Here is a 114,470-nt window from a genome sequence, read left to right as displayed (position 1 = left end):
GCCGACTCGCGCCGGGTGCGCTCCACGCAGCCTCGATGCTCGCGACCCCGGGCACTCCCCCGCTCACTTTCAGCTCCAGAGTGCTGAGCGCGTCGGTGACTCGCTCACGCAGCCGCTTGGGCCAGCGCCGCACCATCCGCTCGGCGCCGTCCGCGATGGCCGGCACCAGTCCGGCTGACTCCCCGGCAGTCACCCAGATGGTGGCCGCGTCCTTGGCGAGCGCGCGCTGCTCGGCCTGCCGCAGGAGCGAGGTCTTGCCGACCCCGCGAGGCCCGTGGTCGACGCGGATGCGCGGCACCAGCCGGCCGAGCGACGACATGAGTTCCAGCCGCTCGTTGATCTGTGCCAGCTGCTGATTGCGGCCGGGCGTCTCGCGCGCGACCGCCCCAGGTGTGTAGGGACTCGGCTGCACCATGTCGTCTCACTCGCTCTATACGTTTCCCGGCAATCGTCTCCAACCGTATCGGTGCCTGCGCACGTCCGCAGGTCCCGGAAAATTCGGCACGGCCTTTCGCCCCATCAGCCCACGGTGCGTGTTTAAGATTCAAACACTGGTCAAACGATCACGAACAATCATTCGGCTTTCCCGGAGGTTTGTATGTCGGCTCCCACCACCCAGTCCCCACCGGCACGGCAGCACGGTCGCACCACGCGTCGCGTCGCCTTCGCCGGCATCGCCGCCCTTGCTCTCGTCTCCACCCCCTCGATGGCGATGGCAGCCACCGGATCGCCGCACGTGCAGCCGCGCGCGATCCGCACCCTCGCCGCCCGGCCCGGCAACCCGGCACCGTCATACAACGGACTCGCGCTCACCCCGCCGATGGGCTGGAACGACTGGTCCTACTACCAGTGCAACATCAGCGAGAAGCTGATCCTGCAGCAGGCAAAAGCATTGGTGGACAAGGGACTTGCCAAGGCGGGCTACAACACCGTCACGATCGACGACTGCTGGATGGCCAAGACCCGCGATGCCAAGGGCAACCTGCAGGCCAACCCGACGACGTTCCCGCACGGCATCAAGTACATCGCCGACAAAGTGCACGCCATGGGCCTGAAGTTCGGCATCTACGAGGACTCCGGCACCGCGACCTGCGGCGGCTACCCGGGCAGCTGGGGGCATTACACCCAGGACGCCAAGCAGTTCGCGGCCTGGGGCGTCGACTACGTCAAACTCGACGGCTGCAACGTGCCGTCGGTCGCCGGTGAGACCAGCGCGCAGACCTACAACCGCATCTACGACGAGTTCAGTGCGGCGCTGCGCGCCACGGGACGGCCGATGGTCTTCTCCGACTCGGCACCGGCATACTTCCAGGGCACGTCCGACTGGTATGACGTGATCGCCAACTCGGCCAAGATCGCCAACCTGTGGCGCGAGGGTGCGGACACGGCACTGGGGCAGCAGACCGGCGCCGAGAAGTGGAACGCCATCGCCTACAACTACGGCTACAACGTCGGACTGGGGCGGTATGCCGGCCCCGGCCACTGGAACGATCCCGACTTCCTGCTCACCGGTGACAGCGGCCTGTCCACGACCGAGATGCAGAGCCAGCTGACCCTCTGGGCGGAGATGGCGGCGCCCCTGATCAGCAGCACCGACCTGACCGCGCTCTCCCCCGCCGCCACCAAGATCCTCACCAACAGGGCGATCATCGCGGTGGACCAGGACAAGCTCGGCGTACAGGGCAGCATCGTTCAGACCGGCAGCAACTACGACGTGCTGGCCAAACCGCTCGCCGGCGGCGATGTCGCGGTGGTGCTCTTCAACAAGGGCAACGCCGCGCAGAAGATCTCCACGACCGCGGACAACGTCGGGGTGGGCGGCAGCGGTCCGTACCGGATGACCGACCTGGTCACCGGCAGCAAGACGCTAAGCAGCGGGATCATCGCCGCTGACGTGCCGGCGCACGGCACCGTGATCTATCGCGTGCACCCCAACGCGGCTGGGGCAGCACTGCCGTCCGCCGCATCACTCGGCGTCACGGCCGGCAAGGTCATGGCGACCAAGCCGGCGCGCGTCACCGTGACCGTCGCGAACGACGGCCCGCGCGCGATCAGCACGGCGACGGTGCATCTCACGGTGCCGAAGGGCTGGAAGGTCCAGCCGCGCACCCAGACGCTCGGCCGCATTCGGCCCGGCCAGTCGGCGCCCGTCGTCTTCACGGTGACCGGCAGCAAGCCGAGCCCGGGACCGAACGACGACCTGCTCACCGCAACGGCCGACTACACGTCCGACGGGAAACAGGCCACCACGCGGGGATACTTCGACGTGCTGCGCAACGTGCCCTACGCGAACCTGGCCGCGGCATACAACAACGTCGGCGTCACCGCCGGAGCTGACCCGACGCCGGGCAACTTCGACGGCAGCGGCAACAGCTTCAACGCCGAGTTGCTCGCCGGCCAGGGCCTGACCCCCGGTGCGAACGTCACGGCCAACGGGTTCTCGTTCACCTGGCCCAATGTCGCCCCGGGCGTCGCCGACAACGCCGAGGCGGCCGGACAGCTGATCAAACTCACCGGCACCGGCAGCACGCTGGCGTTCCTCGGCTCAGGCGTCGGTGACCAGTCGGACACCGTGACGGTCCACTACACCGACGGCAGCACGAGCACCGGCACGGTCGGCTTCCCCAACTGGAGCTTCAGCGACCCGACCGAGTTCGGCGCCAAGCTGGCGTTCAGCACCATGGGCCGCAACACGCCGACCGGGCTGGCCGACACGGCATACGCCTACCGGATCTTCACCAACACGATCCCGTTGGACACCGGTAAGACGGTGCAGTCGGTGCAACTGCCGAACAACAGCGCGCTCCACCTCTTTGCCTGGACGGTCGGCTGAGTCCGGTCACGCACGCTCGATCGTGAGATCCAATAGCTTTGCGAGCGAACGGATCTCACGATCGAGCGCGGCCCGGAACGACGTAGGGAAGTTCTCGTCCTCGTGGATCGCGTGGATCACCAGCCGGTCGCGCCCACGGTCCGCCGTCGCGTCGAGCTTGCCGACCAGCCGGTCGCCGGAGAGGATCGGCAGCGCGTAGTAGCCCCAGCGTCGTTTCGCCTTCGGCCGGTACATCTCCAGCTGGTAGTCGAACTCGAAGATGTCATGCATCCGCTTGCGGTCGAAGACGAGCTGGTCGAGCGGCGACAGCAGCGCCGCGCGGCCACGGAAGGGCTGTCCGAGCTGTGCGGGATCGACGCACCATCTGCCTCGCACGCCCTCGATCACGGCAGGTATGCCGGGCGGCTCGATCTCCCTGCGTGCGATCCCGGCCAGGTCGTGGACCTTCGGCCGCATGATGCCGAGGGCGTGCAGCGCACGGCGCGACCGTTCCCGCAGCGCGTCGTCCAGCGGGACCGTCGCGGTCTGCGGGTAGACGCGCTCCGCCAGGTCCCACAACCGCTCCCCCCGCGCGCCGCGACCGGCAACCGCGACCTCGCCCCGGCTCTCCATGAAGTCGATCAGCCGCACGACGTTCTGGTTGTTCGTCCAGCCGGACGACCGCCACGACACCTCGCAGGTGTCGTCGAACGCGGCTGCCGGCAAAGGAGATTCATCGGCGAGCCGGTCGAGGATGTCGCGCCGGCACAGGTCGTTGGCCTCGACCCACTCGGCGTGGGACTCCTGCCATTCGACACGTGGGTGCTCACCCCACTCGGCCAGCTCCGCGCGGTAGAGCGCGATGTCGTCCGCTGCCATGATCCGACCGCGCAGCTCCAGCACCTCGCGCCGCTCACAGAGTTCGTCGAGTCCGGCGAGCTGGTATGCCGGGCCGAGCCGGCTCCAGTACACGAGCTCCGGGCTCGGCGCGACCACGGAGGTGAGATCGACCTGCACGGACCCGAGCGACCGCACCATTTCCAGCAGGTCTGCGGGCCGTGGGGCGGACAGCAACTGGGCGCGCACGGCGATGCGGCGCGCCTCGGCACGGGACAACTCGACAGGCCGGCGGGTCACCCACCGGACGATAGCGGCCGCCTGCGACATCGTCCGGAATGCCGGTGATTACCCAGCTGTTGAGCACACCATGAAGGTTGACATCTGGTCCGACGTGGCCTGCCCCTGGTGCTTCATCGGAAAGCGACGCTTCGAGGCGGGACTGCGCGACTTCGCGCACGCCGACAAGGTCGAAATCGCTTGGCACAGTTACCAATTGGATCCCACGCTGCCTGAGCACTACGACGGCACGGAGATCGACTACCTCGCCGAGCGTAAGAGTATGCCGCGCGACCAGGTCCGGCAGATGTTCGGCCAGGTCTCCCAGCAGGCCGCGGGTGAGGGCCTCGCCTACGACTTCGACCACGTGGTCGTCGCCAACAGCCTGCGGGCACATCACCTGCTGCACCTCGCCGCGCAGCACGGCGTCGCCGATGCGGTCAAGGAGGAGCTGCTGAGCGCGCACTTCGAGCACGGAGTCGACATCGGCGCCCCGGATGCGCTCGTCGCGATCGGCGAGCGCCACGGCCTGGACAGTGACGCAGTGCGCGCCGCCCTGGACGATCCGCAGGTGCGCGCGGAGGTCGAGCAGGACTTCGCCCAGGCGCGTGCCTACGGCATACACGGCGTGCCGTTCTTCGTGATCGACGAGAAGTTCGGCGTGTCCGGCGCCCAGCCCGCGCAGACCTTCACCGCTGCGCTGGAGCAGGCGTGGCAGGACGCGCATCCGCTGTCGATGGCTGACACCGCGGAGGGTGCGGTGTGCGGGCCCGACGGCTGCGCCGTCGACCCGGTCGGCTGACCGGGGGCAACGCAACGGCGTCGTGCGGCGTCCAACCAGACGTGAACACACTGACGCGCCGCAGCGCTCTGACATCGACAGCGGGTCTCGCCGCGACGGCAATCGCCGGCATGTCCGGCTGCAGCCCGGCGTCCGCTCTCTCCTCCTCTGCAGGGCGGAAGCCGACCACCCAGGACTGGATCGCCTTCGCGCGCACTGTCACCGGGCCGGTCTTCCTGCCGGGGACCAGCGGCTACCGCAATTCGAAGCTGGTCTTCGACACCCGTTTCGACGGCAATGCCCCCGTCGCCGTGATGGGGGTGAAGCGCGTCTCGGACGTCGCGCAGGCGATGCGCTTCGCGACCAAGTTCTCGTTGCAGATCTCGCCACGCGGCGGCGGCCACTCGTATGTCGGCGCGTCTGCCACGAACGGGACCTTCGTGCTGGATATGCGGGCGCTGGACTCGGTGAGTTACCGCGCCTCCGACCGGACGGTGGCTGTCGGCGCAGGAGCCACGCTGTATGACGTCAAGGCGCAGCTCGCCGCGCACGGCCGCGCCATACCGACCGGGACCTGCCCGACGGTCGGCGTCGCCGGACTCACCCTCGGCGGCGGGCTCGGGGTCGAGTCGCGGGCGCAGGGCCTCACCGCCGACCGGCTGACCGCAGCGCAGCTCGTGCTGCCCGACGGCCGTTCGGTGCTTGCCGACGCACACCACTACAGCGACATCTTCTGGGCGTTGCGCGGCGGTGGCGGCGGCAACATCGGCATGGTCACCTCGCTGCGCTTTGCCACCCACGCGGCAACGGGCAAAGGCATCTTCACGCTCACCTTCCCGGGCACGGCTGCCGTGCCGGTGATGACCGGATGGGCGCGCTGGATCGCCACAGCGGCACGCAGCCGCTGGGCCGGCGTGCATGTTGATGCCATCGGCGGGGGCCGGTTGCACGTCAGCATCCTCGGCGTCACCGAGGCGGGTGACGAGCGCGCGGCAGCCGCGTCCGTGCTGCGTGCGGTCGGCGTCACGCCGGTCGCGACGTCCTACCTGCGGATGAGCTACCTGGACTCGGTGATCTACCTGGGCGGCGGCACCACCTCGAGCCGCCAGGGGTTCACTGCAGGCAGTGACGTGTTGGCCAAGCTCGACACGAACACGGCCACCGCGATCCGGGCGGCCGTCATTGCCCGATCCGCCGCAGGCGGGCCGGGCAGCGCCCTGCTGGACCCGCTCACCGGAGCGGTCACCGGCCCCGCGACCAGCGCGACGGCGTTCCCGTGGCGGGGCCACGTCGCGTCCGTGCAGTGGTATGCCGGGGGCACCGGCTACACCTCGGCACTTCATTGGCTCGCCGACGCACACCGCCGGGTCGCGCACTTCTCCTCGGGCGGATACGTCAACTACCTGGAAACCGGCATGCCGGCGAAACGCTACTACGCCACGAATCTCCCACGGCTGGCGCAGATTCGGGCTCACTATGACCCGGCCCGGAGGCTGCACAGCGGCATCGTCGTATGACGGCCGGTAGCACGAGCCGGCGCACTGCGGCGAGAATGCCCCCGTGAACGGTGCTGGTGTGCCAAGGTTGCGCGCGTGACCTTGCTGCGAACGCGGACCGTTCAAGTCTCCAGCCCGCAGCAACTGCGGCTGCAACGTAGCTGGTACTGGTACGACTGGGCGTCCGCGTCATACGTCACCGTCACCGCGGCGGTGCTGTTCTCGCCATACCTCACCTCGATCGCGAACAAGGTCGCCTGCCCCACCCTGCCGAGCGACGCTGCGTGTAACAACAACCTGCACATCCTCGGGATCGGTGTCGCACCCGGGTCGCTGGTGCCCTACCTCCTGACCCTCTCCACGATCATCTCGGCCGTCGTACTGATCTTCGTCGGCGCGATTGTCGACCGGTCGAGTCACCCGCTCCGCTACCTCGCAGGCTTCACGTATGTCGGTGCCGTCGCGGCCGGCGGCATGGTCGCGATCGGAGGCACGGACTGGCAGCTCGGGGTGGGCCTGGCGATCCTCGCGAATCTCTGCCTCGGCGCGGCCCTGATCGTCTACTCCGCGATCATGATCCGGATCACTCCCCCGGACGACCGCGACTACGTCTCCTCGCGGGGCTGGGCCTACGGCTACCTGGGCGGCGGCACCCTGCTCGCAGCGACCCTGGTCCTGCTGGTGACACACGGGGCACTCGGCCTCGACAAGGCCGGCGCCGTGCGGGTCGCGTTCCTCGCCGCGGGCGTCTGGTGGGGCCTGTTCGCGATCATCCCGCTGCGCGGGCTGCGCACCCTGAACGGCACGCGGCCGGTGCAGCCGCGCGACCGTATCGGGGGGTTCCGCCAGTTGCGCACCACGTTCGCGTCGCTGCGGGACTACCCGCAGACCAAACGCTTCCTGCTCGCCTACCTCTTCTACAACGACGGCATGCAGACCGTCATCGCGTCGGCGAGCCTCTACGGCAGCAAGCAGCTGAAGTTCAGCGACAGCGAACTCGTCGTCACCATCCTGCTCGTCCAGATCGTCGCGTTCTTCGGCGCGATGGGGTTCGCCCGGCTGGCCGCGCGGTATGGCGCACACCGGATGATCTACTCCAGCCTGTTCCTGTGGACGCTCGTCGTCTGTCTCGCGTGCCTGCTGCCCGAGCGGCAGCTCGCCCTATGGCTGCTCCTGGCCAGCGGCATCGGGCTGATCCTGGGCGGTAGCCAGTCCCTGTCGCGGTCGCTCTACAGCGGCCTTGTGCCGGCCGGCCGCGAATCGGAGTTTTTCAGCCTCTACCAGGCGATGGAGCGTGGCACGAGCTGGCTCGGGACGCTTGTGTTCGGTCTCGTCTTTCAGTGGTTCCGGGACTACCGCTACTCGATCGTCGCGCTGCTCATCTTCTTTGGGGTCGGGGCGATCCTGCTGCGCGGGTTACGCGTGCGCGAAGGCATCGTCGCGGCTGGCAACACCCCGCCGCGTGTCGTCTGAGATGTGATCTTGGTCACTCCTCAATGCCGCCCGATGTGACAATCCCGCGTCTTTCCGGCATGGTGTGAGCGCCGAAGACGTATGATGCGCAACCTTCCCCGGGGCTGCGACGTCTTCTTATCGACGAGGTCGTCGACCGCAGGACGACGGTGAGCCTCGTTGTCGCCGGGAACACCGCACCCCGACCGACCGTTGCAGCAGTGAGATCGCACGAGCAGGCACGACCGAGGGGGACGTCTCGGCCGGCGCCCGATATGAGAGAGAAGTGAGTGGACATGGCAGAGCGTTCTTTGCGAGGTACCAACCTCAGCACCTTGTCGCTGGAAACCGAGGAAGGCATTGCCTTCAGCGAGCGGCAGATCGTGCGCTACGTGTGTCCGCAGGGGCACGTGAGCGAGCTGCCGTTCTCCGTCGAGGCGGACGTCCCCAGCATCTGGGAATGCCGCTGCGGCGAGGAGGCACTGCTGCAGGACGGCCCGGAGCCGGAACGCAAGCCGGTCAAGCCCCAGCGCACCCACTGGGACATGCTGCTCGAGCGCCGCTCCATCCCCGAGCTGGAGGAGTTGCTGCAGGAGCGCCTGACGCTGTTGCGCGCGTCGCGTGGCGAGAAGCCGCGCCGCAAGCGCTCCGCCTGAATCGTCATACAAAGTAAGGAGAGCCGACCGGGTCCCCCGGTCGGCTCCCGTTACTTGTCGTACGAGTCGTCATCCACGACTTCGCCCTCAATGACCTCCGGGTCGTCGGGGCGCAGGTCGGCCTTGGTCGCGGTGTAGTCCGTCAGCTGCACCGTGGCGGCACCGAAGCGCCGGGCCAGCACCAGCTCGACCAGCCGCCGGGCGACCGACTTCATGCCCGGGAGGATCAGGATGATGCCCAGCGCCGAAGTGACGAATCCGGGGATGAGCAGCAGGACTCCGCCGGCCAGCGCCTGCGGGGCATCGGCGACCGCCCGGCCGGGCGCGTGCCCCTCGGACATCGACGCACGCAGTTCCTGGGCCGCGCCGGACCAGGCCCGCCGGATCACGACCACGCCGAGCAGGAAACACGCGGCAAGCGCAGCCAGCGTCCACCAGCCGATGACGTGCCACACGAGCACGATGACGACGATCTCGACGATCGGCAGACAGAGCGCGACGGCGAAGAGCAGCCGTGCCCAGAACGGTGCGCGGCGGGTGACGGTGCTCATGGCTCAGTGGTCCTTCGGTCGGTGCACAAGTCGTTCACCGATAGAACGAACCTGACCGCGGCGATACTCCCAGCCCCAGCGACTGATGTTGCGCAGTGACTCGCGGGCGATGTCGGGGTTCATCTTGGACTGCCCGATCTCCCGCTCGACGAAGGTGATCGGCACCTCCACGATGCGCAGTCCGGCCCGGTCGGCACGCCAGGTCAGGTCGGCCTGGAAGCAGTAGCCGTAGGAGTCGACGCCCACCAGCCCGATCGTGCGCAACGCGTCCGCGCGATAGACGCGGAAACCCGCGGTAGCGTCGTTCACCGGCATGCCGAGCAGGGTCTTGATGTAGACGTTGCCGCCGATGCTCAGTGCCTTGCGGTGCAACGGCCAGTTCACGATCCGGCCACCACGGACCCACCGCGAGCCGATAACCACGTCGGCGTCCGCAGCTGCCGCCAGCATGACCGGCAGCCGCTCCGGCGGGTGCGACCCGTCGGCGTCGATCTCGACGAGGGCGTCATAGCCGCGCTCCAGTCCCCACGCGAACCCGGCCAGGTAGGCCTTGCCGAGGCCCTCCTTCCGCGCACGGTGCAGCACGTGCACGTGGTCGTCCTCGGCAGCGAGCCGGTCGGCCGCTTCGCCCGTGCCGTCCGGTGAGTTGTCGTCCAGCACCAGCACGTCCGCGTCGGGCACGGAGTTGCGGATGCGGCGCACGACCAGGGGCAGGTTTTCTCGTTCGTCGTAGGTCGGGACGAGCACGAGGACATGGTGCAGCGCGGGACGGTGCCCGCCGGCTGTGTCAGACAAGCGCGCGAACTTCCTCGGGTAGGTTGGCTTTCCGGCCGGAGGAGCGATTGCCGGCGAGGGCGAGCGCTGCGAGCAGGACCGCCGCCGCACACGCCAACCACTCGGGTATGGCGCCGAGCCGCACCGCCAGGGTCTCCTCCGAACGCAACGGTAGTGCTCCGGACAGGGCCGCGGGCGTGAAGAGGTGCGTCCGATCGTGGACGACGCCATTCGGGGTGATCAGTCCGCTCACCCCGACGGTGGAGATGTGCACGATGGAGCGCCCGAGTTCGATGGCGCGCACCTGGGAGATCGCCAGCTGCTGCTCCGACTCGGCGGTGTAACCGAACGTCGCGTTGTTGGTCTGCACGGCGAGAATCTGCGCGCCGTCCTTGACCGGGTTGCGGGTCAGCGAGTCGTAGGCGACCTCGAAGCAGATGATGGGCGCCACCTTGACGGTGCCATCCGTCTTCGTGGGTATGACGAACAGGCCCGTGCGGTGTCCCGCGACGAAGTTGCCGGCCAGGTCGACGGTCTTGGTGAAGTGGCGGAAGAACGAGCGGTAGGGCATGTATTCGGCGAACGGCACCGGGTGCTGCTTGACGTAGGTGGCGACGATCCCCTTGTCCGGCTCGTAGAGCAGCGAGGTGTTACTCGTGTGGCCGACCGGCTGATCCAGCACCGCTCCGACGATCAGCGGCACGCCGATCCGGTCGACGGTCCGCACGATCTCGGTGCCCGCGTCGGCGTTGCGGGTCGGGTCGATGTCCGAGGAGTTCTCCGGCCAGACCACCAGGGCCGGCTGGGGCAGCTTTCCCGCCTTGATCAGGGCTGCCGCCTTGTCGGTCTCCTTGACGTGATGGTCGAGCACGGCGCGGCGCTGTGCGTTGAAGTCGAGACCTGCGGTCGGCACATTGCCCTGAATGGCGAGCACCTGCAGCTTCTTGCCGCCGGTCGGCGTCGGGTAGACCGCGGCGAGTGCGACGACCGCGAGACCGGCGACCACCGGCCAGAGCCGCGGCAGCAGACTGCGGGCCGGCGGCATACCGCGGCGGACCCGGTCGATCGCGAGCGCGAGCCAGCCGCCGAGCAGCGCGACGACGAAGGTGAGTCCGGGTGCGCCGAAGATCGAGGCGAGATGCGCGAGCGGGGTGCCGGCGGTCGTCCAGGCCAGCCGGGCCCACGGGAACCCGCCGAACGGCATCGAGTCGCGGATGGCTTCCTGCAGCACCCACAGCAGCGCGATCGCGACGGGCCGCACGTGCGGCCCGTCGGCCGGGGACAACCACTGCGGCAGGCGTTCCCAGCGACGCGCGGACTGGATGAGCGCGCACACCGCGCCCATGAGCGCGATGTATACGGACTCGGTGATCGACAGCGCCAGCCATGGGAGAGCACCGACATACGTGCCCGTCCAGTGCAGCGTCGGCCCGAAGCACGCGAAGCCGCCGACGAGGCCGAGCAGGAAGCCGCCGCGTGCGCGAACTCCCTTGGTGGCCAACGCCATGAGGGCGACACCCACAATGGCGGCCGGCCAGATGGCCGGGCCCGGAAAGGCGAGCCAGAGGCACAGACCACCGGCGATGGCGAGCAGGAGTCGGCGGATCACTCGCTCAGCCTAGGTGACGAATCAGAGCTCTCGCGGCGCGGTCGCTGAGGCTGTCGTAGATGGGCTCCCCGTCGTTGGGACCAATACCCGTGTCCTGGCAGAACACGCGCACGTTTTCTACTAGACGGGGGGCCCATCTACGCACCGTCAGTCCGTGATCTCGCGGCGGGCGAGGCGGGAACGGTGAGAAGAAACCTACCCGGCGTTCAGGCTCTGTCAACAGCTCGCTGACCTGCACCGATGCGCGTTGCCGCAGGTCAGCGGGCTGGCCGGCGGCGAATATATTCCCGGCCGCCCGGCGTGTCGTGGGCAACACGCCGAGCGAGATGATGTAACCGTGTCGAGACGTCATACCAGGCAGCCGGGCGGGACGCCCGCCCTCAATCTGCTCAGCCGGTCGGGCGTTGCCTTCGCCGTCCACGAGTTCGAGCATGACCCGGGTGCGGAGTCGTTCGGGCTGGAAGCCGCGCAAGTGCTTGGCGTCGCTCCCGGCCGCGTCTTCAAGACGCTTGTGGTGCAGACCGACCGCAGCGTGGACAAGGGGCTGGTCGTCGCCGTGGTGCCGGTCGGTGCGCAGCTGGACCTGCGGGCGCTGGCCCGCGAGATCGATTGCAAACGCGCGGTGCTCGCCGACTCCGGAGTCGCCGAGCGGACGACGGGTTACCTGGTGGGCGGTATTAGTCCGCTGGGCCAGAAGCGAGCGCTGCTCACAGTCGTGGACGCGTCGGCAGCCGGCCACGGCACCGTCCTGGTCAGCGGCGGGCGCCGCGGCCTCGATGTCGAACTCGCGCCGGCGGATCTGGTGCGGCTGACCTCCGGGCGCCTTGCGGCGGTGACTCGCTGAGCGGGTGCATGGGGACACCGGCTCATTCGGCGAGCGGGGTGCGGTCCTCCCAGGGTGTGCTGAGCACGACGGTCGTGCGGGTGGTGACAGCGGCGGCGGCGCGGATCTCGCCGAGCAGCACCTCGAGCTCGCCGGGTCCGCCGACGCGGACCTTGAGCACGTAATTCTCGTCACCGGCGACCGAGAAACAGGACTCGATCGCGGTCAGTCCCCGCAGCCGGTCGGGTATGTCGTCCGGCGCCGACGGGTCGAAGGGCGTGACCGAGACGAGCGCAGTCAGCGGCACGCCGGCAGCTTCGTGGTCGATGACCGCGCGGTAGCCGCGGATGACGCCACGCTCCTCCAGTCGGCGCACCCGCTGGTGGACCGCGGACGTCGACAGGCCGGTCGCCCGGCCAAGATCGGTGTAGCTGAGCCGGCCGTCCTGCGCCAGCAACGACGCGATCCGCCGGTCGAGTTCCTCCATGTGCGCACTGTAGAACAGCACTCCGCCGACGCTGCGTCAACCGGCGCCCGAGTCGTGCCAGCATGTGCTGTATGCCACGACGACTCATGCTGCTCGACTCGGCGAGCCTCTACTTCCGGGCGTTCTACGGTGTGCCCGATCGGAGGGCGACGCCGGATGCATTGCCGAACAACGCGATTCGCGGGTTCCTCGACATGATCGCCACACTGGTCACCGATCACCGGCCGACCGAGCTGGTGGCGTGCTGGGACAACGACTGGCGGCCGGCGTTCCGGGTCGAGGCGCTCGCGTCATACAAGACGCACCGGATGGTGCAGGGCACCGACGGCGTCGAGGAGTCGCCGGAGAATCTCACTCCGCAGGTGCCGGTGATCGTCGAGGTGCTGGCTGCCATCGGGCTGACCCGGCTGGGCGTCGACGGCTACGAGGCGGACGACGTCATCGGCACCCTGGCCGTGGGCGCCCACGGCCGGGCGCAGGTGGATGTGGTGACCGGCGATCGTGACCTGTTCCAGCTGGTCGACGACGCCCAGAGTGTGCGGGTGCTCTACACGGCGAAGGGCGGCGTGCGCGCTCCGGACGTGGTCGACGAGGCCTATCTGGAGCGCAAGTACGGCGTGGCGTCGGGGTCGGCATACGCCGACATGGCCGTGCTGCGCGGGGACAGCAGCGACGGGCTGCCCGGCGTCGCGGGCATCGGCGAGAAGACGGCAGCGACGCTGATCGGCCGGTACGGCGACCTGGCGTCGCTGCGTGCGGCGATCGACTCGGGCGACCCGGCCCTCAAGGGTGCCCAGCGGACGCGCCTGGAGGCCGCGAGTGACTACCTGGACGCGGCGCCGCGGGTGGTGGAGGTCGTCAAGGACATCGAGCTGCCGGCCGCTTTCGACCCGGCGCTGCCGGTCCGGATCGCGGATCCGGACACGTTGCAGCGGCTGACGCAGGAGCACGACCTGCGGTCACCGGTCGAGCGCGTGGTGAGCGCTCTGCAGCTCGGCTGAGCGGCTCAGCGGTGCGGCGACCTCGGGTCGCCCGGCGGGAAGGTGCCGTCGTCGTCGCCACCGTCGTCGTGCTGGAAGAGCAGCTCGTTCAGCCGGACCTGCACCTCCTCGACGTGCGGAACGTCGTGCAGGCGGACACCGGCCTGTTCCGTAGCGTCGTGGATGACGAGGGTGCCGCAGCCGAAAATCCGGTCCAGCAGCGACTTCTCGTAGGACACGTCGTTGATGCGGTAGAGCGGGATGTCGCGTCCGGACTTGTTGACGATGCCGCGCCGGGTGATCAGCCGCCGGTTGGTGATGACGTAGATCGTGGTCAGCCAGCGCAGCACCGGCAGCAGCACGAATGCGCACAGCACGATGACTGCGAGGATCCACAGGGCGAGGGTCAGCCAGCCGGACCAGCCCTTCTCGCTGAACCAGATCGAGCCCGCGAGAGCGATCACCACCGTGACCACGGCGATCAGCAGCGGGAAGGAGATCGCCTTGATGTGCGTGCGCATTTCGAGATCGATCTGCTCGCCGCGCGCGAGGTGCTTTGCCGAGAACGCCATGTCGGCATCCTGCCATGAAGTCGGCTAGTCGAGCCGGTCCGCCGCCACGACGCCCCGCATTACCTGGTCGATCGCGGCCCGTGCGGTGCGCCGGAGCACGTCGTGCGAGGTCGCGTCGGCGATCTGGCCGAGCAGGTCGACGACCTGCTTGCACCGCCGGACGAAGTCACCGGCGGACAGGTCGCTGTCGCGCAGCACGGTCTCCAGCCGCCCGCCGCTCGCCCAGCGATGCATCACCCACGTCATACCGGCGTCGAGGTCGGCCATCGGGGTGAGGCCGAGACGCCGCTGGGACTCCTGCAGGCTGGCGGCGAGGTCGCGCATCTCGGCCAGTGCGTCACGTGTCTGGTCACCGGGGATCTTCGGCGCCTCTCCCCCGGTGTCGCGGCGCGCTTCGTAGACGAGGGCCGACACCACGGCGGCCAGCGACGGCGGATCGAGCCGGCGCCATACGTCGTGCTGGAGGCACTCGGCCGCGAGCAGGTCCTTCTCGGCATAGATGCGCTGCAGTATCCGGCCCTGATCGGTCACCGTGGTGCCGTCATGGCCGAGATAGCCGAGCTCGGCCAGCAGGTCGCAGATCCGGTCGAAGGTGCGCGAGACCGAGTGGGTGCGACGCTCAACCTGGCGTTGCAGGCCGTCGGTCTCCCGGCGCAGCTTCCACCAGCGCTCCGCCCAGCGTGCGTGCTGCTCGCGGTAGGGGCAGTCGTGGCAGGGGTGCTCGCGCAACGCGCGCTTGAGGCGGTCGGTCTCGGCGGTCGTGTCCTGCTGGTCGGCGTCCGTCGCCGCGAGCAGCTCGGCGGGACTGGGCGGCGGCTCGTCGCGGATCTTGTTCCGCATGCTGGAGGCCAGATCGCGCCGCGCACGCGGCGACCGGCTCTGGAACAGCCGCGGGATCGCGATGCGACCGACCGGAGTGACCACCTCGCTGACATCTGTAGCGGTGATTCGGCGCAACTGGCCGTCGCCGTTGACGACGGAGACAATGTCGTCGGCGGAACGTTTTCCTCGCGTGCCTGGTATGACGACGGCGTACCCCGAGCGGCGCCCCTCGGGGACTCGAATGATGTCGCCCGGCTGCAGCTCCTGCAGCGACACTGCCGCAGCAGCGCGCCGGCTCGCCGAGCGCTGCTTGGCCGCGGACTTCTCCAGATCGGTGAGTTGCCTTCGCAGCGCTGCGTATCCGGCGAAGTCGCCCAGGTGACAGCGCATCGCCTCGGCATACCCTTCGAGGGCTTCCTCGCCGCGTCGGATGGCGCGAGCCGTCCCAACCACCGACCGGTCCGCCTGGAACTGCGCGAACGACTGCTCGAGGATCTGACCCGCGCGCGCCCGGCCGACCTGGTCGACCAGGTTGACCGCCATGTTGGACGTCGGCACGAAGGACGAACGCAACGGGTAGGTGCGGGTGGAGGCGAGACCGGCCACCTCGTGCGGGTCGACGCCAGGTGTCCACAGCACGACGGCGTTGCCTTCGTGGTCGATGCCGCGCCGGCCTGCGCGTCCGGTCAGCTGGGTGTATTCGGCCGGGGTGATGTCCGCGTGCGTCTCGCCGTTGTATTTGACCAGGCGCTCCAGGACGACGGTGCGGGCCGGCATGTTGATGCCGAGGGCGAGCGTCTCGGTGGCGAAGATCGCCTGGATGCGCCCGTCGGTGAAGAGTTCCTCGACGATCTCCTGGAAGGTCGGCAGCATGCCAGCGTGGTGCGCTGCGAAGCCACGGCTGAGGCCCTCCACGAAGTCGTAGTAGCCGAGCACGGCGAGGTCGTCCTCGGGCAGCCCGGAGATCCGTTCCTCGACCAGTCGGCGGACCGCGGCGCCTTCCCGCTCGCTGATCAGCCGGGTGCCCCAGGCGAGCAGCTGGCCCACGGCACTCTCGCAGCCGACCCGGCTGAAGACGAACGTGATCGCCGGTAGCAGCCCGTCCTTGTCGAGCGCGTCGATCACCTGGGGCCGGCTCGGCCCACGGCTCGGGCGGCCGGTCCGCACCGGCCCTCTGTCGGCCGTCCCGCGGATGCGGCCACGGCGGCCGCGCGGCGCACCGGCGTCCTCGCGGCGGCCGTGCCGCTGGTCCCGGCGTTCGGCGGTCAGCTGGTCGATGCGGCGCAGCAGCAGCGGATTGACCGTGAGGTGCTCGCTGTCGCCGTCGTCGGCAAACAGGTCGAGCAGCGCCGGTCCGACCATCATCTGCTGCCAGAGCGGCACCGGCCGGTGTTCTTCGACGATCACCTCGGTGTCGCCGCGGACTTCGCGCAACCAGTCACCGAACTCCTCGGCGTTGCTCACCGTCGCGGACAGCGAGACCAGCTGCACCGACGGGGCGAGCATGACGATGATCTCCTCCCAGACCGCGCCACGGAACCGGTCGGCGAGGTAATGCACCTCGTCCATCACGACGAAGCCGAGCCCGGTGAGCGTGGCCGAGCCGGCATAGATCATGTTGCGCAGCACTTCGGTGGTCATCACCACCACCGGCGCCTCCCCGTTGATCGAGGAGTCACCGGTCAGCAGACCGACGTTCTCGGCGCCGTGGCGCGCGACGAGGTCGGCATACTTCTGGTTGGACAAGGCCTTGATCGGGGTGGTGTAGAAGGTCTTGCGGCCGGTGTGCAGCGCAAGGTATGCCGCGAACTCCCCCACGATCGTCTTGCCGGCCCCGGTCGGCGCGGCGACCAGCACGCCGCGGCCGGCCTGCACCGCAGCGATCCCCCGCTGCTGGAAGTCGTCGAACGGGAAGTCGTAGTCCTGCGCGAAGTGCTCAGCGTGCGTCGAGTCGAAACCGCCGCTCCGCATCAGAGTTCGGATTTTTCGTCGTCCGGCACGTCGAGCCAGCCGGTGCGCTCCTTGTCCTCACGGGTGGCTCGGCGCTTGTCGAGGAAGAGGCACATCACGCACGCTGCGAAGTAGAGGATGATCATCGGGACCATCAGCGCCAGCATCGACCAGGCATCCGGCGCCGGGCTCATCACCGCGGAGAAGACCCCGATCACCATCACCGCGACCCGCCAGCCCTTGAGCATGACGCGGCCCGGGAAGACGCGGATCTGGTTGAGTCCGACGAGAAAGACCGGCAGCAGGAAGGCGAAGCCGAAGGCGACGACGAACTTGATGACGAAGCTGACGTATTTCTGCGCGTCGGTCAGGTTGTACGGCTCGTTGCCCTTGACCTCCGGGGTGCTGCCCATCAGGAAGTCGACGGCGTTGGTGATCGCGAAATGCGAGACGTAGCAGCCCAACGCGAACAACGGCACCGCCGCCGACACGAACAGCAGGCTGACCCGCTTCTCCTTCTTGGTCAACCCCGGCGCGAGGAACGCCCAGATCTGCCAGAGCCAGATCGGGCAGGCCAGGAGCGCGCCACTCCACAGCGAGATCTTCAGCTTGATGGTGAACGGCTCGGACACCCCGCCGTTGCCGAAGTTGAGGCCGACGACCGAGCGGTGATGCCGCTGCTGGACTGCGCGCAGCGGCTCCTCAACCCAGCCGTAGATGGTGTTGTAGTAGGCCCAGGCGATGCACGCGCCGATGACGATCGCGATCGCCGAGATGAGCGCACGCCGACGAAACTCGCGGAAGTGATCGCCGAGGGACATCCGCGCTTCGGGATTGTCCTTACGCCTCAACAAGGCCATGTGTCGTATGTCGTCCTGCGCCGCGGGTCCCGAGCGGGACGTCGATCAGTTGCCGTTGCCCTGGTTGCTGCCCTGCTGGGGGTAACCGGCGGGAGCCTGCTGGTCACCCTGCGGGGCCTGGGGGAAGCCGGGGTTCGGCTGGGAGTAACCCTGCGGCTGCTGCTGAGGGTAACCCTGCTGGGGGTAACCCTGCTGGGGCTGCTGGGGGAAGCCCTGCTGCGGGTATCCCTGCGCGGTCGGCTGACCCTGCTGCTGGTAGGGCGCAGCGCCCGGGATCGGAGCCTCACCGGGTGCGGCGCCGGCCGGCGGCTGGGTCTGGCCCGGCACAGTCTGGTTGGAGGCGGAGCTCTTCGTCGCGTTGTCGTCGCCGAGTTCGCTCTTCAGGATTCGGGCCGAGCGGCCCAGGCTGCGTGCCGCATCGGGCAGCTTCTTCCAGCCGAAGAGGATGACCACGATGAGCACGAGGATGAGAATGTGCCACGGCTCGATGGCTCCACGAAACATAACCAGCTCCTGTTGGGTTGAGTGCAGGCGAAGACCAACGCTCGCACTGTTTTCACCACTCTACGTGATTCGCCCACTCGGGGCGTCGCGACCTGCGGTGTGCCGCGCGCTCGGCGCGTCGGCGCGCGACCAGGTCGGCGCGGATCCGGCGCAGTTCGGCCGGATCGCGCAGCACCGCCAGGTCATCGACCGTGAGCAGCTGCTGCTCCAGCTCACCGACCCTGGCCTCCACCTCGGCGAGCCGCTCCTGGGCGAGTGCGAGCTCGATCCCGAACAGTTTCAACGGTTTCCACAGCCTCCAGAGTCGCCGGCCGACATACACCGTGCCGAGCACCGCGAGCACCAGCCACAGCAGCACCCATTGCCACCACTGCATCGCCGGATCAGTCCTCGTATGCCGCCAGCGCCGCGCGAGCTCCATCGGCGATTTCGGCGCGCAGCGACTCCGGTGCGACGACACGGGCCGAGCCGCCGAGGCGCCATACGAGCTGACGCAGCCAGCGCAGGTCGGCGGTCCGGAACGAGACCGTCAGCACGCCGTCACTCCGACGTTCGACGTCCGTCGCCGGGTAGTAGTCGACGACCCAGGTGGCGTCGGGCTGCAGCTCGACGGTCGCGGACAGGTCGTCCGGACCCGGGGTGAACAGACCGGCGTCGAGGTCACGCGGCCGGGCGCCGGTCGGCGGCGTGCCGTCCTCGTCCAGCAGCTCGACGGACGCGACCCGGTCGAGGCGGAAGAGCCGCACGTCCTGCGCGCGGTGACACCAGCCCTCGAGATACCAGTTGCCGTCGAGCGACACCACCCGCATCGGGTCGACGTCGCGCTCGGTGGTCTCATCGCGGGACGGCACGACATAGACCAGGTGCAGCCTTCGGTGCGCAGCCACGGCGGCTCGCACGGTCGCCAGTGTCTCGGAAGGCACCTCGTCCTCCAGTGCGATCCGCACCCGGTCGGTGGCGCCTCCGAGGTCGCCGGCCGCCTCGACCAGCTTCGCGAGCGCCCGGTCGACCGCGTCGCGCTCGTCCAGGCCGGGCACCGCGGCGAGGGTGCGCAGCCCGGCGATGAGCGCGGTGGCCTCGTCCAGGCCGAGGCGTAGCGGGCGCGCGATGGTGTCGGCGTTGCGCAGGAAGACCCGGCCCTCCTCCCACTCGGCCTCGATGAGGTCGTCGGGCAGGTGGCCGGGCGTGCCGCAGACGAAGAGCAACGCCAGATCGGCCTCCACCTGGGCAGTGGTCACCCCGAGCTCCTTGGCGGCCTCGGCGATGTCGATGCCCTGGCGGTTGACCAGCCACGGCACCATCGTCAGCAGCCGGCCCAGTCGCGCGGTGGCGCTCTCGGGGGTGGCCATCACGCGGCTCCGTTGCGGTCGAGTGCGCCGCGCAGGCGCCGCACGACGGCGGCTGCGAGTTCGGGTGGTGACAGCACCTGCACCGCCGGGCCGAAACCGGCGATCTCGTCGGCGAGCACGCCAGGGTCGGTGTAGCGCAGCGTCAGGCGCGTGCGCCCATCGTCTGCATCGGCCGAGTCGTGTGCCCTGCGGCGCAGGATGTTCCCGGCATGTTCGTGGACGAGCACGACGGCCTCGGCAGGTGGCGTCTCCGGGCCGTCGATCATCGCGATGGGGTCGTGACCGGCGGGGACGTCATACGCGCCAGGCTTGCCGACGCGTTTGACGGCACCCTCGATGCGGCCAAGCCGGAAGACTCGGGGCGCCTGCCGGTCGAGGTCGAAACCGGTGACGTACCAGCGGCCGTGCCAGTTGGCGACACTCCACGGCTGCAGCCGGCGCTGGCTGGCCTCGCCGTGGGCCTTGCGGTAGGCGAAGCTGATGCCCTGGCGGCGCAGCACCGCGTCCTTGACGGTGTTGAAGGCCGGCTCAGTGGTGTGGATGCGCGGCTCCAGGCCAACCACCGAGTTGACGTCTCGCTCCACTTCCGCAGCCTCCAGCTTGCGCAGCGCCGTCGCGGCGGCGCCGGCCAGGCTGGCCTGCTGCCAGGTGCGGCTCGCCAGGCCGAGCACGGCGAACTCGTCCGGCTCGAAGGACAGCTCCGGCAGCGCGTATTCGCGCCGGTCGATGCGGTAGCCGGACTCGTCGTCGAAGAGCGGGTCGAGGGGCTCCATCCGCAGCGGTATGCCGAGCTCGCGCAGCTCGTCCTTGTCACGCTCGAACATCCGGTCGAAGGCCTCATCGGAGGCCGCCTCGCCATACTGCGGCACCGCGTCGCGAATGCGCGCCTTGGCCAGCGGCTGGCGGGTGTAGAGCAGGCAGATCACCAGGTTGAGCAGCCGCTCGGTCTTCGCGGCGGGTGAGTTGGCCATGGTGACGACGCTATCTCATGTGCGGACGAATGTACGACCAGGCTTACCGCGGGTGTGGCTCATCCGGGGTCAGTGACGGTTCGTCGGGTGCGGAGAGGCTGAGTATGGCGCCCGCCACGACCGGGCTTGCGGCGACCTTGGCCTCGAGTGCGCGCAGCCGTTCGGCGACCAGGTGCTCGGCGACGTCGCCGGTGAGGTCGACGTCGCCGACCAGATAGACCCGCCGCGGCCCGACGAACTCCAGCCGCAGGTAGGTCACGCGGGCGACCTCGTGCTGGGCGAGCAGGCTGCGCAGCGCGGCAGCGCGGACGTCGGCGGACACCTCCTCGCCGACCAGGAAACCGATGTTGCGCCTGATCAGGATCACCGCGACGACGGCGAGCACGCAGCCGACGAGGATGGAGCCTACCGAGTCAGGGGTCGGCGACCCGGTGATCTGGTGCAATCCGAGACCTGCCGCGGCGAGCACCAGGCCGGTGAGCGCCGCGGCGTCCTCGGCGAACACGGCCCGCAGCGTCGGGTCGGACGTCGCCAGCACGTGTTCGAGCAACTCGCGGTCGTAGTGGCGCGCCTCGGCACGCGCCTGGCGCACCGACTGCAGGAAGGAGACACCCTCCAGCACGAAGGAGATGGCGAGCACGATGTAGCCGATCAGGAAATCACTGGCGGCTTCCGGGTGGATCAACTCCTGCACACCGTGCCAGATGGACACCGCGGCGCCGGCGACGAAGAGACCGAGCGCCGCGAAGAGCGACCACACGTACGCCTCGCGGCCGAACCCGAACGGGTGCCTCGGGTCCGCCGGCTTGCGCGACCGCTTGTCCGCGATCAGCAAGAAGACCTCGTTGCCGGTGTCCGCCCAGGAGTGGGCGGCCTCCGCGACGAGCGACGCCGACGCGGTGATCAGCGCGGCGATCGTCTTGGCAATGGCGACCAGCAGGTTGGCGGCCAGCGCGATGACGACGGTGAGCGAACTCTCGCCGGTGCTCTCTCCCGACTGCAAGCCGAGGTCGAACGACTCGGGAGCGTGTCGCGGTGCCGGCGCAGGCTGCATGGCCGCCACCGTAGCGGGCCCGGGTGCTCAGCCGAGCCCGAAGGCGCGCCCTGCTCCCGGCTTGCTGGTCGAGACCAGGTCGACCGCGAAGATCAGCGTCTCGTTCGGGCCGATCGCGCCACCGGCACCCCGCTCGCCATACGCCAGGTGCGGGGGTATGACGAGCTTGCGCCGCCCGCCGGCCTTCATGCCCACGATGCCCAGGTCCCAGCCGGCAATGACCTGGCCGACGCCGACCTGGAAGTCCAGCGGCGCGCCGCGGTTCCAGGACGCGTCGAACTCCTCGCCGGTCGACCACGCGACGCCGACGTAGTGCGCCTTGATCTGGTCGCCGGCCTGCGCCTCGGCGCCGTCGCCGACGGTGAGGTCCTCGATCATCAGCTCTGCGGGCGGTTCAGCACCCGGGAAGTCGATCTCCGGCTTGGTGGTGTTCGGGTCGAACGGCATTGCTACCTCGTGTCTTTCGAAGATGGATGGCGGTCAGCCGACGGCGACGATGTCGACGACGAAGACCAGGGTGTCGGTGCCCTTGATGCCGCCCTGGGCGTTGCCCTTGCTGCCGTAGCCGTCGGCCGGCGGGATAACGATCTCCACGCGGTCGCCCACCTTCTTGCCGACCAGCGCCTTGTCCCAGCCCGGGATGACCTGGCCCTTGCCGATGACGAAGCTGGCGGGCACGCCGTAGCGACCGGTGTTGCCGGTCGAGTCGAAGACCTTGCCCGCCTTGCCGTTCGCCCAGATGACGCCGGTGTAGAGCGCGTAGAGGGTCTGGCCTTTCTTCACCGTCGCGCCGTCGCCGTTGATCAGGTTGGCGACTTCGAGCTTCTTGGGCGCGGCGCTGTTGGGCATGGTGATCGTGGCCGGTTTGTCGACGCCGTTCCACTTCACGGTCGGCAGGCCCTTCTGGGGCGCGACGGCGGTGCCGTGTGCGAGGTTCGGGCTCGTGCTGTTGATCTTCAGGTAGAGGACGATGGTGTCCTTGCGGGTCACCCCGAGCTGGGTGTTTCCCTCGTCGCCGAATGCGTCCGCCGGCGGTATGGCGACGGTCTCGACGGTGCCGACCTTCTTGCCGGAGATCGACTTGACCAGGCCGGGCAGCTGGGTCGGGTCCTTGAGGTACATCGGGCCCGCGGTGTTCGCGAACGTGTCGGCGAGTGTCTTGCCGGACGCCCCGTCGACGGCGACGTAGCTGACCGAGACCAGATTGTCGGCGGCGACGACAGCACCCGAGCCCTGAGTTTTCACGTCCGTCGTCGTCTGGTTCACCTGGAACGGCTTCTTGCCGAGCTTGACGGTCGGGCTCTCCCCGGACGGCGTCGTGACCTGGATGGCGCTCATCGGGGAGACGTCCGCCGCGGGGACCGTATAGGGGCCAGTCGGTGTCGCGCTCGCCGAGGTCGTCGCGGACTTGGTCGCAGTCTTCGATGCGGAACTTGCGTTGGAGCTGCTACTGCCGCACCCGGCGAGGAAGAGCACGGGAAGGGTGCCTGCCGCGAGCAGGCGGAGCGGGAAACGGCGCACGTCGAAGAACCTCATGGAGACACTGGGAAATGGATGACCGGGCGCCACCATAACCAAAGCCGCTGTGGGTGGGGGCCGGCCGGGGCTGGCTACATACCGTCGACGAGGCGGTCGACGCGCTGGTCGCTGGCGCTGAACGGGTCCTTCACCAGCACCGTCCGCTGCGCCTGGTCGTTGAGTTTCAGATGCACCCAGTCGACGGTGAAGTCGCGGCGGGCCGCCTGCGCGGCGCGGATGAAGTCGCCGCGCAGCTTCGCCCGTGTCGTCTGGGGCGGGAAGGTCTTCGCCTCGAAGATCTCGACGTCGGAGCAGGCCCGGGCCGCCTTGCCGCGGCGTTGCAGCAGGTAGAACAGGCCGCGTTCGCGGTTGATGTCGTGGTAGGTCAGATCGAGCTGCAGCATGCGCGGATCGTCAAGTGCCAGACCGTGTTTCGCGGAATACTGGTCGAGCAGCTTGTGCTTGATGACCCAGTCGATCTCGGTGTCGACCAGGCTGAGGTCGTCGGTATCGATTGCGGTGAGCGTGCGCTCCCATAGATCCATGATCCGTTTGGTGAGGTCGTCGGTGATGGCATGACTGTCGACATACGCCCTCGCCCGCTCGAAGTATTCGGTCTGCATCTGCAGCGCGGACAGCTCGCGTCCGTTCGCCAGGCGCACGGGCGCCCGCCCGGTGATGTCGTGGCTGATCTCGCGGATCGCGCGGATCGGATTCTCCAGGCTCAGGTCACGCATCGCGACACCGTCCTCGATCATCCGCAGCACGAGGTGCGCCGAGCCGAGCTTGAGCATCGTGGTGGTCTCGCTCATGTTGCTGTCGCCCACGATGACGTGCAGCCGGCGGAACCGCTCGGCGTCCGCGTGGGGCTCGTCGCGGGTGTTGATGATCGGCCGTGACCGGGTGGTGGCGCTGCTGACGCCCTCCCAGATGTGATCGGCGCGCTGGCTGACGCAGAAGGTCGGCTTGTGCCCGAGCACGGCGATTTTGCCGGCGCCGCAGGTGATCTGGCGGCTGACGAGGAACGGGATGAGGATGTCGGAGACCTGCTGGAACTCGCCCGCGCGGCCGATCAGGTAGTTCTCGTGGCAGCCGTAGGAGTTGCCGGCCGAGTCGGTGTTGTTCTTGAAGACGAAGATCTTGCCTTCGACGCCTTCCTCGGTGAGTCGTGTCTGCGCGTCCTCGACCAGGCCCTCGATGATCCGCTCCCCCGCCTTGTCGTGGATGACGGCCTCCCGCACGTCGTCGCACTCCGGGGTGGCGTATTCGGGATGGCTGCCGACGTCCAGGTATAGCCGGGAACCGTTGCCCAGGAAGACATTCGAGGAGCGGCCCCACGAGACGACCTTGCGGAAGAGGTAGCGGGCCACCTCGTCGGGGGTGAGCCGGCGCTGCCCGTCGAACGTGCACGTGACGCCGTATTCGTTCTCGATGCCGAAGATCCGCCGCTCCATACATCGACCCTAACTGTCCACGCGTCGCCCGCGCGGAGCGTTTCGTATGGCGTGCGGGCGGCGTCGGTGTCCCCAAGGCGCGACGGTCGAGCTTTCGGGATGCGATCCGGCGCGAAATTCGTCCCGAAGGCGCGACGGTCGCGAGAACGGGACGATCATGGCAGCATGCGATTTCTGGTTCTCGGTGGGACGGCGTGGCTCGGCGGCGAGATCGTGCGGGCGGCGCTCGCCCGTGACCACGAGGTCGTGTGTATGGCGCGCGGCACGCGGCCCGTCCCGGAAGGAGCCGAGCTGGTCGCCGGGGATCGTGATGATCCGCAAGCGTATTCGGCACTGACGGGTGATTTTGACGCCGCGATCGACGTCACCAGCCGACCGGCGCACGCACGTGGCGCCGTCGACGCGCTCCGTGACCAGGTCGCGCGGTGGGCATTCGTGTCGACGTGCTCGGTCTACGCACAGGACGACCGGCCAGGCCAGGACGAGTCGGCGCCGCTGCTGCCGGCCTGGACCGGCGAGTTCGAGATCGAGAAATACGGCGAGTGCAAGGTGGCGTGCGAGGAGGCGGTGCTCGCGGCATACGGCGACCGGGCGCTGATCGCCCGGCCGGGGCTGATCACCGGACCGGGCGACGCGAGCGACCGCACCGGCTACTGGCCGCTGCGCTTCGCACACCCGGCCACCGAGGACGGCGCGGTGCTGGTGCCCGACGCTCCTGACGCGTCGGTGCAACTCATCGATGCCCGCGATCTCGCGCAGTGGCTGGTGGAGTCCGTTGAGCGTGGGGTCGGCGGCGTCTTCACCACGGCCAGCGAACACCGCTCGCTGACCGACTATCTCGCGCTCGCGCGATCCGTGGCCGGGCACGCCGGGCCAGTAGTTGCCGTTGACCAGGACTGGATCGAGCGACACCAGATCGCGCCCTGGGCCGGCGACCGCAGCTTCCCGCTCTGGCTGCCGCAGCCGGAGTATGCCGGATTCGCGACTCGCATCCCAGCCGCTGCTCGAGCCGCCGGGTTGCGCACCCGTCCGCTGGAGGATTCCATTCGCGACACCCTCGCCTGGGAGCTGCGGACCGGACCGGGTCGCACTCGCCGCGCGGGACTCTCCCCCGCCGACGAGCGCGAGCTGATCGCCGCGGCCCGACGCGACGCGTAGGGCCTCCGCGACCGGCAGACGGGCCGTCCGCGGTCGGGCGCGATCGCCGCCGAAATCCGATGCACACGAAACCAGTGCCATTTCACATCGCGTTGCTACGGTCCACATGAGAGCACTACTCATCCAAGGAGGGCAACCGCAGATGTCAAGACGGAAATTGAGCAGGCACAGGAAGAACGCGTCCATAGCGTCGATCGGAGCAATGGTCCTGGCGAGCTGTTTCGCCGTCACGTCCTCGGCCATGGCGGCCCCTGGGCACGGCGACCATGCGGCCGCTGCACGACGCTCGCTCTCCACCCCGGTCTCGGCGACGGGCCGGTCGGTGGCCGGATCGGCGAACCTGCGGGTCAGCGTCTCGCTGAACCGCGACGCGAGCGCGATGAAGGCGATGGCCACGGCGGTCTCGACGCCGGGGTCGGCTTCGTACCGGCAGTTCCTGAGCGCTGCCCAGGTGTCGAAGCGCTATGGCGCGACCAAGGCACAGCAGAGCGCCGTGCGGCGCTGGCTGGCCGCATCGGGCCTCAGAGTCACCCACACCGACCCGTTCATGATCACGGCGACCGGACCGGCGAACCGGGCCGAGCACGCACTCGCGGCGCGCATCGGCTCCACCGGGGCGCCGGGCAGCAGTTCGGCTCGTTATGTCGCGCTGTCGCGGATGAGCGTGCCCGCGAGCGTCGGCAGCGTGGTGAACACAGTGAACCTTTCCCCCATCAAGGTCGCAGCCCTGCCCACCCCGCTGCCCAACACCCCGACCACCTCCACGACCGGCGCGCTGACCACGGCCGGTCTGCACGCACCGAGGCCGTGCTCGCAGTACTTCGGGCAGAAGATCGACACACAGGCCCCGCCCGCCTACGGATCACATCTGCCCTACTCCGGCTGCTGGTACACCCCGTCGCAGGTGCGCAGCGCCTACGGGTTCCCGAAGAAACTGAGCGGCAGGGGCGTCACCGTCGCGACCATGGGCGGCGAGCCGCTGACCGGCGGTCAGGCGAGCATCCAGAAGTGGTCGAAGCTCGTCGGGATCCCCCAGCTGAGGAGCGGCCAGCTCACCCAGATCGGGCTGGAGCCGACGAGCAAACAGAGCACGCCGGTGGCCCTCGATGAATGGGTCGGCGATCTCGAAGCAGTACACGGCCTCGCACCCGACGCGGACCTCGTCTACGTGTGGAGCGACGGCTCCATCACCGGTGACCCCTTCGCCGACGACCTCACCAGGGTGGTCGACAACCACCTCGCCGATGTCGTCAGCGCGTCCATCGGTGACACCGCCGACTGGGACAGCATTCTGAACCCCGTGCTCCAGCGTGCCGCGCTGGAAGGCATCACCGTCAACGAGGCCGCCGGTGACTGGGGCTCGCCGGTCGACAAGAGCTCGGACCCCAACGGCTACATGCGCGACCCCCGTGGGAGACGATCGTCGGCGGGACGAGCGTCGCGATCGGCAAGCACGGCAACTACGAGTGGGAGGTGCCGTGGGCAGACACCCGGACGACGCTCGACACCAAGACGCACAGCTGGAACCCGGCCGCGCCCGGACCGGCGCTCTATTACTACGAGGGTGGCGGCGGCGTCATGAAGACGCCCGAGCCCTGGTACCAGGAGGGCGTCGTGAGCAACAATGTGGTCGACGGCGTGGCCCGGCGTGTCGGACCTGATGTGGCGATGGAGGCCGACTGCTTCGTCGGCGGCTACCCGGAGGGCTATTACCTGCCGAAGTCGGCGACGCAAGCGAGCACGACATGGTACACGCGCTCGTTCTGCGGGACGAGCATGGCGTCCCCGATGTTCGCCGCGCTCGAGGCCAACGTCATACAGTCCCGGCATGGCATCCCGCTCGGATTCTTGAACCCGACGCTCTACGGGCTCTACGGATCGACCGGGTTCCACGAGGTCACCGACACCCCGCTGGGTGCCGGAGTCACCAAGGCAGTGGTTCTCCCGACCGCTAGCACCACCTACTTGTTCAGCCAGGGACAGTGCGCCGCGCAGAACGCCGACTCCCAGCCGATCCCGCTCGTGACGCCGTACTGTGGCACGGGATTCAACCAGGTGACGGGGCTCGGCAGCCCGGCCCCGGCACTGTTCGGACTCCTGAAGCAGTAAGGCGAGGGACGATCGCTCGCCGCCGCGTCTCAGGCCAGTGACTCCACCCAGGCGCGGTGCAGGGCGGCATACCTGCCGTCCGCTGAGCCGATCAGGTCGGCGGGCGATCCGTCCTCGAGAACCCGGCCGTGCTCCAGCACCAGCACCCGGTCGGCGACCTCCACCGTGGAGAGCCGGTGGGCGATGATCAGGGCCGTGCGGTCGGCGAGCACTGTCTCCAGTGCGCGTTGCACCAGGCGTTCGCTGGGGATGTCCAGCGATGAGGTCGCCTCGTCCAGGATCAGCACCGCCGGGTCGGCTAGGAAGGCCCGCGCGAAGGCGACCAGTTGCCGCTGACCCGCCGACAGCCGCCCGCCGCGTTTGGCGACGTCGGTGTCATAGCCGTTCGGCAGTTCGCCGATGAACTGGTCGGCGCCGACGGCTTCCGCGGCGGCGCGGATCTCGGCGTCGGTCGCCTCCGGCTTGCCGAAGCGGATGTTGTCGGCGACGGTGCCCTCGAACATGAAGTTCTCCTGCGTGACCATCACCACGTGCCGGCGCAGCTGGGGCTGGTCGACATCCCGCAGATCGGTGCCGTCCAGGCGCACGGCGCCCGACACGGGGTCGTAGAAGCGGGCCATCAGCTTGGCGATCGTCGTCTTGCCCGCACCCGTCGTGCCGACCAGGGCAACGGTCTGCCCGGCCGGGATGTGCAGGTCCAGCCCGGGCAGCACCGGCCTGCCCTCGACGTAGGAGAACTGGACATTGTCGAATTCGACTGCGCCCTGAACTGTTCCGAGCTGCACCGGCTGCTCCGGGTCGGCGATGCCCGGTTGGGTCGCGAGCACGGCGGCCAGCTTCTCCAGCGCGGACGACGCCGACTGGAACGTGTTGAAGAACTGGGTGATGTCCTGCATCGGCTCGAAGAACATCCGCAGGTAGAGCAGGAACGCTGTCAGCACGCCGACCGTCATGTGGCCCTCGAGGACACGCCAGCCGCCATACACCAGCACGACGGTCGTCATGATGTTGCCGACCAGGTCGACCGAGGGCATGAAGATCGCGACCAGCCGGAAAGTCTTCTCGTTGATCGCGCGGTAGCGGTCGGCGACCTCTTCGAAGATCTCCTGGTTGCGCGGCTCGCGCCGGTAGGCCTGGACGGCCTTGATGCCGGTCATCGTCTCGACGAACTGCACGATGACCAGCGCGGCGCTCTCGCGGACCTCTCGGTAGGTCCTGCGCGAGGCGTTGCGGAACCACCACGCCAGCGCGACCAGCACCGGGAAGCTGATCAGGCAGATCAGGCCCAGCTCGACGTTGAGCACCACCAGCAGGACTGCCGTGCCGATCAGCGTGAGCACGGCGGTCAGCAGACTGTCGAAGCCGTTCTCCAGCATGTCCTGGATCGCCTCGACGTCGTTGGTCGAGCGGCTGACCACCCGCCCGGAGGTGAACTTGTCGTGGAACGTCACGTCCAGCTTCTGGAAGTGCCGGAACACGCGGCGCCGCAGGTCGAGCAGCGCCAGCTCGCCGATGCGGCCGGACTGTCGCAGGAAGGTCACCCGGCTGGCCGCTTGCACCGCCACCACCCCGACCAGCACGGCCACGATGACCAGCAGGTCGTGCGCGTCGTGGTGGTGCGTGATCGGCGGGATGCCGTGGTCGATGCCGAACTGCACGAGGATCGGCACCGACAGGCGGGCGGCGTTCTCGATGACGACGATCACGGCGAGTGCCGCAATCAGCTTCGTGTATGGCGCGAGCAGCGACCCCAGCAGCTCGCGCGCATTGCGGCGGGTGGCCGATCCATGGTCGACCAGGTCCTCGCCGCTGCTGTCGGCCATCAGGCCGCGCCAGCGCAGCGACGCGTCCGAATCCTGCTCTGCCGCAGGGGTTTTCGTGTCGGTGGTGGTCATCGAGGTCCTCGCGAAGTATCGGAGCGACGAAGGAGCGGAGAACTTCGTGGGGTGATCATCGACCCGCTCCTTCCGTGGCGCCGTATGGCGTGGGGCGTGACCGGAGGGTCGCACACTCGCGGCACGTGTCGTCGGTGCACTCGTCGACGTCGTGCTGCTCCCGCAGACCGGTGCGCCGGTCGTCGTCGGACCACTCCGGGTCCGGCTCGGCGCCGTCGTCGAGTTCGTCGTCGGCAGCAAGGAGATAGCGATAGCTCGGCACTGTCGCGAGCAGCTGTGCATGGGTGCCGACGTGCGTGATGGTGCCCTTCTCGATCAGCGCGACGCGATCGGCGAGCAGTACTGTCGACGCCCGGTGTGCGACCACGATGCCGGTCACGTCCTGCAGCACATTGCGCAGCGCGTGCTCCACAAGCGCCTCGGTGTGCACGTCCAGCGCGGACAGCGTGTCGTCGAGCACCAGTACCTTCGGTGTGGCCAGTACCGCCCGGGCGAGCGACAGCCGTTGGCGCTGGCCGCCGGACAGGCTCATGCCTTGCTCGCCGATGCGGGTGTCGAGGCCGAAGGGCAGCTCGTGCACGAACTGTGCCTGCGCGACGTCGATCGCCTCGGTGATCTGCGCCTCGGTCGCGTCCGGCCGGCCGAGGGTGAGGTTCTCGCGGACCGAGAGCGAGAACAGCGTCGGGTCCTCGAACGCGGTCGCGACCGTGCTGCGCAACGCGGGCAGGGTCAGCTCGCGTATGTCGGTGCCGTCGATCTCGATGCTGCCCTCGGACACGTCATACAGGCGCGGGATCAGGGAGGTCAGGACCGACTTGCCCGACCCGGTCGCACCGACCAGCGCCACTGTTTCCCCGGGCGCGAGCTCGAGGTCGACGTGCCGCAGCGCCCAGCCCGAGTCGCGCTCGTCGTCGGAGGGGAACCGGAAGCCGACGTCACGCAACCGAAGCCGGCCGGCCGGACTCACCGCGTTGACCGGACCGTCCGCGATCGGCTGCGGGGCGTCGAAGATCTCGGTGACGCGGTCGGCTGCCGTCATACATTCCTGGGTCAGGGAGAGTAGGAAACCGAGTGAGGCGATCGGCCAGACCAGCGACAGCATCATGGTGATGAACGCGACGAGGGTGCCCAGGGTGATCCGGCCGTCACCGGTTGCGGCGGCGCCGAGCCCGAGCACGACGATCAGGGTGAGGTTCGGGATCACCTCCAGCAGCGTCCAGAACCGCGCCTGCAGGCGCACTTTGCGCAGCTGGATGTCGAAGAGCTCGGTCACCTGGGTGTCGAACCGGTCGTAGACGTAGTCCTCGCGCCCGAATGACTTGATGACCCGCAGACCGAGCGCGGACTCCTCGACACCGGTGGCGACGACGCCCGCCTGGTCCTGCGCCATCCGGGAGAACTTGGTGTATTGCCGCTGGTTGTGCAGCACCGTCGCGGCGATCGGCACGATCGAGATCAGCACCACCACGCCGAGCGGCCAGTAGAGCCTCAGCAGGATGCCGGAGACCACGACGATCTGCACGATGTTGAGTGCCAGGAACACGATGCCAAAGCTCAAGAACCGGCGAACCGTGCTGAGATCGTTCATGATTCGTGATAAGAGCTGCCCGGACTGCCACTGGTTGTGGAACGACATCGGCAGCACCTGCAAGCGCGCGTAGAGGTCCTCGCGGATGTCGCGCTCGACGCCCATGGTCGCTCGCGACACCAGCCAGCGCCGGATGAACCACAGGATCGCCTCGGACATGCCGACCCCGAGTGCGGCGGTGCCGAGCAGCCACAGCCCGTGTTCGTCGTGATGACGCACCGGGCCGTCGATGACCGCCTTGGTCATCAGCGGTATGGCGATGGTCGCGCCCAGGCTCGCGAACGCCGCCACGAGCATGGCCGTCCAGCGCACCCGGTAGGGCTTCAGATACGGCAGCAGGCGAAGCAGGTTCGTCATCCGCCTCGGCCGGTCGCGCGGCGGACGGAGGGCGGGTGCAGACACCAGCCCCGCCGGGACAGCGGGGCGGGGTGCGTCGGTGGGCCGGGATACCGGGATGGGCTGTCGGGTCATCGGGTGGTGCAGCCTCCTGGGCGAGTCACGGTGTGCGGCGCACCCAGCTTCGGCGTTCAAGCGCACTGGAGGTCAAGCCAGCGCAGTATGACGGTGCCGGTGCACCGCACGCGCCCGCGTGAGGAAGTTGGGTTGTTCAATGCATCATGTCAGAGCTCACTGACAGCGGTCATCCTGATTACCCGGACGCTGACGGTCAGGCGCCCGGCTGGTCCTCGGTGTGCGGCACGTCCGAGGTCGGGTCGTCCGGGCTGAGTAGCGCGGTGAGCAGCGAGTTCTCGATGCGCCGGAACTTGCGGCGCTCGCGCGCGCGGTCCAGCACGGCGACCTCCAGCTGTCCGGCGGAGAGCACTCGGGCGTCACCACCGCCGGGGCTCTCCCCCAGCAACTGCACCGCGAGGCGAAGCGCTGTCCCGAGGTCCATGCCCGGCCGCCAGTGCTCCTGCAGTCCGGACGTGATGTCCTCCGCGCCGCCACCCATCGCGACGAAACCCTGCTCGTCGCCGACCGACCCGTCGTAGGTCAGCCGGTAGATCTGATCGTCCTGCGGGTCCTCGTCGACCTGGGCGACGACGATCTCCACCTCGTAGGGCTTGGACTCCTGGGTGAAGACCGTGCCGAGCGTCTGGGCATAGGCGTTGGCGAGACCGCGCGCGGTCACGTCGGACCGGTCGTAGGAGTAGCCGCGCAGATCGGCATACCGGATGCCGGCGACGCGGAGGTTCTCGAACTCGTTGTACTTGCCGACCGCCGCGAACGCGATGCGGTCGTAGATCTCGGACACCTTGTGCAGCGCGCGGCTCGGGTTCTCGGCGACGAAGGCGATACCCCCGTCATACGCGAGGACGACCACCGACCGGCCGCGGGCAATTCCCTTGCGGGCGTAGTCGGCCCGGTCCTTCATCAGCTGCTCGGGCGAGACGTAGAAGGGCATCGACATTACCGGGTGCCTCCGATCTCGCGGCGGGACTCCAGGACCTGCGCGACCACCGCCGCCAGCTCGTCGTCGGTCACGAAGCGCGTGCCCTCGCCGTCGACGATCGCCACCGTCGGCCAGATCCGGCGGCCCAGGTCGGGGCCGCCGGTCGCCGAGTCGTCGTCGGCCGCATCGTAGAGGGCCTCGATCGTCACCCGCACCGCGTCGTCCTGGCTCAGCTCGCGCCGCCACAGCTTCTTCAGTGCTCCGCGCGCGAAGAGCGAGCCGGACCCCACCGAGTGGAAGTCGTGCTCCTCGTAGCAGCCGCCGGTGACGTCGTACGAGAAGATCCGGCCGGCGCCCCGGCCCGAGTCGAAGCCGGCGAAGAGCGGCACGACCGAGAGCCCCTGCATCGCCATGCCGAGGTTGCCACGGATCATCGTCGCCAGGCGATTTGCCTTGCCCACCAACGAAAGCCGGGTGCCCTCGATCTTCTCGTAGTGCTCGAGCTCGACCTGGAAGAGCCGCACCATCTCGATCGCGGTTCCTGCTGTGCCGGCGATGCCGACCGCCGAGAAGTCGTCGGCCGCGAAGACCTTCAGCATCTCGTTGTTCGCGATCAGGTTGCCCATCGTCGCGCGGCGGTCACCTGCGAGCAGCACGCCGCCGGCATACGCCACCGCGACGATGGTGGTGCCGTGCGGCACGTCGACCGCCGCAACCGGCAGGGTGCGCGACCCCGGCACGAGGTCGGGCGAGTGCGCGCTGAGGAACTCGGTGAACGACGACGAACCGGTCTGCAGGTAGGACGCCGGAAGTTTGCTACGTGCGGTCATTGACGGTCTCTCTGCACAACGAACGGGTCCTCCGCGAGGTACTCGGAGGAGCGGGTGGGGTACCGGGGCGGGGGAGAAACTTCGTGGGGATCACTCGCCGCCCTTTTGGACGAAGCCGCGCACGAACTCCTCGGAGTTGGACTCCAGCACGCCGTCGATCTCGTCCAGCACGCTGTCGATGTCGTCGTCGAGCTCCTGTTTGGCCGGTGTCGCGGCAGGCGCCGGGGCCGGCACGTCGTCCGGGTCGGCGTCGCGGCGCTGCGGGTTCTTCTGTTCCTGCGTGGCCATGGCGGTGTCCTTTCGTTCCTGTCCTGGTCTCCAACCCTACGTTGACGGGCCGGTATGGCGCGCGGCGCCCACGGTTGCGCGGCGGGTCGCTCGGACACCCGATCAACCGCGTGTCGCGGCACCGTCGGCGAGCATCCGCAACAACTCGTCGGCCGAGGCTGCGCGGTCGAGCAACTCCCCCACGTGTGCCTCGGTGCCGCGCTCGGGCTCTAGCATCGGCACCCGTTGCAGGCTCGGCTGCGACTCCACGTCGAAGATCACCGAATCCCAGGAAGCCGCGGCTACCTCGCGCGGGAACCGCGCCAGGCACGTGCCGCGGAAGTAGGCGCGCGTGTCCCGCGGTGGAGTGTTCACGGCGTCCTTGACGAGCGCCTCGTCCACGAGCCGCTCGACCCTCCCGGCGGCCAGCAGCCGGTTGAACAGTCCCTTGTCCTCGCGCACGTCGGACCACTGGATGTCAATGGCGCGCAGCCGGGGATCCGACCAGTCGAGGCCGTCGCGGGCCCGGAAGCCCTCCAGCGTCTTCAGCTTGGTCACCCAGTCGACCTCCCGGTCGGCTTCCATCGGGTCGCGCTCCAGCTTCGTGAGCACCTGCTCCCAGCGCGTCATGACTTCGGCGGTGTCCTCGTCGAGCTCACCGGCATACTTCTGCTGCAGCCAGGTTCCCACGAGTTCGTAGTATTCCCAGAGCAATTGGATGCCGGTGAGAGTGCGTCCGCTGGAGACCTGCACGGTCGTGCGCAGCGTGGGATCGTGCGAGATGCGGTGCAGCGCCTCGACCGGCTTGTCGACCGTGAGGTTCCTGCCGACCGCGCCGTCCTCGATCATCCCGAGCACCAGACTGGTGGTGCCCAGCTTGAGCAGATTGGTGACGTCGCTGTGGTTGGCGTCGCCGAGGATCACGTGCAGCCGGCGGTAGCGGTCGGCGATCGCGTGCGGTTCGTCGCGGGTGTTGATCAGCGGTCGTTTGAGCGTGGTCTCCAGGCCGACCTCGACCTCGAAGAAGTCGGAGCGCTGGGCGAGCTGGAATCCGGGCCGGGTGGACTCGGCCCCGATGCCGACCCGGCCCGAGCCGCACATCACCTGCCGCGCGACAAAGAAGGGGATCAGGTGCCGCACGATCTCGGCGAACGGTGTGGCCCGGCTCATCAGGTAGTTCTCGTGCGTGCCGTATGACGAGCCCTTCCCGTCGGTGTTGTTCTTGTAGAGGTTGACCCCGGCCGTGCCGGGACGGGCGAGCAGCCGCACCGCCTCCCGCATGATCGCTTCGCCGGCCCGGTCCCAGGCGATCGCGTCGCGCGGGCTGGTCACCTCGGGCGAGCTGTATTCGGGGTGCGCGTGATCGACATACAGCCGGGCGCCGTTGGTGAGCACGACGTTGGCGAGGGTCGGGTCCTCCTTGTCGGTCAACTGACTCGGGTCGGCCAGGCCACGGGCCAGGTCGAAGCCGCGTGCGTCGCGCAGCGGCGCTTCGTCCTCGTAGTCCCAGCCGGCCCGGGCCGCGCGCATCCCGACCTGGCTGGCGTATGCCGTGACGACCTTCCCGGACAGGACCATCGGGTTCGCCATCGGGTCGCCCGGCACGGAGATGCCGTATTCGGTCTCGATGCCCATGATGCGCCGCACAGTCATGTTCCGACCCTATGACCGTTGCCCGGCCGGCACGTCACGAGCCGTCCACTCCCTGGATCGCAGCGGCCTGGAAAGATGACCGGCATGACCGCCGAGCTTCCCGCCCCGCGCACCCCCGACCCCCGCGATGCCCCCGCCCTGCGTTGGGGCATCCTCGCTCCCGGCGGCATCGCCAGGGCCTTCGTGACGGCACTGCTGGCGGAGACCGGCCAGCAGGTCGTGGCGTGCGGGTCGCGCAACATCGACCGCGCCCGCGGATTTGCCTCGGAGTTCGGTGGATTCACGGCATACGGCTCGTATGACGAGCTGGTCGCCGCCCCGGAGGTCGACGTCATCTATGTGGCGTCGCCACACTCGGAACACCACGAGCACGCGCTGCTGGCGCTGCGCGCGGGGAAGCCGGTGCTGGTGGAGAAGGCGTTCGCCCGCAACACGGCCGAGGCGACCGAGGTCGTCGAGGAGGCCCGCGCACGCGGTCTGTTCTGCATGGAGGCGATGTGGTCACGCTTCCTGCCCCGGTATGACGTTGTGCGCCAGGCAGTTTCCGGCGGACTGCTCGGCGAGCTGGACACGATCGTCGCCGACCACGGGCAACTGCTCTACCCGGACGGTCCGCGACGGCTCGCCGACCCGGCACTGGCCGGCGGTGCGCTGCTCGACCTGGGTGTCTACCCGATCTCGCTGTCGGCGATGCTGCTCCCCGGTGAGCTGGCCGTGCACGCCACCGGGTCTCTGACGCCGGAGGGCGTCGACCGCGCCGGGACCATCACCCTGACCAGCGGCGCGACGGTCGCCTCCTGTGTGACCACGATGAGCGGGCAGACCGCCAATACGGCTGTCATTGCGGGAAACTCGGCACGATTGGAACTGCCGGGATGGTTCTACCAACCCGGTGAGGTCCGGCTCGTCGCACCGGACGACACCGTCCTGGACACCTACCGGCCGGCGTCGGTGGCGCACGGGCTGCACTTCGAGGCGGTCGAAACCGCGCGCCGGATCACCGCCGGAGACATCGAGTCACCGCTGATGCCCTGGGGCGAGACGCTGCGCATCATGCGCGTGATGGACGAGGTGCGAGCGCAGCTCGGGGTGCGCTTCCCAGGAGAGCACCGGTGAGGACGCGGGTCGTTCTGGCCGGCGTGCTGGACGCCGTCGTCGTCATCGTCTTCGCGGCGATCGGCCGGGCGTCCCATCACGAGTCGGATCCGGTGACCGAGTCACTGCTGACGGCGTGGCCGTTCCTGGCCGGTGCCGCCGTCGGGTGGGTCATCAGCCTGCTGCGCGGCCGGGCACCGTTGCGGGTGGTCGACGCGTTGCCCGTGTGGGTGTGCGCGGTCGCCGTCGGCATGGTGCTGCGGCACCTGACCGGCCGGGGCGTGGTCTTCTCCTTCGTCGTCGTCGCATCGATCTTCCTCGGCCTGTTCATCCTCGGCTGGCGGGCGATCGCCGGCGTCATACGGCGTAGGGAGCACGCGTGACCACCAACTGGTCGGGCACCTACGACTTCCGCGCGCCGCGACGGGAGCGACCCGGCTCGATCGCGCAGTTGCAGGAACTCGTCGCCGGCTCCCCCGCAGTGAAGGTCGTCGGCTCCGCACACAGCTTCAACAGCATCGCGGACAGCGAATCCGGTTGTCAGCTGGACCTTTCCGCACTCATCGCGGACCCGGTCTTCGACCCGGAGAGCGGCTCGGTCACCGTGAGCGGCGCCATGACGTATGGCGCGCTCGTGCCCCATCTCAGGGCCGCGAGGCGGGCACTGCCCAACCTCGCCTCACTCCCCCACATCACCGTCGCCGGCAGCGTCGCGACCGGCACGCACGGCTCGGGCACGCGCCAGCCGGGACTGGCCGCCTCGGTGGAGGCTGTCGAACTGCTGACCGCCGAGGGGCGGCTGCGCTGGATCGACCGCTCGGACCCGGACTTCGACGGCATGGTCGTCTCTCTCGGTGCGCTCGGCGTCGTGACGCGGCTGCGGCTGGCAACGGTGCCGGACTTCCAGGTGCGTCAGGATGCGTTCACGGGGATGGGCTGGGGTGAGCTCGTCGCGGAGTTGGATGACGTGCTGGCCGCGGCATACAGCGTCAGCGTGTTCGGGCGCTGGATCGGCGAGGGGCCCGATCACGTCGTGCTGAAGTCGCGCGTCACCCCGGCGAGCACGCAGCCTATGCTGCCGGGCGCTGTCCGGATGCCCGGCACGCTGCACCCGATGCACGCCACCGGGACAACTCCGGAGGCGGTCACCGTGCAGGGCGGCGAGCCTGGGTCGTGGGCCGATCGGCTGCCGCACTTCCGGCTCGGCTTCACCCCCAGCGCGGGCGCGGAGATCCAGTCGGAGTTCTTCGTATCCCGGGCGGACGCGGCTGACGGCGTCGAAGTGTTGCTCGCCGTCGGCGACCAGCTTGCCCCGCACCTGTTCATCACGGAAATCCGTGCTGTCGCAGCAGATTCGCAATGGTTGAGCCCGGCATACGATCGCGACTCGGTGGCGTTCCATTTCACCTGGAAGCCGGACGCGGTGGCCGTTCAGCACGCAACCGCGGTGGTCGAACGCGCACTGGAACCGCTGTCGCCTCGGCCGCACTGGGGCAAGGTGTTCACCTACCCCGGGCGCCTCGACTTCGCCTATCCGCGGCTCGACGACTTCGACGAGCTCCGGTGCACGCTCGACCCGCGTGGAGTGTTCCGCAACAACTTCGTGGCCAGTCACGTCGCACGGGACTGAGGCGCGCACGTGCCCGGCCACCCGGGGTGTCACCGGGTCGCCGCGACCTGCCGCACGAAGTCGCTGGAGTGCGCGCGCAAGGCGCGAATCCGCTTGTCGATCAGGTTCATCCGGTCGACCTCGTCGCGGCTGCCCACCTCCGAGAGCGTCGGAGTGCGGCGGACGTTGCCGTTGCAGCCGAAGTCCGTGCAGATCAGCGTGCCGATGGTGTTGCCGGCCCGCCCGGGAGCGCCGGCACGGCGCGCGACATACATCGTCACATCGGTCGCGACGACGACGTCCCGGCACCACGCGCACAGGGTGCGTCGGCGCGGTCCGGCCTTTGGCGCCGCGGTGAGGCGGACCCCGGTCGGCGCGCCGTCGAGTTCCAGCACGACATAGGCGGTGTTGTCCTTCTTGCGGTCTCGCCAGCCGATCAGATCGGTTGCGGTCCAATCGATCTCGGCGAGGTCGGGCGCCGTGGCCTCGCGCACCTCACGACGTGAGGCGTTGATGAAGCTGCTACGGATCGCAGGGTCGTTCAGGGGTTGCATGGGTAGTGGTCCTTCGCACGAGCTCTCGACGGTATGACGCGCTCGGGTCACGCCGTCCGGGCAGCATCGTGCACCGGTCCGCGGGGAGGAATCCCCCGGCAGAACGGTGCGTCACGCTGCCGCTGAGCAGGCCACGAAGGCCGACCTCGCTCTCTGCGGTCACCCGACCGCCATACCGGAACATCCGTTGGGCGGTGCAACCCACACCGCCAGCATCCACGGTCTCACGAGCGGGGCTCTCTCGTCACGCGGATTTGCGGGCCCGGTCAGCGGGCGACCAGCCCGAGCCGGCCGCCCACCAGACCAGCGTGACGAGCAGCAAGGCCGCGCAGAGGGCGATCGCCCACCGCGCGCCGAGTTCGTCCGCGATTGCGGTGAACGCAATTGTGGCGACGAGCAGCGTTGTCATCTGGGCGAATACGAGCAGGGCCTGGTAGCGGCCCAGTTGATACAGCGGGGTGGCCTGCAGGTATGCCGGCCACAGGTGTCCGGTGCAGACGGACACCCCGATGCCGACCACGACGGTGGACACGAAGCCAGTCGCCGCACTCGGGCACACGGCGAACCCGGTCAGGCCGAGCGTGATCAACAGCAGGCCGACCGCGACCGCACGGTCGATGCGCCGAGCCGTGCCGCATCGCGCGATCGTGGCGGTGACGATGATGCCGCCGACCAGCCAGCCGGCTTCGATCAGCCCGGATGCACCCGGACCCCAACCGGATTGACGTGAAAGGAGCGACGGACCGTAGATCATCGTCGGCAGGACACCGGCCGCCGCGACGCCGGTCGTCACCAAGACAGACCGCAGCGCAGGGGTGCGCCATACGGTGCCAAGCGGCTGGAGCATCGACCCAGGGGTTGCCGACGTGGACGCCGCAGGTGCGTATGGAGGCCGAATACACAGCAGTACCATGAGAATTGCCGCGAACGTCACTCCATCGACGACTGCTGTGCCAGTGAAGGCGACGGCGGACACGGCCAGTGCGCCGCACGGCGGGCCGGCGATCCGGGCGAGTTGCGACAAGGTGCTGTTCAGCGCGGTGGCCCGCGGCAGCGCGTCCTCGGTCGCGAACAGCCTCGGCACCACCCCGGTCGCCGGCAGGTAGAACGCGCCTTCGATGCCCGTCACGATCGCGACCACGACCAGCAGCCAGGGGTGGACGCCGGCAAGCGAGGCGCTCAGCACGGCGAACGCGCTGAGCACCAGCATGAGTGCATCTCCGGCGACGAGCATCCGCCGGATGCCGAATCGATCCGCGGCGACGCCACCGAGCAGCAACAGTGCGGCAGTCGGGAGTGTCATCAGCACTCCGATCACACCGGTGAACCCCGCCGAGATGCCGGCCGAATACCAGGTCATCGCGAAACCGAACGCCGAGCTGCCCAGCGTGCTCGCGGCCGCCGCGCTCGCCCACCAGACGTATGCGGGCGGCAGGCGCTCCGCGGTCACCGCCTGCGTAGTCACGCGCGGTCGTCGCGCCGCACCGGCATCACGACGGTGGTGAAGGTGCCCTGGTCGGCCGAGCGGACGACGACGGGACTCCCCTCGCGTGCTGGGAACTGCAGCAGCACCTCCGGCCCGACGCTCACGTCCAGCGCGCCGAGCAGCAATTGCGGCCGGAAGGCTGTCGCGAGCGGTTCACCGGTCGTGATTGCCGGCAGGCGCACGCCGTGGCGGTCCCCGTCGACCCGCACATCGAGTCGGCGGTCGCCCGTCGTGAGCACGATGACGTCTGCGTCATCGTTCGCCAGCAACACCTCGATCAGTCGCAGCCGGTCCACCGTGACGCGTCCGGCCGCTGCCGGTAGCGCACTCAATACGGACTGATACGAAGGGAATTGACCTTCAATGGCGGACATGTCGAGGACGTCGTCGTCACCTTCGAGTCGGGCAACAGTGTCCTCGATCCGCAGCCGCACGCGGTCGTGGCCGGCTGCGAAGGCGACGATCTGCGGAGTCGCCTGCGCGGCGACGATCACCTGCCGGTCGGCGCCCGAGATCGCCTCGATCGGGAGGGTGCGCACGGCCATCCAGTAGCGGTCGGTCGCGACCACGGTCAGCTCGGCATCGGCGGCCCGCAACAGCACGCCCTGCAGCGCCGGTATGTCGGCAGTGGCCGCCGTGGCCGGAGCCACCTGGCGCAGCGCACTCGCGAGCTCGGGGCCGGGTATGACGACGGTCGTCGGCTGGGCCTCGTCGCTCCGGTCGGGCAGCGTCGCGATGACGTCCTCGGCCACCTCGTGAGCAGTGCGGGCGAGGTCGCCGGTGCGCTCGACATACGATCGAAGTGCCGCACGCGCCTGCTCCGGCGGGCCATCCAGCACGGTGCGAATGTCCTGCAACGGCAGCCCGATCCCCCGCAATCGGCTGATTGTCGCGGCACGTCGCTCCTGCCCCGCGGAGTAGTAGCGGTATCCGCTGGCGGGGTCCACGTCATACGGCTGCAGGAGTCCGCAGTCGTCATAGAAGCGCAATGCGCTCGAACTCAGCCCGACCAGCCGCGCGAACGCCCCGATCGTGAGCAGTGATTCCTGGTCAGCCACGCCTCCATCGTGGGCCCTCGACCAACTGGAAGGTCAACTTTCGCTCGGGAGACTGGCGTGGTGGGGGATGCCGGGAGTATGCCAACTCACCGCACTCCGGTGAGTTGGGCGACACCGTCGACCGAACTGGTGAAGACCGCCACACAGCCCGGTGCGGCGAGCAGCTGGACGCGGCGCTCATCGCCGACCCCGAGGGGGATGCTGTGCAGTCCGCCCGAACGCCCTTGCAGTTGCAGGCGATTCGTCGGGTATGGCGCGACCGTCTGTTGGGCCAGGATCACCGGTGCCGACGGGTCGATCGTGTCGCCGGGCGGCGGTCTGCCGGTGCGTAGGTCGATCACTTTCTCCGTTCCCGTCGTCACTCCGAGGTAGTCGCTGTAGACGACGAACGCATCGTGCAGGCGCCGGCCGGTGCGGGCATCCAGCACCAGCGACTCCGTCGGGTGCGGAGTGGTGACCACGATGCGCGCCAGCAGCGACGACCCGTCCGGCGCCGCCAGCAACTGGCTCGCATGGGCGCGGGCGCTCGGCTGCACCACGTGGTCCGGCACGGTGTATTGCCACCGCGGGACTGCACTGATGCCCAGGTCGATGAACCGCAGTGTCCCCGTGGACGGGGATGGCTGGCACGCCTGCTCCAGCACCACTCCGGTGCTGATCGCCACCAGCCCGCCCGTCGAGGGGACCCGGCTGCAGTCGCCCGGCTCACGGTATCGCCACAGCAGCCGGCCATCGGTCACCGATCGGCCCACCAAGAGCTGCGAATTTCCGGACTGTGCCGCGGCCACCACGACGCCGTTGGACAGGGTGATCGTCCCCGGCACGATCTGTCCGCTGCGAACCCCGAACGCCGCGGAGTCCATGCTGAACCGCACACGACCGGTGTCCGCGTCCAGCACCTGCACGAACGGCTCCCAGTCCCCGCGCGGTGTCCAGGCCAGCAGCACGGTGCGACCATCCGGGCTGACCATCGCCCAGCGCAGTGCTGCCTTCCCCGTCCGGCGGTAGGACCAGCGCCGCGCACCCGTCGTGCCGTCCAGTCCCTCCACTCCGTTCGACGTCGCGACGACGACCCCGGCGCCGCCCGGCCACACCTGCCAGGCGGAAGACGGTATGCGGACACGCCACGCGATGTGCGAGACGCGGGACGGGATCGCAGGCACGGGAACGGGATTCGCGGTCCGCTGCACCACGCCCAAACCGGGCGTCGCGACATACGACGCCCCGGCGACGATTGCGACCAGTGCCGCCGCACTGATGGGGACGATCGCCGACGCCGCCGTCGAATGGCCGGCTCCGTACCCCTTGGGGATCAGCAGTGTCAGCAGCAGACCCACAACGATGCTGGTCAGGCCGACGACGGTCAGCACCCGGGCATGGCCGGGAAAGCCCAGCCGCCACTGCTGCACGAGACCTGGCACCGACCAGGCCAGCAATCCGATCGCCACCAGCACCGCGAGGATCAGGCTTGCCCGGCCGTGCTGCCGGTGGCGCCCAGCGACGTGGGTCGCGCCGACAGCGACGAGCAGGCAGAGCATCAGCACGGTCAGCACGCGGAGTCCCGATCGACCTCCGGCTGCGGACACAACATCGGCCGGCAGGAGGAACGCGGCTGTGCCCACGACGATGGCGCCGCTCAGCACGAACCCACCACCGGCCCATCCGCCGGCGCCCGGCCGATCGCTGTCTTCCATGACCTCACCGATTCCGACGCTGCGGTCCAACATCACCCCCCGAACCTGAAGGCAGTCAGAGTGTGGAGCGTCGGTGCGTCAGATATGCCGACTCGGCAGCGTTTCCCGCCAGCTCGATGGCCCGGTCATAGGCAGCGCGTGCTTCGTGCGGGCGACCCGCGCGGCGCAACAGGTCGGCGCGGGTCGCATGGAAGGCGTGGTATCCGTCCAGCGGCAACCCCTCGATGAGGGCGAGCCCCACCTCCGGACCGTCGACCTCGGCAACCGCTACGGCGCGGTTGAGCGCGACGACGGGCGATGGATCGATGCGGACCAGCCGGTCGTAGAGCGCGACCACCTGGAACCAGTCGGTGTCCGCCGCATCGCCGGCGTAGGTGTGCACGGCATTGATGGCGGCCAGGAGCTGGAAACGTCCCGGTGGGCCGTCGCCCGCGGCGACAGCAGCACGTCGTTCGCGCACCAGGCCGTGTCCCTCAGCGATCGGGGCAGCGTCCCACAGCGACCGGTCCTGCTCGGCGAGCGTGACGAGTTCGCCGCCGGCAGAGATCCGGGCGGCCTGCCGCGCCTCGATGAGCAGCATGAGCGCCAGCAGCCCGGCCACCTCGCCGTCGCCCGGCACCAGTTCGCGGGTCAACCGGGTCAGCCGAACTGCCTGCGCGGTCAGGTCGGCACGCACCGGATCGGTGGTCGCTCCCGTCGCCAGGTAGCCCTCGTTGAAGATGAGGAACAGCACGGAGAGCACTCCCCCGAGCCGGCCGGGCAGATCCGCGGCGGCAGGGATGCGATAGGGCACGTGATTCGCCCTGATCTTCGCCTTCGCCCGGGTGATCCGGCGCCCCATCGCCGACTCCTGCACGAGGAACGCGTGCGCGATCTCGGGCACTGTCAGGCCGCCAACCATGCGCAGGGTCAACGCAATCCGCGCATCCGGTGCAAGGGCCGGGTGGCAGCAGGTGAAGATGAGGCGCAACCGGTCGTCGTCGATGACGCCTGGCGACGAGGGCGTGTCCTCGTCATACAACAACCTGGCCTCCTGGTGCTTCTCGTCACGCCGCCACTCCCGGCGCAAGCGGTCGATCGCCTTGCGGGTGGCGGTGGTCGTGAGCCAGCCACCGGGATTGGCGGGTATGCCGTCAGCCGGCCACCGCTCGACAGCAGCCGCAAAGGCTTCCGCCGCGGCTTCCTCCGCGATGTCGAGATCGCGGAACCGGCGCACCAGCGAGGCGACGATCCGGGCCCACTCACGGCGGTGGACCGTCGCCAGGGCGTCGGCGACGACCGCATCGGTCACGACTCGAGCAGCGCCACGAACGACTCCTCGGTCTGGAACGGCCGCACCTCGACCTTGCCGCGGCATGCCTTGGAACCTTCGGCGGCGAGACGCAAGGCGACGTCCAGGTCCGGAACGTCGATGACCCAGAAACCGCCGATGTGTTCCTTGGACTCCAGGTAGGGACCGTCGGTCAGCACCGGCTGGTCGTGCTGACCGTCGACCACGGTCGCGGTCTCCGCCGACTCCAGGCCATTTGCGAACACAAAGTAGCCCTCTCGCTGCAGCATGTCATTGAAGGCACCAGTATCGGCGAACGCTGCGAGCATCTCCTCCTTGGTCGCGTAGGCGCCGAAATCGGTGCGCTCCAACGGGCCGTAGACGGACATGAGGTATTGGGGCATCGTTGCCTCCTGCATCAAGGCGACCCGGGTGGCCGCCGCTCAACAGTGCTACGAACGAGTCTGCCCCGATCGGACACTGATCGGGTGCTGCTGCGCGTGCTACTACGAAGTCGCGAGCTTTCCCGTTCCTCCGGCTCGAGTGTTCGACCCCCCAGGTCGCGTCCCGTAAGCGCGACCGTCGAGACTTCGGGACGCCATACCCGCGATTTCCCGTCCCGTAAGCGCGACCGTCGAGACTTCGGGACGCCGTACCCACGATTTCGCGTCCCGTAAGCGCGACCGTCGAGACTTCGGGACGCCATACCCGCGACTTCGCGTCCCGTAAGCGCGACCGTCGAGACTTCGGGACGCCATACCCGCGATTTCCCGTCCCGTAAGCGCGACCGTCGAGACTTCGGGACGGGCTGCGTATGTCGCGCCCCGCGCTCCGGCCCACTCGACCAGCGCGCGAGGGCTCACAAGTACTGCCCGGTGCCCTTGATCGAGTCGATGGAGCGGCCCGGCTCGGCGCCGTCCTTGCCGTCGATGAGCGTGCGGATGTAGACGATCCGCTCGCCCTTCTTGCCCGAGATCCTGGCCCAGTCATCCGGATTGGTGGTGTTGGGCAGGTCCTCGTTCTCCTTGAACTCATCGACGCACGAGCGCAGCAGGTGATCGACGCGGATGCCCTTCTGGCCGGTCGTGAGCTGGTCCTTGATCGCCATTTTCTTGGCCCGGTCGACGATGTTCTGGATCATGGCACCGGAGTTGAAGTCCTTGAAGTAGAGGATCTCCTTGTCGCCGCTGGCGTAGGTGACCTCCAGGAACTTGTTCTCGTCGATCTCGGTGTACATGCGCTCGACCGACGCCTGGATCATCGCGTCAACCGTCTCCTGAGCCGAGTTGTTGTATTCGGCCAGGTCGTCGGCGTGCAGCGGCAGCTCCGGCACGAGGTACTTGCCGAAGATGTCCCGGGCGCTCTCGGCGTCGGGTCGCTCGATCTTGATCTTCACGTCGAGCCGGCCGGGCCGCAGGATCGCCGGGTCGATCATGTCCTCCCGGTTGGAGGCGCCGATGACGATGACGTTCTCCAGCTGCTCGACACCGTCGATCTCGGCCAGCAGCTGCGGCACGATCGTGGTCTCCACGTCGGACGAGACGCCTGATCCGCGGGTGCGGAAGAGCGACTCCATCTCGTCGAAGAACACCACGACCGGTGTGCCGTCCGAGGACTTCTCGCGCGCCCGCTGGAAGATCAGCCGGATGTGCCGCTCGGTCTCGCCGACATACTTGTTGAGCAGCTCGGGACCCTTGATGTTGAGGAAGTACGCCGTCTCATCGCGGCCCGTCTTCTCGGCGACCTTGCGGGCGAGGCTGGCGGCAACAGCCTTGGCAATCAACGTTTTTCCGCATCCGGGCGGGCCGTAAAGCAGCACCCCCTTGGGTGGCCGCAGGGCGTGTTCGCGGAAGAGGTCGGCGTGCAGGTAGGGCAACTCGACCGCGTCGCGGATCTGCTCGATCTGCCCGGCCAGGCCACCGATGTCCTCGTAGTGGATGTCGGGCACTTCCTCCAGGACCAGGTCGGCGACCTCGGCCTTCGGGATGCGCTCGAAAACAAAACCGCTGCGGGTGTCGCACAGCAGCGAGTCACCGGCGCGGATGGTGGTGCCGACCAAAGCGGCGGCGATGCGGCATACGCGCTCCTCGTCGGCGTGCGCGATGACCAGCACCCGGTCCTCGCCGAGCAACTCCTTGGCCTGGACGAGTTCGCCGACCCGCTCGAAACCGACGACGGCCACCACGTTGAGGGCTTCGTTGAGCATCGCCTCGCGACCGACGACGAGGTCGGCCGGGTCGATCGACGGGCTGACTGCGACGCGCAGCTTGCGCCCGCTCGACAGGATGTCGGCCGTCGAGTCGTCATGGATCTCCAGGAGGATGCCGTATGACGCGGGCGGTTGCGCCAGCCGGTCGACCTCGCTCTTGAGGTTGACGATCTGCTCGCGAGCTTCCTTCAGGGTGCGCACGAGACGCTCGTTCTGCGCGGACAGCGTGCCGACCGACGCCTGCAGCTGGCGGACCTGCTGCTGAAGTTCGCCGGCATTCGCCCGCGACGACACCGCCAGGCGCTCGCGTAGGGTCCGGATCTCGTGTTGCAGGCCCTCGATCGAGATCTTGGGCGCGTCAGACTCGTGGGGGTGGTCGGTCACGGTCGGCCTCCTTTGCGTCGCGGTTGCCGCAGCGCTTCGATGCCACCCGACCCTAACCCGGAAAGTTGTTCAGGCTGTGGGCGGCTCGCCTGCTGAACGTTGCAGTTTGCGCAGCTTCCGCTCGGACACCGGACGCTCGCCCAGATTCTCCGGGGTCCAATCCTCCGTGTCGGTCCCGACCTCGAACGTGGCGGTTTCGCCGTCCGGCGTTTCGAGCAGGTCATGCGCGCCCTTCGCGGGACGCCGCTTGCGGAACGGCGGTGTCACTCCCGGTGCGAGCCGGCGCGTCGAGATGAGGAAGCCGGTGTGGCCGTGCATCCGGTGCTCCGGGCGGACCGCAAGACCTTCCAGGTGCCAGCCACGCACGATCGACTCCCACGCCTGCGGCTCGGTGTAGCCGCCGTGCGCGCGGACCGCCTCGGCAACCCGGGACAGCTGAGTTGCCGTCGCGACATACGCGATGAAGACGCCGCCGGGCGAGAGAGCGACTCCGGCCGCGTCCAGGCACTCCCAGGGCGCCAGCATGTCGAGCACGACCCGGTCGACCGAGCCGGGCTCCGCTACGTGTGGCAGGACCTCGACGAAGTCGCCGACGGTGACGGTCCACGCCGGGTGCTCGCCGCCGAAGAACGCGCGGACGTTGCCCTTGGCGATGTCGGCGAACTCGACCCGCCGTTCGATCGAGTGCAGGCGCCCCTGATCGCCGACGGCGCGCAGCAGGGACATCGATAGCGCCCCGGAACCGACCCCCGCCTCCACGACCCGCGCGCCCGGGAAGATGTCGGCCATCGCCACAATCTGACCGGAATCCTTGGGATAGACGACCGCGGCGCCGCGCGGCATCGACATGACGTAATCGGAGAGCAGCGGTCGCAGCACAAGGTATTCGGTGCCGGCGGTGTTGCTGATGGTGCTGCCGTCCGGCAGGCCGATCAGGTCATCGTGTTTCAGATGCCCGCGGTGGGTGTGGAACTCCTTGCCCGGTGTCAGCAACAGCGTGTGCATGCGGCCTTTCGGGTCGGTCAGCTGCACACGTTCGCCGTCGGCGAGGGGACCGCGCCGAGCTGCGGCGCCAGTGGGTTCGGGCGGGTTCACGAAGGGCAATGATAGGTATGCCGAGGGCTGGCTCGTACGACGCCCCGGGAGTCGCGTGCTACCGGGACGTAAACCTCGACCGTCGAAGGTTACGTACGCCGGTGGCGTCATACCGGGACGTAAACCTCGACCGTCGAAGGTTACGTAGCCGGCGCCGCCCCATCAGGGCACGAGCGGATCAAGCGGGTGCGGCCTGGGACTGCTCGGCTGCCGCAAGCGCCTCGCCGAGCAGCCGGACCGACACGAGGCCGGCCGGTCGTCCGTCGCACACGACGAGCACTTCTTGGATGGCGGCGCCGACCGCTTGCACGGCGCGCACCAGCCCGGTCACGTCGGCGTCAAGGGACGAGACTTCGGTCACCCATCCGGCCGGCTGCACCCGCGCCAGCGACGCGGCGGTGATCGGCCCTCCGGGCGCGATCTCCGGACGATCAAGCTCCTGACGGGGGATGATCCCCCACGGCTGACCCTGCCGATTGACCACCACCAGGTCCGCGTCGCGCGGCAACGCTGCGGCGAGCGTGCCGTCGGAGACGACATACACCGGTCGGAGCACCTCGCGCACCCGCACCCGCGCGAAAAGCCGCCCCGAGCGGGCACGCGCAATCGCGCTCGTCGCGCCGAACCACAGGAATCCGGCGATCAGCACGGTCCACAGCACGTAGAACGTGTCCGGGGAGTCGCCGCGTGCGAGCGGCAGCACAACACTCCAGCCGATCAGTGCGACGGCGATGACCCGGCCACACCAGCCCGCGACCACCAGACCGGCCGACCGGGACCCGGTGACTCGCCAGACGATTGCGTCGAGGATGAAACCGCCGTCGAGCGGCATACCGGGCAGCAGGTTGAAGATCGCGACGAACGCGTTGGTGAAGACGAACGCGCCGATGAGCAGGCGGGCGACCTCGCGGTCGTGGGGTATGCCCTGCAGCGCGAACCACCCGAGCACCGCGAGAACGGCATTCGCAGCGGGACCGACGACGGCGACGAGCGCGCTCGACATCGGTGATGTGTCGTCGCTGTCGTATGCCGTGTGGCCGCCCCACAGATCGGCCACGATGCGCCGCACCTGGTAGCCGCGCCACTGCCCGACCAGCGCGTGCGCGGCCTCGTGGGCGACCACCGAGAGCAGCAGCAACAACGTGTAGAGCAGCGCCACGAAATAGGCGCCGGCGCCCAGGTCGGGGTAGGAATCGTGCACCTGCGGGCCGAAGGTCATGATGATGACGATCGCGATGACCGGCCAGGTGCGCCCGACGTAGATCGGCACACCGCGCATCGTGCCCAGTTGCCAGCCGGGCCGGTCCGCATTCGCCATTCGCCCAGCCTACGGTGCGCTCACTCCCACCTTCTGGGGTGCCTTGTCCGTGCCACGGGATAACGTCGCAGGCATGGAGCAGGCGACACCGGTCGAGTCAGCGGCGCACCGGGAGCGGTCCGGGCCGCGGCCGGTCCGGGCTGCCCTCTCGCCGAGCCGGGCGGGCGACTTCATGCAGTGCCCGCTGCTCTATCGCTTCCGGGTCGTCGACCGGCTGCCGGAGGAACCATCAGCCGCTGCGGCGCGGGGCACCCTGGTGCACGCGGTGCTGGAGCGGCTCTTCGACATGCCCGCGCCCGAGCGGACGGTCGAGGCAGCAGTCGCGCTGCTCGAGCCGCAGTGGGCGGCGCTGGTCGAGCAGGAGCCCGAGCTCGCGACCTTGATCGGCGATGACGCCACCGATGGGCAGACATGGTTCCGCGACGCCGCCGAGCTGGTGCGCCGCTGGTTCACCCTGGAGGACCCGACCCGGCTGGAGCCGGCCGAGCGGGAGCTGTATGTCGAGGCGGATGTCGACGGGCTGACCCTGCGCGGCTACATCGACCGGTTGGACGAGGCGCCCGGCAACCTGCTGCGAGTCGTCGACTACAAGACCGGGCGGTCTCCTTCGGAGCTGTTCGAGGCGAAGGCACTCTTCCAGATGAAGTTCTATGCGCTCGTGCTGTGGCGCACTCGCGGCGTCGTGCCGAAGATGCTGCAACTGGTCTACCTCGGCAACAGCGAGATCGTGCGCTACACCCCGGAGGTGGCCGATCTCGAAGCGACCGAGCGCAAGGTGAAGGCTCTGTGGCAGGCGATCGAACGCGCCGCGACCACCGGCGACTGGCGGCCGCACCGGTCCCGGCTGTGCGAGTGGTGCAGCCACCAGGCGCTGTGTCCGGAGTTCGGCGGGACTCCCCCACAGCTGCCTCCCGATGCGCTCGGCCTGGCGCTCGACCCGGCGCGAGCAGGCGCCGCTGCATCGACCGACGAGTGATGGCATGATTGTGGCATGGTTCGCGCACGATTGAGCACGACGGTGGACGCCGCCCTCCTCGACGAGGCCCGCCGGGTCACCGGCACCACGGATGCGACGATGATCGATGAGGCTCTCGCCGCGTTGCTGACACGTCGCCGCGCCGCCGAGATCGACGCCAGTTACGTCGCCTATGACAAGCATCCGCTCGACGAGCCGGACGAGTGGGGCGACCTGGCCTCGTTTCGCCGGGCCGCATCAGCATCGTGACCGCGATGCCAGGGCGCGCAGAGGTCTGGTGGTGTGAGATGCCCCAGATCGGCCGGCGACCGGTCGTCGTTCTATCGCGGGACACCGTCATACCGCGTCATCGCCGTGCGCTCGTCGCCCCCTGCACCACCACGATCCGCGGACTGGTGAGCGAAGTCGTCCTCGAACCTGGCGACGACCCGGTGCCGCGTCCCTGTGCGGTGAACCTCGACTCGGTCGAGAGCGTCTCGATCACGATCCTCGTTCACCGCATCGGCCGGTTGTCGGGCAACCGGATGCGAGAAGTGTGCGCTGCGCTCGCCGTTGCGGTCGACTGCGACAGGTAAGCGGCCTCGCATGCGCATCGGCACGCAAAGGTGTGCCGATGCGTCAGCTGGACACCAGCCGCGTGAGGTCGGCCGGTTGCACCCCGACGAGGGTGCCGACGCGGACGGCACCCTCGATTGGCGGGACGGCCACCACGTGCGGCACCGCGATGGTCGGCACGCCCGCACCGACCGCGGACCGGACGCCCGGGATCGAATCCTCGATCGCGACGCAGTCGGCCGCGGTCACACCGAGCCGGGTGATCGCCGTGCTGTAGGCCTCCGGATCCGGCTTGCCCTTGCGCACCCGGTCTCCGGTGACGACGACCGAGAACGTACCCTCGGGCACGGCCTCGATCAGCACCCCGGCGAAAGCCTCATAGGACATGGTGACCAGCGCATTCGGAATACCTTGCGCCACACAGGCATTCAGCAGTTCCTCGGCACCCGGGCGCCACGGCACGTGCAGCCGCATCCCGGCGACCACCCGCTCCAGCAGGAAGTCGACGATCTCCTCCGGTGCCAACGTCACCGGGCTGTTGTCCCGGATGATCTGGCCGGAGACGATCAGCGAGTTGCCCACGAGCCGGTGCGCCATCTCGTCGGTCCAGGTGCCGCCGTATGACGAGACGAGTTCCTTCTCCGCGGCGATCCAGAGCGGTTCGGTGTCGACGAGAGTGCCGTCCATGTCCCAGAGGACTGCCGCGGGCAGTTGCTCGCTGATGGGTCAGTCCTCCGGTTCGTAGCCGAGGTTGGGCGCGAGCCAGCGCTCGGCCTCGCGGAGCGTCCAGCCCTTGCGCTCGGCATACGAGCTGACCTGATCCTTTCCCAGCCGGCCGACGACGAAGTACTGCGACTCGGGGTGCGCGAAGTACCAGCCGCTGACGGCCGCGCCCGGCCACATCGCCATCGACTCGGTCAACTCGATGCCGGTCTGGTTCGTGACGTCGAGCAGGTCGAAAAGCGCCTGCTTCTCGGTGTGATCGGGGCAGGCCGGGTAGCCGGGCGCCGGGCGGATGCCGCGGTAACCCTCGGCGATCAGCTTCTCGTTGGTGAGCTTCTCGTCCGGCGCGTAGCCCCACAGTTCGTGGCGCACCACCGCGTGCATTCTCTCCGCAAACGCCTCGGCGAGCCGGTCGGCAAGAGATTCCAGCAGGATGCCGCTGTAGTCGTCGAGCTCCGCCTTGAACTCCATGATCTTGTCGGTCGCGCCCAGACCACCCGTGACCGCGAATCCGCCGATGTAGTCGGCCAGCCCGGTCTCCTTCGGCGCGACGAAGTCCGCGAGCGAGCGGTTGGGCACACCCGCCCGGTGATGCCCCTGCTGCCGCAGGTGGTGCAGCACGGTGCGCACCTCCCGCCGCGACTCGTCGGTGTAGACCTCGACGTCGTCGCCGACCGCGTTCGCCGGGAAGAAGCCGACCACGGCGTTGGCCCGCAGCCAGCGCTGCTCGATCAGCCGGTCCATCATCGCCTGCGCGTCGTCCCACAGCTTGCGGGCGGCCTCGCCACTGGCGGGGTTGTTCAGGATGTCGGGGAAGCGGCCCTTCAGCTCCCAGGAGCTGAAGAACGGCTGCCAGTCGATGTACTCGCGCAACGTGTCCAGCGGGTAGTCGGTGAACGTTCGCGTGTATGACGCCACTGCACCGGGCTCGCCGTCGTTGCCGATGTCGCGCGCCTGCTGCAGCAGGAAATGCGGCCGCGGCGGACGGTAGTCGGTCCAGTCGATCGGCGTGCGGCCGGCGATCGCGTCGTCGTACGAAAGCAGAGGCCGCTCAGTGGATTTCGCAGCATGCCGCTTGCGGATCGATTCGTAGTCGGCGTTGACGTCGGCCATGAACGCGGGACGCCGCTCATCGGACAACAACGCGGCCGCGGTCGGCACCGACCGCGACGCGTCCTTCACCCAGACCACCGGCCCGTGATATTTCGGCGTGATCTTGACGGCGGTGTGCGCCCGGGAGGTTGTCGCGCCGCCGATCAGCAGCGGTATGGCGAAACCCTGCCGCTCCATCTCGTCGGCCAGGTTGACCATCTCATCCAGGGAGGGGGTGATCAGCCCGGACAGCCCGATCATGTCCGCGTCCTCGGCCTTCGCGGTGTCCAGGATCTTCTGACCCGGCACCATCACGCCGAGGTCGATGACCTCGTAGTTGTTGCACTGCAGCACCACGCCCACGATGTTCTTGCCGATGTCGTGCACGTCGCCCTTCACGGTCGCCATCACGATCTTGCCGTTGCTGCGTTGCACGTCGCCGGGCTTCTTCTCCGCCTCGATGAACGGAATCAGATGTGCCACAGCCTTTTTCATCACGCGGGCGGATTTCACGACCTGCGGCAGGAACATCTTTCCGGCGCCGAAGAGGTCGCCGACGACCCCCATGCCGTCCATCAGCGGACCCTCGATGACGGTCAGCGGGCGTTCGCCGCGTGCAAACAGCTCCAGGCGCATCTCCTCGGTGTCCTCGACGATGAACTCGTCGATGCCTTTCACCAGGGCATGGGTGATCCGCTCGCGCACTGGCTCGGAGCGCCACGCGTTCGCGACTCCGTCGTCAACCTTCTCGGCTGCCTTGTTGAACTCCTGGGCGACCTCCAGCAGCCGCTCGGTCGCGTCCGGCCTGCGGTTGAGGATGACGTCTTCGATGCGGTCGCGCAGCCGCGGGTCGATCTCGTCGTAGACGACGAGTGCGCCGGCATTGACGATGCCCATGTCCATGCCGGCGGCGATCGCGTGGTAGAGGAAGACCGCGTGGATCGCCTCGCGGACCGGGTTGTTGCCGCGGAAGCTGAACGACACATTGGACACGCCGCCGGACACCAGTGCTCCCGGCAGGTTCTGCTTGATCCAGCGCGTCCCCTCGATGAAGTCGACGCCGTAGTTCGCGTGCTCCTCGATGCCGGTGGCGACCGCGAAGATGTTCGGGTCGAAGATGATGTCCTCGGCCGGGAAGTCGACGTCCTCGGTCAGGATCTTGTATGCCGTCCGGCAGATCTCCTTGCGCCGCTCGATCGTGTCGGCCTGGCCGAGTTCGTCGAAGGCCATGACCACGACGGCCGCGCCATACTTGCGGCAGAGGCGCGCCCGTTCGACGAACGCGTCGACGCCCTCCTTCATCGAGATCGAGTTGACGATGGACTTGCCCTGCACACAACGCAATCCGGCTTCGATGACCTCCCACTTGGAGGAGTCGATCATCAGCGGGACGGTGCAGATGTCGGGCTCGGACGCGATCAGCTTGCAGAAGCGGTCCATGGCCGCCACGCCGTCGATCATCCCTTCATCCATGTTGACGTCGATGACCTGCGCGCCGGCCTCCACCTGCTGGCGGGCGACGTTCAGCGCGGTTGCGAAGTCGCCCTCCTTGATCAGTTTGCGGAACCGGGCCGAGCCGGTGATGTTGGTGCGTTCGCCGACGTTGACGAACAGCGACTCGGCGGTGATGTTCAGCGGCTCCAGGCCCGATAGCCGCAGGGCCGGCTCGGGGGTGGCCGGGACACGCGGCGGCACGCCGGTGAGCTGGGCGCCGATCTGTTCGATGTGCTCCGGGGTGGTGCCGCAACATCCGCCCAGAACGTTGACCAGACCGTCGGTCGCGAAACGGCCGAGCACGGCCGCCATGTCCTCGGGTGTCTGGTCGTATTCGCCGAAGGCGTTGGGCAGGCCGGCGTTCGGGTAGCAGAAGGTGAAACAGTCTGCGAGCCGTGATAACTCGGCGGCATACTGGCGCATGTCGGCGGCACCGAGGGCGCAGTTGAAGCCGACCGCAAGCGGTTTCGCGTGCCGGATGCTGTTCCAGAACGCCTCGGTGAGCTGACCCGACAGCGTGCGTCCGGACGCATCAGTGATGGTGCCGGAGATGAAGACCGGCCAGCGCCGTTCCCGCTCCTCGAAAAGCGTTTCGAGAGCGAAGATCGCCGCCTTGGCGTTGAGAGTGTCGAAGATCGTCTCGACGAGCAGCAGATCGCTGCCGCCGTCGACGAGACCCGCAGCCTGCTCCTGGTATGCCGCCACCAGCTCTTCGAACGACACATTGCGTGCGCCCGGGTCGTTGACGTCCGGAGAGATGGACGCAGTGCGGTTGGTCGGCCCGAGAGCGCCCGCGACATACCTCGGACGCTCGGGCGTCGCAACCGCATCGCAGGCCGCCCTGGCCAGCTTCGCCGACTCGTAGTTGAGCTCGTAGCTGAGCTCCTCCATGCCGTAGTCGGCCATCGAAATACGCTGTGCGCTGAAGGTATTCGTCTCGATGATATCCGAGCCGGCTGCAAGGTAGGCATTGTGGATGGCGCTGATGACGTCCGGTCTGGTCAGCGACAGCAGGTCGTTGTTGCCTTTGACGTCCTGCGGCCAGTCGGCAAAGCGGTCGCTGCGGAATTCCGCTTCGCTCAGCTTGTGCCGCTGGATGAACACGCCCATCGACCCGTCCAGCAGGAGCACCTGCCGGGTCATTGCGGCGGTCAGTGCCTCGGTGGCGTCTGGTCGAACCAGGGAACGGTCGCGTGTCGACGGAGTCACACGCGCAAGGTCGGAGCGGCTGCTCACTGTGGGCCCCTTCAGGGAAGTTTGCGCAGAACGCGCCCGATTCTAGCGGGGCCGCGAAATGGTCCGCCGCCCCGGCGGGCACTGCTTAAGCTGGGCAGTGCATCATCGAGCGACTGACGAGGAGAAACCGGTGATCGAACTCGAGGACGTGCCCCTGTTGCGCGACCCGATCATGATTGCCGCGTTCGAGGGGTGGAACGACGCCGGCGAAACCGCGTCCGCGACGATCAGCCACTTGATCGGGACGTGGAACGCGCAGCTGGTCGCCGAACTCGACCCGGAGATCTACTACGACTACCAGGTCAATCGCCCGCGCATCACCAGTGAGACCGGGCCACGCGAGATCGTCTGGCCGACGACGCGGATCTTCATCGCGCAGGACACCCCGCTGGACCGCGACGTGATCCTCGTGCAAGGCATCGAACCGTCGATGCGGTGGCGCGCGTTCACCGCCGAACTCATGGACTTCGCCGCCGACTGCGAGGTCGGGATGATCATCACGCTCGGCGGGCTGCTCGCCGACGTGCCGCACACCCGCCCGATTCCGGTGACGGTGACGTCGGAACACGACGAGACCCGCCAGCGGTATGACGTGGAGGCCAATCGCTACGAGGGACCGACCGGCATCGTCGGCGTGTTCACCGACGCCGCACACCAGGCCGGGCTTCCGACCCTGTCCTGCTGGGCCGCGGTGCCCCACTACGCCGGTGCCAGCCCGTCACCCAAGGCGACGCTCGCGCTGCTCACGCGGCTGGAGGAGCTCTTCGACGCCCTGATCGGCCACGCCGACCTGCAGGAGCAGGCGCGCGCCTGGGAACACGGCGTCGATGAGCTGGCCGCGTCCGACGACGAGGTCGCCGACTACGTCCACTCCCTGGAGCAGACGCAGGACACAACCGAGCTTCCGGAAGCCAGCGGCGATGCGATCGCTCGCGAGTTCGAGAAGTATCTCCGGCGCCGGGAGACCGACGAGTAGGGCCTCAGGCGCGTATGCCAAGCAGCGCGTCGAGCGCGTCCGCGACCCGCGGGCTGGCAGTACCGTCGGGGGCGCCGGCTGCCCACCCATCGACCAGCTGGAGAGCGGCAGCACTGTCGAGGTCGTCCGCCAGAGCGGCACGGACCCCGTCGATCAGCTCGTCCGCACCGTCGTCGCCGCGGCCGGCCAGCGCTTCACGCCACCTGTCCCAGCGGTCGAGCGCGGCCGTCAGCAGGTCCTCGGTGTACTCCCACGGTGTCCGGTAGTGCTGCGCGAGCAGCACCAGGCGGATCGCCATCGGGTCCACCCCGCGGGCGCGCAACTCGGAGACCCGCACCAGGTTGCCCTTGGACTTGCTCATCTTCTCGCCGTCATACCCGACCATCGCCTGGTGCACGTAGTTGTGCGCGAACGGCGGGTCGTCGGTCAGCGCGACCGCCTGCACCGCCGACATCTCGTGGTGCGGGAAGATCAGGTCGGTGCCACCGCCCTGCAGGTCGAAGCCCATGCCGAGGAAGTCCAGCGCAATCGTGGTGCACTCGACGTGCCAGCCCGGCCGGCCACGGCCCAACGTGCCTGCCTCCCAGGCCGGTTCGCCCGCCCGCTCGACACGCCAGAGCAGCGGGTCGAGAGCGTCCCGCTTGCCGACGCGGTCCGGGTCGCCGCCACGGTCGGCGAACACCTCCAGCATCTGCTCACGGGACCAGCCGCTCTCCGAGCCGAACGTGGGCTGCGTGGACAGGTCGAGGTAGACGTCCTCGTCGCCCGGGTTGGCCGCGTCCGGCGTCGGCACCCGGTAGGTCACGCCCTTGCGCACCAGCCCCTGGATGGTCGCTACCTGCCGGGGCATCGACTCGACGACGCTGACGTAATGGTCCGGCGGCAGGACCCGCAATGCCGCCATGTCGGTGTGGAACAGGCCGATCTCGCTAGTCGCGAGTTCCCGCCAGTCGACGCCGTCACGCGCCGCGCGCTCCAGCAGCGGGTCGTCGATGTCGGTGACGTTCTGCACGTAGCGCACCTGGTGACCGGCGTCGCGCAGCACCCGGCTGGCGAGGTCCAGGGTGATGTAGGTCGCGGCGTGCCCGAGATGCGTCGCGTCGTACGGGGTGATGCCGCAGGCATAGATCGTGGCGATCTCGCCCGCGTGCACCGGCCGCGACTGGTGGGTGTGTATGTCCCGGAGCGAGAGCTGGTGGCCTTTTCCTTGCAGACCAGGCAGATTCGGCGCGGCCCACGATGCGATTGTCACGCGCGTCAGCTTAGAGGGGTCACCACAGCGGCCAGGGCAGCGGATGCCGGTCGTCGGGCGGCGCGGGCATCCGCCCGGCCGCGAGCAGGTCGTCGATGCGGTCGGCGAGAGCCGCCACCTCCTCGTCCTGTATGACCCCACGCAGTTGCGCCCCGAGCACTCCGTCGACCGCGTGCCGCAGCTGCGTCAGCCGGGTGATTTCCGCGGCCGAGAGCTCGCGCCCCGCGAAACCCCACAGCACAGTGCGCAACTTCTCCTCCGCATGGAGGGTGAGTCCGTGGTCCACGGCATACAGCCGCGAGCCGTCGACGATCATCGCCGACCCCTTGCGGTCGGCGTTGTTCACCACGACGTCCAAGAGGGCGATCTCGCGCAGTTGCTCCCGTGCGGCGTGCGACACGACCAGCGGCTCGTCATGCTCGTCGGTGACACCGAGCACCGGCAGGTAGTCCACGGGCACCGCATGCACCGGGTCGATGCGCAGCAGTCCGTTGTCGTCGACCGGGTCCAGCGGACCGACCCACTGCTGCACCGAACCCGCCCCAAACGGTCCGTCCGGGCGCAATGCGGTGACCGGCACGCACTCCCAGCCGCCTGCGCGGGAGACCAGGTAGGCAGCGAACTCGCGCGCGGCCAGCGATCCCTGGGGGAAGTCCCACAGCGGACGCTCGCCGCGAACCGGCTTGTAAACGGCGCAGATCCGGCCATCTTCCGCGTCGATCCACACGCGCAGCACGTAGTTGGAGGCCTCGACCAGCCGGCCCTCCACCTCCAGCGGTCCGTCGGTGAGCAGCCGCTGCAGCCGCTCAGCGTCGATAGCCGTTGGCACGAGGGCAGATGTGGCCGTCGGGATCGAGGGGGCCGCCGCAGAAAGGGCAGGACGGGCGACCGTCGGCGACCGCGGCCAGCCCGCGCCGGGCGAACTCGCGGGCCTGCGCCGCGTCGAGCCGCACCCGCATCAGCTGGGCGTCGGGGTCGGGGACTTCGCGTAGTTCCTGACCGTCGTCGGTGGGCTCCAGTTCGACCTGGCGGTCGTGCGCTTCGATGATCAGGAGCCCGCGCTCCGGCTCCCAGGCGAGGCTGAGCGTGCTCACCCGGAACTCGTCCTCGATGGGCTGGCTCAGCGGGTCATTGTCCTCGTCCGCCACCGGCAGGTCCTGCTCGACTGCCAGCTCGTCGAGCAGGTCATTGACGCGCTCGGCGAGCACCGCGACCTGCTCCTTCTCCAGCGACACGGACACGACCCGCCGCCCCTGCACCGCCTGCAGGAAGAAGGTGCGCGACCCGGGCGGGCCGACGGTGCCGGCAATGAACCGGTCCGGGTGGTCGAATTCGATGGTCGGCATGCGTCCGAGCCTAATCCGCGTCCGCGGCATCGGTTCCGGTGCCGGTCTCGCCCCCGGGCGTCGCGTCGCCGGACGGACCGGATGCCTCGGGTGCGGTCACCAGGTCGGTCAACTCCCCGGTCGAGTCGTTGACCCGCAGCACGAACGGCCGGCGCGCGGTGTAGCGCACGACGCTGATCGAGGCTGGGCCGACGACGATGCGCTGGAACTGGTCGAGGTGGCTGCCGAGCGCGTCGGCGAGCACCGCCTTGAGCACGTCCCCGTGGGAGACCGCGACCCACAGAGCGTTCGGGCCGTGTGCCGCGTCGACCTCGGCGTCCAGGGCGCGGACCGCGGACACGGCGCGGGCGGACATGGCCGCCAAGGACTCGTGCTCGAAGTCCGGTGACGGTGGAAAGGTCGCAGCCGACGGGTGGTCCTGCACCGTGCGCCACAGCTTGTCCGTGGTCAGCTCGCTCAGTGTGCGACCGGTCCAGGCGCCATACCGGCACTCGCCGAGGCGTTCGTCGGTGTCGACGGCCAGGCCGGCAAGCCCCTCCGCGACGGCCGCCGCTGTCTCCTGACAGCGCTGCAGCGGACTGCTCACGATGCGGACAATCGGCAACTGTTCCAACCGTTTTCGCGCCTCAGCGGCCTGCACGCGCCCGGTCTCGTCGAGCCCGATGCCCGGCGTCCACCCGGCGAGTATGCCGGAGGCGTTGGACGTGGTACGTCCGTGGCGTAGCAGCAGGACCGTTGCCATCGCGGTCAGCGCAGCCCTTCGTCGTCCATCACGTCGGCGAGAGTGTGCAGCGCGGCGATCCGCTCGGCGAGGTTGTCCCCGGCCGGCGAGACGTTGAGGGTGGTGACACCGGCGTCGGCATACGCGTGCAGCCGCTCGGCCAGGTGCTCGCGCGGCCCGATCAGCGCCGTCTGATCGATGAAATCGCGCGGTACGGCCGCCGCGGCGTCGCGGTGCTTACGGTCCAGGTAGAGGTCCTGCACCTCTTGCGCGGCATCCGCGAAGCCCATCCGGCGGGCGAGCGCGTTGTAGAAGTTCTGCTTCCGCGACCCCATGCCGCCGACATACAGGGCGGCGTTGTCCCGCAACCGGTCCGCTGCCGTGTCCAGGTCGTCCGCGATGCTCAGCCCGGCGCTGGCCGCGATGTCGAAGCCGGCCAGCGAGCCGTCCGGGTGGCCGGCCGCGCGGCGCCCCGCGCGCAACTGCTCGAGTTGCGCCGGCAGGTGCTCGGGGCTGACGAAGATGCCCAGCCAGCCGTCGGCGATCTCGCCGGTGAGCTCCATGTTCTTCGGCCCGATGGCCGCGAGATAGATCGGCACCTGCGTGCGTTCGGGGAGCAGCAGCAGCCGCAGCGCCTTGCCGGGGCCGTCCGGAAGCGGCAATTCGAAGTGTGTGCCGTGGTATTCGACGTTCTTGCGACCGAAAGCCAGGCGGATGACGTCGACATACTCACGGGTGCGCCCGAGCGGGTCGTCGAAGCGCACACCGTGCCAGCCCTCGCTCACCTGTGGTCCGGACACCCCGAGCCCGAGCCGGAAGCGTCCGCCGGTGATCTTGTCCAGGGTCGCGGCCGTCATCGCGGTCATCGCCGGTGTCCGCGCCGGGATCTGGAAGACCGCGCTCCCCCACTCCAGGTTGGTGGTGAACGCGCTCAGGTATGCCGCCAGCGACGGCACATCCGAGCCGTACGCCTCGGCGAGCCAGGCGACCCGGTAGCCGGCCTGATCCGCCGCGCGAGTGAGTTCCTTCATCGCCTCGAGGTCATCGGTGCCCGTGGTGCCCCAGTAACCGAGGTTGATGCCCAGATCCATGCCGCCGACGCTACCCGCTCGGCCCGGACGTGCGGAGCCGGCCACTACGGTTGTGCCCGTGCAATCGGTGAAAGTGGGCAGATCGGGACTGCGGGTGAGCGGCCTCACGCTCGGCACGATGGGCTGGGGGGACTCGGTCGACGAGATCTTCGCCCGGGAGACGCTGCACGACTTCCGTGACGCCGGCGGGACGACGATCGACACGGCATACGGGTATGGCGATGGCGCCGCCGAGACGATCCTGGGAGATCTCGTGCCGGCGATCGACCGCGACCAGGTGGTGATCGTCGGCAAGGCGGGCATCTCCCGCACCACGGGGTCTCGGGTCGTCGACACCTCGCGCGGCGCGCTGCTCACTCAGCTGGACGCTTCTCTGCGACGGCTGCGGACCGACCATCTCGACCTGTGGCTGGTGCACACCTGGTCGGGCGAGGTGCCGCTGGAGGAAACGGTGTCCGCGCTGGAGCACGCGGTGCGGACCGGTCGGGCGAGGTATGTCGGCGTGTCCAACTACTCCGGCTGGCAGCTGGTCGCCGCCGACGCTGCGCTGCGTGAAGCGCGGATTCCGTTGGTAGCTAACGAGATCGAATACAGTCTCGTGGAGCGGTCGGCGGACTCGGAGGTGGTGCCGGCCGCCGCGCACACGGGTGCGGGGCTGCTCGCGTGGGCGCCGCTGGGCGGTGGCGTGCTGACCGGGAAATACCGGCGCGGGGTGCCGGCGGACTCCCGGGCAGCGACCGGACAGCACAGTGGCTGGGCCGCCCGCCGGCTCGGCGGTGCCGCCAATCCGATCGTCGACGCCGTCGCCACCGCCGCGGAGGGACTCGGCGTGAGCCCGGCGCAGGTGGCACTCGCGTGGGCGCGCGACCGCCCGGGCATCAGTTCGCTGATCGTGGGGGCGCGCAACGCCACTCAGCTGCGGACGATCCTCGCCGCCGCGACCACGGCGCTGCCGCCGGAGATCGCCCAGGCACTGGACGACGTCTCGCGCCGGTGAGCGGCAGCTACTTCTCGGAGTCCTCGAAGTCCAGGTCGTCGGTGTCGTCGCCGCTCAGCCCGATGTAGCGCTCGTCCTCGTCGCCTTCGAGGTCGTCGCCTTCGAGGTCGTCGTTTTCTTCGTCCTCGTCGCCGGTATAGACCTCCAGCGGCGTCACCTCGCCGTAGGCGTCCATCAGCGCGTCGTCGTAGTCCTCGAACGCGTCGGCGACGTCGCGGTATGCCGCAACCACCACCGGGTCGTTCTCGCTGCGCCGTGAGGCTGCGGCCTCCAGATGGCGTTCCAACGCACTCACCAGCACGGACAATGCAGCACGCGGCTCAGCGGTCATGGGTTGACGGTACCGGGTCGGGCCGGGCTGCGTCATACGACAACCCGTGTGGCGGGCCGACAGGTCCGCCGTAGACCGGGACATAATGGGGTGCAATGACCGAGCGAAGCGAGCGTCCATGGGGCGTAGGGCGGATGCACACCCCGACGGAGGAGGGTTGTGCATCCGCAGAGTACGAGTTCCGGGTGCTGAACTTTCCGCGCAATGCCACTCGCTCCGACGTGCGTCAGGTGCTGGCCGACCACGCGGAGTACGGCCACTGGGAGCTTGCCCGCACGCGGCTCTATCTCGGTGGTGCCCGGCGGGTCTGGTTGCGCCGCCGCATCATCCGGGTGCGCCGTACGGCGTGAGGCCGGGAGGTTCAGCAGTCCCGCAGGAACGACCCGAGCACGCGGGCACCGAACTTCAGCGATGCGAGCGGTACACGCTCGTCGATGCCGTGGAACATCGGTGCGAAGTCAAGGTCGGCCGGGAGTTGGAGCGGCGCGAATCCGTAGCCGGTGATGCCCAGCTTGCGCAGCGCCTTGTTGTCGGTGCCGCCGGACAGGCAGTAGGGCAGGATCGCCGCGTCCGGGTCCTCGGCGAGCAGGGCGCGCTTCATCGACTCGACCAGCGGCGCGTCGAACGGCGCCTCCAGCGAGATGTCGCGGTGCAGCACCTCCACCTCGACGTGCTCCCCCGCGAGTTCGCGGACGGTCTGCATCAGGTCGTCTTCGTGGCCGGGCAGGAAGCGGCAGTCCAGTGATGCCGACGCCGTCTGCGGTATGACGTTGTGCTTGTAGCCGGCGTCCAGCATGGTGAAGTTGGCCGTGTCGCGCAGCGTGCCTTCGACGAATCCGCGCGCGCCGCCGAGCTTGGCGAGCAGCGGTCCGAGATCGTCGTCCCGGTAGGTGACGCCGGACAACTCGCTCAGGCCGTCGAGCAATTGCCGCACCGTCGCGATGTATTCGCGGGGCCACTGGTGCGCGGCGATACGCGCGATGGCCTCGGCAAGACGCACCACCGCGTTGTCGTCGTTGGGCACCGAGCCGTGCCCGGCCCGGCCGTGCGCGTGCAGCCGCAGCCAGGCGATGCCCTTCTCGGCGGTCTGCAGCAGGTAGGCGCGTTGCTGCCCGGCGACGCCGTCGAAGGTGACCGAGTAGCCGCCGACCTCGCTGATTGCCTCGGTCACGCCTTCAAAGAGCTCGGGGTGGTTGTCGACCAGCCAATGGCTGCCCTTCTCGCCGCCGGCCTCTTCATCGGCGAAGAAGCCGACGACCAGATCGCGGGCGGGCTTGCGGCCGGTGCGGGCCAGCTCGCGGACACAGGACAGGATCATCGCGTCCATGTCCTTCATGTCGACCGCGCCGCGGCCCCAGACGCAGCCGTCCTTGATCTCGGCAGCGAACGGATCGACCTGCCAATCTTGGGCATTCGCGGGCACGACATCGAGGTGCCCGTGCACCGCGAGGGCGCCTCGGTCGGAGTCGGCACCCTCGATGCGCACCAGCACCGACGAGCGGCCGGGCTCACTCTCCAGCAGCACCGGGTCGAGCCCGACCTCGGTCAGCTCCTGCATGACGTATTCGGCCGCCTTGCGCTCCCCCGGTCCGCTGCCGTCGCCGTAGTTGCTGGTGTCGAAGCCGATCAGCTCCTGGGTGATGCGGACGACCTCGTCCTCCGCCGTGACCTGCTCGCTGTCCACTGCTCGCGTCATACCGACCAGCCTGCCACGAGTGGCGTCGTCGATCAGCCCCCGGCCAGCGTCCGCACCGTGTCGATGGTGTCGGCTTCTTCGGCAGACTTGTCGTCGCGGTAGCGGATCACCCGCGCGAAGCGCAGCGCGAGACCGCCTGGATAGCGCGAGGAACGCTGCAGCCCGTCAAAGGCGATCTCGACGACCTGCTCGGGCCGGACGTGCACCACCCAGTCACCCTGATCGGTCGCCAGCTCGGTGAAACGCGCGGTCTGCCAGCGCAGCATTTCGTCCGTCATACCCTTGAAAGTTTTTCCGAGCATTGTGAATCCACCGGTTGCGGGGTCGCGGGCGCCCAGGTGGATGTTGGAGAGGAAACCTTGACGTCGCCCGCTCCCCCACTCGACAGCGAGTACGACCAGATCGAGCGTGTGGCGCGGTTTGACCTTGATCCAGCCCGCGCCCCGGCGGCCGGCGGCGTATGGCGCGTCGAGGTCCTTGACGACGACGCCTTCGTGGGCGGCCGCAACACGATCATCGAAGAACCGCTGGGCGCCTGCGACTGACTCGATCGCGGACGCATCGATCCTCCACTCCGGCGGCAGGAGGTCGGCGAGGGCTCGTTGCCGCTCACGCAGCGGGGCATCGATCAGGTCGCACCCGTTCAGGTGCAGCAGGTCGAAGAACTTCGGTGTCACCGGGGTTTCGGCGCGCAAGCGCTCCGGGTCAGCGCTGCTCGCGGTGCGCGCACCGGTGACCTGGAAGGGCAGCGGGCGTCCCTCGGGGGTCAGCGCGATTGCTTCGCCGTCGAGCACGAGCCGGTCGGCGGGCATTGCCTGCACGATCTCCACCACCTCCGGCAGCCGGTCGGTGATCTCCTCCAGGCTGCGGGTGAACAGCCGCACGTCGTCGCCGTCCTTGTGCGCCTGAATGCGGATGCCGTCCAGCTTGGTCTCGATCTGTTGCTCGCGCGCGGGGTCGACGGCGTCGCCGACCGCAGGGCTGCTGTCCGCGAGCATGGGCCGCACCGGCCGGCCGACGACCAGTCCGATCGCGGCGACCGCATCGACGCCGCCGTCCATGGCGGCAGCCGCGACGGGTGCCGCGAAGCCGGCGAGCATCACCGCCCGCCGTACCGCCGCTTCGGGCACACCGCTCGCTGCGGCGATCGCGGTCAGCATCACGCCGTCGCCGGCGCCCTGTCGCAGCTCGCCCTGGATCAGGCCTCCGACGAAACGCTGCTCGTCGGAAGTGAGCCGCGCAAACAATCCGGCCAGCAGCCCGGCACGGCGTCCAGTGGCGCCGGAGCCATGCACGGCCGCGATCTCGGACAGGGCGGAGTCGAGCTCGGTGACGGTGACCTGCGGCGCGGCGGCGGCTGGTGCGACCGTCCGCAGACCTCGCCAGCCGACGCCGATCCGGCGTTGCGGCAACACCCCGGCGAGGTATGCCGCAACCAGCGGCACTTCGTGCGTGGTCGCGGCCTGGAGCAGGTGCACGACGGCGTCTCGCTTGGCCAGGCGCGAGCGGGTGGCGCGGATCGCCGCGGACGTGACGACGACTTCGTGCAACAGCATGGGAGCAGTCTGCCGCGGGGGTGCGACATACGGTGCCGGTCCGAGCCAGGCGACGGAACCTGCGTCGACGCGCTAGCGTCAAGGTCTGCACACCCGAACCACACGGAGGAAGACAGATGCCGGTCAATCTGAGCAAGGGCGCGAACATTTCGCTGGAGAAGGCAGCGCCGGGTATGTCGACCGCGATGGTCGGCCTGGGCTGGAACCCGCGCACGACCGACGGAGCGCAGTTCGACCTGGACGCTTCCGCGCTTTTGCTGGCTGACACCGGGAAGGTGCGCACGCAGGCCGATTTCGTCTTCTACAACAACCTGACCGGCGACAACGGCGCCGTCCAGCACCTCGGCGACAACCGCACCGGCGAGGGCGAAGGTGACGACGAGCAGATCAAGATCTCGCTCGGTCAGGTCTCCCCCGACGTGCAGCGCATCGCGTTCGTCGCATCGATCGATCAGGCCGATGCTCGCGGCCAGAACTTCGGCCAGGTGTCGGACGCCTACATCCGGGTCTTCGATGCCGACGACCCGACGAACTCCGAAAAGGGCGCCCGCTTCGACCTCGGCGAGGACGCCGCCACCGAGTCCGCGCTCGTGTTCGGCGAGCTCTACCGCAACAGCGGCGAGTGGAAGTTCCGCGCGGTCGGCCAGGGCTACTCCAGCGGTCTGGCCGGCGTGATCCGCGACTTCGGCCTGGACGTCTGAGCGGCCGGGTGACGCTCCCCGGTGGTGCGTGGGACGATTGAGGGAAACCTGTCGGTGCGTGCTAGTGTTTCCGCTCGTTGGCCGGGCGGCTCCGACCGGTTGACGCACCCATTTGTCCGGGTGGCGGAATGGCAGACGCGCTAGCTTGAGGTGCTAGTCCCTTAACGGGGGTGGGGGTTCAAGTCCCCCTCCGGACACGCATTATCCCGACCAGTGCCTTGGTCGGAGCTCTGGCCCTGTGCACTGCGCAGGGCCAGAGATGCTTCTACACATCGCTCTTCCGGGTGGTAGGTGAGCATGATGTCCAGGGACCGGTACAGACGCCCCTTCTCTTCGGCGGTAGCCAGTGTCAACACTGTTGCGACGCCTCCGAGAGCGGTAGCCATCGACGCGATGTCCTGATCCGTTGGACCTTCCCGAAGCATCCCGGCCAACTTGTTCTTCAGTGCTTTGCGCTCGCGACTGCGCGTACTGATCATCGCCGAAAGCTCCGCCACCTCGTCAGCGGCCTCTGCAGTGGCTACGAGCGAGCTGATCTTCTTGTCCAGGACCTTGATCTGTGCTCGCAGATCTGCGGCACGTCCCCCGTGATCGGACTCAGGTCGGACCACCTTCGAGAGCGCCTCGGGGGTTGCCAACGAAGTGATCCACGTGTCCAACCCCTTGACCATGACGTTCTCGTCGACATACAGAGACTTAGGGTGGCCTCCATAAGCTCCTTCTGGCAGTGAGCGCCGACGCCTCAGATCACAGCGGTACAACGTCCGGCGACTTCCATCCTTGCGCACGCGCGAGTGCACAGCGCCCTGCATTCGATGGCCGCAGATCCCGCACAACAGGATGCCGCGCAGTGGGTAGTCGTACTTGGCGACCCTGGGCCGGCGACCAAGGCCGCCGGGCACTTCGAGCCGTTCGTGGACCTCGTCCATCAGATCCTTGCCGATGATCGCTGGGTGGGTCTGCCTACTAGCACGGACCCACTGCGCCGGATCGTTCCAACGCATTCGAGTCACGTTGCCCGCCGCGACGTCGTCAGGGTCGATGAGCGACTCCTGTTTCCGCTGCTTACCCCACACGCGGTATCCGCTGTAGTTCGGATTCGCCAAGATCGCACGCACCGCTGAGTGTGACCATCCTGTCGGATCGCGATGGGGATTGCGGACCCGGTCGTAGGCTGACGGACTTGGCACCTCATCTCTGGTCAATGCGTCTGCGATGGTCCGCAGCGACTGTCCAGAAGCAAAGGCAGAGAATATTCGCTGCACAATGGGGGCCGTATCCGGGTTGACGTCGAGTTGGTGTAGTCGCTTGCCGTCGGCCGCCTTCGAAGGATTGGGATGCGGGCCAGCATCGACAAGGCGGTACCCGTACGGCGGTCTGCCTCCCATGTGCCGATCGCCCTTCAGCGCAAGATCCATCATCGATGCCTTCGTCCGAAGTTGGACCCGAGTACGTTCCCCCTTCGACATGCCGCCGAACAGGGTCATCACCATGTCGTGCGCTTCGGATCCTGGGTCGATCCGGCCGCCGACCTCCGGCACCCACAACTCGACTCCATAATGGGTCAGGACCGGGAAGGTCAGCCCGAACTGGTTGCCGTAGAACGCCCGTTGTGGCTCGCCGATAACGACGGCATCGAACTGGCGGCCAGGTCTCTTGATGTCCTCGAGCAGCGCTGCCGCGCGCGGACGCCTCTTCCACGGGATTGAGCGGGACTGGCCGATATCGAAGTATTCGGTGACGATGACACCGCCGACCTGTTCAATGGTCTGTCGTGCCCGCCGCAGTTGCCAGCCGCGAGACGCCTCAGGGTCCTGGTTGTCCTCCGTGCTGACTCGCCCGAGGAACGCGAACGACCTACTCATGCCGCGCCGTGGGCGTGTTGAGCGTGGAGCCGGTGGATGATCCGAGCCAGCTCCGCCAGTGTTTCGTCAGGCAGTTCATAGTCCGACGGTAGCGAATCCAGTCTCAGCGTGAGCTGGTCATTGCCACGAGGTGTGGTGCAGGAAGGAGATCGGTGCGTGCCACGGCGCGGGATATCCACGTGCGCCATTTCCTGATGCTGCAGGCACCCGTCTCGTGCGGACCCCGGCGCCCGGTTATTGCTTGGCATAGTCAACGCCAGCCGTGCAGCGATAACGGTCGCCGCGACCTTCCATCAGCCGACGAAGTCGCCGTCGTCTCCCGGGAGGCCAGGATCCGAACGACCACCTTCGAGTTGCGCCTGTATGTACGCACCGCCGCCCGGGCAGTTCGCTGCCCTACGTATCCATCGAGTCGTTGGGCTGCGAGGAGCGTCTCCCGAACGCCATCTGACGAGGGTCTTGGAGTCATGGTGCGTCACCTTCTGCCGGTTCCAGAACGACCACGGCGCCAGCGCTGGCACGCCACGGGGATGGCCCCCGGACCGGTGCAAGGCGTACTTGCGAGTGCCGCTGTTACGTATCACCAAGGGCGGAAAGGCTGCGCTGGCGCTTACACGACAGCAGGCAAAGGGACCTGCCTTCCGTCGTCCGGTCCGTCCACGTCCTCGAGGCGTCGCGCTTGTTGGTCCTCTTGCGGGCCCCCGGCGCGGTCCGTCCGTCCACGTCGTCGTCTATCGGACAGCACAACGAGGCGTCCAGAGCACGGGCGCAGCGCTTCCGTGTAGTCGGAGCGGGCAGAGCTGATGTTGCCTTCTAGTGGTTTTTCGTCGATTCGCGCCGCGCTGAGCGTGCACATATCGATGGCGGCTTCGGGCTATGGGTGCAGCAAACGCACCTTCCGAGAGTCCCGCATGAGAGAAGCGTGTGATGAGTGAGAAGGAAGTCCTGATCAACCATGGTCGGTTGGTGGCGTTGATGCCTCACCTGCTCGGTGCTCGCCCCGAGAACTCCCTCGTTGTGATCCCGTTGGAAGGGGCCGGAAGACGGTCTCCGGCGATGGTCGTCCAGATTCCCGAGCAACACTTGTGGGAGAGCGAGGCACGTCGGTTCGAGCCATACGGCGGCGTTGGGGTCGCGATCGTCGCGTTCGCCGATCATGCGCAGGCTGAAGCGTCATCTGCGGCGATGGCCCAGCTTCTTCAGGACAATGGCGCAGAGGTGTGGTCACGTGTTGCCACCGACGGTGACAACTGGGTTCAGCTCGACAGCGGTGATGTTGGGACCGTCTCCCAGGCCGATCGGGATCGTGTGGCAGTCGAGTTCATCCGAAACGGTCACGCCCAGCCATACGACTCCATGGAGCAACTGCGCGCATCGTTCCAGCCAGTGGTCTGTGCCGATCTGTCGGCCTCCATGAACGCTGCTGCGCAGCACGCGGTGGCGGCGGCGCAAGACATGCGGTCGTTACGACGGGAGCAGCGGTGGATGAGCCACGCCATCGTGCACTTCGTTGCCACGGGGCAGATGCCGGACATCGAAGCAACGGCACGGCTTCTGTGTGACGTCCAGGTCATCCCGCTGCGTGATCACGCATTCACGGAGATCACGCGCGATACTGCGGCGCCGAATGCCGCGCTGTGGAAAGAGATCATGCGAAGAAGCCCCGAGGACGCCCGCGCTCCGGCCGCATCGCTGGCGGCGTTCAGCATGTGGTTGGGCGGTGACGGTATGCAGGCCCGGCTCGCGATCGAACAGGTTCCGGGGCGCTACGAATTGGCCAACCTCATCGGTCTAGCGGTGTCGGCGGGGGTCGATCCGGCGGGATGGTCGACGCCGGATCCGGAGAGCAAGGTATATGGGAGGCGAGCGGATCTCGACGCTCCGAAGTCGACTCGTCGCCGGCCGACCCCGCCTCCGGCGACCGGCGGCGATCACCGTCGTCCAGAGCGTTGACGTGAACACGACTGCTGCTGAGTAGCAATCCGGGCAATCCGGGCGATCTGACGCGACGTCAGTGTTCACCGCAACACCACGCATGCGGGGCTCAGTGTTGCGTCGCGGCCACGACGCCTGCTGGATGCCACACCCATGCGGCTCCGGGCGCGACTGAACGGCAGCGGACCGGTGACTGGCGTATTCGTGGACGCAACAGACACCTGCGATCACCGGGCGGGCGCAGGCGAGTCAACCATCAGGCGTCCGTGAGCGTGGTGCGTCGCAGACGCAGGCTGAGTGTGATCGGCTGAGTGACTGTGATCTACGAGTCCTCGTTCGGTTCCTCCTTCAGTCGCTCCGCAGCAGTTGAGAATCCGAAGTGCTGCCGTGCGAACGCGGCAAATCCGTCGACGGTGAACTGCAGGTAGCCGCGGCCGGCTTCCTCGATCACGCCGGCGTTGAGTAGCGCTTGGCGGGTGCTGCTGATTGAGGTCGTCGCCTGGCCGAGCTCGTGGGCGATCGCGTTGCGGTGTATCGGGCCGTCGCCGAGTGCTGACATCACGCGGACGAAGTCGCGCTCGGACGGCACCCGGATCCGGCTCAGCCGTGAGTCGTATAGCTCTTGCAGGTCGTCGTCCGTGTGTTGGATCGCGTCTCGCACGTGATCGCGGGTGATTCGGGCACCGGGGTCGGGCAGAGCGGCGGCCTCCCACGCGTAGGATCCGAGCAGCTGCACGGCGTGCGGGTAGCCCTTGGTGTAGTCGACGGCCAGTTGCACGGCGTCGTGGTCCCACTCGACGCCCAGTTCACGCGCCGGACCGGCCAAGGCGATCATCGCCGCGTCCGCGGACAGGCCCCCCAGGGTTTTGAATGCGAAACGTTCGGACGGGCTCACTGCATCGTTGATGACCTGCTTGCTACTCGGCAGCCCGGCCGCGAACACCGCGGCCGGCAGATCCGGGCGCTCTCGTTGGAAGTCCTGCCACCCGTAGCCGAGCAGCTTCAAGCTGAGCAGATCCGCGTCCTGGATTTCGTCGACGAACAGCACCAGGCCCTTCTTGCCATGCTCGACGGCAACCGCGTGGGTCGCGACGAGCAGGTCCTCGAATTCCCGCGTTCCGGCTGGCGGCCCGGCGTCGGGTAGGTCGTCGGGCTTCCAGCTGGCCTTTACGGACGCCACCCCGGGAACACCGACCTGCAGGCCGACGTCGAGGCCTCTGAGTCGTTCGGTGAGGTCGCGTCGACCTGACCACTCCCCTGTCGCACGGTCAATCTCACGAGCGATCGAGGTCGCCAGCCCGCTCGCTTCGCCGGCGGTCACCCAGATCGTGAGGATGTCTCGCCGTGTCGCCATCAGGCTGGCTTCGTGCAACAGTGAGGTCTTGCCGACCCCACGTGGCCCCTGGTCGACGCGGATGCGCCCGACGAGCCGCTGCAGGTCGCTGAGGTAGGCCAGCCGCTCTTCGATCTGGCCCAAGGGCACCGAGCGACCGGGCACGGAGCGCGCGACCTCACCCGGGGTGTAGGGACTGGGTTGCATCGGGTCCTCCCAGATAATTTCCGATAAAACGTTACTTTTATCTGACTTTATCGAGTTGCCGGTTGGTGTTCTAGAGGGTGGGACCACGCTGTGGACCCACCGGCTGCACCCACGGCGTCGGTGCCTTGTCTCGGGTAGGGGTCGCGGACGCCGTTGCCATGGTGACCGTCTGCCGGATGCCGGATGCTGCGGCCATCGTGCGCCGGGTGTCGTCAGTGACGGCCTCGGCCAGGTCGTCCAACGCTGCCCTGACCGCTCGTGACAGCGGAACACGTCGGCCATGGGCGATGTCACCGGCGTCGACCCAGGAGGCAACCGGCGCCGGCACACCGTTCGTGGTCGCGGTTTCGAGGAACTCGTGCTGCCAGTCGGCGATGCCGCGGGCGGACCCGCTCATCCGTTTGTCGTTGAACGCGTCGCGTGTCATCACCGCGGCCTCGACGGCAGCCGCGATCCCTTGGTGCAAGGTCGCCACGGTGTCGTCGAGGTCGACACGCGAGGCGATCGTCGACGGGCTTGCCCATGCTGTCTTGTCGTATCCGACTTCGGTGATGGCCGCGCGCAGTTCTCCGGCCGCGCGCACGAGCGTGGCGTCCGGCCGATCTCGACGGTCGGCTAACTGCTCGCATCGTCGTGCGATCAGGCTCCAGGACGTGTGCGTCGACTCGAGCGCGGGTCTGAGCTGCTGCTGGAAACTTCCGGTCTCCAGATGCTGGGATTGGACGGCCGCATCCAGGAGGTGCGCTGTCGCTGCGCTCAGGAATGCTTGGGTGCGTGCCACCAGGTGCAGGTGGGTGGCTGTCGGTGCGGCGGCGATCGCACGGTGGGCCTGCACGTCCCATGCCGCCATCGCCTGGTGCAGCCGGCCGGCACCGACCGCGTGTCGGTGCTCGCCGCGCATGACCTGCGCGAACCGCGTCCCGACGTGGGCACCGGCGAGCTGCTCAAAAGCCACCAGCTGGGCAGCCGCATCGCGTCCTCGAGTGATGGCTCGGTTGATCAGGCTCGGTTTGCTCCCGAAACGGTCCTCGGTGTCCTGAATGTGCTGCTGCACCGCAACACCGACGCCGTGGGCGGCGACGTAGAGGGTGTGCATGACGCGCATCTTCACCGCGTCGACGTCGGCGCGCACCGCCGGCGGCCACGTATCGCGTGCGTGGTCTCGGCCGTCCACGAGTTCCGTTGCCCTCACGAAGTTTTCGGCGATTCCAAGGAGTCGCTGATCGAGTTCACCCGAGCCTGGCCAGTCGCGCGCCAGTTGGTGTCGGTGCATACCGCGCGCCATCGTCTCCAGGCGTTGCATCGTGGCGCCGTCCGCCGGGCTGGCGGACAACTGCGGCAGGCCGGCCCACAGCTCGCCCGCCGACTGCACCACTTCGCCCCACGTGCGCAGCAGGGCTGGTGCGTCGTCGCCAACGACGTCCAGCAACAGGGTGCGGGCCTGAAAGTCGGCGTCCAGGAGAAGTTCGCCGACGCTGCGCTCGTCCCGGTTCACTGCGTGAGCTCTCGGCGCAGGTCGGTCAGTGCGACGATGAGCTCGGAGATCCCAGGCAAGGATCCGTCGACGGGCAGATCGAGTGCCAGACCGTCGGCCGCGCAGACCAGCTGGCCGATGTCCTCCTGCGGCGGGACCGGTTCGACGGGGTCGACGTCGACCGGGACGAACTCGCTCGCCCGTGCGGCCACGACGAAGATGCCGAGCGCCACCCCGTGCCAGGACGAGTTGGGGCCTTCGCGGTCGGCACGCTTCCACGCTTGCTGAGCCGCCTCGCGCAGCAACCGCGCAATCGCCGTGATCGTTTCGTCGGTGTCCAGGTGCAGGACCTCAGGGGTTCGCATGTGGTGCTCCTCGTCGTCGGTGGTTGCCTCATCCAGCCAGATCTGCGGTTGTCTCAGCTGCCACCGTCGGCAGGCCTGTGGATAACTCCGCCGCGGTGTCTGTGAGGTGCGTGAGACTGGCTTCACCCTCAAGAGGCGCGACGAGGGCTGTTGGCGATCACCGATCGTGAACGTTGAAGGAAATGCACCACTCGAGGTGGAGGAGAACGTGATGAGCGTGCGAGGAACTGCCGTGCGTGCCGTGCCGGCGCTGGCCGCGCTGACAACCAGCACGGTCCTGGTCGTGATCGTCGGTGCCGTCCTGCCCGGTCTGATCGCGTTGCCGATATTCGCCGCCGGTGTCGTTGTCGTGGTCGTCCTGCTCTGCGGGCGGGCCGAGGCGACCGCTGCGCTGGTGCTGGCCGGTGCGCGGCAGCCGCACGGCTACGAGGTTGCCTCGCTGAAGCCGGTGTTCGCGGTCCTGCGCGAACACGGTGTCGCCGGCGACGTCGACGTGCGAGTCAGCGATGCAGGTGGCGTCTATGCGGCACGGTTCGGCCGGCACACGCTGATCGTCTCGGCCAGGATGGTGCGCGCCGCACGCACCGGCGGTTTCTCCGACGAGCATGCTGCGGCGATCCTCACGCATGCGCTCGGCCTGGGAGTTCGACGTTTCGAGGCTGCCATGGGGTTCTGGACGCTGCCGTGGGTGGCGGTCCGGGCGATCTGCCGCGCGGCCGCGGAGGCGTTGTCGGTGCTCCCGTTGGTGTCGCTGGCCTGGCGGCTGCGGTTCGTCACCGCCGCCGCGGCCGCGGTGCAGGGAATCGCCGAGGGACACTCGCTCTTCGGGCTGCTGACCGCCGGAATCGTCGCGATCACCTACCTGGTGCCGTGGTGCGAACGCCGCGAGCAGTTGCTCGTGCAACGCCACGGCGACCGGTTCGTGCTCGAGCACGAGTTCGGTGCCAGCCTCGCCGAGGTGCTGCGGCCGAACGCCCGTGACCCCAAGGCCTTGCAGCGGGTGCACGATCTGCAGGCAGGCGGCCGGCCGCCGAAGGTGCGGGAGTTGACCCTGGTCCCCACCGGGACTGCGAACTGAAACGGGCGCTGGGCCGGAAACGCCCGGGAGCTGGGCAGGCCCTCGGGGCTGCCCAGCTCTCTGCGTGTTTCGGCTGGTTTCGGATCGTCCTACCGCGGCCGTCCGTAGTATGCCGCGGTCTCGTCGTACGCCCACGGATGTTGCTCGGCCACGGCCGCGCGCTGTGCCGCGCGAGCTTCCTCCAGCTCGGCGTTGCGGCGGTCTCGCTCCTCCGCTTCCACCGCGAGGACCTCGTCACGGCAGCTGCCGTCGGGGCAATCACTACGCATGGTTCCTTCTCCTATCTCCTATGAGTGCGACAACAACTCGGTGACCGGCTTCAGCGCCTGGGCCCTGCCGGTTGTGTGGCAGCTGTGGTGGGCACGGCCATCTGCTGCCGGGGTCTGTGCGCGTGCCAGCGGCTGCGCCGGGCCTACCTGGGTGTCTGGGCTGTGGCGGGCGGCTGCTTGGTCGACCACCCGGGCGGCCGTTGATACGTGTGGTATCGCCAGACTGAGCTCGTCACGGGCTTTCACGAGCTGGCTGCTGACTCTGCGCGGATCCGCGGCCGGGTTGTTGGCGGCGAACAGGTGTGTCGTTCCGGCCTCGAGGCTGGGGGTGGCCTTGCCCGCAGCGACCATCGCCTCCACGACACTGGCCAGGGTGCCGACGACCCAGTCATGATTCTCGTCGGCCAAGTGCGGCGCCTTCGTCAACGCGATAACGCCGGCATACGCATGGTTGACGTGCTCGCTGCCACGCTGCAGCGCGTCATACGCCTCAGCCGCGGCGTCCCGGTGGGCGGCAACCATGCCGGGTAGCGGCGTGCCTTCCAGGGCTCGACGCTGCGCCCCCGCGGTCGCCGATTGGGTGTCGTAGTCGGCGATGCCGAGGAAGTGCTGCGCCTGCGCCAGCGATGCCTCGACTTGGTCGACCAGCTCTCGGGTGTCCATGGCAAATCACCAGCCGTCAGAACGGGGGTGGCTGTGGACCGGAGCGACCAGGGGCCGGAGGCGGTGCGTCCGGTCGGCGACCGGGGCGCCGACCGGAGATCGCCCTTGCTTCTGCGAGGTCGCTCGGGAAGTGCCGGGCTGCGTCCTGGAGATCACCCTGACTCGTCGGCCCGCTCCCCCAGCGCAACGACTCCCTGGCCTGTTGCCCCCGCTGCTGGTCGAACGTCGCCACTGCGGCGTCAACGTCTCCGCGTGCTTCGTAGGCGATCTGCCCTCGCTGCAGCTGATGGGCTGCCGCCAACACGGTCTGGCGCGCGGTTTCCTGATCGACTTGAAGCGTGTCGGCGACCTGCGCCGGGTTCGCGTCAAGCACTCTCCTGCCCGCCAAGTGCAGGTCCGCGTGCACCTGGTGGTCGGCGTCGACCCTGACCAACACATCGCCGTGTCCCGTAGCAGCCCCGGTCACGACCACGTCCGAGTTCTCCAGGGCCCCGCCGTATGACGGCTCCATCACCACCAGGCGCCCGTCTGCGACGGCGTCCATCGCCTCCGGGTTGAACGTGGCGGCCGCGACGTCCTGCGCGTCGATCTTCGCCTGTTCCGCGGCGGCAGCGTCGACGGACACCCCCTGCCCGGCGCCGGACGTGTGGTACAGGTCTTGATGATCCGGCCCCGGCTCGGGAGCTACGGGGTCGACCGGTTTCTCCACCGTGCTCGGCGCACCGAGGTCGTGCCGTAGTTCGGCGACTCGCTCGGCCAGCCACTCCTTGTTGCCCGGCACAGCGAGCGGGTCGACGTATTCCTCGCGGAGCCCGTCTTCGTCGTTGACGATCTCGTGGCCGGGCAGGAGGCCCTCGTAGGCGGCAACCAGCCGTTCGAAGCCCGGATCGTTCGCGGCGGCCGAGACATTCCCTCCGTGCAGCACAAGCAGCCTGGCCGCCTGCGGCTCGGGAACCGATGGGTCGAGCAGACTGCCCGAACCCCTCGCGGCAGCGAAGGCCCGCTCGTCGGCCGCGTCGTATTGGGTGATCACGTTCAGGGCGCACCGCAGCCTCTCGTTGTCCGCGGTCCGGTCGGTGCCCTCGACGCCCATCTTCAGCGCCTCCGTCGGGTTCATTCGCAACGTGTCTCGGTACGACGGCGCTGCGTCGATGTTCTGCTCGGCCATGTTCGTCTCCCGTTGCTTGGGTCGGTTGGGTGACAGTGCTCCGTCGAGTTCGGCTCGTGCCCGCAGCAGCGCCGTGCCTGCCCGCTGGAGCAACGGAGCGAGGTCCGCCGCCGGCATGCCGAGCCGGTCGGCGGCCCCGTGAAGGTCGGTTCGGACCGCCCACGGTTCGTGCAGTCCGAGTTCGTGGTGCGTCCTACCGACAAGCTCGATCCAGTGGCGGCCGTCCTGCGCACAGACGTTGATGAAACCGGACGGCCCCTGAATGGTCATTTCATCCCGTTGCCCTCGGATGGGGCCGAAGGACACGTCACCGTCGCCGATGTGTACCCCGTGCGGTAGGCCGTCGAGCAGGGGTGGTCCGGGGATCTCCCCTGGCAGCGGCAGGTCGAACCATTCGCCGCTGCGGAGTGAGTTCGCGACCAAGGCCGCGGCGGCCGCGCGCGTGGTTTGCGTGATGGTCATCGCGCGATCCCGTGCTGCTGGTCAAGTGTTGGCGTGGGGGTGATGGATTTGCGTTCCGCGTCCCGGCCGGCAGAGTCGCTCCGACGGGTGGCGCCCCGTGCTTCCATGAGGTCCCAGTGCGCCGCGGATGGCGTTATCCCCCAACGGCTTTCGATGCCGAACTCCATGCGGTCGCGCAGCACGGTTCGGTCGCTGACGCCGGTATGCAGACTGATCTCGTGGTCCGACGCCCCGATCGACGCCATCGCTCGAACGACTTCCAGCCGCTCGGCCTTTGTCAGGTTGGTGTCTGGTAGTTGACGCGTGATCGCCCGTTGTACCGCCACGATGTCGACGACGTTCGATTCGCCGGCGGGCACCTGGTGGTGAGGCTTTTCCGCAGGGTCGTCGATGTCGGCTTCGTCCCAGGCTAGTGGCGGGGCAAGGCCGCGGCTCTCGGCCCGCTGGCGGGTCAGCGGGGAGTCTCCTGGGGTCATGCTGAGCTTGTCGTAGGCGTCGCGGACTTGCTGCCATCGGCCGGCCGTGATCAGCTCCCCCGGGCTGTAGAGCAGCATGCTGGTGTCTCGTGCGCCGGCGGCCGCGATGGCGGCGTGGTTGTGGCCGAGTGCCAGGAGCGCCTCGACCCGCCGGACTGCCCCGACACGAGGGACCATGCCCTCCGCCTGGGAGTAGATGTCGGCAAACTTGAGCCGGTCGACCCGCTCGGCCGTGGATCGCTGGACGCGTGAGTTGCGGCCGGCGACGATGTTGCTGATTCCGGTGTCGCTGATCCCGGTTGCGCGGCTGAGGGTTCTCAACGGCACGCTGGCATCGATGAAGCTCTGCAGCTTTTCCCGGGTGGGTTCGGCGTCGACGTAGCGCTTGATGCCTCGTGCGCGGTCGCGCTGCCAACCGACCTCCCATTGCTTGTTGTATGTCATCGCTACCTCCGGACGGCCAGCTGCGGCTGGCCCTATTGACCGGAAGGAGCCTGAGGCGTGTTCACGCTCACGAAATGCGGCACGACTTCGCAGGGAGGGCACTGGTAGTAAATTTGTTCGATGTCGCGAAGGAGGCCGGATTCCCATGGGGCAGTCACGTCGGGAACGGACCTGGCCGGAGCCGACAACGACCCGGCACGCATGGTCCGCGACGGCAGCCACCCTCACGACGTCCCCCGCCAGGTCCTCATCATCTGCTGGAGCAAAGACACCGAATTGCAACTGGTGGGCATTCGCAGCATTATGCGGAACTCGCACTGCGGCAACGCTGTTCGTAGGCGCCTCGAGCCTATCTGGGTTAGTCGGTATCGAGAACGGCCCAAGGGCAAGCCTTGTGGAGACATTGCATCTGATGTAAGAATCCTCCTTCTGAGGAGGTGCGGGTGGTGGGTGAGGATCGGGCTGTTGCGCTGGTCGTGTTCGATTCGTCGGTGGTGCATCTGCGGCCGGAGGATGCAGTGTTCGAAGGCATGCTGACCGGGTGGCGGGCGCAGGGACAGTCGCGCGGTTTGGCGGCGCTGTCGCTGAAGAACCGCGGTGATCTGGTGCGGCGGTTCATGTCGTTCACCGGCGAGTACCCGTGGGCGTGGACCGCGGAGGACTTGGAGTCGTGGTCCTCGGACCTGCGGGATCGTGGCCGCGCATTGACGACGATCCGGGGGTATCAGGCAGCGTTGCGGAAATATTGCGAGTACGTGACCGATCCGGCGTACGGGTGGGGCGAGCTGTGCTGGGAACGGTTCGGCACGCATCCGGTCCAGATCTGTCACGAGTGGAACACGGTCGCGCATGTTGCGGAGGTCGAGGCATCGCCGGCGGTTCGCCCGTTGACCCGGGACGAGATTGAGCAGCTGTTTGATTACGCGGACGAACGTGTCGCTGCTGCGTGTCAGTCGGGTCGTAAGGGCTGGTTGGCGGCGTGGCGGGACTCCGCGATGTTCAAGATCGCGTACGCCTACGGGCTGCGACGTCGGGAGCTGGCCCGGTTGGAAACCGTTGACTTCTACCGGAATCCGAAGGCACCCGAGTTCGACCGCTGCGGGGTCTGCCATGTGCGGTGGGGCAAAGCGGTCCGGGGTGGCCATCCCCGTCGGCGGTCGGTGCTGACGACTATGCCGTGGGCGCCGCAGGTGTTACAGGAATGGCTAGAGATCCGTGCCGAGTACGGCGACGTGGCGGGGCGGTGGATGTGGCCGACCGAGCGTGGCGCGGTGGTGAGTCCGGCGCACGCAGGTCGCCGGTTCGCCGAATACCGTGACGCCGCAGGGTTGCCCAGCGAGTTGCACTTGCATTGCTTGCGGCATTCGTATGTGACGCATTTGCTGGAGGACGGGTTCGACCCGTTCTTCGTGCAGCAGCAGGTCGGGCACCGGTGGGGCGGGTCGACTGCGTTGTATTCCGGGGTGAGCAGCGACTTCAAGAACAAGGCGCTGCGCGCCTCGCTGGACCAGCTTGCCGGCGGCTCCATGGAGGGATTCTGATGACTACGGACGTGACGATCGCCTGGAAGCTACGGGAGGTGATGGCCTCTCGCGGCATGTTCGCGACCACGGACTTGGTGCCGTTGCTGGAGGCGCGCGGGGTGCATTTGTCGGCGACCCAGGTGTATCGGTTGGTCACCCAGGTGCCGGAGCGGTTGAACATGCGCGTGCTGGCCGCTGCGTGTGACGCGTTGGACTGCACCCCGGCGGATTTGGTGCAGGTGGTGCGGGCCGCGCAGGAGAAGCCGAAGCGTCACGCCGCTGGCGGGGTATCGCCGGTGGCACGCGCCACCCCGGACGGGCGGACCCGTAAGCCGGCTCGGGTGAGCGTGCGGCGCACCGACCAGTAGTGGGCGCCCGATCCCGTGGTGTGCCGCGCCCTGCGCTGCCGCCCATACCCGGTGACGCTACCGCGGTCCGAGAGCAATGCATCCGCCTGATCGTCGCCGTCGTTGTCACGACCGTTCCCGCCAGCGACGAAGCCGTGGTCCTGGCCGTCGTCGCTCGCGCCTGCCATCCGAAAGGACCGGCGCGGCAGATCGCAGCGGATTTGTTTGACGAGCCGTCTCTGCTGACGAGTGGCTCGTCGCGCAGTGTGCGTGCCACGCAGCAGCTAACGGATGCGTTGGTCGATGCCGGTGTCCCGGGTGTGGTGCGCCCACGCTGCGGATCGTGCGGCAATTCGTCGCGACGGTTCAAGACCCGGCTGCCGTCCGGGCAGATGACATGCGAGGACTGCTGGAAGAAGAGCAAACAGGAGCCCTGTGCATGCTGTGAGCAACCTGGGTTCATCAGCTTCCGGGGCGTGTCCGGGCAAGCATCTGCGGGACGTGCCGGGCTCGCCCGGCTTGCCGGAACTGGTGCGACGACCAAGAGCGGATGGCCGCCCAGGCGGGGCCAATCCGGCCCCGGGTACGTAACCCGCACGGCGACGGTGACTCAACCTGTCGGATGTGCCGGCGGGTCCGTCACCCGCTGACCCTCGTGGACAACATGCACTTCCTGTGCGATACCTGCACCCGCACGTATCGGTCGCTGGCCTGGCCGACGCGCCCGCACCGTCATTCCCGATTCCGTCGCAGTCAGGCAGTCGTCTTACACGAGGCAACCTTCTGCGACGTATGCGACCAGTGGAAGACCACCGGCGGGCTCACCACTGACGGTGCCGTGTTGTGTGGCAGCTGCTGGCGGAACCGCAACTATCAACCCTGCGCGGATTGCGGGATCAAGCGCCCGCCGGGCGGACACGACGAGAAGGGGGCACTGGTGTGCAAGGTGTGCTGGTACCGCCGCGAGCTCGCGGGCCGGCCACGCGCTCTTCCGAAGCCTCGTCCGGTGCGGCCCGCCAGGGCATGCGTCCGCTGCGGCTGGTCCTCCCGCAACCTGCGCGATGGTCCCAGCGGCCCCGCCTGCATCGGATGTTGCGACTACGTGCGTCGCACCGCCACGGAGCTCGGGATCGGCGCGGCCGACGTGACGGTCGGGCTGCGACCGGCCGGCGCGCTGGAGGGAAACTCCTGTGACCGGTGCGGCAAAACCGTCAAGGCCATCAGCACCCGCCGCACCGGGGAACGGATCTGCAAGACCTGTGCCATGAGACCGCAGCTGATCTGCGTCGATTGTGGCCACCCCCGCGAACACGACCCGAAGACGACACAGGATGCCTGCCCCGGTTGTCGCGGCACCGCTCGCGCCCAGTGTCGCCAATGCTCCCGCAGCATCTTCGCGCTCCTGCCGGCCAAGGCGCAGCCGCGGTGCTTGTTCTGTCGCGCTCGGCAGTGGGTTCGCGCCCGTCTCGGCGAGACTGTGTCCGAACCTGTTGATCCGCGCCTGAATTCGTTCATCGTCCGGTTGGCGGCCACACACGACTTTCCGCAGCTACGGCAGTGGTTCCTGCGCAGTCCCGCGGCCACCACATTGCTGACCCGGATGGCACACGGACAGGTACCGATCGACCACGACACATTGGATGCCGCAGCAGGCGACCGCGGCGGCCGAGCCATCAGCGTCGAACACCTGCGCCGGCTGCTGGTGGCCGCCGGAGCGCTGCCGCCCCGCGAGGAATACCTCGCGCGATTGGAAGCCGCGTTCGCCCGGGTGATCGAGCACACCCCTGGTGAGGATCAGATGGTTATCGCCCGGTACGTCCACTGGCACGTGCTGCCGGGTGTCCGGCGACGGCTGGCGACCGGCCGTGACCCACAACGAACGTGCACCCTGGCCCGCGGCATGCTGTACGGGCCGCGGCGCCTGGTCGACGAACTCCATTCACGCGGTGAACACATCGGGTCCCTGCGTCAGCCGGTGCTGGATCAGTGGCTGGCCCGTCGCCGGTCGGACGCGATCTCCGTGTCGGTCTTCCTGCGATGGGCGGCGCGACACCGGCTCGCGTCATCGGTGAATTTGCCCGTGCCGCGGATGAACGACCCGATGGACTTCAATGACCCCGACCAACAATGGGAGTTGTTGCGCCGCTGCCTGCACGACCACACCCTCAGCCCCCGGACCCGACTGGCCGGCACCCTGGTGCTGATGTACGGACAGCACGCCAGCACGATCGTGCAGCTACGTGCCTCGCACGTCACGCCGGGACCGCCCACCACCCTGCGGCTCGGAACTGACGCCGTCGAAATCAGTGAGCCGATCGCGACCGTGCTGCGCCACGCCGCCACCGGCACGATCTCCACACTGGCAGAGCGCGGCATCGCCAACAGCTTCGAGACCTCCGAAGACAGGTGGCTGTTTCCCGGCCGAGGGCCCGGGAAACGACTCGGAACCGAAGCTCTCCTGAATGAACTGCGCCGGGCAGGGATCCGGTCCCGCCAGGCCCGCAACACCACCTTGCTGACCCTGGCCCGTGAGCTGCCGCCCGCGGTCCTGGCCGACCTGCTCGGCATCGGCACCAGCACCGCCGACCGGTGGCGACAATGGGCCGGCGGCACCTGGGCTGCCTACGAGGTGCCGTCACACCGCTGACAGGCCCTTCCGAACGTGAATGGCCGCACAGGGACCACGAGGTGCTATAGCTCGATACTCGAGTGCGTCGCCGCGAAAGGAAGCACCGTGCACAGCCAGGCCCGGCTTGCCCTACCCGGGGCTTGGCAGCCCAGTCCGGTCAGCTGTGGTGCGTGATCCCGTTCGGCGTCCTCAGCCGGCGCCGCGGGTTGACAGCAGCCCATGTAAGGGTCCGCGGCGTGCTCTGCCGACGACCCGTTGCAGGAGACGAGAGAGCAGCGGGCTGGTGATCAGCACGACGACCACCGCGACGACCATGGCGGCGATGACGTCGTGCGGGTAGTGCGCGCCGACGTATACCCGGCTAATGGCTTCGAGGATCGCCAGCAGTGCGGCGATGACACCGAGTCGTCGGTTCACGAAGAAGAGGGCGACCGCGACAGCGGCTGCGAACGTGGTGTGTCCGCTCGGCATGGCGTAATCCGTTGGTGCAGGGCACGTTTCAACGATGAACGCGTGCGGTACGGAACGGCAGGGGCGCAGTTCACCGAACTGGTTCTTGATCACTTCGGTCACCAGGAATGCCACTGCGACGCCGATGGGTGCGACCAGGGCCGTCGTCATCTGCCGGTCCCCGTACCGGCGGGAAATCCACCAGCCCACCAGCAGCAGGATGACGAAGAGGCCGATGCTGTAGGTGGTCCAGGCTTCCGCTGCCGTGTTGAGCCAGTGGGTGTGTCGCGCGAACTGGGTGACGTCCCGGAAGAGCGAACCGTCGATGCGCGCCCCGTCGTACGTCGAGATCGTCAGCGCCTCCGAAAACATGAGGGTAGGTGTGGCCTTTCGTTCGGTGCGCCCGGCTGGGCGCGTCGAGCCGCCAGCTAATCCTTTCCTGGCTGAGAGGGTCCTGAGAGCTGCAGGTGAACGGCTGCGGTGAGCATGATGACGTTGCCACCGTTCCCGGGTCGGGAGCGATACTTTCGAACCGGCGGCGTGCGATCGTGCGCCGCATGGAGCGCGGAGGTGCCCACCGTGCAGGATCCCGCCGATCGCCCGGTGCCTATCCGTCCGCATCCGGTGCTGGCCCGGCGCGCCGCGTTGCGGTTCGTGCTGCTGATCGGGGTCGTCAGCGCCTTCTCCGACATGACGCACGAGGGCGCCCGCAGCATTACCGGTCCCTTCCTCGGATCGCTGGGGGCCAGCGGCCTGGTCGTCTCGGTCGTCGCCGGGGGCGGCGAGTTGCTCGGCTACGGGTTGCGTTGGTTCGCTGGGCGGGCGGCCGATCGCACGGGCAGGTATTGGGCGATCGCGTTCTTTGGGTACACCCTGCAGATGGCCGTGGTGCCATTGCTCGCGGTATCCGGCAACTGGCCGGTCGCCGCGGCCCTGATCGTCACCGAACGGGTCGGGCGGGCGATCCGCATCCCGACCCGGGACGCGATGACCGCACATGCGGCACACCGACTCGGCGGCGGCTGGGCGTTCGGCGTGCGCGAGGCGCTCGATGCCGGTGGCGCGATGGTCGGCCCGCTGGTGGTCAGCCTTGTCCTGTGGTTGCACGGAAGTGACCGGTCTGCCTTCGCCTGGCTCGGCATCCCGGCCGCACTGACCCTGCTCTCGTTGGTGTTCACCTGGCGGCAGTTCCCCAACCCCGCGGACCTGGAGGCTGAGGCACCCGCCCAGCTGACCGACAGCGCACCGCGCCCGCCGGCGTTTTGGCTCTACCTGGCCGCGATGGGCTTGATCGCGGTCGGCTACGCCGACTGGCCGCTGATCGCGTTGCATTTCAGCGAAGAGCGCATGGTCGGTTCCACGGTCGCACCGGTGCTGTATGCCGTGGCAATGGCCGCCGAGGCAGTGGCCGCACTGGTCCTGGGCAAGGTGTTCGACCGGGTCGGTCTGCGGTCCGTGCTCGTCGTGACGGTCCTGACCGCCGCATACGCACCGCTGGTCTTCCTCGGCGGCTTGCCGCTGGCCGTGATCGGGATCCTTGCCTGGGGTCTGGGTATGGCCGCGCAGGAGTCGATCATCAAGGCAGTGCTCACCACCATCGTGCCCGCCGACCGGCGCGCCACGGCCTTCGGGCTGTTCGACACCGGCTTCGGCGTCGCGTGGTTCGTCGGCAGCATCCTGCTCGGCGTGCTCTACGACACGTCCCTGGTGGCACTGGCCGTGGTCTCCGCGCTCGTCCAGCTCGCCGCCCTCCCATTGCTGGTGCTGACTCGCCGACGGTTGTCCACCACAGCGAGCAAGGGTTAGAAGTCCCCGGTCGACCCCACTCGCACGTGGGTGCATTGCGTCCGCGAGAGACGGATCACTGGGACACCAGCAGCGCTACCCGCCGCATACCGGCACGGGCGACCGCGCACTCACTGCACACTGCATCACGGAACGAGAAGAGACACGGCCGCGTGCACGGTGGGTGCCGAGCGGCATTTCGTGCGTTACAGTGAAATCGGCGATGGAGTCCGCCGGCGATGTTCTCGCAAACCGCCCTCGCGGCTGATGGCACCTTCAATCGATACGAAGGTGAGCCACGCCCATGCTCCGCAATCGCTCTACGCTGCTTTATCCGGTCTCCCCTGACCCGGCCACGCTCGGTCGCCGTCCACCGGACGACACGCTGGGCGACCTGAATTTGGACCAGGTATTCGCAGCGATCAGCGCAGGCTGCGAGGAATACCGGTTCGAGGAGTTCTTCGACCGTCCGAGTGATGACCTGGACGTGATCGGTCACCGGCACGAGGTTTTCGCGGACTTGGAGGATGCCGCCACCGCGGAGGTGATCAAGTCGTTCGTGGCGGATGCTGCCGCGGTGCGGACGCGTTTGGCGGAGAAGCTGTACGACCCGATGCAAGCAGACCGGTGGTTCCTGGGTGCGGCAGCGGCACATTGCGATGCGGTGACTGCAGCAAGCCAGGGACTGGATGCCGCACCGTTGCAGTCCGTCGGACTGCGTGACCTGCGTGATCGGCTGAGCGCCTACCGCTCGAGCAGCGAGTTCCAGGCGCTGCGGGACGAGGCGGATCATCTGGAGCAGGGCCTGGATGACGTGCGGTTCGTGGTCCACACACACGCGGGAAAGATCACCGTCGCCGCGCCCGGTGACGAACCGGATTTCGCCGGGTCCGTGCTGGAGACGTTCGCGCGGTTCTCCGCGCCGACCGGGGTCGACGACACGGCTGAACGCCGCGGCGCGCACCAGCTCGATCGTGTCGAGACGGCCGTGCTGCACATGCTCGGCCAATTGTTTCCCCGCCTGTTCGCGGACGTTGCGGCGTTCCACCGGACACATGCGCAGTTCCTTCCGCAGTGGTACCGGGACGCCGAACGTGAGGCGGCCTTTTACCTGCAGTACCTGGAGTTCATGCGCACCTTGCGGCCGGCGGGTGTGAAGTGGACGCTGCCGCGGCTGTCCCGGCAGAACCGTGCCGAGCGCATCGTCGCCGGCTGTGACGTGGCGCTGGCACGCCAGCGCGCCGGCGACCAGGAACGGTGCGTGAGCAACGATCTTCAGCTCACCCCGCCCGAGCAAATCCTGGCGATCTCCGGACCGAACCAGGGCGGGAAGACGACGACCGCCCGTCTGTTCGGGCAGTTGCACTATCTGGCATCTCTCGGGCTGCCCGTGCCGGCAGCCCAGGCGGCGCTGTTCCTTCCCGACGCGGTGTACACCCACTTCGAGCGAGCCGAGTCCATTGAGACGTTGTCGGGAAAGCTGGAGGACGAATTGCGCCGTGCCAGAACACTTTTGGAACATGCTACCGGCGACAGTGTCGTGATCTTCAATGAGACCTTCGGCTCCACCTCGCTGGCTGACGCGTACGCGCTCGGTGCCACCATTCTGCGGCAGGTCATCGACACCGGTGCCCTTGGTGTGTACGTGACGTTCGTGGACGACCTGACCCGGCTGGACGAGCACGTGGTGAGCATGATGAGTACCACCGACCCTGCGGACGACGCTGTGCGGACGTTCAAGGTGGTGCGCAAGCGCGCGGACGGCAAAGTCCACGCGGCCGCGATCGCGCGAAGCCACCGGCTGACCTATGACGACATTCGTCAGGCGGTGAGCTGATGCGCCCGCACTTGCTCTTCCCCGACCGCGACCTGGCCGCACCCGACGACGAGACACCGCCCCTGCTGGCCGACCTGGTCGCTGATTTGGAGTTGCCGGTCGTCCTACGTGCGATGTCCGGCGACGACCCGCTGATGTATGCCGTGTGTGCGCAGGTGCTCACCGCCACCGACACCGCGCCGCGCATCGTGCGCCACCGGCGCGCGGTACTGGCCGATGCGATGGCCCATCCTGACGAGTTCGCAGACCTGTACACGATCGCCTCCGAGGCGATCGCTGATGAGAAAAAGATCTACCGCAGCACGTTCATGGTGCGACCGGAATCCACCCTGCGCCGGTCGGTGGAGGTCCTCAAGCGCCTGCTGGACGCGGTCGCCCGGGTACGGCGGGTGAGCGACGCGCTGCTCAGGACCGCCAGGTCGGACGCTGTGCGCACGATGTGCACTGTGCTGGCCGAGCAGCTCGACGACGCCTACTTGCAGGAGGCCGGCGAGCAGGTGAGGGAGCTGGAACTGGCGCACGGCCTGCTGGTGTCGGCGCGGTTGGACCGCAACGACACGGTGTCCGGGATGCGCCCGCTGCTGGCGCGCACGTCGGGCAACTGGCTGATCGGCAGGCGGCCGAGTCTGCGCAAGCCGACGTTCTCCTACACGATCGCCGAGCGGGATCAGGCAGGGATGGAAGCCTTCGGCGCGTTCCGCGACCGCAGCCTGACCCAGGTTGCCGACGCTGCCGACACCTCGGCAACACACATTCTGAACTTCTTGAGCTGCCTGCAACGCGAAGTGGCGTTCTACCTCGGCTGTGTCCGGTTGCGAGACACCCTGCACGAGCTCGATGTGTCGACCTGTGTGCCGGACGTCTGCGACGAGCATGAGCGCGAGGGCGAAACCGAGTTGAGCGCCTCGGGGCTGTGCGACGTGCCGCTTGCGCTGCAAAGCAAGCAGGCCCCGGTGCCCGTGACGGTCGCTGCCGGGCCGGCACGCCTGGTGGTGCTCACTGGCGCCAACCGGGGTGGCAAGTCCACGACCTTGCGCGGCATCGGCGTTGCCCAATTGATGGCTCAGGCCGGCATGTTCGTGGCGGCCGATGAGTTCCGGTTTGCCGTCTGCAGTGGGGTTTTCACGCACTTCAAGCGCGAGGAGGACGCCGCCATGGAGCGCGGGAAGTTCGACGAGGAGCTGGAGCGGATGAGCCGGATCATCGGTGCGGTGGCGCCGGGCGGGATGCTGCTGGCGAACGAGTCGTTCGCGTCCACGAATGAGCAGGAGGCCTCCGACGTCGGTTTCGACGTGCTCACGGCCCTGGTCGACAGCGGCGTGAGCGTGCTGTTGGTGACGCACTTGTTCACTCTTGCCCAGCGGCTCTTCGACGATTCCCGGGCGTCGGTGTTCCTGCGGGCCGAGCGCGGCGCCGACGGGCAGCGGACGTATCAGCTGATCGAGGCACCGCCACTGCCCACCAGTTTCGGCGGCGACGTGTACCGCACGGTCTTCGGCAAACCACTGAACACCATCGATACCGACATCGGCGCTGGCGTCAAAGATCAGCAGCATGGCGTTAAAGACCAGCAGCAGCAACAGGATTCGGCCGCCACCGACGACCACGCCCCATCACCAGCCACCCAAACCAGCTGAGAGGCCATGATGACCACGAATGACGGATTGCGACTCAGGAGCGTCACCGCGGAGCAGATCCTGGATTCCCGGGGTCACCCGACGCTGCAAGTGCAGGTGGTCACCGATGACGGGGCCAGCTTCTCCGGCAGCGCCCCTGCCGGCGCTTCCACCGGTGATCACGAAGCGCGCGAACTGCGGGACGGTGGCTCCGACTTCGGTGGCCGCGGAGTTACGAACGCGGTCACGCTGGTCGCCGATCAGGTCGAGCCCCTGCTGACAGGTACGAAGTGGGTGACCCTCGATGACATCGACGGTGCCCTCTATCGGCTCGACGGCACCGGCCGGTTCGCGAAGATCGGTGCCAACACGGCAGTCGCGGTATCGATCGCCTGCGCTCGTGCCTTCGCACACCAGCAACGGATCCCGTTGCACGAGTGGATCTCCGACCAGTTGGGCACCACCCCGGTGATGCCGGTGCCGCACTTCAACGTCGTCAACGGCGGCGCGCACGCCGCGAACGGGTTGGCGTTCCAGGAGTTCCTCGTCGCACCCACCGGGGCCAGGGACATCAGCGACGCCGTCCAGATGGGCGCGGAGATCTATGCCGCGCTGGAGGCAGAGCTGCGGTCCCGGTTCGGCTCACTCGGCGTCGGCGACGAGGGCGGGTTCGCCCCGGACACCGACGACGAGAACCAGGTCCTCGACACGATCATGCGCAGCATCGAACGCGCTGGGCTGACACCAGGTCTCAACGTCCGGTTGGCATTGGACGCGGCCGCGAACAGCTTCTACGACGGCAAGTACTACCGGTTGCACGGCCGCTGGCGCTCTGCGGACGACTTGCTGGCCCGCTACGTCGACCTGGCGGCGAACTATCCGATCTGGAGCATCGAGGACCCGTTCGACGAGTCCGACCGGAACGCGTGGCACGACATCATGGACCGCCTCGGGGACCGGGTCCAGATCCTCGGCGACGACATCTTCGTCACCGACGCCGCGCGTATCCGTGCCGGCGCCAAGGAGGAGATCGCGAATGCCGCACTGATCAAACCGAACCAGATCGGCACCGTCACCCAAACATTCGAAGCCCTGCGTACCGCACGCGAGGTGGGCTTTCGCACGATGATTTCCCACCGGTCCGGGGAAACGCTGGACACCTTCATCGCCGACCTCGCGGTCGGGGCCGGAACCGGGCAGATCAAGGCAGGTGCCCCGGCGCGCGGCGAGCGAGTCGCCAAGTACAACAGGCTCACTCGACTGCACAAGCTGTACCCGCAGCTGGGTTACGCCCAGTGGTGGACGGACTGACATGCCGGCACACGGTTCTGCCGGCAACCTGGCCCCGCGTGGGTCACCCGTGATGTTCGCCCACTGGTGCGACGAGGTCGGTTTCCACCACACGCCACCCTCCAGATGCGTTGTGCTGCAACACGTTCCAGCAGGCGGTGCGCTGGCGGGGCGGGCTGGTCAGGGCCGGGTCCAGGTGCATCAGCAGCAGCTGGTTCACCGCGTCATGGGCCACCAGGACAACACCGGGTTGGTCGGCGTACGCCTCCAGGGCGGCAAGGGCGCGGGCCAGGACGTCCTGCGCGGGTTCCACCCCGGGCGCGGCGTCCAGCGAACCCCACTGCGCCACCACCTCCGCCTTGGGGTGCCCGGCCCACTGCCCGTAGTCCCGGTCCATCAGCCGCGCATCGGATTCGGCCGTGGTGCCTGCCGCTGCCGCGATCGGCTCGGCGGTGCGGCGGGCCCGCAGCAGCGGGCTGTGTCGCACCGCCGCAATGTCGTAGCCACCGGTGAGGGCCTGGGCGAGGGCAACGGCCTGGTGCCGGCCGACGTCGTCCAAGTCCGGATCCAGGTGCCCGCGCAACTGGTCCCGGGCGTTGAGCACGGTCTGCCCGTGCCGGGCCAGAATGAGACGCTGCGACTCCTTCTCCGGTTCAGTCATCACACCCGGTCCTGTTCTGATCGGTGGTCGGTATGGGTTTCCGTGTTGATGTCGGTGTCGGTGTGCAGCAACGTACGCCGCGGGACTCACCGGCGGAAGTGCTTGACCGGCAAGCCTGCTCGCTGCTTACATGAGGCTCGATCCGAAGGGCGATGGAGCTCGCCCGGGCCCCGGCCCAAACCGCCGACCCGGCTAATAGCCCCTTCCATGCTGCGGCTGGGAGGTGACGTGCGCCGGAAACCCCTCGACGTGCGCCGTTCGGCATGACTGGTTTGCCGCTGCCGGCGATCCAGGCCGGGCAAGTGCTCACCGTCGGCCTCGGCGCACCCTTGGTCAGCGGCGCGATCGCCACCGTCGAGGCCCGCCTGCAAGGAAGGCGCGGCCCGCGGGTGCTGCAACCGTTCTACGACCTGCACAAGATGTTCGGCAAGGAATCGCTCGCACCCACCGGGTCCGGGGTGCTGTTCCTGGCAGCCCCGGTGATCGCGATCGCCTGCTACCTGTCGGTGCCGCTGCTGATCCCGGTACTGACCACCTACCCGCTGCCCCTGGCGACCATGGGAGACATTCTCGGCGGCGGATTCCTGCTGTCGTTTGCCAGCTTCCTGGTCGCCGTTGCCGCGACGGAAACCGGCGACCCGTATGCGCAGTTGGGCGCCAGCCGAGCCAAGACGTTCGGCGCCATCACCGAACCGGTGTTGCTGATGGTGTTCTTCACCGTGGCCGCGATCACCGCCACCGATCTTCCGTACGCCCTGGGCGAGACCGTGCGCAGCGGCCCGGCGCAGGTGGTGCGCCCCGCGCATCTGCTGGCCACCGGGGCACTGTTGATGGTGATCCTGTACGAGACCGCGCGCATCCCGATCGAAACGCACACCGGCACCAACGAGCTGGGCATGATCGAGACCGCGCGCCCGTTCGAGCACTCCGGGCCCTATTTGGCGCTGCTGCACTGGGGATCGATGATCAAGCAGCTGGTGTTGTTCACGATCCTGCTGAACATCTTCGCCGCGCCCTGGGGAATGGCCTCAGGGACGCACCCCCTTGCGGTCGCCGGGGCCGCCGGCGCGCTGATCGGCAAGTCGCTGGTGCTAGGCGTGCTGATCGCCGGGTTGGACAACGCCTTCGCCAAGCTGCGGTTGTTCAAGATCACCGAATTTGCGGCGGCCGCGTTCCTACTGGCCATCTTCGCCGTCTGCACGCTCTTTCTGGGAGGTGGCTGATGCACGCAACGGGCACTACCGGTGTGGTGATGGCGCCGAGCGTCTTTGAAGGGACCGCCAGCACCGTCGCGATGATCGTGCTGCTGCTGGAATTCCTGATGCTGCGCTCGGCGCTGCTGCGCGCGCAGATCCGGTTGTACGCGGCGCAATCGGCGGTCGTCAGCATCCTGGCCGCCGTCATCGCGCACGGCCGGTCCCTGCCGGAACTGTATGTGCTGGCGGTGCTTTCGTTCGCGCTCAAGGCGGTGCTGGTGCCGTGGGTCATCTCCCGGATGATGCGGGACTCGGCGACCGAGATCGCTGGCAGCGGCGCCCTGGGCGTGGCCAGCGAGGTCATCGTGTCCATCGGTGTGGCCACCTTCGGGTTCTTCGCCGTGGGCGCGCTGCACATCCATTCCACGGTCCTGCCCAGTGCCGCGTTGAGCCTCGCGGTCGCCGTCGTGTTGGTCTCCTTCGTGCTGATGATCGTGCGCCGGGACGTGATCAGCCAATCGATCGGATTCTTCTCCCTGGAAAACGGGGTCTCACTGGCCAGCCTGGTCGTGGCGGCGGGTATGCCGCTGATTCTGGAGGTGGCGTTCCTCTTCGATCTGCTGGTGGCCGTGGTGGTCTTCGGGATCCTGATGCGCACCCACCACCGGCACGTGTCGTCGCTGTCCACCGCCGACCTGACGTCGCTGCGGGGCTGAGATGACCGGGTGCCTGATCGCGCTGCTGCTGATCCCGCTGGTCGCAGGCGGCGTCGCCGCGACCGTGCGCGGCTGGGCCGGGCATGCGGCCACCATCGCCGCCGGCCTGGCCTGCCTGGGGTTGGTGGCCGCAATGTGGACGTCGGTGGGGCGCGGCACCATCGCCGTCGGGTTCCTGCGGGTTGACGCGGTGTCCATGGTGTTTCTGCTGGGCACCTCGTTCCTGTACGCGGTGGTGGCGGTTTACACCGCCGGGTATCTACGCGCCGAACTCGCCCGGCGCAGCTCACGCGCCGGGACGCGGTATCAGCGACGGTTCCTGCTGGGGATCAACCTGTTCGTCTGGGCAATGCTGTTCGCGCCCTCGGTCAACGGGCTGGCGCTGGTCTGGGTGGGCGTCGAAATCACCACCATCGTGTCCGCGGTGCTGGTCGCCATCGACGACACCGAGGCCGCGGCCGAAGCCGCCTGGAAGTACGTGCTCATCGCCTCCTGCGGGCTCGGGATCGCTTTGCTGGCAACCATTTTCATGTACTACGCCGGGGCGCAAGTGCTCGGCCAGTCCTATGACCTGTCCTTCCCGCAACTTCTGGCGCACGCCGGGCAGCTGCCGGCCACCCCGGTGCGGCTCGCGTTCGTGCTGGCCGTGATCGGATTCGGCACCAAGGTCGGGCTGTTCCCGGTGCACACCTGGCTGCCGGACGCGCACGCGGAGGCGCCGACACCGTTGTCGGCGTTGCTGTCCGGTTCGTTGCTGGCGGTCAGCTTCTACGCGATTCTGCGGTTCTACCAGGTGACGGCGGCCACCGTCGGCGCGGGTTTCGCCGGCGGTGTGCTGCTGGTCTTCGGGGTCCTGACGCTGCTGCTGGCCGCGTTGTACCTACTCGACCAACGCAACCTCAAACGATTCCTGGCCTACTCCAGCGTCGAGCACATGGGGATCCTGGCGATCGGCGTCAGCTTCGGCAACCCGATCGCCCTGTTCGGGGTCATGCTCCACGTCCTGGTCCACGCTGCCGGCAAAGGCGGCGCGTTCCTGTCCGCGGGAGCCATCGTGCAAGGGTTTCGCACCAAGCAACTCGCCCACATCCACGGCGCATTCGACCGGATGCCGTGGACCGCCTCGACGTTCGTGATCGCGATCTTCGCCCTGTGCGCCATGCCACCGTTTGGGATCTTCCGCAGCGAATTCCTGGTCATCCAAGGCGGATTCAGTGCACACCACACCGCCAGCGCCGCGGTGCTGGTGCTCCTGGTCACGGTCGCGTTCGTCGGGTTGGCGGCCACCACGACGCGCTCGATCGCCGCCGGACCGGTCGAGGGTGACCCCGGTCCGCGGCAGGAGGCCAACGCCTGGATGGTGGTGCCCGTGCTCGCCTGCGTGCTGGTGCTGTTACTGCTCGGTCTGTGGTTGCCCGGGCCGATGGGTGAGGTGTTGCACAACGCCGCCTTCGAACTATCCGTAGGGGGTGGCCATGGGCCAGGTTGAAAATGAGCAGGTTGAGCATGAACCGGCCCAGAACGAGCGGGCCGAAAACCAGCAGACCGGCAAGGGGCAGGCCGGGAGGGACGACACAGTGTGGTGCGCCACCCTCGCGGAGTGGCACCGCCGGGTGACGGCCGCGTGCGCGCCACCGGGTCGCCTCGCCGGGCTGTATGCCACCGAGGAAGGCGGCACCCCGGAACTGGTCGCGATCGTCGGCCGAGACCAGGGCTTCCTCGTGCTGCGTGCGCCGGTCGGGCACGACCTGTGTTACGACGCGCTGACCCCGCAGGTGCCGGCGGCGTTCTGGTACGAGCGTGCCCTGCATGACCTGTCGGGTTTGGAGCCGGCCGGTCATCCGCGGCTGGAACCGCTGCTGCTGCCGCACCTGGACGACCTCGGTCCGGTGCGGCCGGGCAGTGATCTGCCGGCCAGGGGCCACGATGCCCGCCTGGGCGTGGAGCACGTAGGCCCGGTGGATGTCACCGGTCGCGGGGTGTTCACGTTGCCGTTCGGGCCGGTCCGCTCCGGGGTGCTGGAGTCGTTGGAGTTGCTGCTGGAAACCGGCGGCGAAGACATCCTGCGGATCAACCTGCGCCCGCATTACAAGCACCGGCAGATCGCCAAACGGTTCGAGCAGCGCACCATCGAGGACGCGGTGCTGGTCGCCGAGCGGGTCGAAGGCGTGCACTCGGTCGCCCACGCGCTGGCGTTCGTGCACGCCGTGGAGACCGGCACTGGGGTCCAGGTGCCGGCCGCTGCTCGGTTGCAACGGGTGGTGGTGGCCGAGTTGGAACGCATCGCCAACCACCTGGACGTGGTCACACAGTTGTGCGACTGCGCCGGACTGGCCGTCGGCACAGCACGGTTCGGCCTGCACAAGGAAGAAGTCATGCGGCTGATGTCGGACGCGACCGGCAGCCGGTTCGGCCGCGGCCAGGTCGTTGCCGGCGGGGTGCGGGCGGCGCTGCGGGTGGACCCGGCACTGATCGGTCGCCGCGTTCGGGCGCTGCAAGCCCGGATCGCCGACGACCTGGGCGCGCTGAACAGTTCGGCGTCATTCCTGGACCGACTGCGCACCACCGGCCGCCTGGCCACCGACCTCGCCCGCCGGCACGGCGCACTCGGCCCGGTCGGAAGAGGCAGCGCCGTAGAAGCCGATACCCGGGTTTGGCGACCCTATGACGGTTACCGAGACCTGACGCCGTTCGTGCCGGCGACCAGCACGTTGACCGATGCCCTCGGGCGGTTACGTGTCCGGGAAACGGAACTGGCGCACTCCAGCGACCTCATCTCCGAAGCCGCCGACCAGCTGACACAGGTCGAACCCACCCTGCGAACTCCGGTGCCGCCGGCCGACGGAAGGTACCTCGGCGTCGCCGAATCGGCGGCCGGTGAGGTGCTCTACAGCCTCAGCCTGCAGGGCGCGCGGGTGGTGCGGTGCTTCGCCCGCAGCGCCTCGTTCCACAACCTGGTGTTGATGCACAACGTCTTCCACGGGGACGTGTTCACCGACCTCGGCTTCATCGAAGCCAGCTTCGGCCTGTGCTACGCGGGGGTGGCGATGTGAGACTGCCCTGGTTGCTGCGAGGCCTGCGTGACGGCGTGGTCACCACCGGCTGGCCCGCCCGCCCCGACGACTACTTCGACCAGTTCCCGGTCACCCCGGTACCGACCGGCCAGCCCATCACGGATACGGCTGGCATGGACGCCGCTGAGCTCGAAGCGCTGTGCCCGACCGGCGCGATCAACGTCGCGGCCGACACCATCACCCTCGACCGCGGCCGGTGCATCGCCTGCGGCCGGTGCGTGACCCAGCGACCCGACTTGTTCGCCTGGCGGCCCGGCAGCGATGTTGCCCGCGCCGAACGCGACATGCTGATCGCCGACGCCGCACCGGCTGCGCCGCTGCCGCGACTGCGTGCCGACATCGCCGAACGGACCACCATGCTGCGGCGCTCGGTGCACATCCGACACGTCGACGCCGGCTCGGACGGCAGCGACGAATGGGAGGTGCGGGCCCTGCTCAACCCGGTCTACGACGTGCACCGCCTGGGCATCTTCTTCACCGCCAGCCCCCGGCACGCCGACATCCTGCTGATCACCGGCATCGGATCCCCGGGCATGATCCTGCCGCTGGCCCGCACCCGGGCCGCGATGCCCGACCCCGTGGTGGTGATCGCCACCGGCACCGACGCCGTCAGCGGCGGCCTGGTCGGCCCCGGAATGGGCGTGGCGCGCCTGCTGCCGGTCGACGTGTTCGTCCCGGGCGCACCCGCGCCACCGTTCGCGCTGCTGCACGGCATCCTGCTCGCGCTCGGGCGCCTGCCACGGGGTGACTCATGATCGAAACCACCCTGATCGGGTTCGCGCTGGCCGCACTGATCTGCGCCCGGCGCCGCGACGATCACCGCGTCCAGTGGCTCGGCTGGGTACTGCTGGCCGCGGCCAGCGTGGTCGCGGCCATCACCGGGTGCCTGGCCCTGTCCGGGCGCGACCACTCCCTTCGGCTGCCCTGGGGCGCACCCGCCCCGATCGCTCTGGGCGCCGACCACCTGTCCGGGATGATGCTGCTCATCTGCTTCGGCATCGCCGCACCACTGTGCCTGGCCGCAGGCGCATCCCGCCGGCCCGGGCGCCAGTCCCTGCCCGCGCTGGTCGCCGCGCTGCTGACCGCGCTCCTGCTGGTCCTGACCGCCACCAACCTCTTCACGCTGCTGATGGGATGGGAAGGGCTCACCGTCACCTTCTACCTGCTCACCGACCTGGAACGACACCTGCCCGGCAGAGGGCCCGCGGCGACACGCGCCGCGGCCTTCGGGAAAATCAGCGGGTCCGCACTCCTGGTTGGCGGACTCCTGCTGTCCACCAGCTCCGGCTCCCTGGACCTGGCCAGCTGGTCCACCGCCGGACCGGGCGCCTCCCGCGACATCGCCTACCTGCTGCTGCTGGCCGGCTTCGGCGCCAAAGTCGGGCTGGTCCCGCTGCAGATCTGGCTACCGGCCACCTACACCGCGGCCCCCGCACCGGCCCGGGCACTGCTGGCCGGTGTCGCCGTCAACGCCGGCTTCTACGGCTGGTTACGCACCCTGCAGACCCTCGGCTCGCCACCGGCGTGGCTGGCCACGGCCGTGCTCCTGGTCGGTGGGCTCACCGCCATCCTCGGCATCGCGCAGGCCGCCGTCGCCGACAACCTGGCCCGCCTGATCGCCTGGTCGAGCATCGAAAACGCCGGAGTCATCGCCACCGGATTCGGCATGGGCCTGGTCGGCGCCCACACCGGCCAACCACGGCTGACAGCCGCCGGCCTGGTCGCCGCGACCGCACAGATCGTCGCCCACTCCCTGGGCAAATCCCTGCTGTACTGCGCGACGATGGCCATCGACGACGACGCCGGCACCCTCGACCTGGACCAACTGCGCGGCGTCGGACGCAAACTCCCCGCCGCCGGCCTCGGGGTGACCATCGGCGCACTCACCCTCGCCGGCATGCCACTGACCGCAGGCTTCGCGTCCGAATGGCTCACTCTGCAGGCGCTGATGCAGCAATTCCGCACCGGGTCACTGGCGTTTCAGCTCGGTGCGGCGTTCGCCGGATCCCTGGTCGCACTCACCATCGGCGTCGCCGGCCTGACCTTCGTGCGCGTCGTCGGGCTCACCGCGTACGGCGACGCCAGCCGCACCCACACCACACCGCACACCGACACCTCGAGCATCTATCGGACCGCGATCGGCGTGCTGTGCTTCCTGTGCCTGGCGGTCTCCGCGGCCGCGCACTGGGAATTCGCGGTCATCGCCCGCGGACTCAGCCAGCTCGTCGGCGACAACGCACGCGCCGCCAACGCACCCGGATGGGTGGTGCAACCGGTCTACTCCGGGTTCTCCGCGCTCTCCCCCGGCAAACTGTGGATCGAACTGCCGCTGATGTGTCTGGCCGTGCTGGCCATCGCCGCCGCGCTCTCCGGGCGAGACCTGTGGCAAGTGCGCACGACCCCCGTGTGGAGTTCAGGGTCCCCCGGGGTCGAACGCCAAGGCGGGTACACCTCCTTCTCCTTCGCCAACCCGATGCGGCGGGTGCTGGCCACCATGCTCCTCAGCGGCGACCACACGGCACCTGTCGAAGACCCGGGGCGGGCCGACTCGGTCACCGAAGGCATGGTGCGCCCCCTGCACCGGCACGTGACCGTCGTGGAAATCGTCGAACGCTACGGCTACGCACCGATCTGGCGGCAACTCATCCGCGCCGTCCACCTCGCCCAACGCCTGCAATCCGGCCGGCTGGACGCCTACCTGGCCTACATGCTGCTCACCGTCATCGCCGCGATCAGCGTCGTGACCTTCTGGTACTGACACACACCGAGGACACCGAGGGAACGTGATGATCGACATCTGCACCAGACCCATCATCGTCGGCTTCGACGACCACGACGCCAGCCGCCGCGCGCTCATCCAAGCCGCCCACCTCGCCAGCCGACTCGAGGTGCACCTGTACGTCGAACACATCGTGGATCTGGAAGACACCCCCATCGACCCCGACACCGCCGACTGGGAAGACGAAGTCCGTCAACACCTGCAGACACTGCAACACCACGCAGAAACACTCATCGAGCTATCACACGACGACTGGGACTACCACGTCCACCACGGCGACTCCTGGCACGTCCTGCTGCACCGAGCCGAAGAACTCGACGCTGGCCTGATCATCGTCGGACAGCACCTGCACGCGCGAGCTCTCGCAACAGCCCTGGGCCACTTCCTCGCCGGGCCGGCCGGACTCAACGTCGCCGAGCAACTGGTCCGTCACGGAAACAGACCGATCCTTGTTGTGCCATCACAGGTCAGCAAGCACTCAGAAGAATCGTGAATCCGACCTGCAGGCCCCAAGCGACCTTCACGATGAAGAAGCTCGACAACGCACGCCCTCAGCGATACCGGCCGTTTCGATACCGGGGCAAGCAATTCGCACCGTTCGAATTGAGCACTCCACCAGTTCGGCGGGCCGGCCGCCACTGGGCGCTCATCGTCGACGTGGTCGCACTGCCTGAAGCCGATGAGCCGGCGGTGGTGCATCGCTGGGTACCGAAGGAACAGCTCATGCCAGTGCCGGCGCAGCTGAACAGAACCTACGGTCTGCGCTGACACGAGAGGCCGCCCGATGCTCGTGTACTGGTAGCGGATCGACGGGCCGTGGCATGCTCGGTGAGGTGAGTCAGGCCGAACCCCTCGATCCGTCGCTGCCGTCATCGGTGCCGGCGACCAAGCGGTGGCATGACAGCACGGTCGCCAATGCGGCGACTGCCTGGTTGCGCGACCCTCGCGACTACGTCGCCTACCAGCACCTCGTTGCGGCCGTCGACGCCCGCAACGCGTTTCTCAATCCCCAGCTCGACTTCGCGCACGGCCCGGCGCCGGAGCCCACGAGCGATCCGCAACGGATCGGTGATGCATTCCCCGGGGATCCGGGCGAGCTGCTGGCACGGTTGCGCGGCGGCAGCCAGTGATGCGCGAGCCGCCGGTTGCCTCGCTCACCCACGAGACCGCCGCGCAGTGGGCTGGCCAGCTCTTGTCGAGGTACTCGTTGCGGCTGGAGGGGATCAAGTGGATCCCCGGCTACGGTGGTTCGGCGGCTGTCAGCGACGACGGTGTGATTCTCACGCTCGGCGAGCAGGTCCTGCAGGATGCCGCGACAATGCGGTTCCACATCGCCCACGAGGTCGGTCATGTCGTACTTGGCCACGCCACCGGTCTGCGGCGCCGGCGGTTGCGTCTCACGGTGATCTCGGTTGCCGTCACGCTTGTGCTCGAGGGCGGTGTGATGGCGGCCGCGGTCCTCTGGTCCTGGCCAATCGTCCTGGTACCGGTGGTGCTGCTGGCCGCGATGGGTGCCTTGAGTCGGTGCGCTGTGCTGCCCCTTGAACGCGCCGCCGACGAGTTCGCGGCCGCGCATGGTGCGCCGGCAAGTTCGGCGAGCATCCCGCCGACGCCGTGGCTGAATCGTTGGGTGCTGAAAACTCACCCGACGCAGCAGGAACGCAGCCGGCCGATAGCTCCGATGCTGTCCTCGCACCCGATGTAGCTCGGGTGGATCAGCTGTCGACTCAGTGCCGGATGCCCTGACTGGCCAGGTACTCGTGAGCGTCGCCTAGCCGGACCGGCTGCGCGGTGGCCCAGCGTTCGTTCTCGATGTCGTCGGCGATCTGCTGCAGGTGTGCCCGACGGATCAGTACCGGGTGCCAGAAGTCGCTGAGACCAGGATGGCGGGTACTGAGACTCGTTGCAGCAGCACCGCGACCCACTCGACGACGCCGCTCCGATGGTGTGTGACCCGGGCCAGGTGCGGCGTTCTGAGCGACACGGCCACGTCTGCATCCGCGAAGTCGCCGCGCATGTCGTCCTCGGTGGCCATCGTCGATCCCTCCAAAATGTCCCCCGTGGAGTATGCCGCCTGACCGGCACACTCCACGGGGATGTTGGTCGAACTACTCGGCGGCGCCGCTCCTGCAGTTCACGGCTGGGTCACGCCGCAACGTGGGCGGCGTCGTACTGGTCGCGCACACGGTTGGGCACCTTGCCGTGCGTCGGGCACTCGATGTTGTTCTCTTTGGCCCACTCTCGGACGACAGGCGCGGGGGCACCCAGCGGCGGCGCCGTCTTTGTGCTGCGGGTGCGGCACCGCAGAGCACGCAGTTCCTTGTCGACCTTCGCCTTCTGCGCCTCAAGCTGCTTGATCCGCTCCTGTCGCTCGGCATCGGCGGCCGCCTCGGCGGCCTGCGCCTCAGCCTCCTGTCGCTCGGCCTCAAGCCGGGCGGAAAGATCTCCCAGCAAGCCGGCGATCTTCACTCCGAGCTTGTGGGTGCGAGCTTTCGACGACTCCGAAGCAGCGTGGATCAGCGTGTCCGCGGCCGTCTTCACTGGCCGCGCAACACGACTGACCGGGCGGGGGTCGCCCACGGACCGTCGTACCGTGGCGGCCTTCCCGTTCGTCCGCGGACGACTGGCCCGGATCCTGTCCAGGTCTGCGGTCAGCTCGTCGATCGCCCATCCCATCTTGTCGGTGTCCGGGCCGTAGGTCTCGGCGATCGCCTGGACCTGCTCGGCCGTCAGCGCGGTTGCCATCACCACCCACTCGGTGTCGTGGCCGTTGACCAGGTGTTTCAAGACGGTGATCTTGTCGACGATGGTCAGGTCATTGCTCTGTGCCATGGTTTCGAGCTCCAATCTCGATCCGATGGTCCGGCCGTGCTTTCAGCGCATCGGCCGGCTTCTCTTCTTGCGGTGGTTGTTACGCGTCATGTGGTCCGGTGGTGCCTCCTTCCTCGCCGCCATCAGCTGGGGCGCCCGGAGATCGGGTGAAGGTGCGCGATACCGCGACATCTCGATGCAACTGGGCGATAGCACCGCGTAGTTTCCGCGCCTCGACGCCGTGTCCGTACGTCGGCCCGACGGGGCCGTCTCCGGGTGGCCAGTCCAGTTCTCGCCGCAGATCTGCCAGGTCGTGGTCGAAGTCGGTCAGGCATTCGTCGAGGTCATCAAGCAGCACATCCCACGTGTACGGTTCCTCGCCGCTCTCGTCGGTGTCTTCGCCGGCGCGGACCCTGGCAGTGTTCGACCGGCCGGCCTGGCGTGGTTCTTCGCGTTCTGCCCGGAGCAGATTGCCGTCGATGAGGGTGGTGCGCAGCCGGTTGATCAGGGCGTCGGCACCGAGCCCGGCGCCCGCGCAGAACAGCCCCGCGGCCGCCGCCCAGAGCCAAGCAGGTCCGCCGGTACTGCGCTGAAGAATGACGGCGGCGGCACCCACCGCCGCGCATGGGAAGCCGATCCATGAGGCGATGCCCGCGGCACGCCACAGCGCCCATGCGCCGTAGCTTGAGGGGTTCGACGCCGCCCATTCAACCGGGTCGGGCCGGCCGTCACCCAGCCCGTCCCCTGCGGCCTCAGACATATCGGACTCCTTGTATCGTCACTTGAAAACGGTTCTGTCTCATGTCGATTCGCTCACGGCATCGGATCGTCGTGGTGCCCTGCCCAGGCAAGTTCGACGGTGCCGTCGACTAGTTCCCACCACAGCAGCCGTGGCGCTGTTATCCGTACTTTTCTGGCTAGGGTCTTGCAGCAGCAGCAGCAGATGACCCCGATCAGGAGGTAGTTCCCGGTGATTGCGCAGCCTCCAACCGAGCGTGATGTGCAGGGCGTGGAAGTCGAGCTGGTCGGGGGTGTCTGTGCGGTGAGCGGATCTGTCCCGTACCTGGTCTGCTTTCCGCGGGATGCGTCAGCGGAGCGTGCTGCCAACCGTTATCTCGGCGCGTTGTGGTTGTACGGCGCACGACCGCTGACGCTGAAGTCCTACGGTGGCGCGGTTCTTCGCTGGTTGCGCTTCCTTGATGCGATCGGGGTGGCGTACGACGTCGCGACGCGTTGGGAGTACGACGACTTCATGCGCCACGCGCAGTTGGTCGGTAAGACCGGCGGAAACCGCAAGGCGCGTGGGGACACGCGACTCGGGCAGAACCTGGTGACGGGCAAGCACGCACCGGACGACAAGCGTTATGCCGCCACGACTTTGAACCACTCCCGCGTCGTGCTGCATGAGTGGTACGAGTATCTGGCGGAGATGGACGGAAAGCCGCTGTTCAATCCAGTGCCCTACAACAGCCGCAAGGAACAAGAGCAGGTCCGGCGCACCTACCGCGAGGGCGGACCACAGGTCACCTACCCGCGCGGCCGCCGTATCCGTAACGGTCGCCTCCCCGAACCGAAGCACATCCCCCGATACCTATCCGAGGAGCAGTTCGTCACGGTCTGGGACTGCATGACCAACCAGCGCGACCGCGCGATCCTTCGGATGATGGTCGATTCGGGGCCACGGTCCTCCGAACTGCTCGGCATGCGCGGCGAGGATGTGAACTGGGGCCGGGCACTGGTTCGGTACCGCCGTAAGGGCGGGTTGAAGGAGGACTGGGTACCGGCCGGGTCAGAGGCCATCCTGGAGCTGCGGCGCTACCACCTCGACATCGGCTACGAGCCCAGGGGCGGTGACCCTGTGTGGGTGACCCAGCGAGGCGCGCGGCGACCGCTGGGTTACGAGGCGCTGCGAGCAGTCCTTCGTAAGGCGAACCAGCGGCTGGGCAGCGACTGGACACCCCACGACCTGCGGCACACCTGTGCGGTCTGGATGCTGCAGGGTGGCATGGACATCTTCAAGGTCCAGCAGTTGCTGGGCCACGAATCCATCCTCACGACGCAGAAATACACCAAGGTCCGAATCGACGACCTCGTAGCCGCACACGCACAGGCCATCGTCACCAAGAGCCAGCGACCCGCGCCGGTGACCGCGTTCGCCGACCGGTACGACCAGGACGCGCTGGACGCGCTGTTCGGGAAGGCCAACTGATGACCGCCGGTAACCGCACAGACGTCGAGGCTGACACGGAGAGCATCCCCGAGATCGATCTGTCGCTTCCTTCGCAGGTCTACATCCCGGAACGGTCGCGGTTGCTGCGGGCCGCCGGACACGAAATTGTCTTCGACCCGGCACCGCAACCGCACCGTCTCTGGGACGTCGGCGCGATCCGCCGGGAGGCACGGTCCGCGGGCGCCCGGTACACCGACTCCACGCCCGAAATCACCCGGGCAGTGCGCGGCACCGGGTGCGTGCTGGACTACCTGATGGTCTTCGACGGCGAAGACTGGCAGCAACGCTGGGACCGCACGCCGCTGGCCGACGGATCTGTCGGCAGCACCGACGACGTCGTCCAAGAAGTCTTCACACGTTGCGCCCTGGGGGGCGATTCGAAGAGTCCCAGGTCAGGCCAGCGCGCCGACATCCGGCGTGGCATTCAGATGCTGATCGCGCTGGATGTGGTGCGCCCACGCGCCGCGTTCCTCGTACCGTTCGTCACACCCTGGCTGGCCGCGCACCTGCACGTCGTGCGCGCCGACCCTGACTACGCGCGCGTGTTTGCCGACCTGGACCTGAGCGGCTTCAACGGCAGATCCACCAAGTACGTACGGCGTAGCTGGACCCGCAACCGGCTCGCGCAGCTATGCGCCGTAACGGGCAAACCGATCGGTGGCCTGGCTGTCGATGACCTGGTCGCGTTCGCCTACGATTACAGCGCCACCGGCAAGCACCTCAGCGGAGTCCAAGAGATCAACAGCCTGCTCGCAAAGCACGGCCTCATCGACGGCGACTACACCGCCCGCCGCAAGCGACTCGGACGCAAGAACGCCGCCCAGTTCGTCAGCCATTACGGGGTCAAGAGCCCCACCATCGCGCGGGTCCTCACGGCGTACCTGGAGCGCCGGTTCATCACCCTCGACTACAGCACCCAAGCTTCCGTGGCCTGCACGCTGGTGCGGAACTTCTGGTGCGTCATCGAACAGCTTGACCCAGGGTGCGACACCCTGGCAATCAGCGAGGACGTCGCCGAGGCATGGAAGGAGTGGCTGCGCCACCTGCGCACCCCGACCGGGGAACCGATCCGCCCCCGCTCCGCCTTCCTTGACGAGGTCGCGACCGTGCGCGGCATGTACCTCGACATCCAAGAATGGGCCCACGAGGAGCCGGAGCGGTGGGGGCAGTGGGCGGTGCGCTGCCCGGTCAGCGCCATCGAAACCAAGGGAGCCGAGAAGCTCCGGCGCCTAGCGAAGCAACGTTCACACGATCGGACCCGCGACCGCCTGCCCAATGTCGAACGGCTCGTCAACGTCGCCGCGCATTGCTACCAGCAACTCACCCAGATGATGGCCGCAGCATCCGCCCTCGACCGCGGCGCCACGTTCACCCACGACGGCGTCACCTACCGCCGCACTGACGCGCCGGGCAACGACCACCTCCGGGTGACCCAGGTCAGCAACGACCGCAAGATCGACCTCGTGCACGCCGAAGAGTCCGCATTCTGGGGGTACGCGATCGTCGTCTTGTTGCGCCACACCGGCCTTCGCATCGAGGAGTTGCTGGAAATCTCCCAAATCGCGATCCGCGACTACGTGCACCCCGACCCCGTGGTCGGCCGCGTCCCGCTGCTGCACGTCGCGCCGTCGAAGAACGACAAAGAACGGTGCATCGTGCTGGAACCCGAGGCCGTCGCCGTGCTCGGCGCCATCCTCCAACGCATCCGCCGGGTTACCGGCTGCGGACGCAACCTCCCGCCCATCGTTGGCTACGACTATCACGAACGACGTAACTTGCCGCCTCTGCCGCTGATCATGCGGCGCACTGCTGGCAAGGGGTTCAAGCACGGCAACACCAGGCCGATGACACCGGCGTACGTGAAAATCGTGATCGATCAGCTCAACAAAGAAGCTGCAATCACTGATCACGCGGGTCGGCCTGTGGCCTACACGCCGCACGACTTCCGGCGCATCTTCGCCACCGAACGCCAGAACTCTGGCGACATGCCGCCGCATATCATCCAAGCCCTGCTGGGTCACGCCAACCTGACCACAACCCAGGGCTACGCCGCCGTCTTCCCCAACGATGTGATCCGCGCCCACTCCTCCTGGATCGCCGCGCGCCGTCAGACCAGGGCGGACGAGTACCGCGCCAGCACCCAAGACGAATGGGACTCCTTCACCGAGAACTTCATGTCCCGATCGATCGCCATCGGGACATGCATGCGCCAGTACGAAAGCGCCTGCGACCACGAATACGCCTGCGAACGCTGCGACCTCGCACAAGTCGACGAAGATGGTGTCCAACGGCTCCGACAGACCCGAACTAACGTCATCGACCAAGTCAGCGAGGCCGAGACCCGCGGATGGCGCGGCGAACAGGAAGCAAAGAGAGCCGTGCTCGAGGCGATCACCCGCAAGATCAACGACTTCGAGGCAGCACAGAACCGGACCCGGATCGTGCATCTGGGCATCCCGGCCGTCCGGTAGGGACGGGACTGTCCCAGCTTTCTGACGGCCAGGCAGACTGCGGCGCGTGCAGGATGTCCTGCCTTCATCCCAAGTCCTCACCAGGGCGTGTGGCACCGTGGGCCGCTGCCGATCCGCGACACGTCGTGCATCCTTGCCAGCATCGCGGTTGCGCTCTGGCTCACCAAACGCCGTTGGGCCGCCCGCGCAGCGTTAAGAGGCACGACACCCCGGTCTGGCCAGATCACGTGCAAGCCGCCCCAGATGCCCATGCCGCTTGACACTTGACTCGCGTGGGATGTCTACAAAGCCACCTTGGGGTGTACACAGCGTCGCCACAGGCATATTCGTCGACAATTGGTCAATGCGTACGCTGACTGATCCGCTCGTCGCGTCGCTCGCCGACCGAACTTCGCCGCAGGATCTCAGCGTATGTCATCAGTCGGTCAGGTTGTTTCGCGTTCCTGGCCCCATGGCACGTGTCTGGTTCGTGCTGACTACGTGGGCGACTCTGTGGAGCTTGCTGCAGGTGCCCGGCGGAATGTACTCGTGGCATTACTTCGCGACCGGTGCTGGCGCGCTGTCCCGCCTGGGATCAGCCGGTGGCGGGCTACACGTGTATGCCGTGCATCCGGAGTTGCAGATGGGTCCGCTTGCCCTGTTGTCGGCGATCACCATAACCGCTGCCGGTGGCTCAGCGAGTGCGGCGCTCGGCGCACTTGTCATGACGGCTCTGGGCCTGATGAGTATCTGGCTGCTGGTCGCCGCGGCGGGCAGCGTACGTGGCCAGCCGCCATCTCCGCGCTCGACCTTGCTGGTGGGACTGCCGCTGATGCCGGTGTGGGCGGTTCTCAGCGTGCACTATGGCCACCTCGACGACGCACTGGCGATGAGCTTGACGACGGCCGCACTGTGCGCGCTGATACGGGACCGGCCCTGGTTGGCAACCATGCTGGTGGCCGCGGCGGGCGCCGCCAAGCCGTGGGCGCTGCCATTTGCACTGATCCTGCTTGCACACCCAGTAAACCGAGCACGTCGTGTCTCGGCCTTCGTCGCACTGTCCGCGCTGGCCTGGATGCCCTTCCTGCTGGCCGATCCGTCGACGCTACAACGCCTGGGGTCGTTCGTAATCACGAACGCGCCCGACTCGGCCCTGCGGGCGCTCGGGATCCAGGCGGCGACCACACCGCCGTGGGACCGCGCCGCCCAACTCTGCTTTGCGGCGGCATTCGCGCTGTGGTGTGTACGGATCGGGCGCCCGGTCGCTGTTCCGGCGATCGCCCTGGCGGTGCGCCTCCTCCTTGATCCCGGCACCTACCCCTATTACACCGCCAGCCTGCTACTGGCCGTCACCTGTGTCGATCTCCTGCAACGCTGGTACCGGTCGGTCCCGTGGCTGACTCTGTCCGTCGCGACGTGGTTCATCTTCAGCATCACCGTTGCCACAGAGCTCCCTGCTGCCGTGGTCGGCACCAGCCGTGCGATCTTCCTTGCCGGCCTCATCGCGTACCTCACCATGTATGGCGCCGGCCGCAACGAGTTCCCGTGGGGCGCCCACCGAACCCGGCACCGGCAACCAGTTGAGACGTGATGCATGTACTGAGCTCTTCGAAAGTCACGGCGATCCAGACGGCGGTGGTGCTGGCTCTTGGTGGTGCCGCAGCCGCAGTCATGCTGGCAATGGTCCTAATCGTCGTCGTCATGCTGCTGATCAAAATCGTGCTGCGGTGCACGACAGGCAGGCGCCATCGGACACACTGAAGAACGACCCGCCACCAGAATTACCGTTGATTGGGTCTGCTCATCGGGACCTTCGCCGGCCCGAGGACGCCCTGGATTGCGCCTGCGGCCTCGACTTGAACGACCCAACAGCCCGGACCTGCCCCCTCGACGAAACCTACGAGCGAGACCACATCGCCGAAAGGTCGGCGGGTGCACCGCCATCGACGCTGGGTCGCCGTGCAAAGTTGGGAGAAGTGGCAGTCCATCGCGTTGCCGAGCTGTCCGCCGAATGTCGCGCCGAACAAGAACATTGGGGCGAGCATGCCGCCGGAGGTTCGCGGTGCTGTTGGAGTTCTTCGAGATCGAGGCGGCATCCCCTGCCGCGCCGCCGACGTTCAATCGTCGGTGTTGTTAGTCGTTCGTGCTTGGCAGGTAGATCGCAAGTCCCCAGCGGTCGCGGGCCCGCCATCGCGCAGCCCCATCACGGGTGGTGGTGCCGTCGCATCTGGCTGGCGACGAAAGCGGAGTTCTCCCGGGCAGGCGCAGGGGTCACGGGTGGGTCAGGCGCCACCACAAACTCGGTCCGGGCATCACGCGCAGGGGCTCCAGGTCAGTCTCGCGCATCTGTGGTCCGGCGCTGACTTGCAGCGTACCCGCATCGCCGCGTGTTCGGCCCGGGATGGACCTAACGGTCATCGTGACGGGGGCGGCCTGCCACCGCAGCAGGGTGATGGGTTCGGTGGTGGTGATGGGCACCGGCTGGCCCCGGGTGGTGGTGAGGGTGCCAACGCGTCGTCGGGCGGGGATGGTGACCTGGCGGAACCCGACGTGCAACGACCTGACGAGCCGGGTTGCCGCGTGCAGCGCGTCCGGCAGGCTCGGGGCGTCCAGGATCACGCCGGCGACCGGCAATGTCCTCGTGCCGTCGGACACGGTGCTGGTGAACAGGAACGCCCCGGTGTCGACGGTGTTGTTGCCCGTTTTCAGGCCGGTGATGCCGGCGGTGCCGAGGTCGGTGTTCCAATTGGTGACCCGTCCGGCGACCGGCAGGTCGACGCTGTGTTGTCCGGCGATCTGCATCAGCACCCGGTTGCCGGTGGCGATCAGCGCGAGCTTGGCCAAGTCGTCGGCGGTGCTGGTGGTGTGCGGGTCCAGGCCGCTGGCGTCCGGACCAATGCGGGTGTGGGCCAGGCCATGGGCGAGCAAGAACCTGGTCGCGTAGCGTCGGTACCCGGGCAGGCTGCCGAACACCCATCGGGCTAGCGAGTCGGCGACGTTGTCGGCCGACGGCACCAGCAACGCTTGCAGCGCCTGGTACTCGCTCAGGTGTTCACCGGCGGTCACGGCCGCCACCGAGTCCCCATGGGCGGCCTCGGTGTGGTAGGCGTTCGCATCCGCCGTGGTGATCGTGTATGTCGGCCCGTGCTGACCTGGCCCCAGGGGGTCTTTGGCCAGCACACAGAGCGCGGTGATGACCTTGGCGATGCTCGCTGTGGGGGTCGGTGTCTGTTTCCCGTGCACGGCGAGAACCCCGTACCCGGCGGCGGCGAGGGCGGCTTGTCCACGGGCCGGCCATGCCAGGTGGGGTCGCGACGCTGCTGGTGCCAGGGCTGGGTCGAGTGTGATTCGTGGCGCGGGAACGGGCCGCACGCAGGCGAACACCGCGTACAGGCCCAGCGTGACGACACCGACCCCGAGCATCTGTCGACACCTGCTCCACGACCGGGCAGGTTTCACTCGGCGCTCTTACCGGGCCGGCCGGTGACGGCGGGCGCGGGCGGGCTGGGCGCATCGTGGGGTGGTCTCGGATGGCGTTGGGCGTACAGGTACCAGCCAACGCCGATAACCGCGAGGCTGGTGGCGACGAACGTGTTCAGGCGCAGGCCGAGGAAGTGTTGTGAGTAGTCGATGCGCAGTGATTCTTCGAAGATCCGGTAGGCGGAGTACCCGGCGACATAGAGAGCGAATAGTCCGGGTGGGCGGACCCGCCGGTGCCCGCCCAACCAGATCAGTAGTCCCGCCCAGGCGAAGTCGAACAGCAGCTCGTACAAGAAGGTGGGGTGGAAGGTCGCGTACTGCTGGTAGCCGGGCGGGCGATGTGCGGGCGCGATTTGGAGTCCCCACGGCAACTGGGTGGGTCCGCCGAAGAGTTCTTGGTTGAAGTAGTTGCCGATCCGCCCGATGCCCTGGGCGATCAGCAGGGTCGGGGCGATCGCGTCCATGACCGGCCCGACCGGGTGGCCGCGGCGGCGGATCCGCCACCATCCGACCAGGACCGCGGCCAGCACCCCGCCCCAGATGCCCATGCCGCCGTCCCAGACCGCGACCGGCCCCCACCACCGGTGCGTCATCTGGCTGGGCGTGGTCAGGTCGAAGTAGATCCGGCCACCGATGATTCCGGCGGGGACGCACCAGTACGCGATCTCCTCGATCAGCGCGGGCTCACCGCCGGCGGCGCGCCACCGGCGTTTGGCGATGATGATGGCCAGCGTGATGCCGACGACGTACATCAGCCCATAGACGTGCACGAACAGTGGGCCCAGGTGGAAACCGTTGATCGGTGGACTGGGTAGATACCGCGGCAGCACGGCCAGTGTCGGCGAGTTCATGTGGGTGTCCCCCAGGTCGTTGGTAGATGTGCCGCGCGCAGTAGGTGTGGCAGCGTGTCCGGGTCGATGACCCAGGCGGTGGCTGAGGCGAAGGTCACGGCGACCAGGATCGGGGCGATGACTGATTGCCCGGTGTGCAGGAATTCGAGGGTGAGGGCGATCGCGGTCAGTGGCGCGCGTTGCGTCACGGCCAGCACGGCGGCTGCCCCGAGCACCGCATACGCCCCCACGAAGGCCCCAGACCCGGCCCCGCCCAACAGGTGCCCTAGGGCCGCGCCGAGCAGGGCACCGGTCGCCAGCGACGGGGTCAGCAGCCCGCCGATCGCCCCGGAGCTCAGGCAGGCCGCGGTCGCCACGGGTTTGAGCACCAGCAAGACCACGCCGAGCCCTGCCCCAACGCTGCCGGTGAACGCCAGGTAGGCGGCGGCCTTGCCGTTGCCCAGCACTTGCGGGTAGGCGATCGAGACCGCCCCCAGAGCGGTGAAACAGCCCGGGACCGCGAGCAGGGTCCAGGCGCCGGTCGCGGCGTGCGTGCGCGCCAGGTCCGCCAGCCGGTGGAACCCGGCACCGGCCACCCCGGCGAGCGGCCCCACCACCAGGGCGCCGGTCAGGACCGCTGTGGAGTAGTGCACGGGCTCGACCCGGTAGGTGGGCTGGGCGCCAAGCACGGTCCAGGCGGTCACCGTGGCGGTGACCGCACTGAGCGCGGCGGGCACGACCTGGCCGAGTTTGGCCGAGACCAGCAAGATCTCCAGGGTGAACAGTGCCCCGCCGGCCGGCACGTTGTAGACGGCTGCCAGGCCGGCGCCCGCGCCGCAGGCCAGCAAGGTTCGCCGCTGGGAGGGTGTGACTCCGATCCGTCCGGCGATCCAGCCACCCAGCGCGGCGCCGACCTGCCGCGGGGCGCCTTCTCGCCCCAGCGACGCCCCGGCTCCGACCGCGACGACCTGCAAGACAGCGTCGACGATCGTGCCCGCCACGGGCAGGCGGGTGCCGGGCGTACGCAACGCGTGGGTGACCGACACATCCTGTGCACCGGTACGGCGCCGGTGCCACCACCACCCGGCCCCGACCAGCAACCCGCCGCCGGTCAGCGCTGCCACCCGCCGCGGGCCAGGCGCCGCCAGCACACCGGCCAGGAAATCCCCCCGGGTGTACCCGAACGCGAGATGCTGCACCCCGTGCAACAGCTCGGTCAGCGCGATCCCGCCCACGCCGGCCAGCAACCCGGTGAGCATGGTCGCGGCCGCCATCCGCCACCATCGGAAGCCGGCCACCGCGTCCAGGGCCGCGTGCCACACCGTCGCCACGCCCGGCGCGGTCCCACGGCCCGCTGCACCGAACCGGAGGGAGACATCGGGTGCATCCAGCAACGGCCCGCGCCCGGTCGCCGCGTGTTCAGCGTGCATGATCGAGAACCCGCGTGGTCAACCGTGTCCGGTTCCGGCTGCGCCGGCCGGTTCCGCGGCGGGGTCGGAGGGTTCGGCCAGTTCCAGCTGATGCACCAGGCGCGCCAGCGCCGGGACGGCGGCGATGATCCTGCGCCGATCGGCCGCGGACAGCCCGTCCAGGGCGGATTGGAAACGGCGCTCGTGCCCGTCCATCCATTGCGCCAATGCTCGCTTGCCGTGATCGGTGACCATCACCGTGACCGCGCGCCGGTCATGCGGGTCGGGGTGCCGTTCGATCAGCCCAGCGGACACCATCTGCTCAACGAGCGTGCTGACCGTGTTGTTCGCCAACCGATGCCGTTCGGCGACCTCCCGTAACCGTTGCCCAGGTCGCTCGGCCAAACCCTGTAGGAGTTCGACCTGCGCCATCGGCAGGGTCTCCCACGGAATGTCGCGGCGGATCGAGGTCCGCAGCACCCGCCGCAACCGGGTCACGACCTCGGTGAACGCCCACACCGACACATCCCGACCCACCACATCCTGCGCAGGCAGCGCACGACGCGGGCCCGGGGCTTCCTGGTCCGGGGACCGCCCCCGCCCGTCATCAGCGCCGACCATATTCACAGGCACAAATCTATCAGAGTATCTCTGGGTCAGAAGTAATCTGTTACAGAAGCACTCTGGGCGGTCCGGGGTCGCCGCTGCGGGCGGTGCGCCGCCGACCTGCGGGTGTGGATGGACCGATTGAAGGGGTTTTCCATGGAGCGTTCGGGCGGCGGATGTCAGCAGCACTCCTCGCTGGGCTGCCCGTGTCCGCCCGGTTTACCTGGGTGGCGAACGTATTCTGGCGGCCTGGAAGGTTCGATTCAGTGGGGGTTTGATGTGTCCGCAGGGTTGACTCGACGTGTCGTGGTCGGTGGCGCCTTCGCCAGCGCCGTGCTCGCCGGTGCCGCCGCGTGCGGCAATCCGGAGGCCGGATCCACCTCCGGGGGCAGCGGCCGGGCAGCGGGCACGGACCCGGCGCGCCGCAGCTCAGGAGCACCGGTACCCGCTGCGGTCACGGTTGCAGGTGGCATCCGGGGCGGTCCGGTGCCGTTCGGTGCGCCGGTCACGCTGCACTCTTCGGCTCCGCTGCGGTCGTTGACCGTCACGGACACGGCCGGTGCCGTCGTCGGCGGGGACCTCTCCGGCAATGGCACCTCGTGGGTGAGTTCGGGATTGGTCGGGCCGGGTGAGACCTGGTCGTGGACCGCGACGACTCCGGCCGGCGCGGTCAGCCACGGGATGGTCTCCTCGACGGCCGCCACACTCAGGGTGCGGGTGACCGCCAACATCGGGGTGGGCATGACGGTGGGTGTGGCGGCGCCGATCGTGCTCGGCTTCGGCGCCAGGGTGACCGATCCGGCCACCGTGCAGAAGAACCTTCAGGTGCTGATGCGGCCGGCCGGGTCGACCGGCGCATGGCGAAAGGCCGTCGGGTCCTGGGCGTGGCTGCCGGACGACGCACCGAACTCCACCGCGCACTTCCGGACCAAGCAGTACTGGCCCGCGCACACGCAGGTACACGTGATCGCGCCGTTGGCGCACCTGGACTTCGGCGGCGGTGTCACCGGTGTGCAGGACTTCGACTGGCAGTTCACGGTCGGGCGGTCCCAGGTCGTGGTCGCCGACGCGGCAAAGCACAACCTCGTGATCTACCGCGACGGCGTCAAGGTCGCGACCTACCCGGCGTCATACGGTCTGGACTCCGACCCGATCCGCAACACCCGCTCAGGCATCAACATCGTCACCAGCAAGCACCAGACCTTCGAGATGAAATCCACCCTGTTCCACTACGACGAGATCGAGCACTGGGCGGTGCGGTTCAACGACGACGGCCAGTTCATCCACGCCAACCCGACCACGGTCCGCTACCAGGGCACGACGAACGTCTCCCACGGGTGCATCAACCTGTCCACGCCGCATGCGAAGGCCTACTACCAGAGCGCGATCTACGGCGACCCGATCGAGGTCAGCGGCACCAAGGTCAAGCTCGCCGACACCCGCACCAAACTCTACGACTGGGCGCTGACCTGGAAGCAGTGGACCGCGATGTCGGCGATCCATTGACCTGTTCACGGCCGATGCCCATGGTGCTGACTTCGAACCCGCCCCGGACGGTTCGTCTGGCGACTGGGCACACCAACGCTCTGTGCGTCCCAGTTAGACCCGGCGAACGTGGTGCACCCTTCGAACGGGTCGCGGTGGACTTAGTCCTAGGCGGTGCGGGTGATTACGATCGCACCAGGTTCTCGCGCACGCATGTGGCGCGCGCCGTGGGAGGGTGCCGGCTCGGCTGCGAGGTACCCCGCCGGGCCGCACCTCCTGTCCCGGCCGGCCCGCAGGTCCTTTCTGGCGGGTGTTGCTTTCAGTGGATTCAGCGTCATCGGCTCAAGTTGAGCGCGACGCCGGTGGGTCTTCCGCCATCAGGCCGACGCACCCGCGTCGGCATCAGCCACACAGGAGCAGCGCAACATGGCACCACCGTCCACCCGTTCCGAAGCCCGGCAGCGCCGGGCCGCTCACCGGGCGGCAGCCTCCTGGCGGCAGACGGTCGGCGCGCACCCCGTGATGCTGCTGGCCGGGCTGGCGATCGGGCTGCTGGGGCTGGTGGTCGGCGCGATCGTCACCGGTGTGGGCGCCCGGGACAGCGGCGAGTTATCACTGGACATCTGGCTCAGCCGACACCGCGACGGCCTGCTCGTCGCCGTCGGCAAGGTCGTGCAGGTCGGTTTCGGCCCGATGGTCGCGCCGCAGATTCTGGTGGTCGTGTGCGCGGCCCTGTGGTGGCGCCGCGACCGAGTCGCGGCGGTCATCGTCGCGCTACTGGCTATCCCGGGCTGGTTCTCTGTGGAGGCCGGCAAGATCTTGTTCCACCGGGCCCGACCGCCGGCCGGGACAGTACACGCCTTGGTCCACGAGACGCAGCCGGACAGTTTCCCCAGCGGACACGTAGCGTTCGCGGCGGCACTGGTGGCCGCCCTGGCCGTCGCCTTCCACCACCGCAGGCACGTGAGCACCTGGATCTACCGCGTCGGCGTACCCGTCGTGGTAGTCGTTGCCGCCTGCCGGCTGATCGTCGGCGCCCACTACCTGGCAGATGTGCTGGCGTCACCATTATTTGCCACCGGCACGATCTTGGTCCTGGTCGCGCTGGGCTCGCACTTGCCTGCGGCACTTTCCAAACGCCTGGCCACCACGCCGTGACGGCGCCCCTACCCGGCGCCCCGGCACGGTCGCCGTGGCCGGCGGCGTGCTGGTGCCTGGCCGCCCCACCGGTCCACCTGGCGCCCATGACCGCACGGCCGCCGACCACGGTCACTGTCTCTTCCGCCGAGGGCAGGCCCGCCATCCTGATCCTGCTCGTCGCGGTGTTCCTCGGCGGGGCACGGCTACTGCTGGCCCGCCACCGCATTGCCGACACCACCGCACCTGCGCACAACAGCGATACGCCCACCATGCCGCAGACCCGAAACACCGACCGACCAGCCCACTGGCCGGTGACGCCCAGGATGCCACCATCGTGGAGCCATCGAGCCGTCCGCCGATGGCCGCTGGAGGTGGTGATCCTGGTCGG

The 114,470-nt window shown here is 68.3% G+C and carries 104 protein-coding genes, 1 tRNA gene and 2 riboswitches (2 of these 107 running past the window's edge); of the genes, 46 read left to right on the top strand and 59 right to left on the bottom strand.

The features are described 5' to 3' along the window. Positions 1-415, bottom strand: the 5' portion of a protein-coding gene (locus EFY87_RS04275; RefSeq protein WP_123270194.1) for an ATP-binding protein. The gene continues 779 nt to the left of window position 1, outside the view; 415 of the gene's 1,194 nt are visible here — the first part of the coding sequence; it begins with the start codon at positions 413-415; its stop codon lies beyond the left edge, outside the window. 183 nt (positions 416-598) lie between these two features. On the opposite strand from EFY87_RS04275, the gene EFY87_RS04270 reads away from it, so the two are divergent. Next, complete coding sequence (locus tag EFY87_RS04270; protein WP_123270193.1) at positions 599-2,833, top strand: NEW3 domain-containing protein; 2,235 nt, start codon at positions 599-601, stop codon at positions 2,831-2,833. Between the two features lie 6 nt (positions 2,834-2,839). Here EFY87_RS04270 and EFY87_RS04265 read toward each other — a convergent pair whose 3' ends face one another. After that, the gene (locus EFY87_RS04265; protein WP_245988394.1) at positions 2,840-3,949 is read right to left on the bottom strand and encodes a DNA glycosylase AlkZ-like family protein; all 1,110 of its coding nucleotides are present in this window, start codon (positions 3,947-3,949) and stop codon (positions 2,840-2,842) included. A gap of 70 nt (positions 3,950-4,019) precedes the next feature. On the opposite strand from EFY87_RS04265, the gene EFY87_RS04260 reads away from it, so the two are divergent. The 4 genes from EFY87_RS04260 (at position 4,020) to EFY87_RS04245 (ending at position 8,313) form a co-directional block, all read left to right on the top strand. Then, positions 4,020-4,730: a DsbA family oxidoreductase gene (locus EFY87_RS04260; RefSeq protein WP_123270191.1), complete on the top strand. Its 711-nt coding sequence runs from the start codon at positions 4,020-4,022 to the stop codon at positions 4,728-4,730. A 41-nt stretch (positions 4,731-4,771) separates the two neighbouring features. Further along, positions 4,772-6,226, top strand: coding sequence for an FAD-binding oxidoreductase (locus tag EFY87_RS04255; protein WP_148043249.1), 1,455 nt, complete (start codon positions 4,772-4,774; stop codon positions 6,224-6,226). Between the two features lie 75 nt (positions 6,227-6,301). Then, positions 6,302-7,678 carry an MFS transporter gene (locus EFY87_RS04250; RefSeq protein ID WP_245988392.1) on the top strand — a complete coding sequence of 459 codons (1,377 nt, stop codon included), beginning with the start codon at positions 6,302-6,304 and terminating at the stop codon, positions 7,676-7,678. A 275-nt stretch (positions 7,679-7,953) separates the two neighbouring features. Further along, positions 7,954-8,313, top strand: coding sequence for an RNA polymerase-binding protein RbpA (locus EFY87_RS04245; RefSeq protein ID WP_123270250.1), 360 nt, complete (start codon positions 7,954-7,956; stop codon positions 8,311-8,313). A gap of 50 nt (positions 8,314-8,363) precedes the next feature. On the opposite strand, the gene EFY87_RS04240 is transcribed toward EFY87_RS04245, so the two are convergent. From EFY87_RS04240 to lnt, 3 genes are read right to left on the bottom strand one after another with little or no spacing between them, the layout of a single operon-like run. Further along, positions 8,364-8,864: an FxsA family protein gene (locus tag EFY87_RS04240; RefSeq protein WP_123270189.1), complete on the bottom strand. Its 501-nt coding sequence runs from the start codon at positions 8,862-8,864 to the stop codon at positions 8,364-8,366. A 3-nt stretch (positions 8,865-8,867) separates the two neighbouring features. Then, on the bottom strand, positions 8,868-9,659 hold the full coding sequence (locus EFY87_RS04235) for a polyprenol monophosphomannose synthase (protein WP_245988390.1): 792 nt from the start codon (positions 9,657-9,659) through the stop codon (positions 8,868-8,870). After that, complete coding sequence (gene lnt / locus EFY87_RS04230) at positions 9,652-11,247, bottom strand: apolipoprotein N-acyltransferase (RefSeq protein ID WP_123270187.1); 1,596 nt, start codon at positions 11,245-11,247, stop codon at positions 9,652-9,654. Before lnt ends, EFY87_RS04235 begins: the two co-directional genes overlap by 8 nt. Before the next feature lie 337 nt (positions 11,248-11,584). Here lnt and ybaK point away from each other — a divergent pair, with 337 nt between their 5' ends. Beyond that, on the top strand, positions 11,585-12,091 hold the full coding sequence (gene ybaK, locus EFY87_RS04225) for a Cys-tRNA(Pro) deacylase (RefSeq protein ID WP_123270186.1): 507 nt from the start codon (positions 11,585-11,587) through the stop codon (positions 12,089-12,091). 22 nt (positions 12,092-12,113) lie between these two features. Here the strand turns inward: ybaK and EFY87_RS04220 are convergent, their stop codons facing one another. After that, a complete protein-coding gene (locus EFY87_RS04220; RefSeq protein WP_123270249.1) occupies positions 12,114-12,557 on the bottom strand; it encodes an Lrp/AsnC family transcriptional regulator in 444 nt (147 codons plus the stop codon). Between the two features lie 62 nt (positions 12,558-12,619). On the opposite strand from EFY87_RS04220, the gene EFY87_RS04215 reads away from it, so the two are divergent. Further along, the gene (locus EFY87_RS04215) at positions 12,620-13,558 is read left to right on the top strand and encodes a 5'-3' exonuclease (protein ID WP_425459347.1); all 939 of its coding nucleotides are present in this window, start codon (positions 12,620-12,622) and stop codon (positions 13,556-13,558) included. Between the two features lie 5 nt (positions 13,559-13,563). Here the strand turns inward: EFY87_RS04215 and EFY87_RS04210 are convergent, their stop codons facing one another. The 11 genes from EFY87_RS04210 to pafA all read right to left on the bottom strand — a co-directional run bounded on the left by EFY87_RS04210 (position 13,564) and on the right by pafA (position 24,591). Further along, on the bottom strand, positions 13,564-14,109 hold the full coding sequence (locus EFY87_RS04210; RefSeq protein ID WP_123270184.1) for a PH domain-containing protein: 546 nt from the start codon (positions 14,107-14,109) through the stop codon (positions 13,564-13,566). Between the two features lie 24 nt (positions 14,110-14,133). Continuing rightward, on the bottom strand, positions 14,134-16,902 hold the full coding sequence (locus EFY87_RS04205; protein ID WP_123270183.1) for a DEAD/DEAH box helicase: 2,769 nt from the start codon (positions 16,900-16,902) through the stop codon (positions 14,134-14,136). Beyond that, the gene (gene tatC / locus EFY87_RS04200) at positions 16,902-17,741 is read right to left on the bottom strand and encodes a twin-arginine translocase subunit TatC (protein ID WP_245988386.1); all 840 of its coding nucleotides are present in this window, start codon (positions 17,739-17,741) and stop codon (positions 16,902-16,904) included. Before tatC ends, EFY87_RS04205 begins: the two co-directional genes overlap by 1 nt. Positions 17,742-17,786: 45 nt before the next feature. Continuing rightward, a complete protein-coding gene (gene tatA, locus EFY87_RS04195) occupies positions 17,787-18,245 on the bottom strand; it encodes a Sec-independent protein translocase subunit TatA (protein WP_123270181.1) in 459 nt (152 codons plus the stop codon). Positions 18,246-18,297: 52 nt separating this feature from the next. Beyond that, positions 18,298-18,621, bottom strand: coding sequence for a hypothetical protein (locus tag EFY87_RS04190; RefSeq protein ID WP_123270180.1), 324 nt, complete (start codon positions 18,619-18,621; stop codon positions 18,298-18,300). Positions 18,622-18,628: 7 nt separating this feature from the next. After that, a complete protein-coding gene (locus EFY87_RS04185) occupies positions 18,629-19,594 on the bottom strand; it encodes a helix-turn-helix transcriptional regulator (protein ID WP_123270179.1) in 966 nt (321 codons plus the stop codon). Next, positions 19,594-20,565, bottom strand: a complete 972-nt coding sequence (locus EFY87_RS04180; RefSeq protein ID WP_123270178.1) for a helix-turn-helix transcriptional regulator — start codon at positions 20,563-20,565, stop codon at positions 19,594-19,596. The genes EFY87_RS04185 and EFY87_RS04180 overlap by 1 nt, the downstream gene beginning before the upstream one ends. A 43-nt stretch (positions 20,566-20,608) precedes the next feature. Continuing rightward, the gene (locus EFY87_RS04175) at positions 20,609-21,619 is read right to left on the bottom strand and encodes a cation diffusion facilitator family transporter (protein WP_123270177.1); all 1,011 of its coding nucleotides are present in this window, start codon (positions 21,617-21,619) and stop codon (positions 20,609-20,611) included. A 27-nt stretch (positions 21,620-21,646) separates the two neighbouring features. Continuing rightward, positions 21,647-22,066, bottom strand: coding sequence for an FKBP-type peptidyl-prolyl cis-trans isomerase (locus EFY87_RS04170; protein WP_123270176.1), 420 nt, complete (start codon positions 22,064-22,066; stop codon positions 21,647-21,649). A gap of 33 nt (positions 22,067-22,099) precedes the next feature. Continuing rightward, positions 22,100-23,155, bottom strand: coding sequence for an FKBP-type peptidyl-prolyl cis-trans isomerase (locus tag EFY87_RS21095; protein WP_158607503.1), 1,056 nt, complete (start codon positions 23,153-23,155; stop codon positions 22,100-22,102). A gap of 74 nt (positions 23,156-23,229) precedes the next feature. Next, on the bottom strand, positions 23,230-24,591 hold the full coding sequence (gene pafA / locus EFY87_RS04160) for a Pup--protein ligase (RefSeq protein WP_123270174.1): 1,362 nt from the start codon (positions 24,589-24,591) through the stop codon (positions 23,230-23,232). A 165-nt stretch (positions 24,592-24,756) separates the two neighbouring features. Here pafA and EFY87_RS04155 point away from each other — a divergent pair, with 165 nt between their 5' ends. The 3 genes from EFY87_RS04155 (at position 24,757) to EFY87_RS04145 (ending at position 27,858) form a co-directional block, all read left to right on the top strand. Continuing rightward, entirely contained in the window at positions 24,757-25,749 is a 993-nt protein-coding gene (locus tag EFY87_RS04155) for an NAD-dependent epimerase/dehydratase family protein (RefSeq protein WP_123270248.1), read from the top strand. Between the two features lie 202 nt (positions 25,750-25,951). Further along, a complete protein-coding gene (locus tag EFY87_RS04150; RefSeq protein ID WP_158607502.1) occupies positions 25,952-27,331 on the top strand; it encodes a protease pro-enzyme activation domain-containing protein in 1,380 nt (459 codons plus the stop codon). Then, entirely contained in the window at positions 27,328-27,858 is a 531-nt protein-coding gene (locus EFY87_RS04145) for a S8/S53 family peptidase (protein WP_123270172.1), read from the top strand. Before EFY87_RS04150 ends, EFY87_RS04145 begins: the two co-directional genes overlap by 4 nt. Before the next feature lie 29 nt (positions 27,859-27,887). Here the strand turns inward: EFY87_RS04145 and EFY87_RS04140 are convergent, their stop codons facing one another. The 6 genes from EFY87_RS04140 to dop all read right to left on the bottom strand — a co-directional run bounded on the left by EFY87_RS04140 (position 27,888) and on the right by dop (position 35,484). Next, the gene (locus tag EFY87_RS04140; protein WP_181445432.1) at positions 27,888-29,753 is read right to left on the bottom strand and encodes an ABC transporter ATP-binding protein; all 1,866 of its coding nucleotides are present in this window, start codon (positions 29,751-29,753) and stop codon (positions 27,888-27,890) included. A 55-nt stretch (positions 29,754-29,808) separates the two neighbouring features. Continuing rightward, positions 29,809-31,698: an ABC transporter ATP-binding protein gene (locus EFY87_RS04135; protein WP_220093492.1), complete on the bottom strand. Its 1,890-nt coding sequence runs from the start codon at positions 31,696-31,698 to the stop codon at positions 29,809-29,811. A 310-nt stretch (positions 31,699-32,008) separates the two neighbouring features. Continuing rightward, positions 32,009-32,752 (bottom strand): proteasome subunit alpha, encoded by a 744-nt coding sequence (gene prcA, locus EFY87_RS04130; RefSeq protein ID WP_123270170.1) that lies wholly within the window; start codon positions 32,750-32,752, stop codon positions 32,009-32,011. Beyond that, the gene (gene prcB, locus EFY87_RS04125) at positions 32,752-33,564 is read right to left on the bottom strand and encodes a proteasome subunit beta (RefSeq protein WP_123270169.1); all 813 of its coding nucleotides are present in this window, start codon (positions 33,562-33,564) and stop codon (positions 32,752-32,754) included. Before prcB ends, prcA begins: the two co-directional genes overlap by 1 nt. Before the next feature lie 90 nt (positions 33,565-33,654). Next, positions 33,655-33,852 (bottom strand): ubiquitin-like protein Pup, encoded by a 198-nt coding sequence (locus EFY87_RS04120; protein WP_123270168.1) that lies wholly within the window; start codon positions 33,850-33,852, stop codon positions 33,655-33,657. A 102-nt stretch (positions 33,853-33,954) separates the two neighbouring features. Next, positions 33,955-35,484, bottom strand: a complete 1,530-nt coding sequence (gene dop / locus EFY87_RS04115; protein WP_123270167.1) for a depupylase/deamidase Dop — start codon at positions 35,482-35,484, stop codon at positions 33,955-33,957. Between the two features lie 84 nt (positions 35,485-35,568). Between dop and EFY87_RS04110 the strand changes: the two genes are divergently transcribed. The 3 genes from EFY87_RS04110 to EFY87_RS04100 are packed head-to-tail and all read left to right on the top strand — an operon-like array spanning position 35,569 to position 38,209. Beyond that, positions 35,569-36,600 carry a Gfo/Idh/MocA family protein gene (locus tag EFY87_RS04110; RefSeq protein ID WP_123270246.1) on the top strand — a complete coding sequence of 344 codons (1,032 nt, stop codon included), beginning with the start codon at positions 35,569-35,571 and terminating at the stop codon, positions 36,598-36,600. After that, on the top strand, positions 36,597-36,962 hold the full coding sequence (locus tag EFY87_RS04105; RefSeq protein WP_123270166.1) for a DUF3054 domain-containing protein: 366 nt from the start codon (positions 36,597-36,599) through the stop codon (positions 36,960-36,962). Before EFY87_RS04110 ends, EFY87_RS04105 begins: the two co-directional genes overlap by 4 nt. Further along, complete coding sequence (locus EFY87_RS04100) at positions 36,959-38,209, top strand: D-arabinono-1,4-lactone oxidase (protein ID WP_123270165.1); 1,251 nt, start codon at positions 36,959-36,961, stop codon at positions 38,207-38,209. The genes EFY87_RS04105 and EFY87_RS04100 overlap by 4 nt, the downstream gene beginning before the upstream one ends. A gap of 29 nt (positions 38,210-38,238) precedes the next feature. On the opposite strand, the gene EFY87_RS04095 is transcribed toward EFY87_RS04100, so the two are convergent. The 9 genes from EFY87_RS04095 to EFY87_RS20220 form a co-directional block, all read right to left on the bottom strand. After that, positions 38,239-38,742, bottom strand: coding sequence for an FBP domain-containing protein (locus EFY87_RS04095; protein WP_123270164.1), 504 nt, complete (start codon positions 38,740-38,742; stop codon positions 38,239-38,241). Positions 38,743-38,986: 244 nt separating this feature from the next. Beyond that, on the bottom strand, positions 38,987-40,207 hold the full coding sequence (locus EFY87_RS04090) for an MFS transporter (RefSeq protein ID WP_123270163.1): 1,221 nt from the start codon (positions 40,205-40,207) through the stop codon (positions 38,987-38,989). After that, positions 40,204-41,286 carry a DNA polymerase III subunit beta family protein gene (locus EFY87_RS04085; protein WP_123270162.1) on the bottom strand — a complete coding sequence of 361 codons (1,083 nt, stop codon included), beginning with the start codon at positions 41,284-41,286 and terminating at the stop codon, positions 40,204-40,206. The genes EFY87_RS04090 and EFY87_RS04085 overlap by 4 nt, the downstream gene beginning before the upstream one ends. A gap of 86 nt (positions 41,287-41,372) precedes the next feature. Continuing rightward, positions 41,373-42,980, bottom strand: a complete 1,608-nt coding sequence (locus tag EFY87_RS04080; RefSeq protein WP_158607501.1) for a PQQ-binding-like beta-propeller repeat protein — start codon at positions 42,978-42,980, stop codon at positions 41,373-41,375. 55 nt (positions 42,981-43,035) lie between these two features. Continuing rightward, positions 43,036-44,271 (bottom strand): RNA polymerase sigma factor, encoded by a 1,236-nt coding sequence (locus EFY87_RS04075; protein WP_123270160.1) that lies wholly within the window; start codon positions 44,269-44,271, stop codon positions 43,036-43,038. Continuing rightward, positions 44,268-44,654 (bottom strand): YciI family protein, encoded by a 387-nt coding sequence (locus EFY87_RS04070; RefSeq protein WP_123270245.1) that lies wholly within the window; start codon positions 44,652-44,654, stop codon positions 44,268-44,270. Before EFY87_RS04070 ends, EFY87_RS04075 begins: the two co-directional genes overlap by 4 nt. A gap of 455 nt (positions 44,655-45,109) precedes the next feature. Then, complete coding sequence (gene arc / locus EFY87_RS04065; RefSeq protein WP_425459349.1) at positions 45,110-46,753, bottom strand: proteasome ATPase; 1,644 nt, start codon at positions 46,751-46,753, stop codon at positions 45,110-45,112. Positions 46,754-46,912: 159 nt separating this feature from the next. Next, the gene (locus tag EFY87_RS04060; RefSeq protein ID WP_245988384.1) at positions 46,913-47,938 is read right to left on the bottom strand and encodes a tRNA (adenine-N1)-methyltransferase; all 1,026 of its coding nucleotides are present in this window, start codon (positions 47,936-47,938) and stop codon (positions 46,913-46,915) included. Positions 47,939-48,116: 178 nt separating this feature from the next. Then, complete coding sequence (locus tag EFY87_RS20220; protein ID WP_158607500.1) at positions 48,117-49,256, bottom strand: site-2 protease family protein; 1,140 nt, start codon at positions 49,254-49,256, stop codon at positions 48,117-48,119. A gap of 73 nt (positions 49,257-49,329) precedes the next feature. Here EFY87_RS20220 and EFY87_RS04050 point away from each other — a divergent pair, with 73 nt between their 5' ends. The 3 genes from EFY87_RS04050 to EFY87_RS04040 are packed head-to-tail and all read left to right on the top strand — an operon-like array spanning position 49,330 to position 50,807. Next, entirely contained in the window at positions 49,330-50,232 is a 903-nt protein-coding gene (locus EFY87_RS04050) for a RecB family exonuclease (RefSeq protein ID WP_123270157.1), read from the top strand. 15 nt (positions 50,233-50,247) lie between these two features. Further along, a complete protein-coding gene (locus tag EFY87_RS04045) occupies positions 50,248-50,481 on the top strand; it encodes a hypothetical protein (RefSeq protein WP_123270156.1) in 234 nt (77 codons plus the stop codon). Positions 50,482-50,486: 5 nt separating this feature from the next. Next, positions 50,487-50,807, top strand: coding sequence for a type II toxin-antitoxin system PemK/MazF family toxin (locus EFY87_RS04040; RefSeq protein ID WP_220093490.1), 321 nt, complete (start codon positions 50,487-50,489; stop codon positions 50,805-50,807). A 43-nt stretch (positions 50,808-50,850) separates the two neighbouring features. On the opposite strand, the gene EFY87_RS04035 is transcribed toward EFY87_RS04040, so the two are convergent. Then, positions 50,851-51,498: an HAD family hydrolase gene (locus EFY87_RS04035; RefSeq protein WP_342769096.1), complete on the bottom strand. Its 648-nt coding sequence runs from the start codon at positions 51,496-51,498 to the stop codon at positions 50,851-50,853. Between the two features lie 15 nt (positions 51,499-51,513). Further along, positions 51,514-55,305 carry a methionine synthase gene (gene metH / locus EFY87_RS04030; RefSeq protein WP_425459346.1) on the bottom strand — a complete coding sequence of 1,264 codons (3,792 nt, stop codon included), beginning with the start codon at positions 55,303-55,305 and terminating at the stop codon, positions 51,514-51,516. A 157-nt stretch (positions 55,306-55,462) separates the two neighbouring features. Here metH and EFY87_RS04025 point away from each other — a divergent pair, with 157 nt between their 5' ends. Next, positions 55,463-56,308 (top strand): PAC2 family protein, encoded by an 846-nt coding sequence (locus tag EFY87_RS04025; protein WP_123270152.1) that lies wholly within the window; start codon positions 55,463-55,465, stop codon positions 56,306-56,308. 4 nt (positions 56,309-56,312) lie between these two features. Here the strand turns inward: EFY87_RS04025 and mshC are convergent, their stop codons facing one another. Genes mshC through EFY87_RS04000 form a run of 5 tightly spaced genes read right to left on the bottom strand, consistent with a single transcriptional unit; the run spans position 56,313 to position 60,718 of the window. Beyond that, complete coding sequence (mshC, locus tag EFY87_RS04020; RefSeq protein WP_123270244.1) at positions 56,313-57,554, bottom strand: cysteine--1-D-myo-inosityl 2-amino-2-deoxy-alpha-D-glucopyranoside ligase; 1,242 nt, start codon at positions 57,552-57,554, stop codon at positions 56,313-56,315. Between the two features lie 25 nt (positions 57,555-57,579). Beyond that, positions 57,580-58,389 (bottom strand): SCO1664 family protein, encoded by an 810-nt coding sequence (locus EFY87_RS04015; RefSeq protein WP_220093489.1) that lies wholly within the window; start codon positions 58,387-58,389, stop codon positions 57,580-57,582. Continuing rightward, complete coding sequence (locus EFY87_RS04010; protein ID WP_123270151.1) at positions 58,367-58,906, bottom strand: DUF3090 domain-containing protein; 540 nt, start codon at positions 58,904-58,906, stop codon at positions 58,367-58,369. The genes EFY87_RS04015 and EFY87_RS04010 overlap by 23 nt, the downstream gene beginning before the upstream one ends. A 10-nt stretch (positions 58,907-58,916) precedes the next feature. Beyond that, entirely contained in the window at positions 58,917-59,648 is a 732-nt protein-coding gene (locus tag EFY87_RS04005) for an MSMEG_4193 family putative phosphomutase (protein WP_123270150.1), read from the bottom strand. A 5-nt stretch (positions 59,649-59,653) separates the two neighbouring features. Next, positions 59,654-60,718: an LLM class F420-dependent oxidoreductase gene (locus EFY87_RS04000; protein WP_123270149.1), complete on the bottom strand. Its 1,065-nt coding sequence runs from the start codon at positions 60,716-60,718 to the stop codon at positions 59,654-59,656. Between the two features lie 58 nt (positions 60,719-60,776). On the opposite strand from EFY87_RS04000, the gene EFY87_RS03995 reads away from it, so the two are divergent. After that, positions 60,777-61,715 carry an aldo/keto reductase gene (locus EFY87_RS03995; RefSeq protein WP_123270242.1) on the top strand — a complete coding sequence of 313 codons (939 nt, stop codon included), beginning with the start codon at positions 60,777-60,779 and terminating at the stop codon, positions 61,713-61,715. 7 nt (positions 61,716-61,722) lie between these two features. On the opposite strand, the gene EFY87_RS03990 is transcribed toward EFY87_RS03995, so the two are convergent. After that, positions 61,723-62,046, bottom strand: a complete 324-nt coding sequence (locus tag EFY87_RS03990; protein WP_123270148.1) for a hypothetical protein — start codon at positions 62,044-62,046, stop codon at positions 61,723-61,725. A gap of 95 nt (positions 62,047-62,141) precedes the next feature. On the opposite strand from EFY87_RS03990, the gene EFY87_RS03985 reads away from it, so the two are divergent. Then, the gene (locus EFY87_RS03985) at positions 62,142-62,396 is read left to right on the top strand and encodes a DUF5703 family protein (RefSeq protein WP_245988382.1); all 255 of its coding nucleotides are present in this window, start codon (positions 62,142-62,144) and stop codon (positions 62,394-62,396) included. 11 nt (positions 62,397-62,407) lie between these two features. Here the strand turns inward: EFY87_RS03985 and EFY87_RS03980 are convergent, their stop codons facing one another. Then, the gene (locus EFY87_RS03980; protein WP_123270146.1) at positions 62,408-63,742 is read right to left on the bottom strand and encodes a M20/M25/M40 family metallo-hydrolase; all 1,335 of its coding nucleotides are present in this window, start codon (positions 63,740-63,742) and stop codon (positions 62,408-62,410) included. Positions 63,743-63,774: 32 nt separating this feature from the next. After that, positions 63,775-65,298 (bottom strand): ATP-dependent DNA ligase, encoded by a 1,524-nt coding sequence (locus tag EFY87_RS03975; protein WP_123270145.1) that lies wholly within the window; start codon positions 65,296-65,298, stop codon positions 63,775-63,777. A gap of 116 nt (positions 65,299-65,414) precedes the next feature. Between EFY87_RS03975 and EFY87_RS03970 the strand changes: the two genes are divergently transcribed. Continuing rightward, complete coding sequence (locus tag EFY87_RS03970) at positions 65,415-65,999, top strand: TerD family protein (RefSeq protein WP_123270144.1); 585 nt, start codon at positions 65,415-65,417, stop codon at positions 65,997-65,999. Between the two features lie 114 nt (positions 66,000-66,113). Next, a tRNA-Leu gene (locus EFY87_RS03965) sits at positions 66,114-66,196 on the top strand. Here EFY87_RS03965 and EFY87_RS03960 read toward each other — a convergent pair. Continuing rightward, a complete protein-coding gene (locus EFY87_RS03960; RefSeq protein WP_123270143.1) occupies positions 66,161-67,864 on the bottom strand; it encodes a recombinase family protein in 1,704 nt (567 codons plus the stop codon). The genes EFY87_RS03965 and EFY87_RS03960 overlap by 36 nt on opposite strands. 927 nt (positions 67,865-68,791) lie before the next feature. On the opposite strand from EFY87_RS03960, the gene EFY87_RS03955 reads away from it, so the two are divergent. Further along, on the top strand, positions 68,792-69,817 hold the full coding sequence (locus EFY87_RS03955) for a DUF4192 domain-containing protein (protein WP_123270142.1): 1,026 nt from the start codon (positions 68,792-68,794) through the stop codon (positions 69,815-69,817). A gap of 304 nt (positions 69,818-70,121) precedes the next feature. On the opposite strand, the gene EFY87_RS03950 is transcribed toward EFY87_RS03955, so the two are convergent. From EFY87_RS03950 to EFY87_RS03945, 3 genes are all read right to left on the bottom strand, one after another. Then, the gene (locus tag EFY87_RS03950) at positions 70,122-71,339 is read right to left on the bottom strand and encodes an ATP-binding protein (RefSeq protein ID WP_158607499.1); all 1,218 of its coding nucleotides are present in this window, start codon (positions 71,337-71,339) and stop codon (positions 70,122-70,124) included. A gap of 70 nt (positions 71,340-71,409) precedes the next feature. Next, positions 71,410-72,834 carry a hypothetical protein gene (locus EFY87_RS20215; RefSeq protein ID WP_158607498.1) on the bottom strand — a complete coding sequence of 475 codons (1,425 nt, stop codon included), beginning with the start codon at positions 72,832-72,834 and terminating at the stop codon, positions 71,410-71,412. After that, entirely contained in the window at positions 72,831-73,178 is a 348-nt protein-coding gene (locus tag EFY87_RS03945) for a hypothetical protein (RefSeq protein ID WP_148043246.1), read from the bottom strand. Before EFY87_RS03945 ends, EFY87_RS20215 begins: the two co-directional genes overlap by 4 nt. Before the next feature lie 211 nt (positions 73,179-73,389). Here EFY87_RS03945 and EFY87_RS03940 point away from each other — a divergent pair, with 211 nt between their 5' ends. Next, a complete protein-coding gene (locus tag EFY87_RS03940) occupies positions 73,390-74,256 on the top strand; it encodes a hypothetical protein (protein WP_148043245.1) in 867 nt (288 codons plus the stop codon). A gap of 89 nt (positions 74,257-74,345) precedes the next feature. Here EFY87_RS03940 and EFY87_RS19980 read toward each other — a convergent pair whose 3' ends face one another. The 4 genes from EFY87_RS19980 to EFY87_RS03925 are packed head-to-tail and all read right to left on the bottom strand — an operon-like array spanning position 74,346 to position 77,738. Next, positions 74,346-74,525 carry a hypothetical protein gene (locus EFY87_RS19980; RefSeq protein WP_148043244.1) on the bottom strand — a complete coding sequence of 60 codons (180 nt, stop codon included), beginning with the start codon at positions 74,523-74,525 and terminating at the stop codon, positions 74,346-74,348. An 18-nt stretch (positions 74,526-74,543) separates the two neighbouring features. Further along, positions 74,544-75,188, bottom strand: coding sequence for a hypothetical protein (locus tag EFY87_RS03935; protein WP_123270138.1), 645 nt, complete (start codon positions 75,186-75,188; stop codon positions 74,544-74,546). A gap of 16 nt (positions 75,189-75,204) precedes the next feature. Continuing rightward, positions 75,205-76,818, bottom strand: a complete 1,614-nt coding sequence (locus EFY87_RS03930; protein ID WP_123270137.1) for a hypothetical protein — start codon at positions 76,816-76,818, stop codon at positions 75,205-75,207. Continuing rightward, the gene (locus EFY87_RS03925) at positions 76,815-77,738 is read right to left on the bottom strand and encodes a hypothetical protein (protein ID WP_123270136.1); all 924 of its coding nucleotides are present in this window, start codon (positions 77,736-77,738) and stop codon (positions 76,815-76,817) included. The genes EFY87_RS03930 and EFY87_RS03925 overlap by 4 nt, the downstream gene beginning before the upstream one ends. Before the next feature lie 446 nt (positions 77,739-78,184). Between EFY87_RS03925 and EFY87_RS03920 the strand changes: the two genes are divergently transcribed. The 3 genes from EFY87_RS03920 (at position 78,185) to EFY87_RS19975 (ending at position 82,255) form a co-directional block, all read left to right on the top strand. Next, positions 78,185-79,279: a tyrosine-type recombinase/integrase gene (locus EFY87_RS03920; RefSeq protein ID WP_245988380.1), complete on the top strand. Its 1,095-nt coding sequence runs from the start codon at positions 78,185-78,187 to the stop codon at positions 79,277-79,279. Then, entirely contained in the window at positions 79,279-79,629 is a 351-nt protein-coding gene (locus EFY87_RS03915; protein WP_123270135.1) for a helix-turn-helix domain-containing protein, read from the top strand. The genes EFY87_RS03920 and EFY87_RS03915 overlap by 1 nt, the downstream gene beginning before the upstream one ends. Before the next feature lie 1,456 nt (positions 79,630-81,085). Beyond that, positions 81,086-82,255, top strand: a complete 1,170-nt coding sequence (locus EFY87_RS19975) for a hypothetical protein (RefSeq protein ID WP_148043243.1) — start codon at positions 81,086-81,088, stop codon at positions 82,253-82,255. Positions 82,256-82,426: 171 nt separating this feature from the next. Here EFY87_RS19975 and EFY87_RS03905 read toward each other — a convergent pair whose 3' ends face one another. Beyond that, positions 82,427-83,059 (bottom strand): phosphatase PAP2 family protein, encoded by a 633-nt coding sequence (locus EFY87_RS03905; RefSeq protein ID WP_158607497.1) that lies wholly within the window; start codon positions 83,057-83,059, stop codon positions 82,427-82,429. A 198-nt stretch (positions 83,060-83,257) separates the two neighbouring features. On the opposite strand from EFY87_RS03905, the gene EFY87_RS03900 reads away from it, so the two are divergent. The 4 genes from EFY87_RS03900 (at position 83,258) to eno (ending at position 89,236) form a co-directional block, all read left to right on the top strand. Beyond that, a complete protein-coding gene (locus EFY87_RS03900; protein ID WP_220093488.1) occupies positions 83,258-84,493 on the top strand; it encodes an MFS transporter in 1,236 nt (411 codons plus the stop codon). Between the two features lie 189 nt (positions 84,494-84,682). After that, positions 84,683-84,756: riboswitch (Fluoride riboswitch) on the top strand. Positions 84,757-84,776: 20 nt separating this feature from the next. After that, positions 84,777-86,309 carry a MutS-related protein gene (locus EFY87_RS03895; protein ID WP_123270133.1) on the top strand — a complete coding sequence of 511 codons (1,533 nt, stop codon included), beginning with the start codon at positions 84,777-84,779 and terminating at the stop codon, positions 86,307-86,309. Next, complete coding sequence (locus EFY87_RS03890) at positions 86,309-87,946, top strand: MutS-related protein (RefSeq protein WP_123270132.1); 1,638 nt, start codon at positions 86,309-86,311, stop codon at positions 87,944-87,946. The genes EFY87_RS03895 and EFY87_RS03890 overlap by 1 nt, the downstream gene beginning before the upstream one ends. Positions 87,947-87,952: 6 nt before the next feature. Beyond that, positions 87,953-89,236 carry a phosphopyruvate hydratase gene (gene eno / locus EFY87_RS03885; RefSeq protein ID WP_220093487.1) on the top strand — a complete coding sequence of 428 codons (1,284 nt, stop codon included), beginning with the start codon at positions 87,953-87,955 and terminating at the stop codon, positions 89,234-89,236. Positions 89,237-89,279: 43 nt separating this feature from the next. Here the strand turns inward: eno and EFY87_RS03880 are convergent, their stop codons facing one another. Beyond that, positions 89,280-89,876: a histidine phosphatase family protein gene (locus EFY87_RS03880; protein ID WP_123270131.1), complete on the bottom strand. Its 597-nt coding sequence runs from the start codon at positions 89,874-89,876 to the stop codon at positions 89,280-89,282. A 139-nt stretch (positions 89,877-90,015) separates the two neighbouring features. Beyond that, positions 90,016-90,088: riboswitch (Fluoride riboswitch) on the top strand. Positions 90,089-90,205: 117 nt separating this feature from the next. Between EFY87_RS03880 and EFY87_RS03875 the strand changes: the two genes are divergently transcribed. From EFY87_RS03875 to EFY87_RS03830, 10 genes are all read left to right on the top strand, one after another. Further along, on the top strand, positions 90,206-91,099 hold the full coding sequence (locus EFY87_RS03875) for a respiratory chain complex I subunit 1 family protein (RefSeq protein ID WP_220093486.1): 894 nt from the start codon (positions 90,206-90,208) through the stop codon (positions 91,097-91,099). Then, positions 91,099-91,788: a hydrogenase gene (locus EFY87_RS03870; protein ID WP_123270129.1), complete on the top strand. Its 690-nt coding sequence runs from the start codon at positions 91,099-91,101 to the stop codon at positions 91,786-91,788. The genes EFY87_RS03875 and EFY87_RS03870 overlap by 1 nt, the downstream gene beginning before the upstream one ends. Before the next feature lies 1 nt (position 91,789). Beyond that, the gene (locus EFY87_RS03865; RefSeq protein ID WP_123270128.1) at positions 91,790-93,277 is read left to right on the top strand and encodes a proton-conducting transporter transmembrane domain-containing protein; all 1,488 of its coding nucleotides are present in this window, start codon (positions 91,790-91,792) and stop codon (positions 93,275-93,277) included. Then, positions 93,264-94,841: a hydrogenase large subunit gene (locus tag EFY87_RS03860; RefSeq protein WP_123270127.1), complete on the top strand. Its 1,578-nt coding sequence runs from the start codon at positions 93,264-93,266 to the stop codon at positions 94,839-94,841. The genes EFY87_RS03865 and EFY87_RS03860 overlap by 14 nt, the downstream gene beginning before the upstream one ends. Next, entirely contained in the window at positions 94,838-95,617 is a 780-nt protein-coding gene (locus EFY87_RS03855; protein ID WP_220093485.1) for an NADH-quinone oxidoreductase subunit B family protein, read from the top strand. The genes EFY87_RS03860 and EFY87_RS03855 overlap by 4 nt, the downstream gene beginning before the upstream one ends. Further along, the gene (locus EFY87_RS03850) at positions 95,614-97,620 is read left to right on the top strand and encodes a proton-conducting transporter transmembrane domain-containing protein (RefSeq protein WP_123270126.1); all 2,007 of its coding nucleotides are present in this window, start codon (positions 95,614-95,616) and stop codon (positions 97,618-97,620) included. Before EFY87_RS03855 ends, EFY87_RS03850 begins: the two co-directional genes overlap by 4 nt. Positions 97,621-97,648: 28 nt before the next feature. Next, on the top strand, positions 97,649-98,134 hold the full coding sequence (locus tag EFY87_RS03845) for a universal stress protein (protein WP_123270125.1): 486 nt from the start codon (positions 97,649-97,651) through the stop codon (positions 98,132-98,134). 32 nt (positions 98,135-98,166) lie between these two features. Beyond that, on the top strand, positions 98,167-98,409 hold the full coding sequence (locus EFY87_RS03840) for a hypothetical protein (RefSeq protein ID WP_123270124.1): 243 nt from the start codon (positions 98,167-98,169) through the stop codon (positions 98,407-98,409). A gap of 65 nt (positions 98,410-98,474) precedes the next feature. Next, positions 98,475-98,771, top strand: a complete 297-nt coding sequence (locus EFY87_RS03835; RefSeq protein ID WP_148043242.1) for a hypothetical protein — start codon at positions 98,475-98,477, stop codon at positions 98,769-98,771. Then, positions 98,771-99,346 carry a M48 family metalloprotease gene (locus EFY87_RS03830; RefSeq protein ID WP_123270122.1) on the top strand — a complete coding sequence of 192 codons (576 nt, stop codon included), beginning with the start codon at positions 98,771-98,773 and terminating at the stop codon, positions 99,344-99,346. Before EFY87_RS03835 ends, EFY87_RS03830 begins: the two co-directional genes overlap by 1 nt. 144 nt (positions 99,347-99,490) lie before the next feature. On the opposite strand, the gene EFY87_RS03825 is transcribed toward EFY87_RS03830, so the two are convergent. The 3 genes from EFY87_RS03825 to EFY87_RS03815 form a co-directional block, all read right to left on the bottom strand. Further along, complete coding sequence (locus tag EFY87_RS03825; protein ID WP_148043241.1) at positions 99,491-99,676, bottom strand: hypothetical protein; 186 nt, start codon at positions 99,674-99,676, stop codon at positions 99,491-99,493. 110 nt (positions 99,677-99,786) lie between these two features. Beyond that, complete coding sequence (locus EFY87_RS03820) at positions 99,787-100,473, bottom strand: Lsr2 family DNA-binding protein (RefSeq protein WP_123270120.1); 687 nt, start codon at positions 100,471-100,473, stop codon at positions 99,787-99,789. A gap of 79 nt (positions 100,474-100,552) precedes the next feature. Next, positions 100,553-101,212 (bottom strand): hypothetical protein, encoded by a 660-nt coding sequence (locus EFY87_RS03815; protein WP_123270119.1) that lies wholly within the window; start codon positions 101,210-101,212, stop codon positions 100,553-100,555. Between the two features lie 249 nt (positions 101,213-101,461). Here EFY87_RS03815 and EFY87_RS03810 point away from each other — a divergent pair, with 249 nt between their 5' ends. The 3 genes from EFY87_RS03810 to EFY87_RS03800 all read left to right on the top strand — a co-directional run bounded on the left by EFY87_RS03810 (position 101,462) and on the right by EFY87_RS03800 (position 106,723). Then, on the top strand, positions 101,462-102,661 hold the full coding sequence (locus EFY87_RS03810; protein WP_148043240.1) for a tyrosine-type recombinase/integrase: 1,200 nt from the start codon (positions 101,462-101,464) through the stop codon (positions 102,659-102,661). A 260-nt stretch (positions 102,662-102,921) separates the two neighbouring features. Continuing rightward, the gene (locus tag EFY87_RS03805) at positions 102,922-105,153 is read left to right on the top strand and encodes a tyrosine-type recombinase/integrase (protein WP_158607496.1); all 2,232 of its coding nucleotides are present in this window, start codon (positions 102,922-102,924) and stop codon (positions 105,151-105,153) included. Between the two features lie 451 nt (positions 105,154-105,604). Continuing rightward, on the top strand, positions 105,605-106,723 hold the full coding sequence (locus EFY87_RS03800) for a hypothetical protein (RefSeq protein WP_123270116.1): 1,119 nt from the start codon (positions 105,605-105,607) through the stop codon (positions 106,721-106,723). 680 nt (positions 106,724-107,403) lie between these two features. Here EFY87_RS03800 and EFY87_RS03790 read toward each other — a convergent pair. From EFY87_RS03790 to EFY87_RS03775, 4 genes are read right to left on the bottom strand one after another with little or no spacing between them, the layout of a single operon-like run. Further along, the gene (locus tag EFY87_RS03790) at positions 107,404-108,555 is read right to left on the bottom strand and encodes a D-alanyl-D-alanine carboxypeptidase family protein (protein ID WP_123270114.1); all 1,152 of its coding nucleotides are present in this window, start codon (positions 108,553-108,555) and stop codon (positions 107,404-107,406) included. 32 nt (positions 108,556-108,587) lie between these two features. Continuing rightward, the gene (gene lgt, locus EFY87_RS03785) at positions 108,588-109,463 is read right to left on the bottom strand and encodes a prolipoprotein diacylglyceryl transferase (protein ID WP_123270113.1); all 876 of its coding nucleotides are present in this window, start codon (positions 109,461-109,463) and stop codon (positions 108,588-108,590) included. Then, positions 109,460-110,872, bottom strand: a complete 1,413-nt coding sequence (locus EFY87_RS03780; protein ID WP_123270112.1) for a chloride channel protein — start codon at positions 110,870-110,872, stop codon at positions 109,460-109,462. The genes lgt and EFY87_RS03780 overlap by 4 nt, the downstream gene beginning before the upstream one ends. Positions 110,873-110,890: 18 nt before the next feature. Beyond that, positions 110,891-111,472 carry a MarR family winged helix-turn-helix transcriptional regulator gene (locus tag EFY87_RS03775; RefSeq protein WP_123270111.1) on the bottom strand — a complete coding sequence of 194 codons (582 nt, stop codon included), beginning with the start codon at positions 111,470-111,472 and terminating at the stop codon, positions 110,891-110,893. Between the two features lie 276 nt (positions 111,473-111,748). Between EFY87_RS03775 and EFY87_RS03770 the strand changes: the two genes are divergently transcribed. The 3 genes from EFY87_RS03770 to EFY87_RS03760 all read left to right on the top strand — a co-directional run. Continuing rightward, complete coding sequence (locus tag EFY87_RS03770; RefSeq protein ID WP_158607495.1) at positions 111,749-112,963, top strand: L,D-transpeptidase; 1,215 nt, start codon at positions 111,749-111,751, stop codon at positions 112,961-112,963. 405 nt (positions 112,964-113,368) lie between these two features. Continuing rightward, the gene (locus tag EFY87_RS03765) at positions 113,369-114,100 is read left to right on the top strand and encodes a phosphatase PAP2 family protein (protein WP_123270109.1); all 732 of its coding nucleotides are present in this window, start codon (positions 113,369-113,371) and stop codon (positions 114,098-114,100) included. An 86-nt stretch (positions 114,101-114,186) separates the two neighbouring features. After that, positions 114,187-114,470: the beginning of a phosphatase PAP2 family protein gene (locus EFY87_RS03760; protein ID WP_123270108.1), read on the top strand. The gene runs 679 nt beyond the window's last position; only the first 284 of its 963 coding nucleotides appear in the window; its start codon is at positions 114,187-114,189; its stop codon lies off the right edge, out of view.

The sequence above is a fragment of the Flexivirga caeni genome (assembly GCF_003724155.1).
Taxonomy (GTDB): Bacteria; Actinomycetota; Actinomycetes; order Actinomycetales; family Dermatophilaceae; genus Flexivirga; species Flexivirga caeni.
Note: the sequence above shows the minus strand (reverse complement) of the source record. Positions and strands in the feature narration are given on the sequence as shown.

Excerpts from the sequence above, each read along its gene's own strand:
- EFY87_RS04270 (WP_123270193.1), top strand. The coding sequence starts at position 599 with ATGTCGGCTCCCACCACCCAGTCCCCACCGGCACGGCAGCACGGTCGC.
- EFY87_RS04260 (WP_123270191.1), top strand. The coding sequence starts at position 4,020 with ATGAAGGTTGACATCTGGTCCGACGTGGCCTGCCCCTGGTGCTTCATC.
- EFY87_RS04245 (WP_123270250.1), top strand. The coding sequence starts at position 7,954 with ATGGCAGAGCGTTCTTTGCGAGGTACCAACCTCAGCACCTTGTCGCTG.
- EFY87_RS04240 (WP_123270189.1), bottom strand. The coding sequence starts at position 8,864 with ATGAGCACCGTCACCCGCCGCGCACCGTTCTGGGCACGGCTGCTCTTC.
- EFY87_RS04220 (WP_123270249.1), bottom strand. The coding sequence starts at position 12,557 with ATGGAGGAACTCGACCGGCGGATCGCGTCGTTGCTGGCGCAGGACGGC.
- EFY87_RS04215 (WP_425459347.1), top strand. The coding sequence starts at position 12,620 with ATGTGCTGTATGCCACGACGACTCATGCTGCTCGACTCGGCGAGCCTC.
- EFY87_RS04210 (WP_123270184.1), bottom strand. The coding sequence starts at position 14,109 with ATGGCGTTCTCGGCAAAGCACCTCGCGCGCGGCGAGCAGATCGATCTC.
- EFY87_RS04205 (WP_123270183.1), bottom strand. The coding sequence starts at position 16,902 with ATGCGGAGCGGCGGTTTCGACTCGACGCACGCTGAGCACTTCGCGCAG.
- tatC (WP_245988386.1), bottom strand. The coding sequence starts at position 17,741 with ATGGCCTTGTTGAGGCGTAAGGACAATCCCGAAGCGCGGATGTCCCTC.
- tatA (WP_123270181.1), bottom strand. The coding sequence starts at position 18,245 with ATGTTTCGTGGAGCCATCGAGCCGTGGCACATTCTCATCCTCGTGCTC.
- EFY87_RS04190 (WP_123270180.1), bottom strand. The coding sequence starts at position 18,621 with ATGCAGTGGTGGCAATGGGTGCTGCTGTGGCTGGTGCTCGCGGTGCTC.
- EFY87_RS04185 (WP_123270179.1), bottom strand. The coding sequence starts at position 19,594 with ATGGCCACCCCCGAGAGCGCCACCGCGCGACTGGGCCGGCTGCTGACG.
- EFY87_RS04180 (WP_123270178.1), bottom strand. The coding sequence starts at position 20,565 with ATGGCCAACTCACCCGCCGCGAAGACCGAGCGGCTGCTCAACCTGGTG.
- EFY87_RS04175 (WP_123270177.1), bottom strand. The coding sequence starts at position 21,619 with ATGCAGCCTGCGCCGGCACCGCGACACGCTCCCGAGTCGTTCGACCTC.
- EFY87_RS04170 (WP_123270176.1), bottom strand. The coding sequence starts at position 22,066 with ATGCCGTTCGACCCGAACACCACCAAGCCGGAGATCGACTTCCCGGGT.
- EFY87_RS21095 (WP_158607503.1), bottom strand. The coding sequence starts at position 23,155 with ATGAGGTTCTTCGACGTGCGCCGTTTCCCGCTCCGCCTGCTCGCGGCA.
- pafA (WP_123270174.1), bottom strand. The coding sequence starts at position 24,591 with ATGGAGCGGCGGATCTTCGGCATCGAGAACGAATACGGCGTCACGTGC.
- EFY87_RS04155 (WP_123270248.1), top strand. The coding sequence starts at position 24,757 with ATGCGATTTCTGGTTCTCGGTGGGACGGCGTGGCTCGGCGGCGAGATC.
- EFY87_RS04150 (WP_158607502.1), top strand. The coding sequence starts at position 25,952 with ATGGTCCTGGCGAGCTGTTTCGCCGTCACGTCCTCGGCCATGGCGGCC.
- EFY87_RS04145 (WP_123270172.1), top strand. The coding sequence starts at position 27,328 with ATGAAGACGCCCGAGCCCTGGTACCAGGAGGGCGTCGTGAGCAACAAT.
- EFY87_RS04140 (WP_181445432.1), bottom strand. The coding sequence starts at position 29,753 with ATGACCACCACCGACACGAAAACCCCTGCGGCAGAGCAGGATTCGGAC.
- EFY87_RS04135 (WP_220093492.1), bottom strand. The coding sequence starts at position 31,698 with ATGACGAACCTGCTTCGCCTGCTGCCGTATCTGAAGCCCTACCGGGTG.
- prcA (WP_123270170.1), bottom strand. The coding sequence starts at position 32,752 with ATGTCGATGCCCTTCTACGTCTCGCCCGAGCAGCTGATGAAGGACCGG.
- prcB (WP_123270169.1), bottom strand. The coding sequence starts at position 33,564 with ATGACCGCACGTAGCAAACTTCCGGCGTCCTACCTGCAGACCGGTTCG.
- EFY87_RS04120 (WP_123270168.1), bottom strand. The coding sequence starts at position 33,852 with ATGGCCACGCAGGAACAGAAGAACCCGCAGCGCCGCGACGCCGACCCG.
- dop (WP_123270167.1), bottom strand. The coding sequence starts at position 35,484 with ATGACTGTGCGGCGCATCATGGGCATCGAGACCGAATACGGCATCTCC.
- EFY87_RS04110 (WP_123270246.1), top strand. The coding sequence starts at position 35,569 with ATGACCGCCGAGCTTCCCGCCCCGCGCACCCCCGACCCCCGCGATGCC.
- EFY87_RS04095 (WP_123270164.1), bottom strand. The coding sequence starts at position 38,742 with ATGCAACCCCTGAACGACCCTGCGATCCGTAGCAGCTTCATCAACGCC.
- EFY87_RS04080 (WP_158607501.1), bottom strand. The coding sequence starts at position 42,980 with ATGGAAGACAGCGATCGGCCGGGCGCCGGCGGATGGGCCGGTGGTGGG.
- EFY87_RS04070 (WP_123270245.1), bottom strand. The coding sequence starts at position 44,654 with ATGCCCCAATACCTCATGTCCGTCTACGGCCCGTTGGAGCGCACCGAT.
- EFY87_RS20220 (WP_158607500.1), bottom strand. The coding sequence starts at position 49,256 with ATGGCGAATGCGGACCGGCCCGGCTGGCAACTGGGCACGATGCGCGGT.
- EFY87_RS04050 (WP_123270157.1), top strand. The coding sequence starts at position 49,330 with ATGGAGCAGGCGACACCGGTCGAGTCAGCGGCGCACCGGGAGCGGTCC.
- EFY87_RS04045 (WP_123270156.1), top strand. The coding sequence starts at position 50,248 with ATGGTTCGCGCACGATTGAGCACGACGGTGGACGCCGCCCTCCTCGAC.
- EFY87_RS04040 (WP_220093490.1), top strand. The coding sequence starts at position 50,487 with ATGCCAGGGCGCGCAGAGGTCTGGTGGTGTGAGATGCCCCAGATCGGC.
- EFY87_RS04010 (WP_123270151.1), bottom strand. The coding sequence starts at position 58,906 with ATGCCGACCATCGAATTCGACCACCCGGACCGGTTCATTGCCGGCACC.
- EFY87_RS04005 (WP_123270150.1), bottom strand. The coding sequence starts at position 59,648 with ATGGCAACGGTCCTGCTGCTACGCCACGGACGTACCACGTCCAACGCC.
- EFY87_RS04000 (WP_123270149.1), bottom strand. The coding sequence starts at position 60,718 with ATGGATCTGGGCATCAACCTCGGTTACTGGGGCACCACGGGCACCGAT.
- EFY87_RS03990 (WP_123270148.1), bottom strand. The coding sequence starts at position 62,046 with ATGACCGCTGAGCCGCGTGCTGCATTGTCCGTGCTGGTGAGTGCGTTG.
- EFY87_RS03985 (WP_245988382.1), top strand. The coding sequence starts at position 62,142 with ATGACCGAGCGAAGCGAGCGTCCATGGGGCGTAGGGCGGATGCACACC.
- EFY87_RS03980 (WP_123270146.1), bottom strand. The coding sequence starts at position 63,742 with ATGACGCGAGCAGTGGACAGCGAGCAGGTCACGGCGGAGGACGAGGTC.
- EFY87_RS03975 (WP_123270145.1), bottom strand. The coding sequence starts at position 65,298 with ATGCTGTTGCACGAAGTCGTCGTCACGTCCGCGGCGATCCGCGCCACC.
- EFY87_RS03970 (WP_123270144.1), top strand. The coding sequence starts at position 65,415 with ATGCCGGTCAATCTGAGCAAGGGCGCGAACATTTCGCTGGAGAAGGCA.
- EFY87_RS03960 (WP_123270143.1), bottom strand. The coding sequence starts at position 67,864 with ATGAGTAGGTCGTTCGCGTTCCTCGGGCGAGTCAGCACGGAGGACAAC.
- EFY87_RS03955 (WP_123270142.1), top strand. The coding sequence starts at position 68,792 with ATGAGTGAGAAGGAAGTCCTGATCAACCATGGTCGGTTGGTGGCGTTG.
- EFY87_RS03950 (WP_158607499.1), bottom strand. The coding sequence starts at position 71,339 with ATGCAACCCAGTCCCTACACCCCGGGTGAGGTCGCGCGCTCCGTGCCC.
- EFY87_RS03945 (WP_148043246.1), bottom strand. The coding sequence starts at position 73,178 with ATGCGAACCCCTGAGGTCCTGCACCTGGACACCGACGAAACGATCACG.
- EFY87_RS03940 (WP_148043245.1), top strand. The coding sequence starts at position 73,390 with ATGAGCGTGCGAGGAACTGCCGTGCGTGCCGTGCCGGCGCTGGCCGCG.
- EFY87_RS19980 (WP_148043244.1), bottom strand. The coding sequence starts at position 74,525 with ATGCGTAGTGATTGCCCCGACGGCAGCTGCCGTGACGAGGTCCTCGCG.
- EFY87_RS03935 (WP_123270138.1), bottom strand. The coding sequence starts at position 75,188 with ATGGACACCCGAGAGCTGGTCGACCAAGTCGAGGCATCGCTGGCGCAG.
- EFY87_RS03930 (WP_123270137.1), bottom strand. The coding sequence starts at position 76,818 with ATGACCATCACGCAAACCACGCGCGCGGCCGCCGCGGCCTTGGTCGCG.
- EFY87_RS03925 (WP_123270136.1), bottom strand. The coding sequence starts at position 77,738 with ATGACATACAACAAGCAATGGGAGGTCGGTTGGCAGCGCGACCGCGCA.
- EFY87_RS03915 (WP_123270135.1), top strand. The coding sequence starts at position 79,279 with ATGACTACGGACGTGACGATCGCCTGGAAGCTACGGGAGGTGATGGCC.
- EFY87_RS03905 (WP_158607497.1), bottom strand. The coding sequence starts at position 83,059 with ATGTTTTCGGAGGCGCTGACGATCTCGACGTACGACGGGGCGCGCATC.
- EFY87_RS03895 (WP_123270133.1), top strand. The coding sequence starts at position 84,777 with ATGCTCCGCAATCGCTCTACGCTGCTTTATCCGGTCTCCCCTGACCCG.
- EFY87_RS03890 (WP_123270132.1), top strand. The coding sequence starts at position 86,309 with ATGCGCCCGCACTTGCTCTTCCCCGACCGCGACCTGGCCGCACCCGAC.
- eno (WP_220093487.1), top strand. The coding sequence starts at position 87,953 with ATGATGACCACGAATGACGGATTGCGACTCAGGAGCGTCACCGCGGAG.
- EFY87_RS03880 (WP_123270131.1), bottom strand. The coding sequence starts at position 89,876 with ATGACTGAACCGGAGAAGGAGTCGCAGCGTCTCATTCTGGCCCGGCAC.
- EFY87_RS03870 (WP_123270129.1), top strand. The coding sequence starts at position 91,099 with ATGCACGCAACGGGCACTACCGGTGTGGTGATGGCGCCGAGCGTCTTT.
- EFY87_RS03865 (WP_123270128.1), top strand. The coding sequence starts at position 91,790 with ATGACCGGGTGCCTGATCGCGCTGCTGCTGATCCCGCTGGTCGCAGGC.
- EFY87_RS03860 (WP_123270127.1), top strand. The coding sequence starts at position 93,264 with ATGGGCCAGGTTGAAAATGAGCAGGTTGAGCATGAACCGGCCCAGAAC.
- EFY87_RS03850 (WP_123270126.1), top strand. The coding sequence starts at position 95,614 with ATGATCGAAACCACCCTGATCGGGTTCGCGCTGGCCGCACTGATCTGC.
- EFY87_RS03845 (WP_123270125.1), top strand. The coding sequence starts at position 97,649 with ATGATCGACATCTGCACCAGACCCATCATCGTCGGCTTCGACGACCAC.
- EFY87_RS03840 (WP_123270124.1), top strand. The coding sequence starts at position 98,167 with ATGAAGAAGCTCGACAACGCACGCCCTCAGCGATACCGGCCGTTTCGA.
- EFY87_RS03830 (WP_123270122.1), top strand. The coding sequence starts at position 98,771 with ATGCGCGAGCCGCCGGTTGCCTCGCTCACCCACGAGACCGCCGCGCAG.
- EFY87_RS03825 (WP_148043241.1), bottom strand. The coding sequence starts at position 99,676 with ATGGCCACCGAGGACGACATGCGCGGCGACTTCGCGGATGCAGACGTG.
- EFY87_RS03820 (WP_123270120.1), bottom strand. The coding sequence starts at position 100,473 with ATGGCACAGAGCAATGACCTGACCATCGTCGACAAGATCACCGTCTTG.
- EFY87_RS03815 (WP_123270119.1), bottom strand. The coding sequence starts at position 101,212 with ATGTCTGAGGCCGCAGGGGACGGGCTGGGTGACGGCCGGCCCGACCCG.
- EFY87_RS03800 (WP_123270116.1), top strand. The coding sequence starts at position 105,605 with ATGGCACGTGTCTGGTTCGTGCTGACTACGTGGGCGACTCTGTGGAGC.
- EFY87_RS03790 (WP_123270114.1), bottom strand. The coding sequence starts at position 108,555 with ATGCTCGGGGTCGGTGTCGTCACGCTGGGCCTGTACGCGGTGTTCGCC.
- lgt (WP_123270113.1), bottom strand. The coding sequence starts at position 109,463 with ATGAACTCGCCGACACTGGCCGTGCTGCCGCGGTATCTACCCAGTCCA.
- EFY87_RS03780 (WP_123270112.1), bottom strand. The coding sequence starts at position 110,872 with ATGCACGCTGAACACGCGGCGACCGGGCGCGGGCCGTTGCTGGATGCA.
- EFY87_RS03775 (WP_123270111.1), bottom strand. The coding sequence starts at position 111,472 with ATGGTCGGCGCTGATGACGGGCGGGGGCGGTCCCCGGACCAGGAAGCC.
- EFY87_RS03765 (WP_123270109.1), top strand. The coding sequence starts at position 113,369 with ATGGCACCACCGTCCACCCGTTCCGAAGCCCGGCAGCGCCGGGCCGCT.